This is a genomic window from Lachnospiraceae bacterium KGMB03038 (assembly GCA_007361935.1).
Taxonomy (GTDB): Bacteria; Bacillota; Clostridia; order Lachnospirales; family Lachnospiraceae; genus Massilistercora.
In genome coordinates, this window is sequence record CP041667.1 from 115,343 (window position 1) to 230,685 (window position 115,343).

Annotated in this window: 106 protein-coding genes, 1 tRNA gene, 3 rRNA genes and 1 other RNA gene (2 of these 111 running past the window's edge); 94 read left to right on the plus strand and 17 right to left on the minus strand. The window is 47.3% G+C overall.

Annotation, left to right across the window (positions count from 1 at the left end; translation table 11 throughout):
• The 4 genes from FND36_00595 to trmB form a co-directional block, all read right to left on the minus strand.
• Positions 1-65, minus strand: the 5' end (the start) of a protein-coding gene (locus tag FND36_00595; protein QDW72657.1) for a DUF1002 domain-containing protein. It extends 1,168 nt beyond the left edge of the window; 65 of the gene's 1,233 nt are visible here — the first part of the coding sequence; the start codon lies at positions 63-65; its stop codon lies off the left edge, out of view.
• 129 nt (positions 66-194) lie between these two features.
• Positions 195-518, minus strand: a complete 324-nt coding sequence (locus FND36_00600) for a thioredoxin (GenBank protein QDW72658.1) — start codon at positions 516-518, stop codon at positions 195-197.
• A 40-nt stretch (positions 519-558) separates the two neighbouring features.
• Complete coding sequence (locus FND36_00605) at positions 559-756, minus strand: hypothetical protein (protein QDW72659.1); 198 nt, start codon at positions 754-756, stop codon at positions 559-561.
• A gap of 28 nt (positions 757-784) precedes the next feature.
• Positions 785-1,474, minus strand: a complete 690-nt coding sequence (gene trmB, locus FND36_00610) for a tRNA (guanosine(46)-N7)-methyltransferase TrmB (GenBank protein ID QDW72660.1) — start codon at positions 1,472-1,474, stop codon at positions 785-787.
• Between the two features lie 248 nt (positions 1,475-1,722).
• On the opposite strand from trmB, the gene FND36_00615 reads away from it, so the two are divergent.
• The 11 genes from FND36_00615 (at position 1,723) to FND36_00665 (ending at position 14,318) form a co-directional block, all read left to right on the plus strand.
• Positions 1,723-2,034 carry a hypothetical protein gene (locus tag FND36_00615; protein QDW72661.1) on the plus strand — a complete coding sequence of 104 codons (312 nt, stop codon included), beginning with the start codon at positions 1,723-1,725 and terminating at the stop codon, positions 2,032-2,034.
• A gap of 3 nt (positions 2,035-2,037) precedes the next feature.
• A complete protein-coding gene (locus FND36_00620; protein QDW72662.1) occupies positions 2,038-3,084 on the plus strand; it encodes a V-type ATPase subunit in 1,047 nt (348 codons plus the stop codon).
• On the plus strand, positions 3,081-5,015 hold the full coding sequence (locus FND36_00625) for an ATPase (protein ID QDW72663.1): 1,935 nt from the start codon (positions 3,081-3,083) through the stop codon (positions 5,013-5,015). The genes FND36_00620 and FND36_00625 overlap by 4 nt, the downstream gene beginning before the upstream one ends.
• A 39-nt stretch (positions 5,016-5,054) precedes the next feature.
• The gene (locus tag FND36_00630) at positions 5,055-5,489 is read left to right on the plus strand and encodes an ATPase (protein ID QDW72664.1); all 435 of its coding nucleotides are present in this window, start codon (positions 5,055-5,057) and stop codon (positions 5,487-5,489) included.
• Position 5,490: 1 nt separating this feature from the next.
• A complete protein-coding gene (locus FND36_00635; GenBank protein ID QDW72665.1) occupies positions 5,491-5,799 on the plus strand; it encodes an ATP synthase subunit F in 309 nt (102 codons plus the stop codon).
• 18 nt (positions 5,800-5,817) lie between these two features.
• The gene (locus tag FND36_00640) at positions 5,818-6,405 is read left to right on the plus strand and encodes a hypothetical protein (protein ID QDW72666.1); all 588 of its coding nucleotides are present in this window, start codon (positions 5,818-5,820) and stop codon (positions 6,403-6,405) included.
• Positions 6,398-8,170, plus strand: coding sequence for a V-type ATP synthase subunit A (locus FND36_00645; protein ID QDW72667.1), 1,773 nt, complete (start codon positions 6,398-6,400; stop codon positions 8,168-8,170). Before FND36_00640 ends, FND36_00645 begins: the two co-directional genes overlap by 8 nt.
• Positions 8,171-8,184: 14 nt before the next feature.
• Positions 8,185-9,579, plus strand: a complete 1,395-nt coding sequence (locus tag FND36_00650) for a V-type ATP synthase subunit B (GenBank protein ID QDW72668.1) — start codon at positions 8,185-8,187, stop codon at positions 9,577-9,579.
• A gap of 243 nt (positions 9,580-9,822) precedes the next feature.
• A complete protein-coding gene (locus FND36_00655) occupies positions 9,823-10,449 on the plus strand; it encodes a V-type ATP synthase subunit D (GenBank protein QDW72669.1) in 627 nt (208 codons plus the stop codon).
• Between the two features lie 282 nt (positions 10,450-10,731).
• Positions 10,732-11,886, plus strand: coding sequence for an SAM-dependent methyltransferase (locus FND36_00660; protein QDW72670.1), 1,155 nt, complete (start codon positions 10,732-10,734; stop codon positions 11,884-11,886).
• The gene (locus tag FND36_00665) at positions 11,883-14,318 is read left to right on the plus strand and encodes a hypothetical protein (GenBank protein ID QDW72671.1); all 2,436 of its coding nucleotides are present in this window, start codon (positions 11,883-11,885) and stop codon (positions 14,316-14,318) included. Before FND36_00660 ends, FND36_00665 begins: the two co-directional genes overlap by 4 nt.
• Before the next feature lie 41 nt (positions 14,319-14,359).
• On the opposite strand, the gene FND36_00670 is transcribed toward FND36_00665, so the two are convergent.
• Together FND36_00670 and FND36_00675 are read right to left on the minus strand one after the other, a co-directional pair.
• Positions 14,360-14,851 carry a QueT transporter family protein gene (locus FND36_00670; GenBank protein ID QDW72672.1) on the minus strand — a complete coding sequence of 164 codons (492 nt, stop codon included), beginning with the start codon at positions 14,849-14,851 and terminating at the stop codon, positions 14,360-14,362.
• 219 nt (positions 14,852-15,070) lie between these two features.
• Positions 15,071-15,835: a helix-turn-helix transcriptional regulator gene (locus FND36_00675; GenBank protein QDW72673.1), complete on the minus strand. Its 765-nt coding sequence runs from the start codon at positions 15,833-15,835 to the stop codon at positions 15,071-15,073.
• A gap of 106 nt (positions 15,836-15,941) precedes the next feature.
• Here FND36_00675 and FND36_00680 point away from each other — a divergent pair, with 106 nt between their 5' ends.
• From FND36_00680 to FND36_00695, 4 genes are all read left to right on the plus strand, one after another.
• Positions 15,942-16,145 carry a hypothetical protein gene (locus FND36_00680; GenBank protein ID QDW75500.1) on the plus strand — a complete coding sequence of 68 codons (204 nt, stop codon included), beginning with the start codon at positions 15,942-15,944 and terminating at the stop codon, positions 16,143-16,145.
• The gene (locus FND36_00685) at positions 16,145-16,525 is read left to right on the plus strand and encodes a hypothetical protein (protein QDW72674.1); all 381 of its coding nucleotides are present in this window, start codon (positions 16,145-16,147) and stop codon (positions 16,523-16,525) included. Before FND36_00680 ends, FND36_00685 begins: the two co-directional genes overlap by 1 nt.
• Positions 16,512-16,856: a hypothetical protein gene (locus tag FND36_00690; GenBank protein ID QDW72675.1), complete on the plus strand. Its 345-nt coding sequence runs from the start codon at positions 16,512-16,514 to the stop codon at positions 16,854-16,856. Before FND36_00685 ends, FND36_00690 begins: the two co-directional genes overlap by 14 nt.
• Before the next feature lie 251 nt (positions 16,857-17,107).
• Positions 17,108-18,001 carry a sigma-70 family RNA polymerase sigma factor gene (locus FND36_00695; GenBank protein QDW72676.1) on the plus strand — a complete coding sequence of 298 codons (894 nt, stop codon included), beginning with the start codon at positions 17,108-17,110 and terminating at the stop codon, positions 17,999-18,001.
• A 445-nt stretch (positions 18,002-18,446) separates the two neighbouring features.
• On the opposite strand, the gene FND36_00700 is transcribed toward FND36_00695, so the two are convergent.
• Positions 18,447-18,647, minus strand: a complete 201-nt coding sequence (locus tag FND36_00700) for a hypothetical protein (protein ID QDW72677.1) — start codon at positions 18,645-18,647, stop codon at positions 18,447-18,449.
• 359 nt (positions 18,648-19,006) lie between these two features.
• Between FND36_00700 and FND36_00705 the strand changes: the two genes are divergently transcribed.
• From FND36_00705 to FND36_00750, 10 genes are all read left to right on the plus strand, one after another.
• Complete coding sequence (locus FND36_00705; protein QDW72678.1) at positions 19,007-19,282, plus strand: hypothetical protein; 276 nt, start codon at positions 19,007-19,009, stop codon at positions 19,280-19,282.
• Positions 19,283-19,629: 347 nt separating this feature from the next.
• Complete coding sequence (locus FND36_00710; protein QDW72679.1) at positions 19,630-19,830, plus strand: hypothetical protein; 201 nt, start codon at positions 19,630-19,632, stop codon at positions 19,828-19,830.
• A gap of 233 nt (positions 19,831-20,063) precedes the next feature.
• Positions 20,064-20,300, plus strand: a complete 237-nt coding sequence (locus tag FND36_00715; GenBank protein QDW72680.1) for a hypothetical protein — start codon at positions 20,064-20,066, stop codon at positions 20,298-20,300.
• 12 nt (positions 20,301-20,312) lie between these two features.
• Complete coding sequence (locus FND36_00720) at positions 20,313-21,431, plus strand: site-specific integrase (protein QDW72681.1); 1,119 nt, start codon at positions 20,313-20,315, stop codon at positions 21,429-21,431.
• Positions 21,432-21,807: 376 nt separating this feature from the next.
• A complete protein-coding gene (locus tag FND36_00725; GenBank protein QDW72682.1) occupies positions 21,808-23,136 on the plus strand; it encodes a threonine/serine exporter family protein in 1,329 nt (442 codons plus the stop codon).
• Between the two features lie 93 nt (positions 23,137-23,229).
• Positions 23,230-24,621, plus strand: coding sequence for an asparagine--tRNA ligase (gene asnS / locus FND36_00730; GenBank protein QDW72683.1), 1,392 nt, complete (start codon positions 23,230-23,232; stop codon positions 24,619-24,621).
• 82 nt (positions 24,622-24,703) lie between these two features.
• On the plus strand, positions 24,704-25,393 hold the full coding sequence (gene vanR / locus FND36_00735; GenBank protein ID QDW72684.1) for a VanR-ABDEGLN family DNA-binding response regulator: 690 nt from the start codon (positions 24,704-24,706) through the stop codon (positions 25,391-25,393).
• Positions 25,383-26,654 carry a HAMP domain-containing histidine kinase gene (locus tag FND36_00740; protein ID QDW72685.1) on the plus strand — a complete coding sequence of 424 codons (1,272 nt, stop codon included), beginning with the start codon at positions 25,383-25,385 and terminating at the stop codon, positions 26,652-26,654. The genes vanR and FND36_00740 overlap by 11 nt, the downstream gene beginning before the upstream one ends.
• Entirely contained in the window at positions 26,563-27,594 is a 1,032-nt protein-coding gene (locus FND36_00745) for a DNA repair exonuclease (protein ID QDW75501.1), read from the plus strand. Before FND36_00740 ends, FND36_00745 begins: the two co-directional genes overlap by 92 nt.
• Entirely contained in the window at positions 27,591-29,141 is a 1,551-nt protein-coding gene (locus FND36_00750; GenBank protein QDW72686.1) for an AAA family ATPase, read from the plus strand. The genes FND36_00745 and FND36_00750 overlap by 4 nt, the downstream gene beginning before the upstream one ends.
• 24 nt (positions 29,142-29,165) lie before the next feature.
• On the opposite strand, the gene FND36_00755 is transcribed toward FND36_00750, so the two are convergent.
• From FND36_00755 to FND36_00770, 4 genes are all read right to left on the minus strand, one after another.
• Positions 29,166-30,359: a ribose-phosphate pyrophosphokinase gene (locus tag FND36_00755; GenBank protein ID QDW72687.1), complete on the minus strand. Its 1,194-nt coding sequence runs from the start codon at positions 30,357-30,359 to the stop codon at positions 29,166-29,168.
• Positions 30,346-31,359: an AAA family ATPase gene (locus tag FND36_00760; GenBank protein ID QDW72688.1), complete on the minus strand. Its 1,014-nt coding sequence runs from the start codon at positions 31,357-31,359 to the stop codon at positions 30,346-30,348. Before FND36_00760 ends, FND36_00755 begins: the two co-directional genes overlap by 14 nt.
• A gap of 21 nt (positions 31,360-31,380) precedes the next feature.
• Positions 31,381-32,313 (minus strand): DnaD domain protein, encoded by a 933-nt coding sequence (locus FND36_00765; GenBank protein QDW72689.1) that lies wholly within the window; start codon positions 32,311-32,313, stop codon positions 31,381-31,383.
• 151 nt (positions 32,314-32,464) lie between these two features.
• Positions 32,465-33,844, minus strand: coding sequence for a UDP-N-acetylmuramate--L-alanine ligase (locus tag FND36_00770; GenBank protein ID QDW72690.1), 1,380 nt, complete (start codon positions 33,842-33,844; stop codon positions 32,465-32,467).
• A gap of 209 nt (positions 33,845-34,053) precedes the next feature.
• On the opposite strand from FND36_00770, the gene FND36_00775 reads away from it, so the two are divergent.
• Genes FND36_00775 through spoVG form a run of 3 tightly spaced genes read left to right on the plus strand, consistent with a single transcriptional unit; the run spans position 34,054 to position 36,761 of the window.
• Positions 34,054-35,328, plus strand: coding sequence for a glucose-1-phosphate adenylyltransferase (locus tag FND36_00775; protein QDW72691.1), 1,275 nt, complete (start codon positions 34,054-34,056; stop codon positions 35,326-35,328).
• Complete coding sequence (gene glgD / locus FND36_00780; protein ID QDW72692.1) at positions 35,325-36,443, plus strand: glucose-1-phosphate adenylyltransferase subunit GlgD; 1,119 nt, start codon at positions 35,325-35,327, stop codon at positions 36,441-36,443. Before FND36_00775 ends, glgD begins: the two co-directional genes overlap by 4 nt.
• 33 nt (positions 36,444-36,476) lie before the next feature.
• Positions 36,477-36,761, plus strand: coding sequence for a septation regulator SpoVG (spoVG, locus tag FND36_00785; protein ID QDW72693.1), 285 nt, complete (start codon positions 36,477-36,479; stop codon positions 36,759-36,761).
• On the opposite strand, the gene FND36_00790 is transcribed toward spoVG, so the two are convergent.
• Positions 36,758-37,465, minus strand: coding sequence for an RNA pseudouridine synthase (locus tag FND36_00790; GenBank protein ID QDW72694.1), 708 nt, complete (start codon positions 37,463-37,465; stop codon positions 36,758-36,760). The two genes, spoVG and FND36_00790, sit on opposite strands and share 4 nt — an antisense overlap.
• Before the next feature lie 467 nt (positions 37,466-37,932).
• Here FND36_00790 and FND36_00795 point away from each other — a divergent pair, with 467 nt between their 5' ends.
• The 15 genes from FND36_00795 (at position 37,933) to FND36_00865 (ending at position 53,830) form a co-directional block, all read left to right on the plus strand.
• Positions 37,933-39,375: a proline--tRNA ligase gene (locus tag FND36_00795; protein QDW72695.1), complete on the plus strand. Its 1,443-nt coding sequence runs from the start codon at positions 37,933-37,935 to the stop codon at positions 39,373-39,375.
• Positions 39,376-39,468: 93 nt separating this feature from the next.
• Positions 39,469-40,242, plus strand: coding sequence for a transposase (locus tag FND36_00800; protein ID QDW72696.1), 774 nt, complete (start codon positions 39,469-39,471; stop codon positions 40,240-40,242).
• Between the two features lie 106 nt (positions 40,243-40,348).
• Entirely contained in the window at positions 40,349-41,674 is a 1,326-nt protein-coding gene (locus FND36_00805) for a CCA tRNA nucleotidyltransferase (GenBank protein ID QDW72697.1), read from the plus strand.
• 130 nt (positions 41,675-41,804) lie between these two features.
• A complete protein-coding gene (locus tag FND36_00810; protein QDW72698.1) occupies positions 41,805-42,806 on the plus strand; it encodes a CotS family spore coat protein in 1,002 nt (333 codons plus the stop codon).
• 45 nt (positions 42,807-42,851) lie between these two features.
• The gene (locus tag FND36_00815; GenBank protein QDW72699.1) at positions 42,852-44,585 is read left to right on the plus strand and encodes a phospho-sugar mutase; all 1,734 of its coding nucleotides are present in this window, start codon (positions 42,852-42,854) and stop codon (positions 44,583-44,585) included.
• Positions 44,586-44,767: 182 nt separating this feature from the next.
• On the plus strand, positions 44,768-45,043 hold the full coding sequence (locus FND36_00820; GenBank protein ID QDW72700.1) for an HU family DNA-binding protein: 276 nt from the start codon (positions 44,768-44,770) through the stop codon (positions 45,041-45,043).
• 59 nt (positions 45,044-45,102) lie between these two features.
• Positions 45,103-45,342 (plus strand): RNA-binding S4 domain-containing protein, encoded by a 240-nt coding sequence (locus tag FND36_00825; GenBank protein QDW72701.1) that lies wholly within the window; start codon positions 45,103-45,105, stop codon positions 45,340-45,342.
• 63 nt (positions 45,343-45,405) lie between these two features.
• Positions 45,406-45,690, plus strand: coding sequence for a sporulation protein YabP (gene yabP, locus FND36_00830; GenBank protein ID QDW72702.1), 285 nt, complete (start codon positions 45,406-45,408; stop codon positions 45,688-45,690).
• A 4-nt stretch (positions 45,691-45,694) separates the two neighbouring features.
• Complete coding sequence (locus FND36_00835; protein ID QDW72703.1) at positions 45,695-46,048, plus strand: hypothetical protein; 354 nt, start codon at positions 45,695-45,697, stop codon at positions 46,046-46,048.
• 63 nt (positions 46,049-46,111) lie between these two features.
• Positions 46,112-46,435, plus strand: a complete 324-nt coding sequence (locus FND36_00840; protein QDW72704.1) for a septum formation initiator family protein — start codon at positions 46,112-46,114, stop codon at positions 46,433-46,435.
• 89 nt (positions 46,436-46,524) lie between these two features.
• Positions 46,525-47,934 carry a SpoIIE family protein phosphatase gene (locus FND36_00845; GenBank protein ID QDW72705.1) on the plus strand — a complete coding sequence of 470 codons (1,410 nt, stop codon included), beginning with the start codon at positions 46,525-46,527 and terminating at the stop codon, positions 47,932-47,934.
• A gap of 65 nt (positions 47,935-47,999) precedes the next feature.
• Positions 48,000-49,370: a tRNA lysidine(34) synthetase TilS gene (gene tilS, locus FND36_00850; protein QDW72706.1), complete on the plus strand. Its 1,371-nt coding sequence runs from the start codon at positions 48,000-48,002 to the stop codon at positions 49,368-49,370.
• Positions 49,342-49,869, plus strand: a complete 528-nt coding sequence (hpt, locus tag FND36_00855; GenBank protein ID QDW72707.1) for a hypoxanthine phosphoribosyltransferase — start codon at positions 49,342-49,344, stop codon at positions 49,867-49,869. The genes tilS and hpt overlap by 29 nt, the downstream gene beginning before the upstream one ends.
• 14 nt (positions 49,870-49,883) lie before the next feature.
• Entirely contained in the window at positions 49,884-51,731 is a 1,848-nt protein-coding gene (hflB, locus tag FND36_00860; GenBank protein ID QDW72708.1) for an ATP-dependent zinc metalloprotease FtsH, read from the plus strand.
• A gap of 53 nt (positions 51,732-51,784) precedes the next feature.
• Positions 51,785-53,830 carry a glycoside hydrolase family 13 protein gene (locus FND36_00865; GenBank protein ID QDW72709.1) on the plus strand — a complete coding sequence of 682 codons (2,046 nt, stop codon included), beginning with the start codon at positions 51,785-51,787 and terminating at the stop codon, positions 53,828-53,830.
• Between the two features lie 43 nt (positions 53,831-53,873).
• Here FND36_00865 and map read toward each other — a convergent pair whose 3' ends face one another.
• Complete coding sequence (gene map, locus FND36_00870) at positions 53,874-54,683, minus strand: type I methionyl aminopeptidase (protein QDW72710.1); 810 nt, start codon at positions 54,681-54,683, stop codon at positions 53,874-53,876.
• A gap of 196 nt (positions 54,684-54,879) precedes the next feature.
• On the opposite strand from map, the gene FND36_00875 reads away from it, so the two are divergent.
• The 18 genes from FND36_00875 to FND36_00960 all read left to right on the plus strand — a co-directional run bounded on the left by FND36_00875 (position 54,880) and on the right by FND36_00960 (position 73,602).
• Complete coding sequence (locus FND36_00875) at positions 54,880-55,956, plus strand: 6-phosphofructokinase (protein ID QDW72711.1); 1,077 nt, start codon at positions 54,880-54,882, stop codon at positions 55,954-55,956.
• Positions 55,957-55,979: 23 nt separating this feature from the next.
• Positions 55,980-57,572 carry a DNA polymerase III subunit gamma/tau gene (gene dnaX / locus FND36_00880; protein QDW72712.1) on the plus strand — a complete coding sequence of 531 codons (1,593 nt, stop codon included), beginning with the start codon at positions 55,980-55,982 and terminating at the stop codon, positions 57,570-57,572.
• A gap of 38 nt (positions 57,573-57,610) precedes the next feature.
• Positions 57,611-57,964: a YbaB/EbfC family nucleoid-associated protein gene (locus FND36_00885; GenBank protein ID QDW72713.1), complete on the plus strand. Its 354-nt coding sequence runs from the start codon at positions 57,611-57,613 to the stop codon at positions 57,962-57,964.
• Between the two features lie 15 nt (positions 57,965-57,979).
• A complete protein-coding gene (gene recR / locus FND36_00890) occupies positions 57,980-58,576 on the plus strand; it encodes a recombination protein RecR (GenBank protein QDW72714.1) in 597 nt (198 codons plus the stop codon).
• Positions 58,577-58,648: 72 nt separating this feature from the next.
• Positions 58,649-59,746 (plus strand): LacI family transcriptional regulator, encoded by a 1,098-nt coding sequence (locus FND36_00895; GenBank protein QDW72715.1) that lies wholly within the window; start codon positions 58,649-58,651, stop codon positions 59,744-59,746.
• A gap of 279 nt (positions 59,747-60,025) precedes the next feature.
• Positions 60,026-60,679, plus strand: coding sequence for a fructose-6-phosphate aldolase (gene fsa, locus FND36_00900; GenBank protein QDW72716.1), 654 nt, complete (start codon positions 60,026-60,028; stop codon positions 60,677-60,679).
• A gap of 19 nt (positions 60,680-60,698) precedes the next feature.
• Complete coding sequence (locus FND36_00905; protein QDW72717.1) at positions 60,699-61,535, plus strand: transketolase; 837 nt, start codon at positions 60,699-60,701, stop codon at positions 61,533-61,535.
• Complete coding sequence (locus tag FND36_00910; protein ID QDW72718.1) at positions 61,523-62,464, plus strand: transketolase family protein; 942 nt, start codon at positions 61,523-61,525, stop codon at positions 62,462-62,464. Before FND36_00905 ends, FND36_00910 begins: the two co-directional genes overlap by 13 nt.
• A 141-nt stretch (positions 62,465-62,605) precedes the next feature.
• Positions 62,606-63,484, plus strand: a complete 879-nt coding sequence (locus tag FND36_00915; protein ID QDW72719.1) for a tyrosine-type recombinase/integrase — start codon at positions 62,606-62,608, stop codon at positions 63,482-63,484.
• A 345-nt stretch (positions 63,485-63,829) separates the two neighbouring features.
• Positions 63,830-66,283, plus strand: coding sequence for a Cna B-type domain-containing protein (locus tag FND36_00920; GenBank protein QDW72720.1), 2,454 nt, complete (start codon positions 63,830-63,832; stop codon positions 66,281-66,283).
• Positions 66,284-66,285: 2 nt separating this feature from the next.
• A complete protein-coding gene (gene lepB / locus FND36_00925) occupies positions 66,286-66,801 on the plus strand; it encodes a signal peptidase I (GenBank protein ID QDW72721.1) in 516 nt (171 codons plus the stop codon).
• A 117-nt stretch (positions 66,802-66,918) separates the two neighbouring features.
• Positions 66,919-67,977 carry a hypothetical protein gene (locus tag FND36_00930; GenBank protein QDW72722.1) on the plus strand — a complete coding sequence of 353 codons (1,059 nt, stop codon included), beginning with the start codon at positions 66,919-66,921 and terminating at the stop codon, positions 67,975-67,977.
• 6 nt (positions 67,978-67,983) lie between these two features.
• Positions 67,984-68,928 (plus strand): class B sortase, encoded by a 945-nt coding sequence (gene srtB / locus FND36_00935; protein QDW72723.1) that lies wholly within the window; start codon positions 67,984-67,986, stop codon positions 68,926-68,928.
• Positions 68,916-69,569 carry a hypothetical protein gene (locus FND36_00940; GenBank protein ID QDW72724.1) on the plus strand — a complete coding sequence of 218 codons (654 nt, stop codon included), beginning with the start codon at positions 68,916-68,918 and terminating at the stop codon, positions 69,567-69,569. The genes srtB and FND36_00940 overlap by 13 nt, the downstream gene beginning before the upstream one ends.
• Positions 69,559-70,122, plus strand: a complete 564-nt coding sequence (locus tag FND36_00945) for a hypothetical protein (GenBank protein ID QDW72725.1) — start codon at positions 69,559-69,561, stop codon at positions 70,120-70,122. Before FND36_00940 ends, FND36_00945 begins: the two co-directional genes overlap by 11 nt.
• A 212-nt stretch (positions 70,123-70,334) precedes the next feature.
• The gene (locus FND36_00950; GenBank protein QDW72726.1) at positions 70,335-71,381 is read left to right on the plus strand and encodes a LysM peptidoglycan-binding domain-containing protein; all 1,047 of its coding nucleotides are present in this window, start codon (positions 70,335-70,337) and stop codon (positions 71,379-71,381) included.
• Between the two features lie 52 nt (positions 71,382-71,433).
• Positions 71,434-72,678: a hypothetical protein gene (locus FND36_00955; protein ID QDW72727.1), complete on the plus strand. Its 1,245-nt coding sequence runs from the start codon at positions 71,434-71,436 to the stop codon at positions 72,676-72,678.
• A gap of 9 nt (positions 72,679-72,687) precedes the next feature.
• Entirely contained in the window at positions 72,688-73,602 is a 915-nt protein-coding gene (locus FND36_00960) for a CvpA family protein (GenBank protein QDW72728.1), read from the plus strand.
• Between the two features lie 289 nt (positions 73,603-73,891).
• Here FND36_00960 and FND36_00965 read toward each other — a convergent pair whose 3' ends face one another.
• Positions 73,892-75,181 (minus strand): IS30 family transposase, encoded by a 1,290-nt coding sequence (locus FND36_00965; protein QDW72729.1) that lies wholly within the window; start codon positions 75,179-75,181, stop codon positions 73,892-73,894.
• Between the two features lie 609 nt (positions 75,182-75,790).
• Between FND36_00965 and FND36_00970 the strand changes: the two genes are divergently transcribed.
• From FND36_00970 to FND36_01020, 11 genes are all read left to right on the plus strand, one after another.
• Positions 75,791-77,332, plus strand: a 16S ribosomal RNA gene (locus FND36_00970).
• Between the two features lie 83 nt (positions 77,333-77,415).
• Positions 77,416-77,533 (plus strand): 5S ribosomal RNA (gene rrf, locus FND36_00975).
• 483 nt (positions 77,534-78,016) lie between these two features.
• A 23S ribosomal RNA gene (locus tag FND36_00980) occupies positions 78,017-80,915 on the plus strand.
• Together the 16S, 23S and 5S rRNA genes with 1 tRNA gene alongside form the textbook arrangement of a ribosomal RNA operon.
• A gap of 161 nt (positions 80,916-81,076) precedes the next feature.
• A tRNA-Asn gene (locus FND36_00985) sits at positions 81,077-81,149 on the plus strand.
• A 134-nt stretch (positions 81,150-81,283) separates the two neighbouring features.
• Positions 81,284-82,180, plus strand: a complete 897-nt coding sequence (locus FND36_00990) for a LysR family transcriptional regulator (GenBank protein QDW72730.1) — start codon at positions 81,284-81,286, stop codon at positions 82,178-82,180.
• 110 nt (positions 82,181-82,290) lie between these two features.
• Entirely contained in the window at positions 82,291-83,124 is an 834-nt protein-coding gene (locus FND36_00995; GenBank protein QDW72731.1) for an SDR family oxidoreductase, read from the plus strand.
• A 147-nt stretch (positions 83,125-83,271) separates the two neighbouring features.
• On the plus strand, positions 83,272-84,000 hold the full coding sequence (locus tag FND36_01000; protein QDW72732.1) for a M15 family metallopeptidase: 729 nt from the start codon (positions 83,272-83,274) through the stop codon (positions 83,998-84,000).
• 38 nt (positions 84,001-84,038) lie between these two features.
• Complete coding sequence (locus tag FND36_01005) at positions 84,039-84,701, plus strand: response regulator transcription factor (GenBank protein ID QDW72733.1); 663 nt, start codon at positions 84,039-84,041, stop codon at positions 84,699-84,701.
• A 1-nt stretch (position 84,702) separates the two neighbouring features.
• Entirely contained in the window at positions 84,703-85,689 is a 987-nt protein-coding gene (locus FND36_01010; protein QDW72734.1) for a HAMP domain-containing histidine kinase, read from the plus strand.
• 61 nt (positions 85,690-85,750) lie between these two features.
• A complete protein-coding gene (locus FND36_01015) occupies positions 85,751-86,473 on the plus strand; it encodes an ABC transporter ATP-binding protein (GenBank protein ID QDW72735.1) in 723 nt (240 codons plus the stop codon).
• Between the two features lie 116 nt (positions 86,474-86,589).
• Positions 86,590-89,271: an ABC transporter permease gene (locus tag FND36_01020; GenBank protein QDW75502.1), complete on the plus strand. Its 2,682-nt coding sequence runs from the start codon at positions 86,590-86,592 to the stop codon at positions 89,269-89,271.
• A gap of 56 nt (positions 89,272-89,327) precedes the next feature.
• Here FND36_01020 and FND36_01025 read toward each other — a convergent pair whose 3' ends face one another.
• On the minus strand, positions 89,328-90,458 hold the full coding sequence (locus FND36_01025) for an oxidoreductase (protein QDW72736.1): 1,131 nt from the start codon (positions 90,456-90,458) through the stop codon (positions 89,328-89,330).
• A 300-nt stretch (positions 90,459-90,758) separates the two neighbouring features.
• On the opposite strand from FND36_01025, the gene FND36_01030 reads away from it, so the two are divergent.
• From FND36_01030 to FND36_01065, 8 genes are all read left to right on the plus strand, one after another.
• On the plus strand, positions 90,759-91,811 hold the full coding sequence (locus FND36_01030; GenBank protein QDW72737.1) for an inorganic phosphate transporter: 1,053 nt from the start codon (positions 90,759-90,761) through the stop codon (positions 91,809-91,811).
• 35 nt (positions 91,812-91,846) lie between these two features.
• Complete coding sequence (locus FND36_01035) at positions 91,847-92,470, plus strand: DUF47 family protein (GenBank protein ID QDW72738.1); 624 nt, start codon at positions 91,847-91,849, stop codon at positions 92,468-92,470.
• 75 nt (positions 92,471-92,545) lie between these two features.
• Positions 92,546-93,028: a zinc ribbon domain-containing protein gene (locus tag FND36_01040; protein QDW72739.1), complete on the plus strand. Its 483-nt coding sequence runs from the start codon at positions 92,546-92,548 to the stop codon at positions 93,026-93,028.
• Between the two features lie 463 nt (positions 93,029-93,491).
• Positions 93,492-96,215 carry a hypothetical protein gene (locus FND36_01045; protein ID QDW72740.1) on the plus strand — a complete coding sequence of 908 codons (2,724 nt, stop codon included), beginning with the start codon at positions 93,492-93,494 and terminating at the stop codon, positions 96,213-96,215.
• A 180-nt stretch (positions 96,216-96,395) separates the two neighbouring features.
• On the plus strand, positions 96,396-96,908 hold the full coding sequence (locus tag FND36_01050; protein QDW72741.1) for a hypothetical protein: 513 nt from the start codon (positions 96,396-96,398) through the stop codon (positions 96,906-96,908).
• Positions 96,909-97,210: 302 nt separating this feature from the next.
• Entirely contained in the window at positions 97,211-98,287 is a 1,077-nt protein-coding gene (locus FND36_01055; GenBank protein QDW72742.1) for an opine dehydrogenase, read from the plus strand.
• A gap of 25 nt (positions 98,288-98,312) precedes the next feature.
• Positions 98,313-99,725 carry a hypothetical protein gene (locus FND36_01060; protein ID QDW72743.1) on the plus strand — a complete coding sequence of 471 codons (1,413 nt, stop codon included), beginning with the start codon at positions 98,313-98,315 and terminating at the stop codon, positions 99,723-99,725.
• Positions 99,726-99,853: 128 nt separating this feature from the next.
• On the plus strand, positions 99,854-100,582 hold the full coding sequence (locus FND36_01065; protein QDW72744.1) for a GntR family transcriptional regulator: 729 nt from the start codon (positions 99,854-99,856) through the stop codon (positions 100,580-100,582).
• A gap of 2 nt (positions 100,583-100,584) precedes the next feature.
• Here the strand turns inward: FND36_01065 and FND36_01070 are convergent, their stop codons facing one another.
• On the minus strand, positions 100,585-101,508 hold the full coding sequence (locus FND36_01070) for a creatininase family protein (protein ID QDW72745.1): 924 nt from the start codon (positions 101,506-101,508) through the stop codon (positions 100,585-100,587).
• A gap of 117 nt (positions 101,509-101,625) precedes the next feature.
• On the opposite strand from FND36_01070, the gene FND36_01075 reads away from it, so the two are divergent.
• From FND36_01075 to FND36_01090, 4 genes are all read left to right on the plus strand, one after another.
• Positions 101,626-102,630 carry a hypothetical protein gene (locus FND36_01075; protein QDW75503.1) on the plus strand — a complete coding sequence of 335 codons (1,005 nt, stop codon included), beginning with the start codon at positions 101,626-101,628 and terminating at the stop codon, positions 102,628-102,630.
• A gap of 20 nt (positions 102,631-102,650) precedes the next feature.
• Positions 102,651-104,078: a deoxyguanosinetriphosphate triphosphohydrolase gene (locus FND36_01080; protein QDW75504.1), complete on the plus strand. Its 1,428-nt coding sequence runs from the start codon at positions 102,651-102,653 to the stop codon at positions 104,076-104,078.
• Positions 104,079-104,144: 66 nt separating this feature from the next.
• The gene (locus FND36_01085; GenBank protein QDW72746.1) at positions 104,145-105,041 is read left to right on the plus strand and encodes a hypothetical protein; all 897 of its coding nucleotides are present in this window, start codon (positions 104,145-104,147) and stop codon (positions 105,039-105,041) included.
• Between the two features lie 27 nt (positions 105,042-105,068).
• Positions 105,069-105,539 carry a nucleoside deaminase gene (locus tag FND36_01090; GenBank protein ID QDW72747.1) on the plus strand — a complete coding sequence of 157 codons (471 nt, stop codon included), beginning with the start codon at positions 105,069-105,071 and terminating at the stop codon, positions 105,537-105,539.
• A gap of 34 nt (positions 105,540-105,573) precedes the next feature.
• On the opposite strand, the gene ffs is transcribed toward FND36_01090, so the two are convergent.
• An RNA gene (ffs, locus tag FND36_01095) (signal recognition particle sRNA large type) lies at positions 105,574-105,835 on the minus strand.
• Between the two features lie 108 nt (positions 105,836-105,943).
• Here ffs and FND36_01100 point away from each other — a divergent pair.
• From FND36_01100 to FND36_01145, 10 genes are all read left to right on the plus strand, one after another.
• Positions 105,944-107,752 carry a DUF4080 domain-containing protein gene (locus FND36_01100; GenBank protein QDW72748.1) on the plus strand — a complete coding sequence of 603 codons (1,809 nt, stop codon included), beginning with the start codon at positions 105,944-105,946 and terminating at the stop codon, positions 107,750-107,752.
• Positions 107,691-108,329 carry an endonuclease III gene (gene nth, locus FND36_01105; protein QDW75505.1) on the plus strand — a complete coding sequence of 213 codons (639 nt, stop codon included), beginning with the start codon at positions 107,691-107,693 and terminating at the stop codon, positions 108,327-108,329. The genes FND36_01100 and nth overlap by 62 nt, the downstream gene beginning before the upstream one ends.
• Positions 108,330-108,518: 189 nt before the next feature.
• The gene (locus FND36_01110) at positions 108,519-109,985 is read left to right on the plus strand and encodes a hypothetical protein (protein ID QDW75506.1); all 1,467 of its coding nucleotides are present in this window, start codon (positions 108,519-108,521) and stop codon (positions 109,983-109,985) included.
• Between the two features lie 18 nt (positions 109,986-110,003).
• Complete coding sequence (locus tag FND36_01115) at positions 110,004-110,864, plus strand: hypothetical protein (protein QDW72749.1); 861 nt, start codon at positions 110,004-110,006, stop codon at positions 110,862-110,864.
• 118 nt (positions 110,865-110,982) lie between these two features.
• The gene (locus FND36_01120) at positions 110,983-111,474 is read left to right on the plus strand and encodes a tRNA (cytidine(34)-2'-O)-methyltransferase (GenBank protein ID QDW72750.1); all 492 of its coding nucleotides are present in this window, start codon (positions 110,983-110,985) and stop codon (positions 111,472-111,474) included.
• A 142-nt stretch (positions 111,475-111,616) separates the two neighbouring features.
• Positions 111,617-111,925 carry a hypothetical protein gene (locus FND36_01125; GenBank protein ID QDW72751.1) on the plus strand — a complete coding sequence of 103 codons (309 nt, stop codon included), beginning with the start codon at positions 111,617-111,619 and terminating at the stop codon, positions 111,923-111,925.
• Positions 111,926-111,962: 37 nt separating this feature from the next.
• Entirely contained in the window at positions 111,963-113,978 is a 2,016-nt protein-coding gene (locus FND36_01130; GenBank protein ID QDW72752.1) for a V-type ATP synthase subunit I, read from the plus strand.
• Positions 113,975-114,460: a V-type ATP synthase subunit K gene (locus FND36_01135; GenBank protein ID QDW72753.1), complete on the plus strand. Its 486-nt coding sequence runs from the start codon at positions 113,975-113,977 to the stop codon at positions 114,458-114,460. The genes FND36_01130 and FND36_01135 overlap by 4 nt, the downstream gene beginning before the upstream one ends.
• A gap of 61 nt (positions 114,461-114,521) precedes the next feature.
• Positions 114,522-115,115 carry a hypothetical protein gene (locus FND36_01140; protein ID QDW72754.1) on the plus strand — a complete coding sequence of 198 codons (594 nt, stop codon included), beginning with the start codon at positions 114,522-114,524 and terminating at the stop codon, positions 115,113-115,115.
• 31 nt (positions 115,116-115,146) lie between these two features.
• Positions 115,147-115,343, plus strand: the 5' end (the start) of a protein-coding gene (locus FND36_01145) for a V-type ATPase subunit (GenBank protein QDW72755.1). It continues 772 nt past the right edge of the window; 197 of the gene's 969 nt are visible here — the first part of the coding sequence; the start codon lies at positions 115,147-115,149; the stop codon falls past the right edge of the window.

The window sequence follows — 115,343 nt, forward strand, 5'->3', positions numbered from 1 at the left end:
GGGATGCTGACACAGGTAAGAGCCATTATCAATATAAATGGTACTACTTTTCTAAATTTTTTCATAAGACTGGTGGAACACCATTCCTCCTTTATTGTTTATTCCTTATTTTGGACTGAAAGGTACGAACCTTCCGGCCCAAAGGTACGTACCTACTATATCATAAGTAATAATTTTTGCAAAGGAAAAACGACTTAACAATTTGTGAAGATTTCTTGTAGCCGCTGTTCAAAGACGGATTCACTGAGTATCCCTTTCATGGTCTTGATGACTTTTCCGTTTTTAAACAGCACAAAAGTGGGGACGATATCCGCCCCATACTTGGCGGCGAGAAGGGGGGACTCATCAATTTCCACCTCATAGAATTTGATGCGGCCCTGGTTTCGGGCCGCCACATCCTCAGCCACCGGTTTCATCATCGCGCACTTTCCGCACCAGAGGGCATAGAACATGACAACGGATGGATAGGGGGTGCGCGCTATTTCCATTTCAAAGTTTTGCGTTGTTAAATGCAGCATTTTTATTCAACCTCTCCTGTCTCAGAGAAGGGAATTCCTGTCAATGCCGGCAGTCCCGCTGGTGATGGGATTCCGTGTGATGATGGGAGCCTGCCTGGTGATGGCAGTCTGGATTTAGTATCATATAGACTTCTCTCATAGAATTCCTGACACAGGAAAACTTACGGGCAAACTTCCTTTTTCGATATGCGATTCCACACAATTTATATTTCCAGGATTTTCCGCATTTTCTGCTCATAGCAGCCTCCGGGACAAATGATTCACTATTAATATATGCAGCGGGCGGGATCAGATTGTCTCCGAGCGGTCAATTTGCAGATAGGATGATCCATGGAAGAGAATTTTTCTTCGTATTCTGTCATAATATTCCCTTTGGACAGGACAGGATCTTGATGAAGGTCGAAGGTACAGTCCGCCAGATTCCAGACGGAGGAAGTCTGGATCTGTTCCAGTGAGAATTCAAAAAGCTCCCGGTTATCCGTTTTGAACCCGATCTGTCCGCCGCTGGCGAGGATTCTATCATATCTTTTCAGGTATTCTGCTGAAGTCAGGCGGCGTCTGGCATGGCGCGCCTTGGGCCAGGGATCGGAAAAGTTCAGATAGATCCGTTCCACTTCGCCTGGGCCGAAGACTTCTGTAATGTCAGCCGCATCCATACAGATAAAGCGAAGATTAGAAGGCGCGCCGCTTTTAGAGGCGCGCAGCGCCGCCAGTTTTTCTACCGGCCGGAGAAGGACGCTGGAGTATCGTTCAATACCAATATAATTAACAGAAGGATTCCTTGCGGCCAAAGTGAGGAGAAACTGGCCCTTCCCCATCCCAATCTCGATATGGAGAGGATTGGGCTCCTGGAAGATATCCTGCCGGAAACGGCCCTGGAAACGGGCAGGATCCTTGATCACATCTTCTGAATTTTCTAACACGCTTTCTGCGCGGGGGATATTTCGAAGTCTCATAAAAACGGCTCCTTTCATACGGGGATTTTGTGCCTCTTAGTTTAGCGGCTGGAAAGGAAAAAGTCAAATCAAACGCCGAAAAGACAAGGATTTGGAAACCATGTCTTTTTTGGTTATTTTTTATGTAAAGTTTTTGCTAATAATTCTGTTTTTGGGGAAATTTACTCTGGAAATTTAAAAAAATAAGTGTATTATGTATTATAACATGAGAAAATGTGCTTTTACCAGAGCGGAAACGGAGGCGTCATATGGAGTCTGTTATTGAAAAACTGGCTGAGATCGAGAAGACTGCGGAAGCGATCGTGGAGAAGGCCCAAGAGCAGAAATCCGAGATCGAGAAAGAGATACAGGCCAAGAGGGATGAATTCGATCGAAAACTGGAAGAGGATACCCAGAAGAAATTAAGTGAAATCCGTGCCGAAGGAGAGCGGAAGGTGAATACTCTGCTGGAAGAGGAACGGGAAAAGAATTCTTATATGATAGAGAATCTGAAGAAGGAATTTCAGGAAAGCCATAAGGCTTACGCTCAGGCAATCCTGAAACAGGTATTAGAGGTGTAAAAGATGTGTAGCCTTATGACATACAGCGGAATTGTGACAAAGATCAGGGCGATGCAGGCGAAGCTTTTAACAGATCAAGATTTCGAGACGATCGCGGGACTTAGGAGTGTCCCGGAAGTTATCGAATACCTGAAGGAAAAACCGGCATATGCGGATTATCTGAATCAGATGGATATTTCTCTGTATCACCGGGGAAATGTTGAGAAGATCCTTATGCAGTCCCTGTATAATGATTATACAAAAATGTTCCGATTTGCGGGAATGGAGCAGAAAAAGTTCTTAAAGCTGTATTGGAAGCGGTATGAGGTGATGCTGATCAATTACTGCCTGAGGATTGTTTTTAACCATTATGAGAAACCCTTTGATCTGGATTACAGTAAAGCGATATTTGATCGATATTCTCAGATTTCCATAGAACGGCTTATCACATCCAGAAATATTGAAGAATTGGTAGATAACTTGAAGGATACGGAGTATTACGCTCCGCTGAAGAAGATTCGGGATTCGGAAAAGAGTACGCTTTTCGACTATGATCTGGCGCTGGATCTTTATTATTTTTCTACTCTCTGGAAGAAAGAAAAACGGCTGCTGAAGGGGAAGGAAAAGGAACTTTTTACCAGAGATTTTGGGACTAGGATCGATCTTTTGAATGTGCAGTGGATCTATCGAGCGAAAAAATATTACCATATGGTACCGCCGGATATTTACTCTTTAACAATTCCGATCCAGTACCGTTTGAAGCACGAAGAGTTTAAGGCGCTGGTGGAGGCTCCTACGGTGGAAGAGTTTGTCAAGCTGATGGAAGAGACTTACTATTCCAGGCATTACCAGTTGGAAGACGAGAAAAAGATGGAGCAGATATACCGGGATATCGAGCGTCGGCTGTATCTGATGGATCGGCGGAGAAATCCGTACTCTGTGGCAACGATTAATACTTACCTATTTCTAAAGGAAGAAGAGATCTATAAATTGACAACGGCTCTAGAATGTATCCGTTATGGCCTGTCATCAAGAGAGACGTTGGCATATATAGGAGGTGTGATTCAATGATTGTAAAGATGAAGTTCATAAACATCAGCGGTCCCAGAACAGATATCGACCGGATGTGCGACGTTTATCTTTCCAAGTATGAGATGCAGCTTGAGAACGCGGTCACAGAACTGCGGACAACCCAGAACCTCCTTCCCTTTGTGGAGGTGAATCCGTATAAGGAGCCGTTGGCAAAGGCGGAAGAATTTGCGGCGCTTCTGTCATCGGGAGACTATCATACGGATCATACTCTTACAACGGAGGAAATTCTGGCGCTGATCAGGAATGTGAATCACGATTACCTGGATATACAAGAACGGAAAGAACTTTTAAAGAAGAAAAAAGAAGAACTGACAGGAAAGCTGAATGTGCTGGAGCCTTTTCGTTCGTTGGAACTGGACGTCCACAAGGTGCTGCATTACCAATATATGCATGTCCGGTTTGGAAGGATTGACGTTGATCATTACCAAAAATTGGAGAAATATTTGTTTGATGATCTGAACGCCATATTTTTAGAGGGTACGCGTAATGAGAACTACGTATATGGCTGCTATTTCGCGGCAAACTCGGATACCAGCCGGATAGACGCGGTTTTCAACTCTATGCATTTTGAACGGATCACAGTCTCAGATGAATATGTGGGGACCCCGGAGGTGGCCTGTCAAAGCCTTCAGGAGGATATTGAAGCAGCACAGACGGCCATTGATCAGGCGGAAGAGGATGTCCGTTCTCTGATGGCAAGTCATGGCGCGGAGCTGATCGGCGCAAGAAAGAGACTGGAAGAGCTGTCTAATAACTTTGATGTGCGGAAGATGGCGGCTAGAATTGAGGATGACAATAAAGAAGACTATTACATTCTCTGCGGATGGATGGGAGAAGAGGATGTAGAGGCTTTTCTTAAGGAGGCGGAGAACGACAGCCGTGTGTTGATCGTAGTAGAAGAAGAGAGGGAGAAATTCTTCGGAGATCCGCCTACTAAACTGAAGAACCCTAAGTTCTTCAAGCCGTTCGAGATGTTTATCAAGATGTATGGCCTTCCGGCTCATGATGAGATGGATCCGACCATGTTTGTGGCATTGACGTATACCTTCATCTTCGGAGCAATGTTCGGCGACGTGGGGCAGGGGTTGTGCCTGTTTGTATTAGGAGGGATCGTTTATCTGAAGAAGAAGATCAATCTGGCGGGAATCATCTCCATTGCCGGTGTCTTCTCCGCGTTCTTCGGATTTATGTTTGGAAGTGTCTTTGGATTCGAGGACATACTGCCCGCGCGGTGGCTGCGGCCGGCGGAAGCGATGACGGATCTTCCTTTCATTGGACAGCTTAACACCGTGTTTGTGATTGCTATTGCTTTTGGTATGGCGCTGAATCTGCTGGTGATGATCTTCCATATCATCAATGCGGTCCGCGCCCGCGATACGGAAAATATCTGGTTTTCCAACAATGGAATTGCGGGACTGGTGTTCTATGGATTCCTGGTGCTGACAATTGTTTTATTTATGACAGGGCACAAGACACCGGGAAATATTATGATGGTTATTTTCCTGGGGATTCCTATTTTAATCTTTTTGTTTAAAGAACCGCTGACGAATCTGGTGGAGAAAAACCACAAGAAGATTGAAGAAGGAAAAGTTATGTTCCTGGTACAGGGATTTTTTGAGCTGTTTGAGACTATGCTGAGCTATTTTTCAAATACCTTATCCTATGTGAGGATCGGAGCTTTTGCGGTCAGCCACGCGGCGATCATGGAAGTTGTACTGATGCTTTCCGGCGCTCAGGAGGGAAATCCTAACTGGATCGTTGTTGTGATCGGCAATATCATTGTATGCGGTCTGGAAGGCATGATCGTAGGGATCCAGGTACTCCGTTTGGAATATTATGAGATGTTCAGTCGATTTTATAAAGGAACTGGACGAGAGTTTAAGCCATTTAACAATCACAGTAATAAATAGAAAATATCCAGTCATTTATTTTAAGGAGGAAGTAAAGTCATGACAGTAACAGTGAAAGTTTTGTTGATCGCAACCTTGATTCTCAGTATTGTAATGCCGTTTGGGTATTACCTGATCGGTGAAAAGAACAAAAAGCGCTATAAGCGCGCGATCGGAACGAACATATTTTTCTATTTTGGCGCATTTATTGTGGCAGGGATCATGCTGTTTTCCGGCAGTCCTGTACAGGCGGCGGATGCCGCTGCGGGAGCTGCTTCCAGCGCAACGGGATTTGGCTATCTTGCGGCCGCACTGTCAACCGGTTTATCATGTGTGGGCGGCGGTATCGCCGTAGCAAGCGCGGCAAGCGCAGCTCTTGGAGCCATCAGCGAGGACTCCAGCGCGCTTGGTAAATCTTTGATCTTCGTAGGTCTTGCGGAAGGTGTTTGTCTGTATGGACTGATCATCTCCTTCATGATCTTAGGACAGTTGTAGAATGAAAATGTATTTGATCAGTGATAATGTCGATACTCTGACGGGAATGAGGCTTGCCGGCGTGGACGGCGTAGTTGTCCATGAGAGAAATGAGCTGAGGGAAGCCATTGAAAACGCTATGAGCGACAAGACAGTAGGAATTATTCTGCTGACTGAAAAGTTTGGCCGGGAATTTCCTGACCTGATCGATGAGATCCGGCTGGAGAATACGATGCCGCTTCTGATCGAGATTCCTGACAGACACGGAACCGGACGTAAAGAAGACTTTATCACTTCCTATGTAAACGAAGCCATCGGCTTAAAACTGTAATAAAGAAGGTGAACAGGCGTGACATTAGAAGAGAAGACCGCGCATTTGCAGGAAGCTGCCATGAAAGAGGCAAGAGCCCAGGGAAATGCGATCATCGAACAGCATAGAAGTGCTTTGGAAGGTGTGTTTGAACAGCATAAAGAAGAAGCGATCCGGCAGTCTGAGACCAGGCTTAAGGCCGAGACGACCCATGAGAAACAGCAGCTCAATATGGCCGTCTCCAAAGCGCAGCTGCAGTTAAAGAGAGAATTGAGCAAAGTTCAAAATGAATTGAAGAAGGAATTATTTGAAGAAGTGCGCCAGATGGTGGCTGATTATATGAAGACGGAAGAGTATAAACGTCTTCTTGTGGAATATATTGAGAAAGCGGCCGCGTTTGCTGGAAGCGAGGAAATGACGATCTATATCAATCCGACAGATGCGGATAAGAAAGATTATCTGGAAGAGCATACCGGATTCACTCTTACGGTGAGCAAAGAAGATTTCATCGGCGGAGTAAGATGCGTCATCCATGGAAGAAACATTCTGGTGGATCATGCCTTTAAAGGCGCTATCGAACGTGAATACCAGAAATTCTTGTTCAAGGGAGGTACGGGCGTTGAATAGTAAGAAAACGGGAACAATTTATGGCATCAATGGTCCGGTCATCTACTTGAAGGGAAAGACAGGATTTAAGATGTCAGAGATGGTCCATGTGGGCGAACAAAAGCTGGTGGGCGAGGTTATTTCCCTGGATAAGGACCGGACTACGATCCAGGTCTATGAGGAAACGTCCGGGTTGAGGCCGGGTGAATCAGTAGAAGCCACAGGAGCGGCGATTTCTGTAACCTTGGCGCCTGGGATTTTAAATAATATTTTCGATGGAATTGAGAGGCCCCTGGAGCGGATCGCGGACAGCGGAGGAGCATTTATCACCCGCGGTGTCAGCGTGGATTCTCTGGACCGGAAGAAATTATGGGATACCCGCATTACGGTAAAGCCAGGCGATGCGGTGCGGGGAGGAACGATCATTGCGGAAGTTCCTGAGACCTCGGCTATTGTCCACAAATGTATGGTGCCTCCTAATGTGGAAGGAACGGTGGTGGAAACTGCCGCGGATGGGCAGTATACCATTGATGATACGATTGTAACGCTTGAATTGAGAGACGGATCGAAGAAGGAACTGTCTATGACCCAGCAATGGCCGATCCGCGTGCCAAGACCGGTCAATCACAGATATTCTGCCAGCGTTCCGCTGGTGACAGGCCAGCGGATCTTGGATACGATGTTCCCGATCGCAAAAGGGGGAACAGCGGCAATCCCAGGAGGATTCGGAACGGGGAAAACCATGACCCAGCATCAGATCGCCAAATGGTCGGATGCGGACATCATTGTCTATATCGGATGCGGCGAGCGCGGAAATGAAATGACGCAGGTATTGGAAGAGTTCGGAGAACTGGTGGATCCACGAAACGGGAATCCGCTGATGGACCGGACGGTGCTGATCGCCAATACCTCTAATATGCCGGTGGCGGCCCGTGAGGCTTCCATCTATACAGGGCTTACTCTGGCGGAGTATTATCGGGACATGGGCTATGATGTAGCGATTATGGCAGATTCTACTTCCCGATGGGCGGAAGCTCTGAGAGAGCTGTCTGGGCGTCTGGAAGAGATGCCTGCGGAAGAAGGTTTCCCGGCTTATCTGGCTTCCCGGCTCTCTGCGTTCTATGAGCGCGCGGGAATGATGCAGACCTTAAACGGTGAGACAGGCTCCGTGTCGATCATCGGCGCGGTGTCTCCTCAGGGCGGAGACTTTTCTGAGCCGGTTACACAGAATACGAAGCGGTTTGTGCGCTGTTTCTGGGGATTGGATAAATCATTGGCGTATTCCAGACATTTTCCGGCGATTCATTGGCTCTCCAGTTACAGTGAGTATTTGACAGATTTAAGCGGATGGTACGCAGACCATGTTTCACCCAAATTTGTAGACTATCGGAACCGTTTGATGGCTCTTTTGAATCAGGAGAGCAGTCTGATGGAGATTGTTAAACTGATTGGCGGAGATGTGCTTCCGGACGACCAGAAGCTGGTGCTGGAGATCGCCAAGGTGATCCGTCTTGGATTTCTGCAGCAGAATGCGTTCCATAAAGATGATACCTGTGTGTCTTTGGAGAAACAGTTTAAGATGATGGATGTGATTCTGTATCTCTATAAGCAGAGCAGAAAACTTGTGGCTATGGGAATGCCTATGTCCGTATTGAAGGCAGAGGGCATATTTGAGAAAGTGATCGCCATCAAATACGATGTGCCGAATGATAACCTTCAGATGCTGGATCTTTACAAAAAAGATATCGATGATTTCTATAATAGAGTAATTGAGAAGAACGGATAAAGGAGGGACAAAATATGGCAATCGAATATCTTGGACTAAGTAATATCAATGGCCCTCTGGTTATTCTGGAAGGAGTGCAGGACGCCTTCTATGATGAGATCGTGGAGTTCAGCGTAGAAGGTGATACCCGGAAGATGGGGCGTATCGTGGAATTGGATGAGGATAAAGCGATCATCCAGGTATTCGAGGGAACGGAGAATATGTCCCTGAATAATACCCATACGAAGCTGACAGGACGTCCCATGGAGATTGCGGTATCTCCAGACATGCTGGGCCGTACCTTTAACGGTATCGGCGAGCCGATCGATGATCTGGGACCGATCCTGTCGGAAGATCTGCGAGATGTGAATGGCTTGCCGCTGAATCCGGTCCGCAGGGAGTATCCGAGAAACTATATCCGTACCGGTATTTCCGCTATTGACGGACTGACTACACTGATCCGCGGGCAGAAACTGCCGATCTTCTCCGGGAATGGTCTTCCTCACGATCAGCTTGCGGCCCAGATTGTAAAGCAGGCTTCTCTGGGAGAGGATTCAGAAGAAGAGTTCGCTATCGTATTCGGCGCTATGGGCGTCAAGCATGATGTGGCGGAGTTCTTTAGAAAAACCTTCGAGGAAAGCGGTGTTTCCGATCATGTGGCAATGTTCCTGAATTTGGCTAATGATCCGGTGGTTGAGCGTCTGATCACGCCGAAAGTGGCGCTGACGGTAGCAGAATATCTGGCATTTGAATGCAATATGCATATCCTGGTTATCCTGACGGATATGACATCCTTTGCTGAGGCGCTGCGTGAGGTATCTTCTTCAAAGGGAGAGATTCCTTCCAGGAAGGGATATCCGGGATACTTGTACAGTGAACTTGCGACTATTTATGAGCGTGCGGGAATCGTAGAAGGCGCAAGCGGGTCTGTGACCCAGCTGCCGATCTTGACTATGCCCAATGATGATATTACCCATCCAATCCCGGACTTGACGGGATATATTACAGAAGGACAGATCGTTCTTGACCGAAACCTGCATGGGCAGAGTGTGTATCCGCCGATCAGTGTTCTGCCGTCCCTTTCCCGTCTGATGAAAGACGGCATTGGAGCGGGGTATACAAGAGAAGATCATCAGAGTTTGGCGAACCAGCTTTTTTCCGCCTATGCAAAGGTGGGCGAGGCCAGGAACCTGGCGTCTGTTATAGGTGAGGACGAATTATCGCCGTTGGACAAACAATATCTGAAATTTGGCGAGGCGTTTGAACAGCGGTATATTGGCCAGGGGCCGACAGAAAACCGGACCATCCAGGACACCCTGGACTTAGGCTGGGAACTGCTGGGCTTGCTGCCGAAAGAAGAATTAGACAGAATAGATACAAAACTGATCGATCGATACTATCCACGTGGAGCTGCACGTGAAGCAGACTAGATATGGCGACAGGCACGGGAAATGCTTGCATTTATCCGTGGATGGAGTCATATCTGGGGGCGACGTGAACGAGAGTCCGTAAGGGCGCGAGTTGCACAGTCGCAAGTCTGCGAACGGGAAATGGCGGTAGAGCGACGTGAACGAGAGCCCGTAAGGGCGCGAGTTGCACAGTCGCAAGTCTGCGAGCGGGAAATGGCGGTGGGGCCGCCAGGGTTATTGGTTTGACGGAAAGGGAGTTGTTTTATGGATCCGAGAGAGTTCCCTACAAAAGGAAATCTGATGCTTGCGAAAAATTCGCTGGCGCTTGCCCATCAGGGATATGACCTGATGGATAAGAAACGGAATATTCTTCTAAAAGAACTGATGAGCCTGATCGATGAGGCGAAAGAGATTCAGGAAAAGATAGATACCACATTTACGAAAGCGTACGCCTGCCTGCAGCGGGCAAATATTGAACATGGTATCAGCAAGGTGCAGGAGCTGGCTTATACGGTGCCCATTGAAGAATCTATCCGGATTCAGACGCGGAGTATCATGGGGACGGAGATTCCTCATGTAAAGTATGATGCAAAACAGAATGACCTGACTTACTCCTTCAGTACGACCCACGAGTCAATCGATATTGCAAGAGAAGCGTTCCGGGAAGTGAAAGATCTGACGATCAAGCTGTCCATGGTGGAGAACGCGGCGTACCGTCTGGCTACAAACATCAAGAAAACACAGAAGCGGGCGAACGCGTTGAAGAATATTACCATACCGATGTACAGCAATCTGGTCTATACGATAAATAACGCGCTGGAAGAGAAGGAAAGAGAAGAGTTTACCCGTCTGAAAGTGATCAAAAGAATGCAGACGGGAGGAAAACATTAAAAAGGGACAGGGCATTTTTAATTGGGGCCGGGGGATTTTTAAAAATCCCCCGGCCCTTTTTGACTTTTCGGCGAATCCGATATTGTAGAATGATATGACAGAAAATAGGTATCCGCACAGCAAGCCGTTTCTGCCGCCTGGAGATTCCGGCTGATATAAGAGAATAAAGTTATCCGATGAAAGAAGATGCCTTTTTATATCCAGGGCATCTTCTTTTTGTCTTTTTGAAAAAGAAACAGCCTACTTGCACTTATTTCCAAAAAACATTACAATAATGATACTATGGATGAATTAAGATATATTTTAGAGGATAATTTAAATAGTGAATTTCTTTTTGCGGTGCTGAGCAACCCAAGAGAGCTGGAAGCTCCATCCAAGGTGAGAGTCCGTCCGATTTTAAGAAAAGACCGTCTGGTATATCAGTTCGAGGCGTTTCGCGGCGCCCAGGTGTTTCACCAGAATCTGGAAAAGGAAGAGGCGGGCGAAAAGATCATGGAATATATGCGGACTTTCCGGCAAATGCAGTTGGAGACTCAGGGATGTACGGTGTCTGTTCTGGTGAGCAAGAAGGGAAAGACAACGATCAAGACAAAGCTCCGGGCGGCCAGAAAGGCGCCGGCCAATCTGGAGCATAACCGGAAGAAACAATATATTCTGGAGGAAGGGACCTATGTTCCTTTCTTACAGGATCTCGGCGTTATGACGGCGGAGGGGAAGATCGTCCGCGCTAAATTCGACAAATTCCGGCAGATCAACCGTTTCCTGGAGTTTATCCAAGACATTCTGCCTCAGCTGCCCAAAGGACGGGAAATCCGGATCCTGGATTTTGGCTGTGGGAAATCATATCTTACTTTTGCGATGTATTATTATCTTCATGAAATGAAGAAATATGATGTCCGTATCATTGGATTGGATCTAAAGAAAGATGTGATCGAGAAATGCAATCAGCTGGGACGGAAATACGGATATGAAAAACTTCGGTTCTTGGAAGGGAATATTGCGGATTATACAGGGGCGGAAGAAGTGGATATGGTGGTCACCCTTCATGCCTGTGATACGGCGACAGATTTTGCCCTGGCAAAAGCCGTGGGATGGAACGCGAAAGTAATTCTGTCCGTGCCCTGCTGTCAGCATGAACTAAATGGCCAGATGGAGAATGAGACTCTGGCGCCCATTTTGAAATACGGTCTGATCAAGGAGCGGATGGCAGCTCTTTTGACAGACGGGCTGCGTGCCCAGTATCTGGAGCGGGAAGGTTATGACGTGCAGGTGCTGGAATTTATTGATATGGAACATACACCGAAGAATATTCTGCTGCGGGCGGTCAGGACCGGGAAACCGGAAGAAAACGAGGGGAAGATCAAAGCCTGTGAAGAATTTTTTCATGTGTCGCCAACACTGGGGCGGCTGTTAGATAATAAAGGGGATTTGCAATGAAGATAAAAAGACGTTGGAAAATACGGCTGATCAACGCAGGGATCCTGACGGGAGTCTTTCTTGCGGCGGTCATCTTTTTCAGCTATCTGACAAACAATGGGAACGACAGTATGACTGCGGATATGGGGGCGGCTACTTATCCGCAGGTCTCTTTTTCCTGTGATGGATATTCGCTGAATAGTGTGCCGGGGTATGCAAAAGAAATGGATATCCCTTCTATCCGGGACGCTATTACACCTGTAAAAAGTCAGGGGCTGGAAGTAGAGATCCAGCCGTATGAAAATACGATCAGCAGCGTGGAATATAAAGTTTACACGCTGGATGGGAAAGAAGTCCTTCTGGAAGAGACGATCCAGAAACCGGGAGAAACAGAAGTTTTAGATCTGTCTCAGAAAGATATTCTTTCGGAAGAACGGGTTCTTCAGCTGATCCTGCACGTTTCTGGAGATAAAGAGGTTTATTATTATACCAGGATCGCTGCAGAGGAAGGTACAAACGTGTCCCAATGTCTCAACTATGTCCAAACGTTCCATGAAGCGGCGCTGAACCAAGGAGAAGGCGCGCAGATCAGTACGGCGATTGAACCAAGTGAAGAGGGAGACAATACTACATTTGCCCATGTGACGATTCATTCGGATTACAATCATGTGACCTGGGGAGACCTGGCTCCGCAGGTAGAAGGCGGCGAGCGCTGGAGCATCAAAGAGCTGAGAGGGACTTATACTTGTGTACAGCTGGAGTATATGGTGCGCTGTAAGGGCGAAGAAAATGAGGATGATCTGTACAAGGTTACTGAATATTTCCGGGTCCGCTATGACAGCCAGCGGGATCATACTTATCTGCTGGATTATGACAGGCAGATGGAACAGATCTTTGATCCGACCCGGCAAGTATTGAGCGCGACGGGAATCCTGCTTGGAATTGCAGACTATGATGTGCCGTATGTGATCAATGAAGACGGAACCATTGTTTCTTTTATACAAGCAGGCGAGGTGTGGACTTATAATAAGAATACCGATGAGATTTCTCAGGTGTTCAGCTTCTTATCGGCAGAAAATACGGATGAAAGAAATGATACGGCTCAACATGAGATTCGCCTGATAGAAGGAGATAAAAAAGGGAATCTGACATTTGCGGTGTACGGATATATGAACCGGGGCCAGCATGAAGGCGAAGTGGGAGTCGCTATTTACCATTATGATATTGAAACAAGCTCTGTGGAAGAAAAAGTATTTCTTTCTACTAACAAGTCCTGGGGAAACGCCATCGAAGAACTGGGGAAACTGGTCTATTACAATGTAGACGAAGATATGCTGTATGTGCTGGCAGATCATACACTTTACGAAATAGACGTGAAGAAAGATGAGCGGAACGTGCTTGCCAAGGAACTGGCGGATGACCAGTATGTGGTGTCGGAAGACGGCCATATTGTCGCCTATCAAAAGGACGGCCAAATTGTGGTCAAAAATCTGGCTACCGGAAATGAAAGGACTGTTGAGGGCGGAGAAAATGAAACGATCCAGCCACTTGGATTTATCAAGAACGATTTTGTGTATGGGGTATCCAGAGAGGAGGATTCGGGAGAAACGGTATCCGGGACGGTCGTGAATCCTATGTATAAAGTAGAGATACAGAATAGTAAGAGCAAGGTCATCAAAACCTATGAACAGGAGAATGTTTATATTTTAGGAGCTCGGTTTGATGGAAATATGATCACCCTGGAGCGGGCGGCAAAAAGCGGCAATACCTACACAGCCGCATCAGAAGATTATATTACCAATAATACCCAGAAAGAAGAAAGCAACATTACTTTGGAGTCCTATTCTACAGATTTAAAAGGAACTCAGATGCGGCTGACCTACAGTGACGGAATCAGTGACAAGAATCCTAAGCTTTTAAAACCAAAGCAGGTGCAATCGGATGAGGCGATGACGATTGAATTTGATGATATTGACAACAGTGGGAAATGCTATGTCTACGGATACGGAAGACTTCAGGGAGTGTTTGAACAAGCGGGGGATGCGGTGAATAAAGCACGAGAATGTGAAGGAGTCGTTATATCCTCCAGCCAGGAATATATCTGGGAGAGTGGGAACCGGGATCTTACCTATACGATAGAAGGCAAAGACGGAGAGATAGAGACCATCCGAAGTCAACTGGCGGCGGGGACGGCGCCGATGGAGATCATAGATAAGCTCAGAGATGGAAACGGGCTGGATCTGACAGGATGCAGCTGTGAAGATTTGCTTTATATCATTAACCAGGACCGTCCGGTGATTGCGATGCAAAACGCAAAAGACGGAATCATATTGATCGGATATGAAGATTCTACGGTGATTTATGTTGACGGGAAAAGTGGAGAAAGACACAGCGCTTCCTGTGAAGAAATCGATAAAATGACGGCTGGAAGCGGACATACGTATGTAGGATGATAATTGGGGCCGGGGGATTTTTAAAAATCCCCCGGCCCTAATTAAAAATGCCCTGTCCCAAATTGAACGCTGTAACGTTTCAGCGCATAATATAAAACCAGTCCAAGGACTCCGCATGAAAGAATTTCGCCAATCCCTACGGTCAGCATCATGAAGGGGATCGGCAATGCTACGCCATATCCATAGCGAAGGACAAAAGGCACAATTACTGTATTGGCCAGTATTGGCGGTAGGGGAGCCATAAAGGGACTTTTTTCCCGCAACAAATAAGTAAAGACTGCGCCGATCAAGGTGGCCAGGCTTCCGCATAAAATGTCCGGAAGGATTGCGCCGCCCAGGATGTTTCCGATGAGGCAGCCGATAAATAAGCCGGGAACGGCAGCTGGGGTAAACAAGGGGAGAATGGTCAGGGCTTCTGCAAGGCGTACCTGTATCTCTCCAAAAGAAAAGGGCGCAAAAACATAAGTCAGCACCACATAGATAGCCGCGATCATGGCGGCCTGAGTCATGAAAGTAATTTTTTGATTTCTCATTTTGATTCTCCTTTAGTTTTGTTTTACGAGTGGAAGGTCTCGAACACTCGATTCATTTAACGCCGGGAATCGGCGGCAAGCCCTATAGACCTTGGTTTTAGAAGGGCTTTGCAACGGGAAATAGTATAGCACGGCGGCGGCAGGAAATCAAGAAAAGTACCAAAAAAGTCCCAAATTGGAAAATGAAAGCACTTTGCTATATGGAGAGTTGGGAATATGCTATTCTATATTAAAGTTTGAGTTGCATAATTCTTCCTTGAGTTTCATGCAATTGTTTTGAATACTAACTAGGAAAGAAGTATTAAGGTATTCAGCATCTACGTAGCCATGTTTTCCTTGAATGATTGCTTTATAATTTTTTCCATAATGTGAATTTAGTTCTTGGGCTTTTGCAATTTCGTCTTTACTGGGCTCATATTGAAAAAATAAATATGCATATAGATTTCCTAAAATATTTTTGAAACTTTCCGAGCTTAGCAAAAGATTAAGTGTCAGTAAATCAGTGCTTTGAGCTTGTTTTTTGCGTATTTCTGATTCGAAATTTTCTACAGCATATTCACCACCATTCATTTTTTGAAAATACTTTTGTATTTCTTCTACATCCTTAAAATCTTTATCACAAATCCAGCCGAGATTGCCAGGCATTTCTAACCATAAGGATTGTATTCCTTCTATGCTTTTTTCTGTAAGTCCTGTTATTTGAGAAATATAGTGCGTATTGTGGGTGGTTTCATCTATATATCCTAGAAGATAATCGGGACTACAATTTAGCATATTACAGATGTTAATCAGCGTAATAAGCTCTGGAATATTTCGCCCCTGCTCCCAATTTCTAACAGTTTTCAAATGTACATCTAACCTTTCGGCAAATTCGTCTTGTGACTTGATGCCAATTTTTTTTCGACGATTTTTTAATCTGTTTCCAAATTTTTTAAGTTGTTCTTTGGATAGAGTATAAAAAGTATGCAATTTAATTTCCTCCATAAAGGCAAAATATTGAAAAAATGAAAATAATTGTACATCTATACTATATACTTTTTGAGATGTATAATCAAGGTGTAACAAGTTAAAAGATGTGAAAGGAGAAATGATGAAAAAAAGAAATATCACCAATCCTGATAGCGAAAAGCGCCTTGTATGTATTTCTGATTTTGCCGCTTATATAGGTGTGGGGAGAAATACAGCGTTGAAACTTGGAGAGGAAATAGGCTGTAAGGTAAAAATAGGCAAAAGAGTATTATTTGACTTGAAGAAAGCAGACCAGTACTTTAATTCTCTTACGGGGGTGAAATAATGCAAACAGAAAACAGAAATAACCGAGTACACACAGGGGATCGGTCCGGCAAGATTGAATTTCCAATAATGAACTTGTTGCCAGTAGGAAAAGAAAATGCGATTAGTACGCAGGAACTTGTCCGGCTGGCTGGCTGTAGATCAGCTAGAGAGTTGCAAGAAAGAATAGCCTTGGAACGAAATGCTGGGGCTGTGATATATTCCGGTTCTGGCCGAGGGTATTGGAGGCCAAAGGATCGTCAGGAAATACAGGAATTTGTCAAGACCATGAATGCGAGGGCCTTAAATACGTTGAGGGCAGCAAAGAGCGCCAAAGCTGTGTTGAAGATCCCGGCGGGGCAGCAGGATTTTAATGCGGGAGTACAAGATGGGGAGAGTTAAGAAAACACCCTTTCCCGATTGGCAGACAAAAAAATCAAATGGCATAGAGGAACGATATGTACGCCTTGGCAATTCACAGTTAACGGATGAAAACGTAAATTTACTTTCTCATATAGCATTTCGAATGTATGTTTATATGTTATTAGAAAGCAGAGGTAGACAAGAATTTGAAATGCCTCGCCGGAAATATAAGAAATTTATGAGTGCAGGTGGAGCAAGTAAGGCAATTAGAGAGTTAGTGGAGCGGGGATTTATTGATGTTGTTCAACAGAATAAAAACCTCAGAAAAGCAAATGTGTATAGATTTTCCTGCCGGTGGAAAGGTACATAATTTTTATTTGGCTGTCTATGTAGCGAACAGTAAAAGGCCAATCTTGTCTATATAGCGACAGTGTAACAGTAAAAAAAGGGCCTACACTGTCGCTGTGTAGACAAGTTTCAGCGTTTTTTGATGAAATACACTGTCGCTGTGTAGACAGATATACTATATATAGCCATATATAGATTAAAAAAAGAGCCTGCCGCAAGCGGTCAAGCCCTCCACCTATTTTGATAGTCCAATTATAAGGGAGTGGGCCGCTTATGTCAATGAACCTTGAAAACAGAACAAACGAACAGCTTGTTGTGCTGATCCAGTCCGGGGAGAGTGAAGCGGATAATATGCTGCAGCTATGGCAGCAGAATCGGGGATTTATCGCAACGATAGCCCGGAAGTATACCAGCCTGGCTGAGATGGAAGATCTGGAGCAGGAGGGATATCTGGGATTGTGTGAAGCCGTGAGGCATTATGAGCCGGACAAAGGGGTTAAGTTCATCAATTACGCAGCCTTTTGGATCAAGCAGGCCATGAGGCGGTATATCGATAACTGCGGGGCTGTGGTTCGTCTACCTACCAATATTCATGAATGGATCAAAAAGTATAACTGGGTATTGCATGAATACCAGAAGGCCCAGCATGAATGGCCTTCAGATTGTGCCTTGTGTTGGCTTTTAGGTGTTGAGCGAGAGAAACTCCGGGCAATCCAGAAGGCGGCGAATATGAGGCAGATAGACAGCCTTAGCAGGCCGTTGGAGATGGAGAGCGAGGATTTAACTTTAGGGGATACTGTATCATCCGGGGAAGATCTGGAAGAAGACGCTTGCAGGCGATTGGATCGGGAAGATCTGAGGCGTACTGTCTGGGTTGCAGTAGATCAGCTACCCGGTGATCAGCCAGCCGTGATACGGATGATCTACCAGGAAGGCATGACCAGAATACAGGCAGGGGAAATCTTGGGGGATGGTAACGGGAAGGTTGGGATTGAGGAACACAGGGCATTGCGGACGCTACGTCTATCCCGCAGGAGTGGAAAATACCAGGCATATTATGAAGAATACTTGGCCGCCGCTCCGGTTCATCATGTGGGAGTAAGACGGTTTAAAGAAACTTGGACGAGCGAAGTGGAGCGAGAAGCATTGGGAGGTATGAATAATTAGAATGTTGATCCCCCCTATTAAATTCGAGCGAAGATATTTAGAATCTACTGGCTGGGGGTGACGTTTTCCAACCCTGAAGAGAAAAACAAGAAAGGGGGAAAATAATTGCCTACCTGCTGCCGATATGATACGATAGGAACAGGAACAACCGTGTTACAGGGTGGCTGACCTCTATTCTACATAGAATGGGGGTGGTGCTGATGGACAAGAAACCTTTTGATTTTAAAGACCTTATGGCCTTTGGAATGTTCATCCTGGCATTGCTGACATTCGTCTTTACGTTTATCAGATAATGTTTTAAGCATAGAAAAACCACCCCGGAAACTTTGGCGAGTGAAGAGGTGGTAATTTCTATGTTGCTGTTTACTTCATGAGGCCAACCACTTTGTGGCGGTTGTTCCTTTTGTGTCTTTAATATAGCATATCTGGCCGGATCATGCAAGGATTACTCTGGATTTGCGGAGTTTTCCCGCTTCATCCGTTCATCAATGGCCTTCTTGATATATCCGTTTACGGACTCTTTAGAACGATCGGCAGCAGCCTTGATTTCCTCATACTTTTCTTTCTGGACGTCCAGAGGGATACGCTTTAGTTTTGTCTTGGCATACTGCATATCATATTTTGCTTTGTCTTCTTTTGTCGGCATTTCTTCACCTACTTTCGTACACGATTTAGTGGGGGCCTCAAATATAAAGATACCTTTTCCACCTTACACTAGAAGTATAGCATATAATCAAGACTATGTACATAGTAAAAACAAATGAAAAACTACGTACATATTTGTACATTGTGTCAATGGACAATAAACTATGTACATAGTATAATGTAATCAAGATAAAGGTAAAGCCAACAGCGAAGGGTGAAAACGAAGTGGCGAGAGCGTACCGGAGACACCAACGTAATACCGGGCAAGGGTAAGGGGATAATGAGATGGTCAAGAAACCTTAGATAGCTTTAAGACCTGCCGGAGCTGTTGGAAGCCTGAAGGAGAAAGGAGATCAGAACATGACAGAAAGAATGGTTGTAAACCGAGTAAAGAAGCTGAAGGCATTAGAAGCCCAGCAGAAAGAGGTTGGCCAGCAGATTGAGGCGTTGAAAGCGGAGATCAAAGCGGATATGGAAAGGCAAGGCCTGGAAGAGCAGAAGGCTGGTGATTTTATCGTGAGATTCACCACGATGGTAACTGGCAGATTTGACAGCAAGGCGTTCCGGGCAGACCATGAAGCAATGTATAAGCGGTATGTGAAGCCGGTAGAGAGCCGGAGATTTTCAATAGCATGATGTACAGCCTCCAATTGATGGTGTTGCGCTTTATATTTTCTTCTGATGAAACCACAGATAGACGCAAGCAATAAGCGATACGCTAACGGGTGCAAAGCGAAGCGTAACCAAGAAGCTACCAAACCCGAAGCAAAGAGCAACCAAGAAACGACCAAACATGAACCTAATGAAAATGTAAATGAAAATGTAAAGGAAAAGAAAAAAATATATACGTGTGCATTTGAGACGCTATGGGCCGCATACCCAAGAAAAAGCCTTTGCCAGTGTATATTGGGCGAGTATAGCCGGAGCTACACTATAAACGCAGATACATAGTAGTACGAATCCGGTAGAAAGGATAGAAGTATATGAATGAAAAAAATAAGATTATTGAGAAATTCATCACGGAGATGTTGAAAGCTACAGTTGATGATTATATTGAGATAAAATATGTGTTGTTAAGTGGAAACGCCGATAAACCGGCTGTAATGAAATTCTTGAAGACAGCATTTGATCTGGTTGAATCTCATAGACCCTTGCTGATTGAAGTTAGCGAAAATAATGCTTAAGATTGAAGAAAAGATACTAGAAAACGACAGTCTTAAAAGGAGTGTGGAGAAAGGGGATTCCCTAAAAAGAGTAGGAAATAAAAATGCCCCGCAGTGCGGCAACACCACGGGGCGAAAACAGAAATAACCCAATACACACAAGATACCGGGCTATTTTGATTATAACCTTCATATAGTCCGGTTGCAAGCAGAATATTGACTGCTGCCATTGTAGCAGAGAAAGCGAGGACGATATGACAAGGATAGAACATATTTATGAACAGGCATTTCAAAGTTTGCCAGAAGGACAAGCGGCGGATGAAGGTTTGTCGGACGAGATAAAAGAGTATCTTCAGAATGTGATTTTACCAGTGCAAAACCGGGCCGAGCTGGAGGACTTAGTATATGCTGGCAGCAGTTATGGCCAGAAGAGCGGTTTCGTCAGCGGCTTTCGCTATGCGGTGGCCTTGTTGGCGGAGAGCCTTGTCTGAGGGGGGGATCGCATGGCAACAGATAAGAGAGGGAGAAAGCTCCCTAAAGGAATCAGGCAGCGATATGATGATTTTGAAGGGCGTTTTATGTATCAGGGGAAAAGGTATCTGGTACATGGGAAAACTGTTACAGAAACCCAGAAAGCCATGACAGATTTGAAATATAAGCTGGAGCACGGGCTGTTTGTGATGAAAGAGAAGATCACGCTAAACGAATGGTATCAGACCTGGCTAGAAGAGTATAAGAAAAACAGGGTAAAGATAGGGACTTATACCAGCTACGAGAAATACTATAAGAGTGTGATCAAGGAACGGCTGGGCAGCAGGGAGATCACAGAGATCCGGGGCGAGCATATCCAGAAGTTATATAACGATCTGGTGAAAGACGGATATGCTCTCTCCAGTATCAAGATTGTATCTGCGGTACTGAATGGCTGCTTTAAGCAGGCTGAAAGAAATGGTTTGATAGAAAGAAATCCGGTGCGGCTGGCAGAATTGCCACGGCAGACGGAGAAGCCAACCCGCCAGGCTATGACAAGGGAGCAACAGGCATTGTTTATGGAATATGCCCAAGAGAGTTATTTATACCATTTCTTTGAGGTTATGCTGCGCACTGGAATGAGAAAGGGGGAAATGCAGGGGCTTAAGTATTCTGATATAGACCGCAAACAGAATGTGATCCATGTCCGCCGCACATTGAAGTATATCGAGGGCAGGGGATATGTAGAGGACACGCCCAAAACCCGCACATCTACCAGAGATATTCCATTGACTGCTGCCGTGCTGGAGCATATAGAAGCGCAGCGGAATTATTGGGGATTTAAGGTTGTGAAGATGGATCAATATCTGTTTTGCAATGAGAACGGCGGCCCGATTAGCCGGGAACGGGTGCAGGCAGAAATTGAACGCACGATCAAACGGATCAGGGCAGCAGGCCATGATTTTCCTAGAATCACTTCTCATGTCTTCCGTCACACCTTTGCCACAAGAGCGATAGAGGCAGGTATGCAGCCGCAGGTGCTAAAAACTATCCTGGGGCATAGTTCCTTGGCTATGACGATGGATCTGTATAGTCATGTACTGCCAGATACAAAGGCAGAGGAAATGGAGAAGATTGCAAGTGTATTTTAGGGGCCTGCTGCCCCCTTTTTTATCTCTGGACAGTACCAAAAAAGTACCAAATTAGTACCAAATTGCACACACAAGGATAAACCGCAATAAAATAAAAAGTCCCGGAAACGCCGCATTTCCGGGAGATAATGACAAAAGATAAATCTATATAAATAGGTAGGTTTAGAAGTTTTGTTTTACGAGTGGAAGGTCTCGAACACTCGATTCATTTAACGCCGGGAATCGGCGGCAAGCCCGATAGACCTTGGTTTTAGACGGGCTTTGCAACGGGAAATAGTATAGCATTATCCCCATGCTTTCGTCAAGCGTGAAGCTTGACTTTTCCCTATTTTCAACTATACTGTTACTAGAAAATAAGGAACAGAGAGGATATATAATGGTACAGGAGAAGATTATCCCTAATCATATGGACATTTACTGGCATGATTATGCTGACAAAACGGAAACTGTTCCAATCACGGAGGCAAGTATGATTGAGAAGTCCACACTGGTTGGCCGTGTGGGCCTCATGTTATTAGCCTGCGGGACAGGCGCGTGGAGGGTCAGAAGTTCCATGAATACGGTGGCGAAATGTCTTGGATTGACCTGCCACGCCAATATTGGATTGATGTCTATCGATTATAGCTGTTTTGATGGAAACCGCTCTTTTTCGCACTCTTTGAGCTTGAATAACACAGGAGTCAACACCTTAAAACTAGACCGCCTGGAACGATTTGTGAAGAAATTTCCTCAAGAGGGAATCCAGATGACGGCGGAGCAGCTGCATTCCCGTTTGGATGAGATCAATCAATCGGGGAATTTATATACGCCCGTTTTGCTGGGGCTGGCCTCGGCCTTGGCCTGCGGCGCATTTACCTTTTTGCTGGGCGGCGGGATCATCGAAATGATCTGTGCGTTTATCGGCGCCGGGATCGGGAATTACCTAAGATGCAGATTGCTGCAGCGCCACTATACATTATTCTTGTGCATTGTATCGTCTGTGGCGCTGGCATGCCTGGCTTATACGGCGGCGCTTCGGGCGGCAGAGTCTTTGTTCGCGGTACCTGTACAGCATGAGGCCGGATATATCTGCGCAATGTTGTTCATTATCCCAGGCTTTCCTTTTATTACCAGCGGAATTGACCTGGCAAAGCTGGATATGCGTTCTGGCTTGGAAAGACTTGCCTATGCGGTTATGATCATTGTGGTGGCCACTGTTACAGCGTGGATCTTGGCAGTGATCTTGAAACTGGAACCAGAAGATTTTGTGGCATTGTCTCTGGGACCAGCGCTGTTGTTTGGATTGCGGCTGATCGCAAGCTTTTGTGGGGTATTCGGATTTTCTATTATGTTTAACAGCCCGGTGCCTCTTGCGGCGACAGCGGCGCTGATCGGCGCAGTGGCGAATACATTGCGTCTGGAGCTTGCGGAGCTTGATGCGTTTCCGCCTGCCGCGGCGGCGTTTATCGGTTCTTTAACAGCAGGACTTCTGGCGTCTCTCCTGACCAAGCGGCTGGGATATCCCAGGATCGCGATCACAGTGCCATCCATTGTGATCATGGTGCCGGGGATGTACCTTTACCGGGGCGTCTATAATCTGGGGGAAATGTCCCTGACTCCATCGGCCTCCTGGCTGGCCTCTGCCCTTTTGATCATTCTTGCCCTTCCGCTGGGATTGATTTTTGCCAGGATCATTACGGACCGGTCATTCCGGCACTGTACATAAAGGGATATCAGCGGAGAGTGACCTTTAAAAATTGGAAACAATATGGTATAATGGGCGAAAAGTATGTGCCAAGAAAAGGAGCGGAAAATAAAGATGAAACTTACACAGATCAGAGATTTATATAAGAACAGAGAGAAATATCTGGACCAGAAAATAACGGTGGGCGGCTGGGTCCGGAGTATCCGGGATTCCAAGACATTTGGGTTTATTGTTGTCAACGATGGGACATTTTTTGAGCCGCTGCAGGTAGTTTACCATGATAAAATGGAGAATTTCGCGGAAATTTCTAAGCTGAATGTAGGAGCGGCGATCATCGTGACCGGAACACTGGTGGCCACGCCCCAGGCAAAACAGCCTTTTGAGATCCAGGCGGATACGGTAGAGGTAGAAGGAGCTTCCGCGCCGGAATATCCGCTTCAGAAGAAGCGGCACAGCTTTGAGTATTTGAGGACCATCGCTCATCTGCGCCCCAGGACAAACACATTTCAGGCGGTTTTCAGAATCCGCTCTCTTGCGGCTTATGCGATCCATAAGTTTTTCCAGGAGAGAGATTTTGTTTATGTGCACACTCCGATCATTACGGGAAGCGACTGTGAAGGGGCAGGTGAAATGTTCCGGGTGACGACCCTGGATATGGAGAATGTACCTAAGGACGATCAGGGAAAAGTAGATTATGCCCAGGATTTCTTTGGAAAAGAGACAAGCCTTACAGTCAGCGGCCAGCTTAATGCAGAGACCTATGCTCAGGCTTTCAGAAATGTATATACATTTGGCCCAACTTTCCGGGCTGAGAATTCCAATACGACCCGCCATGCGGCAGAATTCTGGATGATCGAGCCGGAGATCGCGTTTGCTGACCTGGAGGATGATATGGATCTGGCGGAAGCTATGTTGAAGTACGTGATCAACTATGTGCTGGAAGAGGCGCCGGAAGAGATGAACTTCTTCAACTCCTTTGTGGACAAGGGGCTTCTGGAGCGGCTCAACAACGTGGTTTCCTCTGAATTTGCCAGAATAACCTATACCGATGCCATAGAACTTTTGGAGAAGAACAATGACAACTTTGAATACAAAGTATCCTGGGGTATTGACCTGCAGACAGAGCACGAAAGGTATCTGACCGAGCAGATCTTCAAGCGGCCGGTATTTGTGACGGATTATCCAAAAGACATCAAGGCTTTCTATATGAAGCAAAACGAGGATGGGAAAACGGTGGCGGCTGTTGACTGTCTGGTTCCGGGAATCGGAGAGATCATCGGCGGAAGCCAGAGGGAAGACGATTATGGGAAATTAAAGGCAAGGATTGAAGAATTGGGAATGGCAGAGGAAGACTATCAGTTCTATATGGATCTGAGAAAATATGGGTCCACCCGCCACGCAGGATTCGGACTTGGCTTTGAGCGTTGTATCATGTATCTGACAGGAATGACAAATATTCGCGATGTGCTTCCGTTCCCAAGAACGGTAAACAACTGCGAACTGTAAAAGTGTTCAAAAAGGGACAGGGCATTTTCAATTTGGGACGGGGGATTTTTAAAAATCCCCCGTCCCCAATAGGAGGTTTCATATGAACATTTTAGTTGTAGATGATGAAAAGGAGATTGCGGACGTTATTGAATTGTATCTTCAGAATGACCAGTATAATGTATACAAGTTTTATACCGGCCAAGAGGCCTTGGATTTTCTGAAGAGTACGAAGGTGGATCTGGCAATTCTGGATATTATGCTTCCGGATGTAGACGGCTTTCAGATTCTGAAAATGATCCGGGAGAAATATACCTTCCCGGTGATCATGCTGACGGCGAAGACGGAGTATATGGATAAGATCACAGGACTTACCTTGGGGGCGGACGACTATATTCCTAAGCCCTTTAATCCCCTGGAGCTGGTTGCTCGAGTAAAAGCCCAGATCCGCAGATATACCCAGTATAATGACGGGGGTAAAGACACGGGAGACGTAATTGATTTTGGGGGCCTGCTCCTGGACCGGACCTCCCATGAATGTGTCTATAATGAGGTCCCGCTGACGCTGACCCCCATTGAATTTGACATCTTGTGGCTGTTATGCGAGAACCGGGGAAAGGTGATCAGTTCAGAAGAACTGTTCGAGAAGGTCTGGCATGAGAAATACTACAAAAACAGTAACAATACAGTAATGGTGCATATCCGGCATCTGCGGGAGAAAATGAATGCGCCTACCGGAAAATCCGACTTTATCAAAACGGTGTGGGGAGTGGGATATAAGGTTGAAGAGTAATTATCGGAAACTAAAATTCAGTATTCTTCTGCAGACGGTCCTGGTCACGGCTGTCACCGTCCTGGTGGGCGGCGTGATCCTCAACTATGTGATCGATGGAGTATATAATGAGAGCTTTGGCCGGATTTTTGTGAAAGTGCTGACATCTATGAACGTGGAGGAGCAGACCGCTATCGATTTATATTGGCGGCTGATCGGCGACAATAAAGAGTTCTTTATGATCGTTGGATTTTTGCTCTTGTTTTCGCTGTTCTTTTACGCGGCCCTCTCCAAAATGACTCGGTATCTGGATCAGGTAGGAGAAGGGATTGAAAATATCGTATCTGACTCCACAGAACCGATCCATCTGATCACGGAGTTAAAGCCCATCGAACTGCGGCTAAATGAGATCAAAGCGACTCTTAAACGGCAGGAATTGGAGTCGGAGGAAGGGGAAAAGAAGAAAAATGACCTGGTCCTGTTTCTGGCTCATGATTTGAAGACCCCTTTGACCTCTATTGTGGCCTATCTGAGCATGATCGATAACTATCCGGAAATGGATCCGGCGGAACGGGAGAAGTATGTCCATATTGCTTTGGAGAAGTCGGTCCGGTTAGGAGAACTGATCAATGAGTTCTTCGATATCACCCGTTATAATCTCCAAAATATTGAGTTGGAACCAGTGGAGATCAATCTTACTATGATGCTGGAGCAGCTTGCAGACGAGCTCTATGGCGTGCTGCAGGAAAAGCAGCTTCGCTGTGAAGTGGAAGTGGAAGAGAATCTGGAAGTATATGGAGACCCGGACAAGCTTGCGCGGGTGTTTGACAATATCCTGCGAAATGCGGTGGCCTACTGCTATGAAAATACGGTCATCCAGATCCAGGCGGTGAAAAAAGGGGACACGATCGAAATTACATTTACCAATGAAGGAGATAAGATTCCAGGGGCGATGCTCCAGACCATTTTTGAGAAGTTTTACCGGGTAGACGGCTCCAGATCCAGTGGGACCGGCGGAGCAGGGCTTGGACTCGCTATCGCCAAAGAGATCGTGGAACTCCATGGCGGAAGCGTTCAGGCCAGAAGTGATGACGTAAAGACCAGATTTATCGTTACACTGCCATCAAAAAATACACAGGAGCAGGAAGAAGGAAAAGAAGATGAAATTCATTCACATCGCAGACGTGCATTTGGGGGCAGAACCGGACGCAGGAAGCGCGTACACCCAAAGCAGGGGAAGAGAGATATGGAACAGCCTGGAGAAGATCGGGGAGCTGTGTAGAGAAGAAAAGGCGGAGCTGCTTTTGATCGCGGGAGACCTGTTTCATAGACAGCCTCTTCTGCGGGAATTAAAGGAGGTAAATTCCTGCTTGGGAAGTCTTCCCTCCACTCAGGTTGTGCTTATTATAGGAAATCATGATTATCTGAAGACGAGTTCTTACTACCGGACATTTCGCTGGGCGGAAAATATCCATCCACTTTTAAGCGAAGAAATCCAATGTATTGAATTTCCTGGATTTTCTACGGCCGTATACGGCTGCAGCTATCATTCGAGGGAGATCTCCGGCAAACCTTATGCTGGTTTTTATGCGCCAGGCCGGCAGCCTTATGAGATTTTGCTGCTCCATGGCGGAGATGAGAAGCATATGCCGATAGATCAGAAGGAACTTCTTAAACTGGGGTATACCTATACTGCGCTTGGCCATATCCATAAACCCCAGGAACTGGCCGCTGGGAAGATCGCTTACAGCGGAGCGCTGGAGCCGATAGATAAAAATGATACAGGACCTCATGGGTATATTAGAGGAGAGGTCACAGACAAAGGATGTCAGATCCAGTTTGTACCGGCGGCCGGGAGAGAATACCGGGATTTGAAAGTGGGAGTTACCCGGGATATGACAGGGCACCAGGTAAAAGAGGCGCTTCGGCGGCAGATCGAACAGCAGGGAATGCAGCATATGTATAAAGTCTGCCTGGAAGGATTCCGGGATCCGGACATCTTGTTTGATCTGGAGGCTTTTGATATCTATGGGAATGTGGTGGAATTGTCAGATGAGACCAGACCGGCCTATCATTTTGAGAAACTAAAGCTGCAGAATCAGGAAAATATCCTTGGCGCGTTTATTGGAGAATTGGAAAACGCCGGGGAAGCGACCATAGAATACAGAGCTTTGTGTGAGGGAGTACGGGCTCTGATGGAGACAAGAAGAGACGAAGTATGAAGATTTGCAGATTGAGAATAAAAAATTTTGGAAAGCTGAAAAATCGGGATTTTGACCTGTCTGAGGGAATTCAGCTTTTCTATGGGGAAAATGAATCGGGAAAATCAACGATCCACACGTTTATTAAAGGGATGCTGTTTGGGATAGAACGAGGAAGAGGAAGAGCTTCCCTCAACGATACGTTCAGTATTTATGAACCTTGGGACGACCCATCCCATTACCGCGGATCTCTGCAGTTTGAGAGTGGAGGAAAACATTTCTGGGTTCATCGGAATTTTGATAAATATTCTAAGAAAGCGGAGCTGATCTGTGAAGAGGACGGGGAAGAGTTTTCCATCGAAAAAGGAGATCTGGATATGCTGCTTTCCGGAATGGACAGAGCTGGTTATGAGAATACCATATCGATCGGCCAGTTAAAGGCAGAACCGTCTCAGCCACTGGCAGTAAGGCTTAAAAATTTCGCAACAAATTATTATGCTGCCGGAGCCAGCGATCTGGACCTTCCGGCCGCGCTTGAACGGCTGGAGGAACGCCGCCGCCAGATTGACCGGGCAAAAAAAGAATTTGTCCAGAAACGGCAGAAAAAGAGGGAGCAGATTGAGCAGGAGGCATCCTATATATGGAGGGAGATCCATAAGCTTCAGGAGGAAGAGGACGTGCTGGAAGCAGAGATCGTGTCCCGCCGGGAGCATTCTGCCAGAGAAGAGCAGGAGAAAAAAGGGGTCATGGATGAGATCCGCCCGTCTAAGTGGAGGATTCATCCGGTAGAAATCCTGTTATTTATTTTGATCGTCGTTTTTTCTTTCATCCTGATTCAGCGCCCCTGGAATTATCTGGTAGCAATTGTGCTGTTTCTGTGCTGCGGCATTTATGTGTGGAACCGTCTGAAGGTAGGAAAAGGACAAGAGAAAACGGAACCGGAGAAACTTCTGGAAGAGATTACGCCGAAAGAGGAGAAGGAACCGCTGGAACGGCTGGTATGGGAAAGAGATCATCTGAGGGCGGAGCGGAAAGAAAAGCAGATCCAGTATGATAATCTCCAGGAACAGCTGGAAGAACTGGAAGAAGTAGGAAGAGAAGCGAAAGAGCTGGACCAGCAGAGAGAGGGGGTTCTTCTGGCAGTAGAGAAACTGGATGAAGTATCTCAGAAACAGCAAGGGAAGCTGGAAGGAGCGTTAAACGCAAAGGTTTCCGAGATCATGAAAGAGATTACCGGAGGAAAATATACCCGCTTTTTGGTGGAGGAACCTCTGAAATTAAGTCTGATCTTAGAGGACGGCAGGAAAGTCGGAATCGAGAAACTAAGCCGGGGGACCATAGAACAGATTTATTTTGCTCTGCGGATGGCCGCGGGAGAGCTGCTGTATGAAGAAGAGTATCCGGTGCTCTTAGACGATACTTTTGCGTACTATGATGACGAACGGCTTAAGAATACGCTTGCCTGGCTGGAGAAAAATAGAAAACAGGTAATCATTTTCACCTGCCAAAACCGAGAGGAGGAAGCGCTTCTGGCGTTGGACATCTCATATAAAAAGGAGGTCGTTTAGACCTCCTTTTTGTTTGCGCTTTTTCTAAGCATCTTCATCCATAATGCCCTTTTTGTAATTATCTACAGCGGTCAGGATCCGTTCGTTGGGATCCAGGATACTGCTGATTGATCCATCGTGATTAAGGGTATCGATCAGCAGAGCCATATATTTACTCATATCGCAATTTACATAGTATGGCCGGGCCAGAAGCTCCGGTGTCTGATAAATGAGATTAGTAGTAAGGATCGCATCGATGATTCCGTCTTCATAAGCTTTGTCGAATTTTTCCAGTCCGTTCGTAAAAAGACCAAAAGTGGCCGCAGCGAAGATCCGCCGCGCTTTCCGCTGTTTCAGCTGTCTGGCGACGTCCAGGATGCTGTCCCCGGAGGAGATCATGTCGTCCAGGATGATCACGTCTTTGCCTTCCACAGAAGAACCCAGGAATTCGTGGGCGACAATAGGGTTCCGGCCGTTTACCATCCGAGTGTAGTCCCGGCGTTTGTAGAACATACCCATATCCAGATTTAATACGTTGGCCAGATAGACAGCACGTTCAGTGGCGCCTTCATCCGGACTTATAGCCATCATGTGTCTGCTGTCGATCTGAAGGTCGTCAAAGGTGCGGAGAAGTCCTTTTACAAATTGATAAGTCGGACGGATCGTCTCAAATCCGCTTAGCGGGATGGCATTTTGGACCCGTGGATCGTGGGCATCGAAAGTGATGATATTATCGGCTCCCATTCTTACCAGCTCCTGCAGAGCGATAGCGCAGTCCAAAGACTCCCGCCGGCTCCTTTTGTGCTGGCGGCTTTCGTATAGGAACGGCATGATCACGTTAAGCCTGCGGGCTTTTCCGCCCACAGCCGCGATCACTCTCTTTAAGTTCTGAAAATGATCGTCAGGCGACATGTGATTGGTGTTTCCGGTAAGAGAATAGGTCAGGCTGTAATTGCACACGTCCACCATAACATAGATATCTTTCCCCCGAACGGATTCGCCTAAGATTCCTTTGGCTTCTCCGGAGCCAAAGCGGGGAACCTTGGCATTGATCAGGTAGGTGTCCCGCTCATAGCCGCTGAATGCCACGTCGTTTTTATGGGCATGTCCGTCCTCCCTGCGCCATTTTACAATATAATCGTCCACCCGTTCCCCCATCTGCCGGCAGCCATCCAAGGCAACAATGCCAAGGGCTCCTACCGGTATATTTTCCAGGTTGCGTTCATTACGGCGTAACATCTTTTGTACCTCCCAGGTTTAATAATTTTTTCTGAATACGAATATCGTCTCCTGTCAGTCGAAGCATAGTGTATGCGCTGCTGAGGCGGGAGAAGATCCGCTCAGAATAAATGGATTTGATATCTTCCAGCGCTAAATTGGTGGAAATAATGGTTGATTTCCTGCGCAGGATTCTTTCATTGATGCAGGCAAAAAGCTGCGATGTGGTAAATGCGTTGGCAAGTTCCGTACCCAAATCGTCGATGATCAGAAGATCACACTCATAGATATGGGTAAATATATCGGAATCGCCCTCCCGCTTTGAACCAAATGTATTCTTCGCGAAATAGTCGAATAGCTGAACAGCAGAAAAATAGATAACGGGAACAGCCTGATCGATCAGCTCTTTCGCGATGCAGTGAGACAGAAAGGTTTTCCCTACTCCGGTGTCTCCATATAGCAGAAGGCTGCGGAATTCGCTGGAAAAGGTATCCACAAACTCGTGACATACTTTTAGGGCAGTCTGTATGGCCTCCAGGGAGGAACGTCCGGTAAGCGGATCGATATGATTGCTGGAATAATATTCTAACTGGAATGTAGAAAAATTTTCCGTCTGGAGGATTCCCTGAAGATTGGACTGCTCATATAAAAGGTCTATGATCGCCTTTTTAAAACAATGGCATTTCTCCGTACCAATATAGCCAGTATCCTGACAGTCCGGGCATGTGTAATGGGGTTCCAGATAATCGTCTGGAAGTCCGGCAGAAGCAAGAAGTTCTCGCTTTCTGGCAAAAAGTCTGGACAGATCTTCTCTGGCGGAGTCCAGCGCGTGTTCGTCTCCCTCCAACAGATTTCTGGCCCGCGTAATGCTGACAGAAGAAATCTCCGCCTCTATTTCCTGAAGGGCGGGAAGACGGCGGTATGCTTCCTGGCGGCGCTGGCGCAGATGACGCGCATTATCCAGCTGCCGCTGTTCATAGGTACGCATGAGTAGATCGTATTGAGAATTGGAAAGCGCCATAATAATCTCCTTAAAATAGAGCTATTGCTGAACCAGCTTTCGTTCCAGGTCATTCATATCATAGGAACGGCTGTCGAAATTGTTGAATTTGTTGGAAGAAGCCTTGGAAGCGGGTCGTTTTTTCCGCTCTTTCTCCTTATAATAGGCCTCGTCCAAAGACTCTATATCTTTTAAGCTGTGGACATTTTTGGACAGCCAGCTTTTCAGAATAGAATCTGTATACTCAAAATTAGGCTGATGAATCTTGTTCATAGTACGTGCGCAGGCCTCCAGGATGATGTCCAGGGAGAAGCCGTATTCATCATTCCATTTCCGGATGTAGGCGATTTCGGAGGAAGCGGGCGCGCGTCCTTTGATGCCATAGGCGTTTAAGATAGAATAACAGTTCTTATTATAAAGGATGGCGCAGGACTTTGCTGCTTCCACCGTCTGGATCTTCTGTTCATGCCAGGATAAAGCAACTTTTTGGATGTAATGAATGCTTTTGTGGCCATTTTCCACACAGTACTCGATCAGATACTCGATCAGGTCGGCGGACATGTCCAAAGTTTCATAAAAATAGGTGATCGCTTCGATGTCTGTAGCGGAAAGCGTTTTGCCAAGATACTGTTCCGCAACAAACAAAAGCTCCTTGAATTCCTTGCGGCTCCGGTAGTTCTGGATATTTGGGACATCCGAAGGCGCCGGAGCGGTGTCAGGCGCGGACTCATAGTCTAAAAGGCCCTGTTTCTTCCAATAATTTAACGCCCGGATCACATCTTTTTCCGTGATTTCCAGAAGATCCGCGATCCTGGAAATGGTCAAAGTCCCGGAAGGCTCGTTTAGGTGACGGAGCAGAAGGAGGTACACCTTTACATACTCGCCGTTGGCTTTCGCCATATAACAGTCGATAAATTCATTTTCCAGCACGGTTGTATTTGTCTGCGCATGATTTGTAAGTGTTAATTTTTTCATAGTGTGCCAATCCTTCCATATCCTGTGATCCTGTGTAAGGATCTAAGAGTCTCGTAGGGTTATTATAACATTGGAAGGACCAGCAAAAAAGAAATTTTTGAGCAAAAAACGGGCTTTTTTGTGGATAAAATTCTGTGGAAAATGTGGAAAACTAGGGTTTAAGAAGATTTTCCCCAATGTTTACAACGTTTCCGGCTCCCATAGTTATCAACAGGTCCCCGTTTTCGCAATGTGACCGACAGAAATCCTCGATTTCTTCAAAGGTAGAGAAATAATAAGCATCTGTTCCCTGTTCTCTAAGGGCAAGGGCAAGATCCTCAGAAGAAACCCCCAGTGTATCGGTCTCTCTTGCGGCATAAATGTCTGCCAGGACTACATGGTCTGCCCCAGTAAGTGCGTCTGCAAATTCCGGGAACAAAGCTTTCGTCCGGGTATAAGTGTGAGGCTGGAAGACGCACCAGAGTTCTCGATGGGGATAGTGACGCGCGGCTTCCAGGGTGGCCTTGATCTCGGTAGGATGGTGGGCATAGTCGTCAATGACGGTTACGCCTTGAAATTCTCCTTTATGCTCAAAACGCCGGTCTGTTCCCTGGAAATCTTTTAAGCCTTTTTTGGCGGTCTCCAGAGGAATGTTTAAAAGGTCCGCCACCGCCAGCGCCGCCAAAGCATTCTGTACATTATGTTCTCCGTTGACGGACAGGCTTACGCGGTCTACGAAGATTCCCTCTTTTACGAAATCGAAAGAAGCGCTGCCTTTTTTATCATAAGCGATATTGACAGCTCCATAGTCAAAAGAACTATCCATACCAAAGGTACAAATACGGCATGGCAGATCTTTAGTAAAGGAATCCAGATCCGGGATCGACCCGTTGATCACAAGAGCTCCGTCCGCAGGAAGAAGCTGGGCGAACTTCTGGAAGGATGAGCGGATATCATTAAGATCTTTGAAAAAGTCCAGATGATCCGCGTCAATATTTAAAATGATACTGATCTTCGGAAGAAAATGGAGAAAGCTGTTGGTATACTCGCAGGCTTCTGTTACAAACAGATCGGAATTTCCGACCCGGATATTGCCTCCAATGGCATGAAGGATTCCTCCCACAGAAATGGTAGGATCCAGATCGCCGGCCAGCAGGATATGGGAAAGCATAGACGTTGTAGTAGTCTTTCCGTGTGTCCCGGACACGGCGATGGGAGTCTTATAATTCGCCATAAGCTGTCCTAAGAGTTCTGCTCGGCTCAGCATAGGCAGGCCCTTCTGAAGGGCGGCCTGGTATTCTTCGTTATCCTCATGGATCGCGGCAGTATAAACGACCACATCGATGCCCTCTATTATATTAGAGGCTTTCTGACCATAGAAAATGCGCGCGCCATTTTTTTCAAGCTGGCGGGTGAGCGGAGTTTCCTTATTGTCAGACCCTGATATGGTGAAATGTTCTTTTAGGAGGATCTGCGCCAGCCCGCTCATGCTGATTCCTCCGATTCCTATAAAATGTACATGTATGGGGTTGTTAAACTGAATCTGATACATAGATTACCTTCCTCTTTGATTTTTAGTCATAAATTTTAAAATCCTATCATATTATTATAAACATATATGATGAAAAAACCAAGTCGAATTTTTTGGTATAATTATATAAAAAGTTTACAAAAAGTGAATAATATTTGTGAAATTTATTCACGAAAGATAATTTCTATGTTATAATGTGGACAATGAACTACGTAAGAAGGGGTGATGACATGATCAAGAAAGAAATGATAGCGATGCTGCTGGCAGGGGGACAAGGCAGCAGACTTGGAGTTCTTACGTCGAAAGTAGCAAAGCCGGCCGTTGCATTCGGAGGCAAATATCGAATTATCGATTTCCCGCTCAGCAACTGCATCAATTCCGGAATTGATACAGTGGGAGTATTGACACAGTATCAGCCCCTGCGGCTGAACAGCCATATTGGAATCGGAATCCCCTGGGATCTGGATCGGAATATAGGGGGAGTAACGATCCTGCCCCCTTACGAGAAGAGCAGCAACAGCGAGTGGTATACAGGAACCGCCAACGCGATCTATCAGAATCTGGATTATATGGAATCCTTTCATCCGGACTACGTACTGATCCTGTCAGGGGATCATATTTACAAGATGGATTACGAAGTGATGCTGGATTATCACAAAGAAAATAAAGCGGATGTCACTATTGCGGCGATGCCGGTTCCCATTGAGGAGGCCAGCCGTTTTGGGATCGTGATCACAGATGAAGACGGAAAGATCACAGAATTCCAGGAAAAACCGCCAGAACCGAAGAGTAATCTGGCATCCATGGGTATCTATATATTCAGCTGGCCTGTGCTCAAAGAGGCGCTGGTAGCGCTGAAGCATGAGCCGGGGTGTGATTTTGGCAAGCACATTATTCCTTACTGTCATGAGAAAGGAGAGCGGCTGTTTGCTTATGAATATAACGGATATTGGAAAGATGTAGGAACCCTGGGGTCTTATTGGGAGGCGAACATGGAGCTGATCGATATCATCCCTGAGTTTAACTTATATGAGGAGTTTTGGAAGATTTATACCAACAGCGATATCATCCCGCCCCAGTATATTTCCGGACAATCTGTGATCAACCGGAGTATTATCGGCGATGGAGCGGAGATATACGGGGAAGTGCATAACTGTGTGATCGGCCCCGGCGTAACGATCGGAGAGGGGGCGGTTGTCAGAGATTCGATCATTATGAAAGATGTTGTGATCAAAGAAGGCTGTGTGATCGATAAGGCGATCATCGCTGAGAGCGTGGAAATAGGAAAACAGGTGACATTGGGAATCGGCGGCGAGGCGCCGAATCGTCTGAAACCGGATATCTACGCCTTTGGTCTTGTTACGATTGGGGAAAATTCTGTCATTCCAGACGGGGTGCAGATTGGAAAGAACACCGCGATCAGCGGGGTTACCGTAAAGGAAGATTATCCGAACGGACTCCTGGAAAGCGGAGAAACATTGATAAAGGCAGGTGAGCGCTCATGAGAGCAGTAGGACTTATTTTAGCGGGCGGTAACAGTAATAAAATGAGAGAGCTGACTCAGAAGCGCGCGGTGGCGGCAATGCCGGTAGCCGGAAGCTACAGGGCGATTGATTTTGCGCTGAGTAATATGTCTAACTCCCATATCCAGAAAGTGGCGGTGTTGACTCAATATAATGCTCGTTCCCTAAATGAGCACCTGAATTCTTCTAAATGGTGGGATTTCGGGAGAAAACAAGGCGGTTTGTTTGTATTTACGCCAACCATTACCGCAGATAACGGCTACTGGTATAGAGGAACCGCGGACGCGATCCACCAGAATCTGGATTTTCTAAAAAGATGCCATGAACCTTATGTGATCATTGCGTCAGGAGACGCGGTATATAAGATGGATTATAATAAGGTTTTAGAATACCATATCGCCAAAAAGGCAGATATTACGGTGGTTTGTAAAGAACTTCCGCCAGGCGAGGATGCCAGCCGCTTTGGCACGGTGAAGATGAATGAGTCTATGCGGATCGAGGAATTTGAGGAGAAACCCATGGTTGCCAACTCCAATACGATTTCTACGGGGATTTATGTGATCCGCAGGAGACAGCTGATTGATTTGATCGAGCACTGTGCGGAAGAAGAAAGACATGATTTTGTAACCGATATCTTGATCAGATATAAAAATCTGAAAAAGATCTGCGGTTATAAAATAAAAGATTACTGGAGCAACATATCGACTGTGGATGCTTATTACAGGACGAATATGGACTTCTTGAAACCAGAAGTAAGAAATTACTTTTTCAAACAGCACCCGGATGTGTATTCGAAGGTGAGTGACCTGCCGCCAGCCAAATACAATCCCGGAGCAGTCGTTAAAAACAGTCTTATCGCAAGCGGCTGTATCATTAACGGCATGGTGGAGAATTCCATTCTGTTTAAGAAAGTATTTGTCGGTAACAATTGTGTCATCAAGAATTCAATCATTCTTAACGATGTCTACCTCGGAGATAACACTTACATTGAAAACTGCATTGTAGAGAGTCGTGATACAATCAGGGCAAACACACGTCATATTGGGGAAAATGGTGTGAAAGTAGTTGTTGAAAAGAACGAGAGGTATGCACTCTAGTGCAGTGCCGAGGAAGAAAGGGGCAAAAAGAAGATGAAGATCACAGATGTACGCATGAGAAAGGTGGCAAAAGAAGGGAAATTAAAAGCAATCGTGTCCATTACGCTGGACGATGAATTTGCCGTACACGACATCAAGATCATCGAAGGAGACAGAGGGCTGTTCATCGCAATGCCAAGCAAGAAAGTATTGGACGGAGAATATAGGGACATTGCACATCCGATCAACTCAGAGGTAAGAGAACGGGTCCAGAGCGAGATCCTTCAGAAATACCACGAGACATTGGAAAATGAAGAAGTGGAAGAGGGAGCTTTTTAAAAAGCTCCCTCTTCTTCTGGGGGAAGCTGGAAGGCCAGCTTCTTTTTTGTGACTGGATGAAAGAATTCTAACCGGTAGGCGCAGAGCATGAGCGGCTGGCGTGGATCGGCATCTGGATTATATTTAGTATCTCCGATAATAGGACAGCCCATGGCAGCCAGCTGGACCCGGATCTGGTGGTGGCGTCCGGTGTCGAGATGGATGTCTAGTTCAATTGGGGCCGGGGGATTTTTAAAAATCCCCCGGCCCCAATTGAAAAAGCCCTGTCCCTTTTTGACAACTTGATAATGCAGACGGGCCAATTTTGCTCCGGGAGTTTCTTTGGTGCAGATGCGGGAAAAATTCTTTTTGGGATCTTTCACCAGATAGTTTTCCAGGATATCCTTCTGATGAGGCGGCGTATGATCAACAAGGGCGCGGTAATGTTTCCCAAAACCCTGGCTGGTGAGCTGCTGATTTAAAACTTTAGCGGCGGAAGGAGTTTTGGCAAAAACAAGGAGGCCTGCCACAGGCTGGTCCAGTCTGTGGATGACCGCAAGATAAGGAACTCCTTTGGAAGATGGACAGGCGGCCAAATGGTTTTTTAAAAGGCTGACCATGTCGGGAGTCCCGAGTTTTTGGGTTTGTGTGGGTATGCCGGCGGGTTTTTTGCATACAATAATTTGTGAATCTTCATATAATATTTTGAGAGTTTCGTTTTTCATAAAAGTCAGATCCTTTTTCTTACTATTCTTCAGTATTTTATTAAAGCATACAAAAGGGCGGGATGCAATTAGAATAGGCGGGAAAATGGAAGATTGTCGGGCGTTTGCCCTTGACAAATAAAAAGGCTTGGCTTAAAATTACGTTTAACTCAAGAAATTTTGGGCGATGAAGAGGAATAGTACATGTAAGCGGACCAAAGAGAGGAGATCAAAGGGTGAAAGATTTCCGTCCTGAACTGCATGGAAACCCGCCTTGGAGCCTCTGTGTGAAAGCACAGCGCCGCGCCGGCGTTATTGGCAAATTGAGGGAACTGCAGACGGTCTGCAGTTAACGAGGGTGGTACCGCCGAGCTTTTCGGTCCCTTTTGGGGAGCGAAGAACCCGGCGTTTTCTTTTGCGCAGGAAAGCTCCCGTCAGAATATCATGCGGGGCAAGGGGCCCTGGGGAAAAGAAAAGGAGAAAAGAATATGGCAAAGGAAAAGAAACTGGTAAAAAATATTACATCACGGGAAGAAAATTTTGCCCAGTGGTACACAGATGTTGTGCGGGAGGCAGAACTTTGTGATTATTCGAGCGTAAAAGGATGCCTGAATTATCTTCCCAACGGATATGCGATCTGGGAACTGATCCAGGCGGATCTGGACCGGCGTTTTAAAGAAACAGGGGTAGAAAATGTCTGCCTTCCAATGTTGATCCCGGAAAGCCTTCTGGAAAAAGAGGCAGACCATGTAGAAGGGTTTGCGCCGGAAGTTGCGTGGGTGACTCATGGAGGAATGGAGAGACTGCAGGAAAGATTCTGTATCCGTCCTACTTCTGAGACCCTGTTCTGCGATCTGTGGGCGAAGTCTGTACGTTCTTACAGGGATCTTCCGAAAGTATGGAATCAGTGGAATTCTGTCCTCCGTTGGGAGAAGACGACAAGACCGTTCCTGCGTTCCAGGGAATTCCTGTGGCAGGAAGGACATACCCTGCACGCCACTTACGAAGAGGCTGAGGAGCGGACGATCCAGATGTTCCATGTATATGAAGACTGCTATAGAGAGACGTTGGCCATTCCATTTGTATCCGGCCGGAAAGCAGAACATGAGAAATTCGCCGGAGCCCAGGATACCTATACCATCGAGGCGCTGATGCATGACGGAAAAGCGCTGCAGTCCGCTACCAGCCATTTCTTTGGAAGTGGATTCCCGGATGCGTTTGGTATTAAATATGTAGATAAGAACAATCAGCTTCAGAGCGCATATGAAACATCCTGGGGATGGTCAACCAGAAGTATCGGAGCTATCATCATGGTGCATGGTGATGACGACGGACTGGTGCTGCCGCCTCACGTAGCGCCGGTTGAGTGCCGGATCATTCCGATCGCTCAGCATAAGGAAGGAGTTCTGGACAGAGCGTATGCGCTGTTGGATGAACTTAAAAAAGCAGGTTATCGGGTGAAGATTGATGATTCTGATAAGAGTACCGGATGGAAATTCGCGGAGCAGGAGATGGTAGGAATTCCGACCCGTATCGAGATTGGTCCTAAGGATCTGGAGAAAAACCAGGTGGTAGTAGTTCGCCGGGATAATAGGGAGAAAACGGTCGTATCCCTGGATGAGATCGCTGTAAAACTCCGTGAGATCCTGGAGCAGGAGCAGAAGGATATGTATGATAGGGCTAATGAATTCCTGCAGAACCATATCGACACAGCTACGACCATGGATGAAATGGAAGCAAAATTCAAAGCGAACCGCGGCTTCGTGAAAGCCTGCTGGTGTGGAGACCCAGAATGTGAAGGAGAAGTAAAATATGTGACCGGCGGAGCGGCTACCAGATGTCTGATCGAAGATGAAGAAATGATCTCAGACAAATGTATCTGGTGTGGAAAGCCTGCGAAACATATGGCATATTGGGGAAAATCTTATTAATAGTTGGGGCCGGGGGATTTTTAAAAATCCCCCGGCCCAGATTGAAAAAGCCCTGTCCCTTTTTGGCTATGACCATATGAAAGGAGGGCGCTAATGCCGAGAAAACCCAGGCGGGAGAGTGGGACAGGAATTTATCATGTTGTATCTAGAGGGCTGGATAAAGAATCTATTTTCCGGACAAAAGAAGAAAAGGACCGAATGTGGAAGATCATTTGGGAAAATGTAAAAAAGTACCGTATTAAAATATATGCTTATTGCATTATGTCAAATCATTTGCACTTGCTTGTCAAAGTAGATCTGAAAAATTTATCGTTGTTCATGGCTAAAATCTTAGCCGCATATGCCCAATATTACAATTATAAACATAACAGGATCGGATATGTGTTTCAGGAGAGGTTCCGAAGTCAGTGTATTGAAAGTGAAGCATATTTCTGGAATTGTATCCGGTATATTCATTTGAATCCAGTAAAGGCAAAAATGTGTAAAAATCCTGCGAATTATCCATACAGCAGCCTGACCGAGTACATGGATGTGAAAGAGAAAAAACTTTTGGACTCTGAAAGTTATGAATTACTCAGAAGTCGATTTTACAGCCGGAGAGAATTTGAAAAATTTCACCGGTCCAGTTGCGGAGATTTTTTTATTGATATCCAGGAGGAAGAATTCCAGGAGAGGAAGGCGATTGCAGAAGAAATTCTGGGAAGAATGGAAACAGAGCTAGAGTTGTCTGCTGGAGAAATACTAGATTATGTAAAGGCAAGAAACCTATTTGAAAAAGAAATGAAAAAGACATTTGGTATTTCAAAAAAGAAGGTACAGCAAATCCGGAATATAATAAAAATGGAACTTACGCAGAAGAAAAACTAGATCAAAAAGGGACAGGGTATTTTTCATTGGGGCCGGGGGATTTTTAAAAATCCCCCGGCCCCAACTAAAAATGTGATATGATATAAAGGAATATGGAGGTAACTGCATGGACACATTAAAAATAGATTTGCCGGAAAAGGTGAATAAAATTATCCGGGTTTTACACAGCGAAGGCTTTGAAGCATATGCGGTTGGCGGCTGCGTCAGAGATTCGATCCTTGGACGGGTGCCTGAGGATTGGGATATCACGACTTCTGCTATGCCTGAAGAGATCAAGGAGATTTTTCACCGTACGATCGATACGGGAATTGAGCATGGCACGGTTACGGTACGCATGGAGGGGGAAAGCTTTGAAGTAACGACGTACCGTATTGACGGAGAGTATGAGGACGGTCGCCATCCAAAAGAGGTAACGTTTACACGAAGTCTGAAAGAGGATCTGAGGCGTCGGGACTTTACCATTAATGCTATGGCATATAATCAGAAAGACGGGCTGGTGGACATTTTTGGAGGGCTTTCCGATTTGGAGAAGAAAGTGATCGGATGTGTGGGGAACGCAGAAGAACGTTTCTCCGAAGATGCGCTTCGAATCCTGCGAGGGGTACGTTTTGCGGCACAGCTGGATTTTGCGATTGACGAGGAAACAAAGGAAGGGATGCGCATACTGGCGCCTACGCTGAAAAAGATCAGCGCGGAACGGATTCAGACAGAGTTGGTAAAGATGCTTGTTTCAAACAGGCCTGAACTATTGGGAGAAGCTTATAGGCTTGGAATTACTGCGCAATTTCTTCCGGAATTTGACCGGCTGATGGTAACAGAACAGGAAACCCCACATCATATGTACAATGTGGGGGAACATACCCTTCACGCGATGAAAAACATCCGGCCGGATAAGGTGCTGAGGCTGACGATGCTTTTGCATGATATGGGGAAACCGGCGTTGAAGACAATGGATGAGACTGGAAGAGCGCATTTTAAAAAACATGCTGCGGAAAGTGAGGTTCTTGCCCGTGGGATTTTAAAACGGCTGAAATTTGATAATGATACCCTGCGTAAAGTATGCCGACTGATTCGCTTCCATGATTATCGAATGGAAGCGACTGAGTATAATGTACGCCAGGCAATATATCTGATCGGCGAGGACCTGTTTCCGTCATATATGGAAGTGCGCCGGGCCGATGTGCTGGCGCAAAGTATGTATAAGAGGGAGCGAAAGATACAGAATCTGGATGAGATTGAGGAGTTGTATAGAAAGATACGACAGGAAGGACAGTGCGTTTCTATGCGAATGTTAGCCGTATCAGGAAAGGATCTGTTAGAAGCGGGGGTGGAACCGGGAAAGCAGATTGGCGAAAAATTGGAAGAACTTTTGAAAATTGTGCTAGAACATCCAGAATTAAATACCAAAGAGGAACTATTGAGACGGATATAAGTCAAAAAGGGACAGGGCATTTTTGATTGGGGCCGGGGGATTTTTAAAAATCCCCCGGCCCCAATCATATTTTCTCTTCCCACTTCATAAGTTTAGAGAGAATAATAACGATAATGTGCAGGGGATTGGTATGCAGGAATATGAGCGGTATGTGCTGGAACAATATAATATTGACGTCAGCAGCACCCGTAAGATCAGGGGTGCTGTTTTATGCGACACGGATCAAGGCCCGCTTCTCCTGCGGGAGACGGCCACTGCGCCGGGGCGTATTTCTGCCCTTTATAGATTGTATGACCACTTATGGCAGCAGGGATATCATAATATCGATCAGATCATCCTTAATAAAGAAGGAGAGTGCCTGACCGTTCTGGAAGACGGAAGCAAATACCTGTTGAAGAGATGGTTCCAAGGACGAGAATGTGACATCCGAAAACCGGCGGAACTTCTGGAAGCGGCGGGGAATCTGGCGAAAATCCATATTCTGCTCCAGGAGGGAGGATCAGAAGGAATAACAACGGCAGAACCGCTGGATCAGGAATATGAAAGACACGACCGGGAATTAAAAAAAGTCCGGCGGTTCGTGCGGAATCTAACGCCGAAAGGGGAGTTTGAAGTCGCCTTCCTGAAATGTTTCGACCAAATGTACCAATGGACCGAGGCCGCGGGCAGCCTGCTGAGCAATTTTTCTTACCGGAATTTCTTTGAGGAGAGCATAGAGAAAGCCAGTATTGTTCACGGGGAATATAATTATCATAACATTTTGATGATCAAAGATAGCTATGGAAAAACCACAGTAGCTACCGTTAATTTTGAAAAATATAAACTAAATATCCAGACAGAAGACCTATATTATTTCCTGAGAAAGGTCATGGAAAAGCAAGGATGGAAGGAACGTCTTGGAGATGGGATGCTGAATGCCTATTCCGCGATCCGTCCTCTGGATGAGAGAGCGGTGGAGTATCTTAAGATCCGTCTGGCGTACCCGGAGAAATTCTGGAAGATCGCCAATTCTTATTATCACTCAAACAAGGCGTGGATTTCCGCGAAAAGCATCGAGAAGCTGAATACGGCAATCGCCCAGACCAAGGAAAAAGAGAGATTCCTGAACCACATATTTTCTTTTCATTTATAGATTCCTGTTGTATAATGAGGACAAGAAAAACAGGAGGTACCCAAAATGGAATATCGTGAAAAATATGAGGAATGGATCAGCAATCCCTATTTTGATGAAGCCACGAAAGAAGAACTTAAATCGATCGCAAATGACGATGGAGAGATCAAAGAACGGTTCTATAAAGACTTGGAATTTGGGACGGCAGGATTGCGAGGTGTGATCGGAGCGGGGACGAACCGCTTAAATATTTACACCGTTAGAAAGGCAACGCAGGGCCTGGCGAATTATATCTGCAAGAATAACGGACAGGACAAAGGGGTGGCGATCGCCTATGACTCTCGCCGTATGTCTCCTGAATTCGCGGATGAGGCGGCGCTGTGCCTGGCGGCGAATGGAATCAAGGCCTACGTATTTGAATCTCTTCGTCCAACACCGGAGTTATCCTATGCGGTCCGGTCTCTGGGATGTATCGCCGGAATCAACATTACCGCAAGCCACAATCCGCCGGAATATAATGGCTACAAGGTGTATTGGGAAGATGGAGCGCAGATCACGCCCCCTCATGACAAAGGAATCATGGATGAAGTAAGAGCGGTGATTGATTATAATACCGTAAAAACGATGGAACTTGACAAGGCAAAAGGAGCGGGCCTGTATCAGACCATCGGAGCCGAAGTGGACGACGGCTATATTGCTGAATTGAAGAAACAGGTGATTCATCAAGATGCCATCGACCAGGTGGGCGGTGAGCTGAAGATTGTTTACAGTCCGCTGCATGGGACGGGAAACATACCGGCCCGCAGGATTCTGAAAGAATTAGGGTTTAAAAATGTATATGTAGTAAAAGAGCAGGAACTTCCGGACGGAGATTTCCCAACGGTATCTTATCCCAACCCCGAAGCCAAAGAAGCCTTTGAGCTGGGCCTGAAACTGGCCAAAGAAGTGGACGCGGATCTGGTACTGGCTACAGACCCGGATGCGGACCGGCTGGGAGTGTATGTAAAAGACAGCGGATCCGGCGAGTATAAAGAGCTGACTGGAAATATGTCCGGCTGCCTCCTGGCTGATTACGAGATCGGACAGAGGAAAGAATTGTACGGCCTTCCGGATGACGGCTATCTGATCAAAACGATCGTTACGTCCAATATGGCGGATGCCATTGCGGAAGCTTATGGCGTAGGACTGATCGAAGTATTGACCGGATTCAAATATATCGGTCAGCAGATCCTTGGTTTTGAGACGACAGGAAAAGGCAGTTATCTCTTTGGATTTGAGGAAAGTTATGGCTGTCTGATCGGGACTCACGCGAGAGATAAGGACGCGATTGTGGCCACCATGGCGCTGTGCGAAGCGGCGGCTTACTATAAGACTAAAGGAAAAACCCTGTGGGATGCTATGGTGGACATGTATGAGAAATACGGCTACTATAAAGACGCTATCCAGTCGATCACACTAAAGGGAATTGAAGGAGTTCAGAAGATCCAGGAAATCCTGGAGACGCTGCGCAAGAACCCGCCGATGGAAGTGGGGGGCTACCGGGTGATCCGGGCAAGAGATTACCAGGCGGATACAGTGAAGGATATCGCCACTGGAGAAGTGACGCCGACAGGCCTGCCTGCCTCCAACGTATTATATTATGACCTGACTGACGATGCCTGGCTTTGTGTAAGACCGTCAGGAACAGAACCGAAGGTAAAATTTTACTATGGCGTCAAGGGGACTTCTCTGGAAGATGCGGACGAAAAATCAGACAAACTTGGGAGGGAAGTTCTGGCTATGATCAACGCCATGCTGTAAATGGTAAAAAACGCCGAAAACCCTTGGAAATACGGCAAAAACGAGAAATAACCTTGACAAATATAGGGAAAACAGGTATAACAGTAACTAAAGGCGGCGAGACATGAGAATGTGTAGCCGCTGTAAAATCTGTAGAATTAAAATAAGGGATTCTATGATGAAACAAGAGGAGGAAATTATCCATGAACAAAACAGAATTAGTTGCGGCGATCGCAGACAAAGCAGAATTGTCAAAGAAAGATTCAGAGAAAGCATTAAAAGCTTTTGTTGATGTAGTAACAGAAGAATTGAAAAAAGAGCATAAGATCCAGTTAGTTGGCTTTGGTACTTTTGAAGTAAGCAAGAGAGCGGCAAGAGAAGGAAGAAATCCTCAGACAGGTAAGACAATGAAGATCGAAGCCTGCAAAGCGCCGAAGTTCAAAGCTGGAAAAGCATTAAAGGATGCTGTAAATAAATAATTGAGAGAGATCTGTGAAGCAGAGAGTCAGCATGGCTCTCTGCTTTTTTAGGAGGATATATGAGACTGGACAAATTTTTGAAAGTTTCCCGTTTGATCAAGAGAAGAACTGTGGCAAACGAGGCCTGTGACGCGGGACGGGTACTGGTCAACGGGAACGTTGCGAAAGCCTCAGTAAAGGTCAAGCCGGGAGACATCATCGAGATACACTTTGGAACGAAAACGGTTAAAGCGGAGGTGCTGGATATCCAGGAGACAACCAAAAAGGAAGAAGCAAAAGAGCTGTTTCGCTACCTGTAATAACTTAGGTGTAATAAAAGGAAACAACCTTTCATATGATTATTAAGAAAGGTTGTGAGGCGCATGGAAGAAAGAACGGTACAGAAGAGTCATAAATTAGTAGTTAATAACCGGAAGACCAGCTTGGTGACAGGAGTGCTGGATGTGCTGTCTTTTGACTTGAATGAGGTGCTGCTGGAAACCCAGCAGGGAATGTTAATGGTCAAGGGAACAGATCTCCATGTCAATCGGCTGAGTCTGGAGAAAGGGGAAGTGGATCTGTCGGGAAATATCGACAGCATTGCATACTCTGATGCGCAGCCGGGAGGAAAATCCGGGGAAAATATATTTTCCAAACTGTTTAGGTGAGAAAATGCCTGAGATCAGAGCGGAAATCCTGGTGTTTCTTCTGGCGGTGATCGCCGGATGCGTGGCCCGGCTGTCCTATCACTGTATCGTATGTTTCAGAGAGATCGTGCGGCACAGCCTTCTTGTGATGGGGATTGAAGATATCTTATACTGGATGGGGGCGGCGATTTATTTCTTTGTGCAGATTTACCATACAAGTTCTGGTAGTATACGATGGTATTTTATACTAGGTTGTGTGTGCGGCGCCATTTTTGCCTCATTTTTGATTAAAAAAATCGAAAAAATCGGAAAAAAAATCTACACTCAAAAGAAAAAGAAATTATCTGAAAATCTTGCGGGGAAAAGAAAAAAAGGATAATATAATTTATATTAGGGGTAAGTATTATCTCGGAAATATTCCGAAGAGGGTGAGTTAATAATTATGAGTGGTATGAAGCAAAGACGCCAAAAAAGGCGGTCCAGAAGGCGTGCTCAGCATTATCGGCGCAGTATGCTCACGGTATGCGGGGTGATTCTGCTGTTGGCTGTGGTTCTTTCCGTAAACGCGTTCCAGCTCCGGGCAAAGGCGAAAGAGTATCAGGCGCAGGAGACGGAACTTGCGGAACAGATTGAAGAGGAAAAGGCAAGGTCAGCCAAGATTGATGATCTGGAAGAGTACGTAGGAACAGATGAATATGTAGAAGAGATCGCAAGAGACAAATTGGGCCTTGTTCATGAGAATGAGATCATATTTAAGGCGAAATAAACGCGATGCACAGAAGATAAGCTTTAGGATGAAAGTCCTAAAGCTTTTTTGCTTTATTGTGGCAGGAAATCATGAAGGGGAGATTATAAATGGCGGAAATCAGCGAAAAAGAGAAGGCGGTTTTTCTAAATCCTTATGTGATACAGATGGACAAGTTTGCGGATTCTCTGATCCATCTGTCCCGCACATTCTTGTCTCTGGAAAGTTATAAGGGGACGTTCTCTAAAGAAGAGTTTGAGGAAATGTTTGCGAAGATCACAGGAAAAGTGTGCGAAGAATGTGAGAAAAAAGAACAGTGTCTGCGGGAAAACAGAGTTTATACCTATCAAATGATGTATGAGATCCTATGCGGCGTAGAAGAATATGGGGCAGAATTAAATGTGGAACTAAAACGAAAACTGCAGAAGCGCTGCATAAGGGCGCCGAGATTCCTCAGAGAGACTCTGGAAGTGTTTGAAAACGCCAAACAGGTGCTGATGTGGAACAATAAGATCGTCCAGAACCGGGAAGGATACGCGGGACAGCTGAACAGCTTTGCGAAATTGATCCAATATACTACGAGAGAATTGGATGCGGGCATTTTTGAGGATGAACATTTAGAGAAGAAATTGAAGACCCATCTAAAGAAAGCGGGTGTGAAACTGCTTTCCTCGGTCTTTTTTGTGACGGAACAGGGAAGATATGAGATCCATTTGACCGCGAAAACAGCGAAAGGCCAATGTGTCGCTACCAAGGATCTGGCACGCGAGGTGGGGATCTGCATTGGAAGGACGATGGTGCCCCAGCAGGGGGAACGGCCGATCCTGGGGGAGGAGTACTGTACCATTGCCTGCGTGGAAGGCGCGCGGTTTCATACGCTTCAAGGAGTAGCTAAGATAGGGAAAAATTGTGATACAATATCCGGAGACACATTCTTGATGACGGATCTGCCGGGGGGCAAGAAAGGCGCAGCCTTATCCGATGGTATGGGGTCAGGAGAAGCTGCCTGCAAAGAGAGCACTATGGTGGTGGAAATGCTGGAAGAACTTCTGGAAGCCGGTTTCCCGGTAAAAACCGCGATTCAGATCATGAATACAGCGCTGGTCATCGGAAGGGATGACGTCCGGTTTTCCACGATAGACGTGAGTCTGTTCGACCTTTACAGCGGTACCTGTGAGTTTGTGAAAGCCGGGGCCTCGGCCACTTTTATCAAAAAAAAGGAAGGGGTGGAGCGGATTTCTTCTGCCACACTTCCTATCGGAGTGATCCAGGAAATCGATATTGACGTGGAGAAAAGAGAGCTGGAGTCCGGAGATTTTGTGATCATGGTAACGGACGGCGTGATGGATGCGCTGCCAACCGGAGAACAGGAAACTCTAATGGAAACCTTTATCCTGGAAGCGGCTATCAACAATCCAAAAGAGCTGGCCCACCATCTGCTGGGACGCGTCTTAGAGTGGACGGGAGAACTGCCTTTGGATGATATGACGATTCTGGTGATCGGAATCTGGAAGAGATAAGAAACTTGCTTTTTCTTTTAAAATTTTATATAGTTTAAGAAAACATAAGGATCAAAGGAAGTTGTATGTACCAGAAAGTGAAAGCATATGTAAAGACGTATCATATGCTGGAAAAAAAAGATCGTGTGATCGCAGGCATATCAGGAGGAGCAGACTCCATATGCCTTCTTTTCATACTTTTGGAACTGCAAAAGGAGATTGGCTTTTCCCTGGCGGCGGTACATGTTCACCATGGCTTGAGAGGGGAAGCGGCGGATGCGGATGAGGAATATGTAAGGACCGTGTGCCGAAAACAGGGAGTAAAACTGGAGGTTTTCCGCAGAGATGTGAAAAGTGCGGCAAGGCAGTACGGCCTTTCCGAGGAGGAGGCAGGCCGGGAGGTAAGAAGAGAGGCCTTTTTAGAATTCTGCTCCAAGTGGGGAGGGACAAAGATCGCCCTTGCCCATCATAGAGACGACAATGCGGAGACTCTTTTATTTCATCTGTGCAGAGGAAGTTCTCTGGAGGGACTGGCGGGGATCGCGCCGGTGAAAGACCTGTGGATCCGTCCTCTTCTGTGCGTGAATCGCCGGGAGATTGAATCATATCTGGAAAAACGGGGAATATCTTATTGTACGGACGAAACGAATCTGGGAATTGACTATGCCCGGAACAGGCTCCGCAATCAAGCGATCCCATATCTGGAAGAACATATAAATCAAAAAGCAGCCTCCCATATGGCGGACGCGGCAGAACAGCTCCGGATGGCCGCCGAATATATTCGGGAAGAAACGATGAAATGTTTTGGCGATTGTGTGATAACAAAAGAGGGCGAAAGGGTACTGCTGAAAAAACGCCTCCAAAAATATCCCCGGATCCTGCGGATGGGAGTGATCCATGAGACGATCTGTCAGGCGGCAGGCGCAAGGAGAGATATCGGTTCTGTCCATGTCAGGATGATAGAAGAGCTGCTGGAGCATCAGGTGGGGCGCGAAGCTGACCTGCCCTATGAAGTCCGGGCGGAGCGCTGTTATGAAGGCGTTGGGTTCCGGCGCAAAACGAAGGAAAAATCCCCGGAGATCCAAGGGGAATTCCGTTTCCGGGTTTTTGACAGAGAGGGAAAAAGGAAAGCAATTCCGCAAAAAACCTACACGAAATGGTTCGATTATGATATAATAAAAAATACTGTAAAAATGAGACATCGAGAGGCTGGAGACTATCTGACGATCAATAAGGAGGGCGGCCGGCAGAAGCTGAAGCAGTATTTTATAAACGAGAAGGTTCCCAAGGGAGAAAGGGACCAAATCTGGCTTGCGGCGGATGGAAGTCATATCATGTGGGTGGTTGGATATCGGCAGAATCAGGCATATCAGATCACAGACAAGACCAAAAAGGTATTGGAAATTGAATTTTGCGGAGGAAAAAGCAATGGCAGAGACAGTAAATGTGTTGATTGATGAAGAAACAGTAGAAAAAAGGATCAAAGAGCTTGGAGAAAAGATCAGTGAAGATTACGCGGGAAAACAGGTACACCTGATCTGCGTTTTGAAGGGCGGAGTGTTCTTTATGTGCGAGCTGGCTAAGCGGATTTCTGTGCCGGTTTCTATGGATTTTATGAGTGTGGGAAGTTATGGCGACGGAACCTCCTCCAGCGGAGTGGTAAAGATCGCCAAGGATTTAGATGAGACGCTGGAAGGAAAAGATGTATTGGTGGTAGAGGATATCATTGATTCTGGAAGAACCCTTTACTACCTGTTGGATGTCCTGCAGAAACGGCGCCCAAAGAGCATGAAGCTGTGTACACTTCTGGATAAGCCGGACAGAAGGGTGACAGATGTAAAGGTGGATTATGTAGGATTTGAGATCCCAGATAAATTCGTAGTGGGATATGGACTTGATTATGCGCAGAAATATAGAAATCTGCCTTATATCGGAGTCGTAGAAGGCGTGGAATAGAAAGGGGACAGACATTGAAGGACGGAAAGAACAGAGGATTAAGCGGGGTTACCCTGCTGATATTTATCCTGTTTTTATTTGGAGTGTTGTGGTTCACAAACCAATTTGACCAGAGAGACCGGGAGATCACCTGGAAAGAATTTGAGGAACTGACAGCCAGCGAAGACGTGGAGTCTTATACGATCAGACAGAATAAAAACGTGCCCACCGGCCGTCTGGAGATCCAGCTGAAAGATTCAGGCGGTGAGGAAGGGGAAATGAAGTACCTGTATGTATCAGATGTCAATGAGATTCAGGACTATCTGAAGGGAAAAAATATTGACTACGACATGTCGGACGTTCCAAGAGACAGTTGGTTTACGATGACGATCATGCCGATGCTGCTGATGCTGGCCGGTATTCTGATCATTTTCTTTTTTATGAACCGTCAGGGCGGCGGGGCGAATTCAAAAGCTATGAATTTTGGAAAAAGCCGGGCAAAGATGAGTACAGACAGCGATAAAAAAGTAACCTTTGCTCAGGTGGCCGGACTGCAGGAAGAAAAAGAAGAGCTGGAGGAGATCGTAGACTTCCTGAAGTCTCCTAAGAAATACATCCAGGTAGGTGCCAGGATCCCGAAAGGAGTCCTGCTGGTAGGGCCTCCGGGAACAGGCAAGACTCTGCTGGCCAAGGCGGTGGCAGGAGAAGCGGGAGTCCCGTTTTTCAGCATTTCTGGTTCAGACTTTGTAGAAATGTTTGTGGGAGTAGGCGCTTCCAGGGTAAGAGACTTGTTTGAGGACGCAAAGAAACATGCGCCGTGTATTGTTTTTATCGATGAGATCGATGCTGTGGCAAGGCGGAGAGGAACAGGTATGGGCGGCGGCCATGACGAGCGGGAGCAGACATTGAATCAGCTTCTGGTGGAAATGGATGGATTTGGCGTCAATGAAGGCATTATCGTGATGGCCGCGACAAACCGGGTAGATATCCTGGATCCGGCGATCCTGCGGCCGGGTCGTTTTGACCGGAAAGTCATGGTAGGCAGACCGGACGTGCAGGGGAGAGAGGAAATCCTTAAGGTCCATGCGAAAGGAAAGCCTTTAAGCGAGGAAGTGGATCTGAAGCAGATCGCGCAGACGACGGCAGGGTTTACCGGCGCCGATCTGGAGAATCTGCTGAATGAGGCGGCAATCCTTGCGGCAAAGGATAACCGGGTTTATTTACTGCAGGACGATATTAAAAAAGCGTTTGTGAAAGTGGGGATAGGATCTGAGAAGAAGAGCCGCGTGATTTCCGAAAAAGAAAAGAAGATTACCGCTTTTCACGAGGCGGGACACGCGATCCTGTACCACGTGCTCCCGGATGTGGGACCGGTGTATAGTGTATCTATTATCCCTACCGGCGTGGCGGGCGGTTATACCATGCCTTTGCCGGAGAGAGATGAGATGTACAACACCAAAGGGAAGATGCTCCAGGATATCACGGTAGCTTTGGGCGGCCGTGTAGCGGAGGAAGAGGTATTTGATGATATTACCACAGGCGCTTCCCAGGATATCAAGCAGGCTACAAGCCTGGCCAAATCTATGGTGACGAAATTTGGAATGTCTGAGGCTGTCGGGCTGATCAATTATGACAATGACAGCGATGAAGTCTTTATCGGCCGTGACCTTGCTCATACCTCCAGAGGATATGGGGAGAGCGTGGCGACGACTATTGATCGGGAAGTGAAACGGATCATCGACGAATGTTATGACAGGGCAAAACAGATCATCCACGAGTATGATGATGTGCTCCACACATGTGCGGAACTTCTGCTTCAAAAGGAGAAGATCTCCAGGGATGAATTTGAAAGCCTGTTTGAGGGCAGGGCGCAGAAGGCGTAAAACCAGACGGAAAGAGACAGACTGTCAACTGCCAATAGAGAGGATTGATTTGCATGAAGAAACAGGCGTTATTTTGTGACGGGACCGGCAGCTATGTGATCCCGCCGGAACCGAAGTGTAACCAGATGGTTACACTTCGCTTTCGTACGGCGAAGGATGACGTGCAGCGGGTATGCCTGGTCACAGATGCGGGCAGCTATGAGATGGAAAAAAAGGAGTCAAAAGGAGAATTTGACTACTATGCTATAGAGTGGAGATTGGGAGAAGAGAATTTTTCCTATTGTTTTGAGATCCAGGACCAGGAATCTGTTTGTTATTACAACCAGTGCGGTACTGCGAAAGAAATTGTGGAATTTTATAATTTTGTCATTGCTCCGGGATTTTCCACACCGGACTGGGCGAAGGGCGCGGTCATGTATCAGATTTATACAGACCGCTTTTGCAATGGGGACCCTTCCAATGATGCGGAGACGAATGAGTATTATTATATTGGCGGATATAGCAGCCGGGTGACAAACTGGGATAAATATCCGGCGGCAATGGGCGTACGGGAATTCTACGGGGGAGATATCCGGGGAGTCATGGAGAAGCTGGATTATCTCCAGGATCTGGGCGTGGAAGTGCTGTATTTTAATCCGCTTTTTGTCTCTCCTTCCAACCATAAGTATGATATCCAGGACTATGATTATATTGATCCCCACTATGGCGTGATCGTGGAGGACGGCGGAGAAGTGCTGGCGGATGGAGAGACAGACAATGCCAAAGCGACGAAATATCAGAAGCGGACTACCGATATCCGGAATCTGGAAGCCAGCAACCAGCTCTTTATCGAATTTGTGGAAGAGATTCACCGAAGAGGAATGAAGATCATTTTGGACGGAGTGTTTAACCACTGTGGTTCCTTTAATAAATGGATGGATCGGGAGAGGATCTACGAGAATCAGGAGGGATATGAGGCGGGGGCTTATATTTCGCCGCGCAGCCCTTATAGGAGTTATTTCCGGTTTTTCAGAGAAGAGGAGGGGAGCTGGCCTTATAACAATCACTATGATGGGTGGTGGGGCCATGACACTCTGCCTAAATTAAATTATGAAGACTCGGTCAAGCTGGAAAATTATATTTTGTATATTGGGAGAAAATGGGTATCCCCGCCTTTTAATGTGGATGGGTGGCGGCTGGACGTAGCGGCTGATCTGGGAAGAAGCAATGAGTACAACCATGAATTCTGGAAAAAATTCCGGACGGCAGTGAAAGACGCAAATCCAAATGCGATCATTTTGGCGGAACATTATGGGGATCCGGGAAGCTGGCTTCAGGGAGACGAATGGGATACGGTCATGAACTATGACGCGTTTATGGAGCCCTTTACCTGGTTTTTGACCGGGATGGAGAAGCACAGCGATGAGATGCGGGTGGAGCTGCAGGGAAATGCGGATAATCTAGTGGGGGCGATCACACATCATATGTCAAATATGCTGACGCCGTCCCTTCAGACGGCGATGAACGAGCTGTCCAACCATGATCATTCCCGTTTCCTGACAAGAACCAACCATATGGTGGGGCGTGTGGAGACACTGGGGCCGGAAGCCGCGGGAGAATATGTGAATCTGGCGGTAATGCGGGAAGCCGTTGTCATCCAGATGACCTGGGTAGGAGCGCCGACGGTTTACTATGGCGATGAGGCAGGAGTCTGCGGATTCACAGATCCGGACAATCGCAGAACATACCCATGGGGGAAAGAAAATAAAGAGCTGCTGGAATTCCACAAAGAAATGATACGTATCCATAAAGAGTATCCGGTACTGCGGACCGGTTCCTTGAATATCCTGTCCTGGGAGGAAAACATATTCAGCTTTGCTAGATTTGGGAATGGAGAGCCGGTTGTGATCATCATCAATAACCGGAGCGAGCTGGCAGAAGTGACGGTGCCTGTCTGGCAGGCGGAAGTGCCGATGAAAAGCCGGATGAAACGGCTGATGTATTCCTATGCGGACGGGTACACGACAGAATATGAAGAATACCTGGTGCAGGGCGGAGAAGTAGTGGTCAATATGGGCGCACATTCAGCGCTGGTAATGGTGGGGCCGGGGGATTTTTAAAAATCCCCCGGCCCAAATTGAAAATGCCCTGTCCCTTTTTGCATTAGCAGGTCAAAACTTCGACGCCTGTTTCTGTGATCAGGACCATATATTCAATTTGTGCGGAAAGGCCGTCATCAATCGTATAGACCGTCCAGCCATTTTCTTCATCCACATAGAAATCGGGACTTCCCTCATTGATCATCGGTTCGATGGTGAACATCATGCCGGGAACCAGGACCATTTCGCTTCCTTTAGGGGTAACGTAGCTGACGAAAGGATCTTCATGAAATTCGAGCCCAATCCCATGGCCGCCGATTTCTTCTACAACGGAATAGCCATTGCGTTGAGCGTGGGTCCAGATGGCATGGGCGATATCACCCAGATGTCCCCAGGGTTTTGCCTGGGTAAGCCCCAGTTCCACACATTCTTTCGTGGTTTGGACCAGTCTTTCTGCCTGGGGAGAGACAGAACCAAGGGTGAACATCCTGGAAGCGTCGGAGAAGTATCCATCTAAAATGGTGGAAACATCTACATTGATGATATCTCCGTCCTCTAAGAATTCGTGTTCATCGGGAATCCCATGACAGATTACATTGTTGATAGAAGTACACACGCTTTTGGGAAAACCTTCATAGTTCAAAGGCGCGGGAATACCGCCGTGCTGAACGGTAAAATCATAGACGAGCCGGTCGATTTCCGCTGTACTCATACCAATGTGAATATGCTCTGCTACATGGTCGAGAACCGCAGTGTTTAACTTTGCGCTTTTTTTAATGGCTTCAATCTGCTCTGGAGTCTTTAGCAGAGAACGATCGGGAACGATCTCGCCTTTGGCGGCAAGAGACCATAGTTTGATGTCTAATTTGTCCACATGATTACCTGCTTTCTGTAAATAATATTATCGTAGTATATTATAGCATTATTTTTCATTTGGGACGGGGGATTTTTAAAAATCCCCCGTCCCAAATGAAAAATACCCTGTCCCCATTGTCTCGAATTCAAAAATAAGGTATAATTTTACCTGACAACTTTTCAGCAATACGGATCAATCAGAGAGGAGTGATCAGATGTTAAGAATGGGAATGTTGACCAGCGGAGGCGACTGCCAGGCGCTGAACGCGGCGATGCGCGGCGTTGTGAAAGGGCTTTGTTCCAGACGTGATGATGTGGAGATCTATGGCTTTCAGGAAGGTTATAAGGGCTTGATATATTCGAATTTCAAAATGCTTACGTCAAAGGATTTTTCGGGGATTCTTACATTGGGAGGAACGATTCTTGGAACTTCTCGGCAGCCTTTCAAATTGATGAGAGTACCGGATGAAAATGGCTTGGACAAGGTGGAAGCTATGAAGCATACTTACCACAAGCTGAACCTGGACTGTCTGGTGGTCTTAGGCGGAAATGGGACTCATAAGACGGCGAATCTTCTTCGCGAAGAGGGACTGAATGTGATCACTCTTCCAAAGACGATTGACAATGATCTGTGGGGAACGGATATGACTTTTGGATTCCAGAGCGCGGTGGATATTGCGACGGATACCATCGACCGAATCCATACTACGGCTACTTCTCACAGCCGTGTGTTTATCATCGAGGTTATGGGCCACAAAGTAGGATGGGTTACGCTCCACGCGGGAATTGCCGGAGGCGCGGATATCATTCTGCTTCCAGAGATTCCATATGACATCGATGTGATCGCGGATGCGATCAACCGCAGAAAAGCGGCAGGCAAGCGGTTTACTATTATCGCGGTGGCGGAAGGAGCTATTTCTAAAAAGGATGCGAAGCTTTCCAAGAAAGAGTTGAAAGCAAAGAAGGAAAAAGAGAAATATCCGTCTGTCGCGTATGAATTGGCAGAAAGAGTGCAAAAGAAAACGGATCAGGAAGTTCGGATCACCGTGCCGGGACATACCCAGAGGGGCGGTTCTCCGTGTCCTTATGACCGGGTGCTGGCTACAAGACTTGGAGCGGCCGCGGCGGAAGCGATCTTAGAAGGCGATTTTGGCTGCATGGTTGGAGTATCAAATAATAAGATCATCCGTGTTCCCCTTTCGGAGGTGGCAGGAAAATTAAAATATGTAGATCCTGATTCCGAAATCATAAAGGAAGCAAAGCTGACAGGAATCAGCTTTGGGGATGAATAGAGCATAGAACGGGAGTGTAGAAAATGTCATACATGGCCTTGTACCGGAAATTTAGGCCGGATGAATTTGCAGACGTAAAAGGGCAGGATGCCATTGTTAAGACTTTAAAGAATCAAATCAAGTCAGACCGTATCGGACATGCGTATCTCTTCTGCGGAACCCGCGGAACAGGGAAAACAACGGTGGCCAAGATATTCGCGAAAGCGGTGAATTGTGAACATCCTGTGGATGGGAGTCCCTGCGGAGAGTGCGAGACATGCCGAAGTATTGCCGCGGGAACATCCATGAATGTGATCGAGATTGACGCGGCTTCCAATAATGGCGTGGATAATATCCGGGAGATCCGGGAAGAAGTGGCTTACCGGCCGACCGAAGGCAGGTATAAAGTTTATATCATTGACGAAGTGCATATGCTTTCCATAGGGGCGTTTAACGCGCTTCTTAAGACGCTGGAGGAGCCGCCGGAATATGTAATCTTTATCCTGGCCACCACAGAGTCTAACAAAATCCCGGTCACCATCTTAAGCCGGTGCCAGCGGTATGATTTTAAACGGATTTCCATTGATACTATTGCCGATAGGCTGAGAGAATTGATCGACAAAGAGCAGTGGGATGTCGAAGATAAGGCGGTCCGCTATCTGGCTCGGATGGCGGACGGCTCTATGCGAGACGCCCTGAGTCTTCTGGATCAGTGCGCGGCATTTTATATCGGAGAAACCCTTACTTATGACCATGTACTGGAAGTGCTGGGGGCAGTAGATACGGAAGTGTTCAGCCGGCTGCTGCGGCAGCTGCTGGATATGGATGTGCAAAAGGTTGTGGAGACAGTGGATGAATTGGTGATGCAAGGGCGGGATATTTCTCAGCTTTCCGCGGATTTCACCTGGTATCTCAGAAATCTTTTGCTGGTAAGCAGTTCCGATGAAATGGAAGATGTGCTGGATATGTCAACAGAAAACCTAGCCCGCTTAAAAGAAGAGGCGGATATGGTAGATATGGATACCCTGCTCCATTATATCCGGGTTTTTTCCGATCTGACGGGCCAGTTAAGGTATGCGGCTCAGAAACGGGTGCTGCTGGAGGTAGCGCTGATCAAACTGTGCAGACCAGCTATGGAAACCCGGCAGGATGCGCTTCTGGACCGGATTCGGGCGGTGGAGAAGCAGTTGGAGGAAGGAGTAATGCTGCGGCCGGCACGTCAAGACCAGGCAGCTGGCGGGTATTTATCGGAAGAGTCGGACGGACTTCCGGCGGGAAAGACACAGGCAGCGAAACCCCAGCTTCCCAAGGCATTAAACGAAGACGTAAAAGCAGTGGCGAAAGACTTCCGCGGTTTCCTAAATGCTGCCTCGCCAATGCTGCGAACATATTTGAAGCAGGCGCGGCTGAGCGCCGGGGAAGGGAATCGGCTTTTGATCGTTCTCCCCGATGAGCTGAGCGCCAGTGTGGTTGGCAGTCAGGAACATAAAGAGGAAATCGAGCACCTGATCGCGGAGAAAACAGGCAAAGAGATTCAGGTGGAAATCCGCTGCCTGGAAGAAGGCAGGCGGTTTGAAGATCATTTTATAGATCTTGAAAGCTTGATCAATATGGAAATCACGGTGGAAGACGAATAAGGATTCCGCCGGTATCAGAAATAGAAGGGAGATTAAACATGGCAAAAAGAGGAGGATTCCCAGGCGGCGGAATGCCGGGAAACATGGCAAATCTAATGAAGCAGGCGCAGAAAATGCAGCGCCAGATGGAAGAGCAGGCAAAGGAAATGGAGACAAAAGAATTTACGGCTGCCGCTGGCGGCGGAGCGGTAGAGGTAACAGTCTCTGGGGCAAGAAAAATCTTGAAAGTAAAGCTGGCGGAAGAAGCGGTAGATCCAGATGATGTGGAAATGCTGGAGGATATGATCGTGGCAGCGGTCAATGAAGCGCTAGAAAAAGTAGAGGCAGAATCCGCCTCAGCGATGTCCAAATTCACCGGCGGCATGGGCGGCGGAATGCCGGGATTGTTTTAGCGGGAGCGGATAAGCATGGAATATTATAGCAGCCAGATTGGGAAATTGATCGAAGAACTTTCGTGTCTTCCCGGAATTGGAACAAAGTCAGCGGCAAGGCTGGCTTTTCACTTGATACACATGCCAAAAGAGGATGTCAAACGTCTGGCGGACACTATGGTAGAAGCAAGGGAGAATGTGAGATACTGCAAAGAGTGCTGCACATTGACAGACCAGGAGATCTGCCCGATCTGCAGTAATCCGGCCAGAGATCATAAGACAATTATGGTAGTGGAAAATACAAGAGATCTTGCGGCCTATGAGAAGACCGGAAGATATGAAGGCGTTTACCATGTGCTTCACGGGGCGATTTCTCCGATGCTGGGCATCGGACCGGAAGATATCCGGCTAAAAGAACTGATCACCCGTTTGGAAGGAGAGGTGGAGGAAGTTATTATCGCCACGAACTCCAGCCTTGAGGGAGAGACAACCGCAATGTATATCAGCAAACTGATCAAGCCTACAGGGATCAAAGTCAGCAGGATCGCAAGCGGCGTGCCGGTAGGCGGGGATTTGGAGTATATTGATGAAGTAACCCTGCTCCGGGCGTTGGAAGGGCGGACAGAACTTTAAAAAGGGACAGGGCATTTTCAATCGGGGCCGGGGGATTTTAAAAAATCCCCCGGCCCCAACGAAAGGAACAGTATGAACAAGAAGAAAGTTACATCTACAGATATTGCCAAAGCGGCCGGCGTCTCTCAATCTACGGTGTCTATGATTCTGAACCGGAAGTATAACGTTTCGTTTTCAAAAGATACCATTGAAAGGGTAGAGGCCGCGGCCAAGGAACTGGGATATGTCCCGCAGAAACGAAAGACCCGAAAGGAGAGTAAGAAGGAAAAGCTGTTGGTGGTTTTTTGTTCTAATCTGACAAACCCTTATTATGTCATGCTTCTGCAGGGGATTGAATCACGGGCGAAGGAGCAGGGATTTGGCCTGTTTGTCTGCAATACCCAGAGAGATTTGAAGATGGAAGAATGGTATTTGAAATTGATGTGGTCTCTGCGCCCTTTGGGGATCATCTATACCTGCAATCCCAGTCACTGCTTCATGGGAATGGTGCGGGAACTGGCCGAGCATATCCCTGTGGCGGTGGTAAACAACCAAAACGAGAAGCTGGATGTAGATGCGGTAGAGTTGGATAATTCCAAGCTGGGGCGGCTGATGGCAAGACATCTGCTGGAATTGGGGCACAGGCGGGTGGCCTATGTGGCGCCTCCGCTTACCACCCGTCAGAAACAGCGCTCCAAGCGGGTGGAGGGCTTCCTGAAAGAATTTGGAGAGGCGGGACTAAAAGACCAAGTGATCATCAAGGCGGCCAAAGAAGAAATGGACCAGAATATCGCGCATATCGACTCTGAATATAAGATTGGCTATGAATTGACGAAAGAACTCCTGGAAGAAGCTAAGGATATTACAGCGATCGTGGGGCTGAACGATATGATTGCTTTTGGAATTCTGGATGCGCTGCAAGAAGCAAAATTAAAAGTGCCGGGCGATATCTCGGTGATGGGATGTGACAATACGCTGTTTGCCCGAATGCATAAAGTATCCTTAACTACGATCGAACATTTTGTAATCTTTAAGGGCAGAGATGCCTGTGATATCATCATGAAGAAAATTGCCTCCCATAACGCGAAATATTCCGATATTGAACCGATCAGCACCTATCACGTAGAATATGAGCCTAAATTGATCGTGCGGGGTACCACTTCCTACCCAAGAAGACGAAAGAAAAAATAAAATTAATGTATTTGAAACAATTATTATTAATAATTTTGCCTTTTTGAAGACTAGAAGAAAGCAAGTAAAGAAAAATAAAGAAAAAAGATTTAATAAAAAGTAAAGTCTAGGAAAATGTTTCGTTAGGGGGATTAATAATTTGAATTTATGAGTTGTGAAAATTATTAATAAAAGCAGGGCGCTATTGACCGTTTCCAGGATTTTGAGATATAATTTTAGTATACGAGAATCAGAAAAATGCTAATAAGAAGTATCAACAAATCAAAGGAGGAACGAAACATGAAATTTTTCATCGACACAGCCAAGGTGGAAGACATCAAAAAGGCGAACGATATGGGTGTCATCTGCGGCGTGACGACGAATCCCTCTCTGATCGCAAAAGAGGGAAGAGTATTTGAGGAAGTGATCGCGGAAATCGCTTCTATCGTGGATGGGCCGATCAGCGGAGAAGTGAAGGCCACTACAACAGATGCGGAAGGGATGATCAAGGAAGGAAGAGAGATCGCCAAGATCCATCCCAATATGGTGGTAAAGATCCCGATGACGGCAGAAGGGCTGAAAGCCTGCCATCAGTTGTCCAAGGAAGGGATCAAGACCAATGTGACCTTGATATTTACGGCGAATCAGGCGCTGCTGGCAGCGAGGGCGGGAGCGGCGTATGTTTCTCCGTTCCTGGGACGTTTGGATGATATTTCTGTCAGAGGAACAGATCTGATCGCAGAGATCGCGGAGATTTTCGCGGTTGCCGGAATCGAAACAGAGATTATTGCGGCAAGTATCCGCCATCCTATGCATGTGACCGACTGTGCGCTGGCAGGAGCAGATATCGCTACAGTTCCATACGCGGTGATTGAGAAGATGGTGAAACATCCGTTGACAGACATCGGGATTGAGAAATTCCAGGCAGATTACAAAGCGGTATTTGGAGAATAAGTATTTCAGGAGGAACACTATGAACAAATTAGAATTGATGAAGATGGCAAATGAAGTCCGCAAGGGCGCTGTCACAGCAGTTTACAGCGCAAAGTCAGGACATCCGGGCGGCTCATTGTCCGCGGCGGATATTTATACATATCTGTATTTTGAAGAAATGAATATTGATCCAAAGGATCCAAAGAAACCAGACCGTGACCGGTTCGTTCTTTCCAAGGGCCACACAGCGCCGGGATATTATGCGACCCTGGCCAATAGGGGATTCTTCCCGGTAGAGGATCTGAAGACCCTTCGGAAGGTTGGCTCCTATCTGCAGGGACATCCGGATATGAAGCACATCCCTGGTGTGGATATGTCCAGCGGATCCTTGGGACAAGGGATCTCCGCGGCAGTAGGAATGGCTATCTCCGCTAAACTTTCTGGTGATGCTTACCGAGTATATACTCTGGTGGGAGACGGTGAGATCCAGGAAGGTCAGGTATGGGAAGCGGCTATGCTGGCAGGACACAGGAAACTGGATAACCTGGTAGTGATCGTGGACAATAACAACCTGCAGATCGATGGACCCATCGACGAAGTGAACTCCCCGTATCCGATCGATAAGAAATTCGAGGCATTTAATTTCCATGTGATCAACATTGACGGACATGATTTTGAGGCCATAGACGCAGCCTTCAAAGAGGCAAGGCAGACCAAAGGCCAGCCGACGGCGATCATCGCGAAAACGGTGAAAGGAAAGGGCGTATCCTTTATGGAGAATCAGGCTTCCTGGCATGGAGCCGCGCCAAATGATGAACAGTATAAGACCGCAATGGAAGATTTGGAGAAAGTAGGTGAAGCATTATGTCAGAAGTAAAGAAGATCGCGACAAGAGAAAGCTACGGTAATGCTTTAGTAGAATTAGGGAAAAAACATGAGGATGTAGTGGTTCTGGATGCGGACCTGGCGGCGGCTACAAAGACAGGCACATTTAAGAAGGCGTTTCCGGAGCGGCATATCGACTGCGGAATCGCGGAGTGCAATATGCTTGGCGTGGCGGCGGGAATCGCGACCACCGGCAAAGTTCCGTTCGCAAGCTCTTTCGCTATGTTTGCGGCAGGGCGTGCCTTTGAGCAGATCCGCAACTCTGTCGGCTATCCCAAATTAAATGTAAAGATCGGAGCGACCCACGCAAGTATCTCTGTAGGAGAAGATGGGGCTACCCATCAGTGTAATGAGGACATCGCTCTCATGCGCACGATTCCGGGAATGGTTGTGATCAATCCTTCCGATGATGTGGAAGCAAAGGCTGCGGTAGAAGCGGCTTACGAGCATGTTGGTCCGGTGTACCTCCGGTTTGGACGGGCGGCGGTTCCGGTGATCAATGATAATCCAGATTATAAATTTGAGATCGGCAAGGCGGTGACCCTGCGGGAAGGAACAGATGTGACCATCATCGCTACGGGCCTTCCGGTATCGGAATCCCTGGCGGCGGCAGAAAAGCTGGCGGCAGACGGCATCAGCGCGGAGGTTATCAATATGCATACCATTAAACCTTTGGATGAAGAAGCGGTGATCGCGGCAGCGGCAAAGTGCGGCAAGATCGTGACGGTAGAAGAGCACTCTATCATCGGCGGTCTGGGAAGCGCGGTCTGCGATGTGGTGGCAGAGAAAGCACCGGCAAAAGTGATGAAGATCGGAATCAACGATGTGTACGGCGAATCTGGCCCGGCAGCAGAGCTGATCAAGAAATATGGCCTGGACGCGGACAGTATTTATGAGAAAGTAAAAGCATTTGTAAAATAAGTCGATATTAGACGAGAGAATAAGTCGGACGGTCTCCTATGGAGGCCGTTCTTTTGTTGAAAAAAGCAATCCTAAAGAGGTATGATTTCCATATCTAACGCGAAAACTAAGGATATTTAGAAAGATATGGAGGGATTGAAAATGGATCAGAAAAAATCAACCTTGACCGTCAGACTCGATGAAACATTTCTGGAAAGGTTTCAGGAGTACTTAAGAGAAAAGGAAAGCGCGGAAGCGACCATCAGAAAATATCTGTCGGATGTACGAAAATTCTATCACTATCTAGGCCGGGACAGGGTCGTAGATAAATACCGGATTCGACAGTACAGACAATACCTGACTGAACATTATAAGGGGACCAGCGCAAATTCTATGCTGGCGGCGCTGAATCAGTTCTTTGCGGCGCTTGGTCTGGAAGAGTTGAAGGTGCGGCGTTTAAAAATTCAGCGCCAGCTCTATCAAAATGAAGAAAAATTTCTTTCGCGGCAGGAGTATTTCAAGCTGCTGGGAGCGGCTCGGAGGCGGGGGAAAGAAGAACTGGCTCTGATCATGGAAACAATCTGCTCCACCGGGATCCGGGTGAGTGAATTAAGATTTTTTACCATATCTAATATCAGAACAGGAAAGATTATCGTCTGGAATAAAGGCAAAGAAAGGATTGTAATACTGCCTGGGAAAATGCAGAAACGGCTGCTGCGCTTTGCGCGGGAGAAAGGTTATAGATCCGGACCTGTATTCCGTGGACGGACGGGAAGGCCGGTGGATCGTACCGCAATCTGGCGGGCGATGAAGGGGCTTGCCGTGGAAACGGGAATTGATCCGGCCAGAATTTTCCCTCATAATTTACGCCATCTGTTTGCCAGGACCTTCTATCAGATTACAAGAAATCTGGTTCAATTGGCAGATGTCTTGGGGCACAGCAGTATTGAAGTAACCAGGATCTATACCATCGGCAGTCTGGAAGAGTGGAGAAAATCTATCAGCAGACTGGATTTGATCGGACAAAAAAATACAACATAATGTTAGTTATGTTGCTGAAAATTACATAAATATGAAAAATATTACTCTTTATCTATCATGCATCATTATTTCGAAAAAGTCAAGCATTAATCCCAAGATACTTATATAGACTTCATCAGTTATACAACCAGATCCAAGGAATGTTGGGTCTCTTTTCATGGCTTTTTTTACATGCCAACTACATCTGACAGAGGAGAAAGAAGGGCTGCCAGATGTCATCGAGTCGTTTCCGGGCTGAAATCAGCCTTTTCTTCGGTCTTCACGGATAAAGCCGTCTTTTATAGCAAAAGCTTCCCGCAGTACGCAACAAAACTAACATTATGATGTAAAAGGGAGGAGTAAACGATGGGCGGAAAAAGAAGAAAGCCCTCAATCTTTTCGAGGGGAGCAGCCTTAGCCCTGGCTCTTATGCTGGTGCTGACCGCGGGCGTCAGTACGGTGTTTGCGGCAGGAGAAAATAATCAGGTCTCCTCGGGCGTATCAGAGGAACAGGGCAGCCAGGATGAAAACGGAAATGCTTCTGGAGAGGCGGATGCATCTGATCAAACAGAGAAGACAGGAGAGGAGGAACAGTCGGGCGGAAGCGGCCAGAGTGACCAACAGGGCGAAGCGGCGGATTCCGATGGCCAGATGGGGGAGACGGGCCAGAATGGAAACGAGGAGAAAGACGACCAGCAGAGCCAGACTGGAGAAACAGGGCAGGAAGACCGCGGCGAAACCGACCAGAGCCAGCAGGAGACAAACGCTTCCTCAGCCTCAAAGAGAGTCTCTCTGTCAAGCGGCAATGAAGCGCGCACGCCGCAGCACCAGAAATATATTAAATATAACGGAAACGACAGCTATACCCTGACCTTGAATGTAACAGGCCAGGCGGAGACGATCACAGGGGAGAAACCCAAAGTAGATGTATTGCTGATCGTGGACCGGTCGGGCAGTATGGATGAAGATTACGAGAGAAGAACCAGCAGGCTGGAGAAACTTCAGGAAGTTGTTACAGAAGAAGGCGGACTGACCGATGCCATATTAAATAACGAAGGTATTGATGCGCGGATGGCGGTGGTCGCCTATAGTGGATCGGAAGATTGGCGCCTTCCTCTTGTGGGATGGACAGGAGCTGCTTATGACGATGCATCTACTCTGCGGGGATGGACTTCATCCAAAAACCAGATTGACAATACAGTAAATGGAATCAGCGCAAATGGCGGCACAAATTGTGAGGCAGGACTTTACCAAGGGGCGAATGTCTTGGAAAGCGCAAGAGAAGAAGCGCAGAAATTTGTGATTTTTCTGTCAGATGGAGATCCGACGTTTTATTACACACCTGATAGTAACTATCCTAATGATTATGGATATACACAGGGGAATGGAGGCAATTATGACGCTACAGCCGCGCGGCATGCGGTGGATCAGGTAAAAGCGATCCAAGGCTTGGGAGGGTTCTATACCATCGGGATTTCAAAAGACAGCAATCAAAGTTTTATGAAGAGTTTGGTGAATGCCTCCGATGCGGAGAAGAAGCAGTTCTATTCTGCCGCGGAAGCTGACGATCTGGCAAAAGCTTTTGAAGAGATCACAGCCGATATCATCAATTACACCTGCCGTGATATTACCATCACAGATACTTTGTCAGATTATGTAAAACTTCCGGGAGATTCCTTGGAGCAGGCGGCCTATACCGCAACAGCGGTAAATGAAAATGGACAAACGCAGGATATCTCTGACGTGGATATCCGGGTTTCCTACGACAAAGACACACGGACTGTGACGGCGGAGTTTCCGGAAGATTATGTGCTGGAGCAGGGATGGACGTATTCCGTCAGCTTTCATGTAGAGCCTGCCCAGGCAGCCTATGATGTTTATGCGGAGAGTGGATATCCGCATACGGGAAGTGAGAATAGTGATGCTCCTGGAAATACTACCAGCTCTGGACAAGCGGGATTCTATTCCAATACGGCGGCAACACTGACCTATACTTACGGCTCCCAGGGAGCAGATTCCCAGACGGTACCTTATGATGAAAGCCCAGTAGTCCAGGTGTCCACAATGAGCGTTTCTGTAGAAAAGAAGTGGGAGAACGTAGATACTGGAGCGGCGCTTCCTTCCGTTACCGTCCAGCTTCTGCGGGATGGAAAAGAAGTAGACGGGAAAATACTGACATTAAGCGGCGCAAACGACTGGCAGGCGGAATTTGAGGACTTGGCGAAAAATCATGAGTATTCTGTGAGAGAAGCAAATGTGCCGGATGGGTATGAATCCACTGTTTCCGGGGATCAGGAAAATGGTTTTACAATCACCAATACCAAGCTTCCGTCACTTACGGTCAGTAAAGAAGTGACAGGAGAGATGGGAGATAAGACCGCGGCATTTACTATCGATATTACCATGACATCCGGCGGAACAGGACTTACTGGAAGTTATTCCTACACAGGAGGAATTCTAGATGGAGCGGAAGGAGTGACGGTCCCGGAGGACGGAACGATCCGATTTGAAAATGGCGAAGCCAGTATTACCTTGAAACATGGACAGACGATCACGATCCAAAATCTGCCGCTTAACGCATCCTATACGGTGCGGGAAGATGAGACATCTTCCGCGGGATACACCGTGAAATATGACGGAGAGGAGAAAGACAGCGCGGCGGGCACATTGACACAAGACATGTCCGCGGCAGTAGAAAATCACAAAGGAAAGATTCCGGTGACGGGACTTGAAGATTCCGGTGTGAAAGCGGCGGCCGGCGCAGGAGTTCTGCTCTTGGCAGGTATGAGTACGCTGTTCCTTAGAAGAAGGCGGCGATAGTCATGGAACAGGAGAAGGGGAAACGAAGAGGAGCGGGGTTTGAAGGACTGCTCCTCTTGATCAAGCTATTGCTGATCGCTTTGATCCTGTCCGCGCTGTTTGGCCTGATCCTTGGAATCGCCCGGTGTGAAGGAGAGGATATGTCTCCGGCTGTCAAGGACGGAGACTTGGTGATCTTCTATCGGCTGCAGAGGGAGTACCATACGGGAGACGTAGTGGTCTTTCAATGGGAAGGAAAGACAAGGCTCCTGCGTATCGTGGCTATGGAAGGAGATACGGTAGATATTACAGAAGAAGGACTGTCTGTCAATGGCTATCTGCAGCAAGAGTCAGAGATTTACGAAGAAACGCTTCCTTATAAAGAAGGAATTTCTTTTCCGGTAACGCTTAAAGCGGGGGAAGTGTTTGTTCTGGGGGATGGACGGGAGAACGCAAAGGACAGCCGCCTCTATGGCCCCATTGACGAGGGAGAGATCAAGGGCGGGGTCATCACAGTCCTGAGGCACAGAGGAATCTGAGAAATATTGACAGAGCGAGGAAGAGATTTCCGTTCGAAGAAGATATAAACGCGGATTACAATCCTGCGGTTTATATAGATCATCCTAAAAGAAATCATAGAAGGAGGAAATGAGGATATGATCGGGAAGAAAAGATTAAAAGCCTTATTGTTGGCAGGGGTAATGACCATGAGCATGTGCCTTGGCGCCACTGCATTTGCAAAAGAGACAACGGCTGGGGAGGGAACAGAAGAGAATCCGGCGGAGGTTTCGGTGACAAAGACACTGAAAGTGCCGGAGGGGACGGCGATTCCGAATCTTACGTTTGAATTTAATATCAGCCAGACGGCGGGAGACAGCACAAGACCAAGCATAGCTGATATCTCTTACACATCTGCGGATGCGCTGGGAGAATTGCAGGGCGATGGTACATACCATATCACAAAAACATCGGCCATTAATTTTGGCACATTTACCCATGCCGGCCTGTATGAGTATACAGTAACAGAGACGACTGGAAGCGCGGCAGGCGTGACTTATGATACGTCCTCTTATGATCTGAATGTATATGTAGTAAACGGCGAAAATGGAGTATATGTGGAGACGGTCACAGCGGAGAAAGACGGCGCAAAAGTTCCTGCGGTCGAGTTTGTCAACAGTTATGTGAATGAGAAGGGGGCAGACCTTACCATCAGCAAAGCGGTAACCGGAGATCTTGCGGATAAGACGAAAGACTTCAGCTTTACTATTACCTTTACCGCAGATCCGGTATCTGGAACAGATACATTCGAGGGAACGATTGGCGGCGAGACTATAAGCTGCAAGGCGGGTCAGCCGACAACCTTCCGGCTTCATGATGGCGAGAGCCTTGTGTTTGGTGATATTCCGGCAGGAACCCGGTATGTAGTGACTGAGACGGGAGAAGCAGATGGGTATACCCCAAGTGTAGTGGTAACAGAAAATGGCGTACAGGGAGCGCAGAAAACAGCGGCAGAAGATGCGTCCTTGTCTACTGCGGACCAGGGAAAGACAAACCTGGCAGGCGAAGGAGCGAACAGCGCGGACTTTACCAATGCCTATCAGGATATTTCTATCACGGGAATCTTTTTGAACGCGGCTCCGTTCCTGGCCCTGCTTGCGGCGGCGGTTCTGGCGTTCGCGGCGCTTGCGGCAGTAAAAAGAGCTGGCAGAAGATAAAGGCTTTTGGCGAGAAGTAATCATAGCGTTCCCTCAATAGCAGTGAAGGCAGTCCGGGCGGCAGATGCCGCCGTAAGCTGCCTGGTGCTGTCCCTTTTTCTGTCCTTTACCGCGTATGGGGGTTATGTTTTCTGGGATTCCAGGAATGTATATGAAGCAGCCTCGGAAGAAATCTACGAGACGTATAAGCCTGCGGCAGATGGTACAGGATCTTTTGAAGAGCTAAGAGCCATTAACCCGGAAGTATTTGGGTGGCTGACGGTCTATGGGACCCACATCGATTATCCGATAGCCCAAGGGGAAAATAATTCCAAGTATGCCAATACAGACGCGAAAGGGGACTATTCTCTGTCAGGGAGTATTTTCTTAGACTACCGGAACCGGACGGACTTTTCGGATCATGTCAGTATTCTATACGGCCATCATATGGCAGAAGACACAATGTTTGGAGAGCTGGATTCATTTGTGGAAAAGGAGTACTTTGAAAGCCACAGATATGGAAATCTGCATGCGGAAGGACAGGACTACGGCCTGGAATTTTTTGCGGCGCTGCAGGCGGACGCCTATGATAGCAGCCTCTATCAGACAGATCCGGGAACAAGGGAGTTAAAGCGGAAATATCTGGACCGTCTTCGGGAAAGAGCGGTCCAGTATAGACAGATCCAGATTTCTGCAGATGATAGGATCGTGCTTTTGTCTACTTGTTCTTCGGACAGTACGAATGGACGGATTGTTTTGGCCGCGAAACTTTGTGAAGAGATGTTCTCAGATACGTTTCAGGAGACGGGCGCGAATAAAGACGTAAAGAAGAGCGGAAGTGAAAAAGAAGGAGTTTTAAACCTTCTGTTTCTGCTGCTCCTGCTGTTGTGCCTGTGCCTAGCGGCAGTGGTCTGCAAAAATAAGAAGAAACAAAAGCATTTACGGAGGGGAAAGAGAAAATGGGAAAAATAATTAGAAAAGGAAAGAGTATGTTTCTGCTCCTGGCCTGTCTGTTGGTGTTTCCCGCGGGCCATGCCCAGGCGGCTTGGGAAGTATCGGTATCGGTTCCGGTCAAGCAGGTATTTGAGACGACGGGAGAAGTCCCGGATCACCTGGACCAGACCTTCTGCTACCAGGTGGCGGCCCAGGATAAGAATTCTCCGCTTCCGGATGAGGCGCAGGATGGGGTGTACTTTTTGGAATTAACAGGAAATGAGACAAAAGAGGCGGGATCTTTCGTGTTTACACACGGAGGAGTTTATAGATATGAAATCTGTTTGGCAGATGGGCAGAAAGGGGAAGGGTTTACCTGTGACAGCAGTGTATATCAGCTTCTATTCTATGTGAAGAACGGGCCCGATGGCAGTCTGATTCCACAGATCGTGGTAAAAGATGAATCTGGAAATAAGCTGGATGAAATCAGTTTCCAACATGCCTATCTGGGAAGAGAGACGGGAAACAATGCGGATGCCGGAACCCAAAATCAAGCCGGAAATGTAAAGACAGGCGACCAGGCAGAAGTCTTGCTATGGTGTACGCTGGGGCTGGTTTCTATGGCTCTTATCTTGACCGCGGGATGGAGCAGGCGCAGGAACAAGGAAGATGGGAAATAGATACAAAGAGCTGGAAGGCGTCCGTTTCGGGAGACTGACAGCTCTTTATCCGTTAAAGCGGCGGGATCAGAGAGGGTGTGTTTATTGGCGCTGCAGGTGTGACTGCGGGGAGGAAGCAGAAGTGTCGGAGAATAATCTGGTCCAGGGCATCAGCAGAAGCTGCGGCTGTCTAAAGCGGGAGTGTCAGCAGAGGATTGCGCAGAAGCTCCATTGTGTAGATGGAACTTGTTTGGAAATCCTGGAAAAACGTAAGCATCGAAAAGACAATCTCAGCGGATTTCGCGGCGTATTTAAGACCAAATCCGGCAAATATCGGGTAGACATCGGCTTTAAAGGCAGAAAATACTATGTCGGAACATATATCCTCTTCGAAGAGGCGGTGCGGGCTAGGAAGAAAGCAGAGGAAGCCGTTCATGAAGGTTTTCTGCGTGCATACGGAGAATGGAAGGAAAAGGCAGACCATGACCCGGTGTGGGGGAAAGAACATCCGCTTGTTTTTGAAGTGGAAAGAGAAGACGGCAGATTAATAGTAAGAAGGGGCGAGACCGAGTGAAAGGTCTCGTCTTTTTACGTGGACCGACGGTTCTGGCCAAACTTTTCTGGAAGTCTTGGGGCAACCCGTCGAAGCAGAAAAAAACCTGCCGGAAATTTCGGCGGACAAGTCCCACCGATTGCTAAAATACGCAGAATCTATATGCTATCATATGCAAAATAGCTGCAGTCCTTAAGGACGCGGCTGAAATTATGTAAATGAGGTGAGAGTATATGGAAAGACAATTTCCGAAAAATGTCAGGCAGATAGGGAATGTTTGCGATGAGCCTAAGATATATGTGGAAGACTATGTGGACACCTATCTGAACCAACTGCGGACAAAAGCGATGGACATGCCGGTTGGGGCGGTCTTTACAGGAGAAATACAAAAGCTGGAAGAACAGGATGTCGTATACATATCTGGGGCAATACGGATAAAAGAAATCAAGATTAAAGGTACAGATATCCTGATCGAGAAAGATGTCTGGGAACAGGCAGAGGCGGATCGGAAGGAATTCTTTCCAGAATTAGATATCGTGGGATGGTGCCTGGTAGAGACCGGACATCCTATGGGACTGAACCGGGGAGTGAATAAGATACATGGAAAAACATTTGGCAGGGAAAATACCGTTTTTGTATGGAAGGATGCCATGGAGGAGGACGAGCTGTTTTACGCTTATAAGTATGGAGAATTAATGCAGATGGGCGGGCATTATATTTATTATGAAAAAAATCCTGCCATGCAGAATTATATGATCAGTACGAGAAAAAAGATTGGCGTTACACCCAGTGAAGTGGTTGAGGATCGAGCTGCAAAGAATTTTCGTAGTGCCGTAAAGGAACAGATGGAATATAGGGAAAGCCGGCAGAATTCACGGTTTGTCTATGTAATGAGCGTACTTCTGGTGGTGATCGTACTTGCGATTGGTATCTCAGCCATTAATAATTTTGACAAAATGGAAGCAGTACAGCAATCGATAGAAACCCTGTCTCAGTCGGTAGATGGGGAGGCGGAGAAAAGCGAAACGGCAGAAGAGCCGGAAAGCGCCGATGGAAGCGGTCTGGAGAGGGAAGAAGCGGCAGAAGAAGTCGTTTCGCAGGAGGAGGCGGAGGCAGGACTCAGCGAAGAAGATTTCTATACCGTTGAGAAAGGCGACACTCTTGACAGTATCAGCGTAAAGATTTATGGTGATGCCAGCCATGTAGAAGCAATCTGCAAGATGAACGGCCTTTCAGACGGGAATCTCATCTATATCGGCCAAAAACTTCTATTACCATAGTGGGAAATGTGATATACTGTACACAAATGACGAAAATTAAAAGGGGATTTAAATGGCAAACAAAAGAAACAGAAATCTGCATATCGTCAGGGAATCTGAAGGGGAGAAACTGCCGCGGCAGTCTGGAGGGGAGACGGCTTTTGGACAAGCCATGGAAGAACTGGAAGAACAGACAAAACAGAATAAGAAGAAAAAACGCAGGAAGATTTTTATAATAGCAGGATCCGTTTTGGCGGCGGCAGCCGCTGTTTTCCTGGTAATCCATCTTCAGACATATAGTTCGGTGAGAGTGGAGGAAACCTATAAAATAGATGGGGCGGCGGACAGCAGTTATAAAGAGTTCGCCCAAGGCGTCATCAAATACAGCCGCGATGGGATTTCCTATTTGAATACCAAAGGCCAGGAGCAGTGGAATCAGCCCTGCCAGCTTAGTACGCCATTTGTGGATATAAATGGAACAACAGCGGCAGTTGCGGACAAAGGAGGCAATGATATCCTTGTGTTCCAGGAAGACGGACTGAAAGGGGAGATTCAGACCACGCTTCCCATTGAGAAGATCTCTGTGTCCAAGCAGGGGATTGTAAGCGCTATTTTAAGAAATGAAGCCTCTCCGCAGGTAATCTGTTATGACACTGCGGGAAATATCCTGGTAGAGCATCAGGCCTCATTTACAGGAACCGGATACCCGGTAGATGTGTCATTGTCGGACGATGGAGAAGTGATGATGGTCGTTTATCTCAGCGTGGAAGGGGGGAGTTATACTTCATCCGTCGCGTATTACAATTTTGGAGAGTCGGGAGAAGCCAGCAAAGATCATCAGGCGGGCTATAAAGAGTATGAAAATACAGTGCTGGCATCAGGCTTTTTTTTGACGGATTCGGTCTCGGCGGTGGTAGGTGACAACTGCTTCACTTTGTTTGAGGGGAAAGAAAAACCCAAAGAGGTGACGACGGTTTCTTTGGATAAGGAGATCAAAAGTGTTTTTCACAGTGAAAAATATATTGGATTGATACTGAAAAACGAGGGAAAAGGAGGGTATGAACTGTGCCTTTACAATACCTCCGGAAGAAAGGTCATGTCGGAAGACTTTTCCGGCGACTACGGAAATGTGAAGATCTCCGGGGATCAGGTTATTATGTATGAAGGGCGGCAATGCTGTATTTTCCTGCGCAGCGGAGTGAAGAAGTTTGAGGGGGAGACGGAAAATGATATCTTGGAAATTTTCCCCATTGCTGGCGTAAACAAATACATTATGATGAATACAAACGGTATGGAAGACGTACGGCTTGTAAAGTAAGGAGTAGCTATGAATTGGGTTGTATTGACGGTAGGACTGATTTTCTTGCTCTGCATCCTGGTGGGTGTGTATAAAGGGGCTGTAAGGATCGCGGTTTCTTTGGTGACTACGCTGCTGACGCTGGTGATCGTCTTTTTTGCGTCGCCTTTTGTTGCGGGATTGATCGAAGATAAAACTCCTTTGGACGAGGTGATTGAGGATCAAGTGCTATCCACAATGGCTGGAGCGGTAACTTCCCAGGCGGAAGAGACGGAGGGAGAAGGGATTTCAGAAGATACGGTAAGGCGGGCGCTGGATGCCGCGGGGATCAGCGAAGAGACTTTGGAAGAATATGGTATTTCGGTAGATGACATTGTAAACGGAGATATCAGCGGGGATGAACTGGCAGAATATGGGATTTCCAGCGGTCTCCTGGAAGGTCTGACGGGAGAGAGCGCAGAGACCACAGAAGATATGATCGAAAGCGCGGATATTCCAAGAGATGTTCAAATCGCGGCAATAGAAGCGGCAGACTTGCCGGAGATTTTTAAAAACCTTCTGACAGAAAATAATAACGATGAGATATATGAAGATTTGGGAGTCCAGACATTTGCCCAGTATGTGGGAAGTTTTCTGGCGAAATTGATCATAAATATCATTGCGTTCCTGGGTACGTTTGTTTTGGTGTCGCTGGTACTGCGGGCAATTGTGTTCGCGCTGGATATTGTCGCGAATCTTCCGGTGCTCGGTTTGATCAACCGGCTGGCAGGCGGCGCGATAGGAATCGCGGGAGCGTTGATCATCGTGTGGATACTGTTTATCTTTTTAACGCTTTTGTATACCACGTCAATAGGAAAAGAAGCCAGCCAAATGATCCAAGGGAACGGATTTACAAGAATGTTATATGAGTATAATCCGCTTATGAATCTGGCAATAAATTTGTAGCTGAAGTGAAAAGTTTATTTCCACTTTGAAAAACGTCAAAATAAAAGTGGCAATTACTCTTACAAAAATGAGTGATTGCTGCTTTTTCTGTTTTATTAAGTAGAAATAAGTGTTACACTAAATGAAGTAAACAACAGGCTGCTTGAAAAAGACAGGATCTTTGGACATGACAAAAAAGCGGACTTTAGTCGGTGTTTTTAAAGGTGTAGGACTAAATTCCACTTGCTGTGGACGGTATTTTCTTTCTTGGACAGCCGCCTGTTGTTTTTTAATAGGCAGTTTTAATTACTTACTTGTTTCTCTGCTTGAGCAAGTATGGTTTTAAAATAATCTGATCTTTATCAATGGGATGGATGCCAAAAGCCAGCAGTTTTTCGTACAGATCCTGATACATAAATTCCGTCAGTTCCAACGGACTTTTACTGCCAAGCAACTCGCAAGGGGAGGAGTTTACGTGGCTGAGAACCAGATTCAGACTGGACTGGCAGGTCAGCCCGAGTTCTTTCAGATCCGTTCCTTTTGGAAGGATGTAACGGAGTTCTATATGCTTGTTTTCCAACGTGCCTTTTTGCCCTGACTGCATAGGATCGCAGTAAAATACCCTTGTCCGTCTTGTGCCATCAGATGAGGTCTCCATAGCTTCAGCAGCAGAAAACTCCGTCCCACGATCAGTTAGTAAAACATGGACATATCTGCGGAACGATTCTGTGCCAAGGATGGATTCCAGTATGTCAATGCCTTCTTTCATGGAAGCGGAGTTTTTCTCGCTGCGGTATAAAGCGAGAAGAATACCGGCTCTTACAAATTTAAATGTCTGAAGGAAAGGGCCGTTTGTCTCATCGTTATAGACCGTATCCATTTGGACAACAAAGACCTCGGGATGATCGGAGAGATAGGATCGATAATCTTTGTAGGTTCTGCCTTCAAGATACTTTCTATCGGTGCGTTTCTTATAAGTTTTTGCCTTTTTCTTCGGCAGTTTGCGTGATACCTGTCTCCGCAGATCCATGACAGTGATCCCCGCGATCTCGTGGAAAACACCGTTTTCGATATAGTTGTAAAGCGTTTTTTCAGAAATACCGAGTTCCGGATGGTTTGTAACGATCTGATAGGGAGACTGGCCCTGCTTCAGGAGCGGAGCGATAACAGCAGCCATCTGTTTGGCCTCCTGCACTGTAAGATTGACACCTTCCCGGGAGTCGATCAGAGTAGTACGGTAATCCATATGGGCATCTTCCGGAGAGTACTGGTATTTATCAAAACGGCAGCGTGGCCAGTTGGAACAGCCGTTGCAGGCACCAGGGGAGCGGTCGCGCCTTGAGCAGCGGAAAGGACTGTACTCCGGACAGTCAGGAGTACACTGACGGCCATAGACACATTTTTTATAATGAGTGCACTCCAGGGGCATCTTACACTTATGGGTAAGAGTCCTGTGAAGTTTGATCTCTTTGCCAACCGTAGACTTATCCTTGCCGATGGTCTGGGCGATGGCCGTTTTCGTGGAGCCGTTCGTAATGCCGGCGAGAATGATACGACGTTCCTCTAAAGTTAAATGAGAAAAAGAGTTTTGAGTTTTCATAATAGACACCAACCTTTCCGGCGACTGCCTAGCATGAAAAGTGTAAGACTAAATGCTGCATATGGGGAAGTGGAAATGAGTGAAAGACTAAAATCTACTTTTGCCTATTCAAAGTGGAAATAAACTTTTCACTTCAGCCAATAAATTTGTAAAAATAAAAGGGAAGGAAATCCTTGACAATAGATTTGAATGATGGTATTATAAAAATCCGCTGCGGCAACGTAGTGGATTTTTAAACAGTCGAAATAAAAAATAAAAAAGATTGTAGAAAAGTTGTTGACAAGCGATAAAAAGTATGATATCTTATAGAAGTTGTCGCTCGAGACAGCAAAACGGACCTTGATAACTGAACAATAGACACCAACCCTGAAAGATTCTTAAGAGAAGATTCAGAGAACAGCTCCGGCCTGTGAGAGCAGGAGGGAGCGACCCAAGAACAGTAAAAGGGATAAGGAAGCTAGTAAGTTTTCTTGGACCTGGAACGAACTTGAACTTAAAGTCCTATCATAGATGATTCCCGGAACTAAGGTTTGTGAACTACCAAACCTAAGGACCGGGAACTACCAACCGACTAAGGCGCCAAAAGACAGCGCCTAAGTCTATAGGCATTTTATACGAGAGTTTGATCCTGGCTCAGGATGAACGCTGGCGGCGTGCCTAACACATGCAAGTCGAGCGAAGCGCTTATCTTGGATTTCTTCGGAATGACGAGATCTGCGACTGAGCGGCGGACGGGTGAGTAACGCGTGGGTAACCTGCCCTGTACAGGGGGATAACAGTTAGAAATGACTGCTAATACCGCATAAGCCCACAGCTTCGCATGAAGCGGTGGGAAAAACTCCGGTGGTACAGGATGGGCCCGCGTCTGATTAGCTAGTTGGTGAGGTAAGAGCTCACCAAGGCGACGATCAGTAGCCGACCTGAGAGGGTGACCGGCCACATTGGGACTGAGACACGGCCCAAACTCCTACGGGAGGCAGCAGTGGGGAATATTGCACAATGGGGGAAACCCTGATGCAGCGACGCCGCGTGAGCGATGAAGTATTTCGGTATGTAAAGCTCTATCAGCAGGGAAGAAAGTGACGGTACCTGACTAAGAAGCCCCGGCTAACTACGTGCCAGCAGCCGCGGTAATACGTAGGGGGCAAGCGTTATCCGGATTTACTGGGTGTAAAGGGAGCGTAGACGGGAGAGCAAGTCTGAAGTGAAAGCCCAGGGCTCAACCCTGGGACTGCTTTGGAAACTGTTGACCTAGAGTGCTGGAGAGGTAAGTGGAATTCCTAGTGTAGCGGTGAAATGCGTAGATATTAGGAGGAACACCAGTGGCGAAGGCGGCTTACTGGACAGTGACTGACGTTGAGGCTCGAAAGCGTGGGGAGCAAACAGGATTAGATACCCTGGTAGTCCACGCCGTAAACGATGAATACTAGGTGTCGGGTGGCAAAGCCATTCGGTGCCGCAGCCAACGCAATAAGTATTCCACCTGGGGAGTACGTTCGCAAGAATGAAACTCAAAGGAATTGACGGGGACCCGCACAAGCGGTGGAGCATGTGGTTTAATTCGAAGCAACGCGAAGAACCTTACCTGATCTTGACATCCGAGTGGCCGCTCTTTAATCGGAGCTTTCCTTCGGGACACTCGTGACAGGTGGTGCATGGTTGTCGTCAGCTCGTGTCGTGAGATGTTGGGTTAAGTCCCGCAACGAGCGCAACCCTTATCCTTAGTAGCCAGCGGTTCGGCCGGGCACTCTAGGGAGACTGCCAGGGACAACCTGGAGGAAGGTGGGGATGACGTCAAATCATCATGCCCCTTATGACCAGGGCTACACACGTGCTACAATGGCGTAAACAAAGGGAAGCGAGCCTGCGAAGGTGAGCAAAACCCAAAAATAACGTCTCAGTTCGGATTGCAGTCTGCAACTCGACTGCATGAAGCTGGAATCGCTAGTAATCGCGGATCAGAATGCCGCGGTGAATACGTTCCCGGGTCTTGTACACACCGCCCGTCACACCATGGGAGTCAGTAACGCCCGAAGCCGGTGACCCAACCTTGCTAGGAGGGAGCCGTCGAAGGTGGGACTGATAACTGGGGTGAAGTCGTAACAAGGTAGCCGTATCGGAAGGTGCGGCTGGATCACCTCCTTTCTAAGGGAAGAAAGTAGGGGCTGGTGTCTGTTATTCAGTTATCAAAGTCAGAAGGGTCCATAGATCCCGTCAAAAGGAGAGATGGAACTCCTGGTGGCGATGCGCTTAGGGGAAACACCCGTACCCATCCCGAACACGATGGTTAAGCCTTAAGCGGCCGATGGTACTGCACTGGAGACGGTGTGGGAGAGCAGGTGGCTGCCAGGTCAAAAAAGAAAAAAGGCGGGAGCCTTTAGGATAGATACAGGCAAGGAAGGACAACAATCCTTCAGCGCCAACCCGATCAGCAGGGCAGTGCTGTTTTGATAGCTGGTTTTACCAGTGATCAGAGGTTTGAACAAAGGGTTCAGGACTCTGATGACTGATAAAACATCAGTCAGAGAGTGATGGAAGGAAAGAACCTTCAAGTACCGATGTGAGCGCACCTCGAAAATCAGAGATTTTCTCGGTCGCGGCATTTCATGCCAATACATCGGGAAATAGGAAAGCTTATGGAAACAAGTTTCCAACGCTGTCTATTTCCGATGTGCTCCCATCAAAACACATCACGGACGTACCTTGAAAACCGCATACAAGAAAGAATCTCAAAGAAGAAAACGAGACATCCGAGGTAGAGTTTCTGGAGAAGAAACGAGACCAGTCCCGCAAGGGACGAACCTGAAGCCAGCGTTAGTAACGCTATACTGACGTTTTGGTCATGATAGAAAGAGCATATGGTGGATGCCTTGGCACTAAGAGCCGATGAAAGACGTGATAAGCTGCGAAAAGCTTCGGGGAGGAGCAAATATCCAACGATCCGGAGATCTCTGAATGGGGGAACCCACTGGAGCAGACCTCCAGTATCCTTACGCCAATCCATAACGTAAGGAAGGGAACCCGGTGAACTGAAACATCTAAGTAGCCGGAGGAAGAGAAAATAAGAATGATTCCGGGAGTAGCGGCGAGCGGAACCGGAAGAGCCCAAACCAGGGCGCGTGCGCCCTGGGGTTTAGGACCGCGGAAGTGATTCAATGAGCTTAGCAGAATGGTTTTGGGAAAGCCAGCCAGAGAGGGTGAAAGCCCCGTAAGTGAAAAGCGAGTTGACATGGCGGGATCCAGAGTAGGTCGAGACACGTGGAACCTTGACTGAACACGCGGGGACCACCCCGTAAGGCTAAATACTCCTTAGTGACCGATAGCGCATAGTACTGTGAAGGAACGGTGAAAAGGACCCCGGGAGGGGAGTGAAAGAGAACCTGAAACCATATGTTTACAAGCTGTGGAACCACTTTAAAGGTGGGACCGCGTACTTTTTGTAGAACGGTCCGGCGAGTTGCGCTTTCTGGCGAGGTTAAGGGCATAAAGCCTGGAGCCGAAGGGAAACCAAGTCTGAACAGGGCGGATAAGTCAGAGGGAGCAGACCCGAAACCGGGTGATCTATCCATGTCCAGGATGAAGTTGCCGTAAAAGGCAATGGAGGTCCGAACCCACATCCGTTGAAAAGGGTGGGGATGAGGTGTGGATAGGGGAGAAATTCCAATCGAACCCGGAGATAGCTGGTTCTCCTCGAAATAGCTTTAGGGCTAGCCTCATGGGAGTCTTTTGGAGGTAGAGCACTGAATTTCCTAGGGGGCGTCAAAGCTTACCGAAGAATATCAAACTCCGAATGCCAGTAAGATGATCCATGGGAGTCAGACTGTACGAGATAAGTTGGACAGTCGAGAGGGAAAGAGCCCAGACCCGCGGCTAAGGCCCCAAAATGTGTGTTAAGTGGAAAAGGATGTGGGATTTCGAAGACAACTAGGATGTTGGCTCAGAAGCAGCCATACATTCAAAGAGTGCGTAATAGCTCACTAGTCGAGAGGTCCTGCGCCGAAAATGTCCGGGGCTGAAACACACTGCCGAAGCCTGGGGATCAGCCGAGAGCTGATCGGTAGAGGAGCATTGTTAAAGGGAAGAAGCAGTACCGGAAGGAGCTGTGGACTTTTAAGAAGAGAGAATGCCGGAATGAGTAGCGAGAGGAAGGTGGGAATCCTTCCGGCCGAATATCCAAGGTTTCCAGAGTAAAGCTGATCTGCTCTGGGTAAGTCGGGACCTAAGGCGAGGCCGAGAGGCGTAGCCGATGGACAACAGGTTGAGATTCCTGTACCACAATGAGACAGAACTGTGGGGACACGTGTGGAGAGCATGAGCCGGGGATGGAGAACCCGGCGCAAGCGGGGTAGGAGTCTGATAGGCAAATCCGTCAGGCGATCCGAAGACGTGACGCGGACCGAACAAGAGTAGGGAAGCATGTGAGCCATGCGTCAAGAAAAGCCGCTATTGTTTTCATTGTGCCCGTACCGTAAACCGACACAGGTAGATGAGGAGAGAATCCTAAGGCCGACGGGAGAAGCATTGTTAAGGAACTCGGCAAAATGACTCCGTAACTTCGGGAGAAGGAGTGCCTGGGAGACCAGGCCGCAGAGAATTGGCCCAAGCAACTGTTTAGCAAAAACACAGGTCTGTGCGAAACCGAAAGGTGAAGTATACGGGCTGACGCCTGCCCGGTGCTGGAAGGTTAAGGGGAGAGGTTAGCGCAAGCGAAGCTTTGAACTTAAGCCCCAGTAAACGGCGGCCGTAACTATAACGGTCCTAAGGTAGCGAAATTCCTTGTCGGGTAAGTTCCGACCCGCACGAAAGGCGTAATGATTTGGGCGCTGTCTCAACAATGCACCCGGTGAAATTGAAATACCAGTGAAGATGCTGGTTACCCGCGCCAGGACGGAAAGACCCCATGGAGCTTTACTCCAGCTTGATACTGGGATTCGGTATTGCATGTACAGGATAGGTGGGAGACGCTGGAAGCCATGACGCCAGTTGTGGTGGAGTCGCTGTTGGGATACCACCCTTGCAGTATTGGATTTCTAACCAGCGGCCGTGACCCGGCCGGGGGACAATGTCAGGCGGGGAGTTTGACTGGGGCGGTCGCCTCCGAAAGGGTATCGGAGGCGCTCAAAGGTTCCCTCAGAATGGTTGGAAACCATTCGAAGAGTGTAAAGGCAGAAGGGAGCTTGACTGTGACACCGACGGGTGGAGCAGGTACGAAAGTAGGACTTAGTGATCCGGTGGTATTAAGTGGGAATGCCATCGCTCAACGGATAAAAGCTACCCTGGGGATAACAGGCTTATCACTCCCAAGAGTTCACATCGACGGAGTGGTTTGGCACCTCGATGTCGGCTCATCGCATCCTGGGGCTGAAGTAGGTCCCAAGGGTTGGGCTGTTCGCCCATTAAAGCGGTACGCGAGCTGGGTTCAGAACGTCGTGAGACAGTTCGGTCCCTATCCGGCGTGGGCGCAGGAGATTTGAGAGGAGCTGTCCTTAGTACGAGAGGACCGGGATGGACTGGCCGCTGGTGAACCTGTTGGGCTGCCAAGCGCATAGCAGGATAGCCAAGCCGGGAGGGGATAAACGCTGAAGGCATCTAAGCGTGAAGCCCCCCTCAAGATGAGATCTCCCTAACATAAGTTAGTAAGACCCCTTGAAGACGACGAGGTAGATAGGGCGGAGGTGGAAGTGCAGTAATGTATGGAGCTGACCGCTACTAATCGGTCGAGGGCATGACCAAGAGCAAAGAGAGCGGGCTGGATGTTGCAGCCAATGAAAGAGCTTTCAAGCGGAGGCGGAAGGTACGGATGATTTCTTGTATGCAGTTTTCAGGGTATGTGAGACACGACCTGTGAGAGCAGGGAGTGTTTTCGTTTATCCGGGGAAAAATAAAATAGGATGATCCTCCTTAGCTCAGTCGGTAGAGCACTCGGCTGTTAACCGAGTTGTCGTTGGTTCGAGTCCAACAGGGGGAGCTGGAAGACCTCATGTCAGTTTTACGACATGAGGTTTTTTTGTGGAGTTAAGGCGGATAATTGACGGATTCCTTTTCCCTCTGCTAGACTGTAACAGTAGGATATATACAGTTAATGAGAGGGAGGAAAGTCCTTTGCTGTTAAGACAGATGAAATATTTTGCGGCGGTTGTAGATCAGAATAGCTTTACAGAGGCGGCGGAACAATGTTACATTTCCCAATCGGCGATTTCCCAGCAGATCAAAGCGTTAGAGAAAGAACTTGGGGTTGAGCTTTTATACAGGGAGAACCGCAGTTTTTCTTTGACGGCTGCGGGGGAATATTTTTATCGCCAAAGTAAGGGGATACTAGAGGAAATTGAAGCGATGCAACGGGAAACAGTTCGGATCGGACAAGAAGATGAGAGTCGTCTTAGAATCGGATACTTGAGAAGTTACAGCGGCTTAGAGCTTCATCAGGCGGTAGCGGAGTTTTCTCAAATCTATCCGGAAGTTCCAATTACGATTGTAAATGGTACACATGAAGAGTTATACGATCTTCTGCGGTTTGGCAAAATAGATCTAGTGCTGACAGACCAGCGAAGGGCATTTTCCGATGAATATATTAACTATCAGTTGCTGCAATGCGGCTGCAATGCGGAAGTATCCTTAAGAAATCCGATCAGTGGGAAGGAACATATAGAGTTAGAGGAATTAAAACATACCCCTTGTATCCTGATTTCTTCTAAGGAACAGCAGAAAGAAGAGGAGGATTATTATAAGAATACCCTGGGAATTGGGAGCAGCTTTCTATTTGCGGAGAGTTTGGAAGAAGGACGATTGATGGTGGCGGGAAACAGAGGATTTCTTCCGGTTGAAGAAGCGGGAAGTCTTCCGCCTGAAGGCCCTGCGGTCCGCAGAGTTCCGATCACCAGGAATGGAAGGCGGATGCAGAGAAATTACTGCGTATTTTGGAAAAAAGATCAAACAAATTACTATATGGAAGAATTTGCGGAGATACTGCGTAAACTGCTTCTGGATAAAGAGGTTTAATAGAGGATGGAAGTCGGATAAGTAATACTTATAAGAAGGATTCATAACTGGAATTGCTCATTTCTCCTGAAGGCGTAAAATAGAACTCGGATAAAGGAGGAAGCTTCAAGATGAAGAAAGATGTAATGATTTTGACAGGAGCAGGCCAGATTGGTATGGCGATCGCGCGCCGGATGGGATATGGAATGAAGATCATTATCGGAGATAAGAAACCGGAGAACGGAGCGGCAATCGCCAGGATCATGAATGAAGCGGGATTTGACACAGAGGCTTTGGAGATGGATCTTTCTTCCAGGGAATCTATCAAAAAGCTGATCGCCAAGGCGCAGGAGTATGGCGACATCACCATGCTGGTGAACGCGGCAGGCGTATCTCCAAGCCAGGCGCCAGTCGAGGCGATTTTGAAAGTGGATCTGTATGGCACAGCCGTGCTTTTAGAGGGAGTGGGGCAGGTGATCAAAGAAGGCGGCGTTGGAGTGACTATCTCCAGCCAATCCGGACACCGGATGCCGGCGCTTACACCGGAGGAAGATGAACAGCTTGCATGTACGCCCACAGAAGAACTTCTGAATCTGACGATCCTTCAACCAGAGAATATCAGAGATACGCTGCATGCTTATCAGATAGCAAAGCGCTGTAATGAGAAACGAGTCATGGCCGAGTCTGTGAAATGGGGAGAGAAAGGCGCGCGGATCAACTCTATCTCTCCGGGGATTATCGTGACCCCTCTGGCGATTGATGAATTCAATGGTCCCCGTGGGGATTTCTACAAGAATATGTTCGCCCAATGCCCGGCGGGCCGCCCTGGAACCGCGGATGAAGTGGCTAATGTGGCGGAGCTTCTTATGAGTGATAAAGGGGCGTTTATCACCGGAGCGGATTTCCTGATCGATGGAGGCGCTACAGCCTCATACTTTTATGGCCCTTTGAAGCCGGAAGAATAGAAACAGAAGATAGAAACGGAGGAAACAGCCGATTGGTTGATGGCAGACCAATCGGCTGTTTTTATTTTTTATCACTAACTTTTTGAGAATCAGGATGGTTATACATAATAGGAAACCAATTTCTACATTCGTATGGAGGTGATGAAGATGAGCAGATACCGAAGAAGCAGAAAAAGAAAAGCCTTTTTAAAGCAAATCCTGACGGTCCTGCTGCTGGTGATCTTTGGGACGGCATTTATACGGGTGGGGTATTCGCTGATCGTTCAAGGGGAGACCCCGATGCTGAATATTTTAAGCGCCAGGACGAAAGAAGCAGATACCTCTCTGGGCTGGAATCTGATCCTTGTGAATAGAGACAACCGGGTTCCCGACGGATATAAGGTAGAACTTACAGAGTTATCCAATGGTGAGAAGGTGGATTCGAGAATATATCCATCACTGCAGAAGATGTTCGATGACGCAAGGGCCTCCGGGCTGGAGCTGTTCGTAAGAGAAGGATACAGGACCAGGCAGGAGCAAAAAACAATCATGGAAGAAAGAATACAGAAGTACCAGGAAGAAGGATATTCGCGAAGAGAAGCCCAAAAGCTTGCAAAAGAATATGTGGCGGCTCCGGGGACCAGTGAGCATGAATTGGGGATCAGTGTTGATATCAATGCGGATAACTCCAAGTGTTCCTCAGACGCCGTCTATGCGTGGCTTGCGAAAAACGCTCATAAGTACGGATTTATCAAAAGGTACCCTTCTGATAAAACAGAGATCACCGGAACTAAGAATGAACCCTGGCATTACCGGTATGTGGGGAAGAAAGCGGCGGCGGAAATGCTGGAAAAAGGGCTGTGTTTAGAAGAATACATAGAACAGTTTTATAATTAAATTTGACGAATCTTCCGTTTGCGTCTATGATGGATGCCATGATGATTGGAATTATTGAAGACGACAAATTACTGAATCAGGCATTGGAAATCTTTTTGCGCAAGGAAGGATATGACACGATCTGTCTGCATAGCAGGAAGGAAGCGCTGGCCCGGCTGACCGGAAAAGAGGATCTTTTTCTGATCGACATTGGTCTGCCGGATGGGGACGGTATTCTTCTGTATCAGGAGCTGCGGGAAAAAGGAGAAGTTCCGGCTGTTTTTCTGACTGCAAGGGACGAAGAGACAGACATGCTGAAAGCATTTGAAGGGGGCGCCGAGGATTATGTGGTCAAGCCTTTTTCCATGAAGGTGTTATTGAAACGGATACAGGTGGCGCTTAGGAGAAAGGAAGGACGAAGGCTTCTGACCTGCCGGGATCTGACGTTGGATCTGGACCGGAAGCAGGCGCTGATAAACGGCCAGGAGATTTCCCTGACAGGGAGAGAATATCAGCTTCTGGAATATTTTATGAGAAATCAGGGCCAGGTGCTGACTAAGGAAAATATTTTAGATCAAGTCTGGGGCCTAGACGGAGCGTTCGTGGTAGATAACACGGTCAGTGTGACGGTTAACCGTCTGCGTAAGAAGATCGAGCTGGATGGAGAGGGCCCGGTATATCTGAAAAATGTATTTGGTTTGGGCTACCGGATGGGGGAGTAGTATGGGAGAAGTAATTTTAACTCTGGCTGTTTTAGCGGGAATCCTGGCTGGCGCCGGAATGATGCGGAGGTATCAGAGCAAATGTCGGATGGAGGAACTGCAGAGAATTTCCCGCCTGGCAGATGAGATTTTGGAGGGTCGGAAGCTTTCGGCGGCGTTGTCAGGGGAAGATACATTTCCGGCCAAGATCGAGCATCAGATGGTACGGCTGCAGGAAGTGCTGGAAGGAAAGAGCAGGGAAGCTGAGAAGAGCCGAAGAGAGATCCAGAAGCTGATTTCGGAGACGGCCCACCAGATGCGCACGCCCCTTGCCAATATGGAGACATACGCGGAGCTGTTAAGAGGGGCGCTGGAGGAAGAAAGAGAGGCTTCCCCACAGAGTTCAGCCATGTCAGAAGTAGATGATGTTTTCCGTTATCTGTCTGCTTTGGAGGAAAGCAGAGATAAACTGCGGTTCCTTGTGGAGAACTTTATCAAAATGTCCCGCCTGGAACAAGGGCTGATCCAGATCCGAAAGGAAGAGACGGACATTTTAAAGACGGTGCAGAATACTTTGGGACAGATCCAGAGCCAGGCGGAAGAGAAACAGATTGATCTTGCCATTGATCTTCCGCGGGAAGCCCGGTGTCCCCATGATGGAAACTGGCTGGGGGAAGCGGTCTATAATCTTCTGGACAACGGGGTAAAATATAGCCCTGTCCAAGGGAAGCTCAAGGTGTGCGTCCTGAAGAATGAGATGTTTCTGAAAATACGGGTAGAAGACAAGGGAATTGGAATCGAGCCGGGAGAAGAGGCGGAGATCTTCCGGCGCTTTTATCGGGGAAAGCGGGTGAAAAACCAGGAGGGATTTGGTATCGGCCTTTACCTTGCCAGAGAAATCGTGAACAGACACGGAGGATTTCTGACGGCAAAACGGATGGAACCGGGGCTTAGGATGGAGATCAGTCTGCCGGTATCCGATTTCCAGAGGAAAGATACGGCTTGTTAGAAGTTTGTTAGATTTATCCCGTATACTTAAGAAAAACAGCAGAAGACGGGAGTGTATGTTGATGGAGATGGTAAAGGCCGTGGGCCTGAAAAAATATTATCAGATGGACACATATGAAGTCCGCGCCCTGGATGGAGTGTCGTTTGCCGTGCAGGAAGGAGAATTCCTAGCTGTTGTGGGTACTTCGGGAAGCGGGAAGACCACACTTTTAAATATGCTGGGAGGATTGGACGTGCCTACGGCGGGAGGCGTGTGGATACGCGGAAACAGCTTAAAGGACATGGGGCGGGAAGAGCGGACCGTCTTTCGCCGGAGAAACATTGGTTTTGTATTTCAGCAGTATAATTTGATCCCAGCCATTACCGTCTATGAGAATATGGTCCTGCCATTGAGACTGGATGGGATGGAAATTGACCAGGATTTCCTGGAAGAGATTGTCGCTGTGCTGGGAATCCGAGAGCTTTTTGAGCGTCTGCCGGAGACTTTGTCCGGGGGACAGCAGCAAAGAGCGGCGATCGGGCGGGCTCTTTTGACAAAGCCGGCTGTCCTGCTGGCAGATGAGCCGACCGGGAACTTAGATTCCGTCACCAGCATGGAAGTGATGGGACTATTGAAATCCTGTGCCGCCAGATTTCACCAGACGGTTCTGGTAGTGACACACCAAGAAGAAATAGCCCAGATGGCGGACCGCCTCCTTCGGATCGAAGACGGGAGGATCGTGTATACAGGACAAAATGGATGTGCTGGGCAGAAGGGGGGACATACATGCAAAGAAGAGGCGTGACCCCCAACGACAACGGTTCCGTCATCCAGATGCTTTCGAAGAAAATGGGAGCTTACAATCGGAGCAGAAATCGCCTTCTGCTGGGAGCGGTGGTTTTAAGCATCGTGTCACTGACGGTGGTTTTCGGTCTGGCATATGGCAGGGCACAGGCGGAGTATCAAAGGAGTATCAGAGAGGCGGGAACGACCGCTTCAGCCTGTATTCAGAATGGGGACCAGTCTCAGTATGAGAAGGCAAGGGCTCTTAGTTATATCAGGCAGGCGGGACGACGTGTGACGGCGGGAACCGCGGAGAAAACAGCCGAAGACGCAAAGGCAGTTTCAGTCTGTACCGTCCAATGGCTGGACCCCGGCGCGTGGGAGAAGATCGTCAGCCCGGCGTATACCGACATTTACGGAGAATATCCAGAGAAACCCCAGGAGATCCTGCTGTCCAAGCGGGCGCTCCAGAAGCTTGGCATCAAAGATCCTCAGATGGGGATGGAGATTACAGTGGATGTTTCCATTGGCCTCTTTCAAAAGGGAAAAGAGACCTTTACACTATGCGGCTGGTTTACGGATCATGTCAAAGAGACACAGCGCTCCGCGCCCGGATATATCTCTTTCGCAAAGCTGGAAGGATGGGGCTATCATGTCCATGAAGACGCGGATATCCTGCTGTGTCCCTTAGAACGCCTGAACTGGAGGGAAGTAGAAGAACGGTTATACGAAGATATCCCAATTAGAGACGGGCAGCAGCAGCTTACCGTTTCTGAATCGGCCGCTTATGAGGCGGTAAGGGAAATGGCAGGGGGATTCGAGATGGCGGCGGGTGCCGCTTTGATCATTTTATGCGGGATTTTCTTTTTGATCCACAATGTGATGCAGATCTCCCTGATCAGCGACGTCAGGCAGATGGGGCTTTTGAATCTCATTGGGACTACGGAAAAACAGATCCGCCGGATCTATTATAGGCAGATCCTGCGGATACTGGTTCCGGGAGTGCTCCTGGGAGCGGGGATCTCCCTTGTGCTCCTGTTGTTCCTGCTTCCGCATGGTCTGGGAGAACAGTATTTAAGCAGCTATGGAGGGGCGGTGCATCTGCGGGTTTTCCGTCCTTGGATCCTGGCGGCCGCAATCCTGCTGTCCGCCGCGCTTCTGCTTGGTTCGGCGGCAGAAGTGATCTGGCACGTGGCCAGCCGGTCCTGTGTGGAAAATACACGGTACACGGCGCTGAACACAAAGAAGGCCAGGCGGAAGAAAAAAGACAAAAAGCGAAATCACTATGCAAAAAAACGCGGTGAGAGGGCAGAGATCTTTTTGATGGCCTGGCAGAATGTGACACGGTATAAGAGCCGTTTTATCCGAACAGTCCTATCTCTGTTCCTTGGGATGGAAGCGCTTCTTGGGGCGGTTGTGATCTCGTCGGGAAGTGATCCAGCCAATGCGATCAAAGAGCGGCCGGATTTCCTGATCGCCGGACAATTCAGCCAGTGGGCGCAGGAAGAGGGATATGGAAGGGAGTATCAGTCCCGGGATGGGGGAGAAGATCCATTGGAGAGCGAAGGAAGCGGGATGGCGCTTCTCTATGACAATGAGTATGACGAATTTTCCCCTATTTCCCCGGAAGTAAGGAAGAGACTTTTGAGCCTGGATGGAGTGGATCAGGAGACTTCTTCTCTTGTAGAGGGCGCTTATCTGTACTCCGTGATCTCCAGAAAGGGATGGCGTCCCCTGGCCAATGATAGGAATGAGGAAGCATCGGAAAATGAAATGATCGAAGGCCCAGATCCAGATGTGGTCCAGATCTTAAGTGAGGAAGAAATCGAAGAACTGAAAACCTATGCAAAGAAGCATCAGATCCCGGCAGACATGAAGAGCCTGGAGGAAGGAACGGGGGTATTGATCCTTCACGATCATAGGTTGTCCAGGCAGCAGGAAGCCGCGGCCAGAGAGAGCATTGGAGAGCCGATGTATTTTGCCACGCTTCCGGCGAAGGCGGATCTCATAAAATGGAATCAGATGGGTGAGAAAGAGCGGGAAGAGTGGGCCAAAGGAGATGGATTTGCCAGGAAACGTTCAGAACCATTTGCCATAAGCGGATATCTGGACAGCCTGGCGGAAGGATTTCCAGATATCGCCCGGACCTGGCACGGAGCAGAAGGCACGATCTACTATCTGATCAGTCAGCAGGGATTCGCCCGGATTCCCACAGATAAGAAGACCCTTACCATGGAACTGGAGCTTAAAAAAGAAGACGGCGCAGGCGGGAAGCCGCAAGAAGATCAAACAAGACAAGAGACACAGACAAAAACCCAGATCGGTCAGATCATTGAGGTGGAGAACCAGAGACGCGCCCAGATCAGAGATACCGGATTGGAAAAGGGAACTGGTGAAGCGGGAATCTTCTGTATCAGTAAGTCTGATCTGTTGGAAGAGGCTGCGGCTTATATCCGGGGCAGCCGGTTGATCTTCGGGAGTATCAGCGCCGTGCTTTTGTGCGCGGGCCTGGTAAATTTCTTTCATGTTATGGCGGCGGGAATCTTATCGCGGAAAAAGGAACTGGAAATCCTGGAAAGTATTGGGATGACGAAGAGACAAAAGCGTCTGATGTTTCTGGCGGAAGGGGGCTGGTACTGTGTTGTGACGGCGGCGCTGCACCTAAGCATTGGAAGCTGGATTCTTGCGTTGATCCGACATTATATGGAGCAGAGACTTTCGTATTTTGTATTTCACTATCCGATGGGATGGACCGCGCTGCTGCTGACAGGTCTGACGGCTATCTGCTTATCTGCCGCGGCGGTGTTTTCGAAAAAATGACAGATTAGGCGCGGCATCGTCGCTTTTGGGCGATGCCACGCCCCAAATTTAAAATATTAAGAGTTTAATTTGGCATTAAAATCAGCCATTACTTCTGAAATTTTGATCTGCTGCGGACAGACAGCCTCGCAGCTTCGACAGCCGACACAGGCAGAAGGCTGTTTGTCTTCTGGCATGGCTTCCAATGTAAACCGAGCCATAGCTCCGCCGCCGGAAAGGGTATGTTCATTGTATATCCGGATGAGTCCGGGGATATCCAGCTCTTGAGGGCAATGGCTGGTGCAGTAATGGCAGGCGGTACAGGGAACGCCGTTGGCCATGTGATAAGCGATGTCAAAAAGGGTTTTCTGCTCCTGCTCATTCAATGGCTCTTCCGTCTGGAAGGTTTGGATGTTGTCCTGGAGCTGTTGGAAATCAGACATTCCAGACAGGATCATAGTTACGCTTGGGAGAGTCTGAAGGAAACGGAACGCCCATCCGGGTACGCTTTCCGCTGGCCGCAGGGACTGCAGTTTCTTTGTATCCTCTTCCGAGAGGGAGGCAAGACGCCCGCCCCGGAGCGGTTCCATGACCCAGACGGGAATCTGGTAAGACTCCAGCAGTTCAACTTTTTCTCTGGCGCTTTGGAAATCCCAGTCCAGATAGTTGATCTGAAGCTGGCAGAATTCCATGTGATCGCCGTAAGCTTCCAGGAAACGCTTGATCACATCCAGATTTCCATGAGCGGAAAATCCAAGATGGCGGATGCGGCCATTTTCTTTCTGTTTCATCAGATAGGAGAAGACTCCATATTTTTCATCATCCAAATAAGCATCGATATTCATCTCCCAAACATTGTGGAAGAGATAAAAATCAAAATAGTCTACCTGGCATTTTTCTAATTGCTTCTCGAAGATTTCCTCAACCTTAGTCATGTTGGAAAGATCGTATCCAGGGAATTTGCTGGCAAGATAGAAGCTATCGCGGGGATAAGATTTCAGGATTCGGCCCATGACAGTCTCCGAGTTCCCATTATGGTATCCCCAGGCAGTATCATAATAATTGATGCCCTGATCCATAGCATAAGAAACCATGCGGGCAGCGGATTCTTCATCAATGCGAGAGTCGTCCCCGTTGATACAGGGAAGACGCATAGTCCCAAGTCCAAGAGCCGAGAGGCTTAAGTCTTTAAATTTTTTGTAGATCATCTTTTTTCCTCCTTCCATACTAATCAGTATATCACTGAGAATAAAAACAGGCTACTTTTTTCGGTCATGCGGGACGTCTTGTTAATCTGCCGCTAAGATATATAAGATCCGGGAAAGACATATTGACACCGTGTATTTTGCAATGTTATATTCAAGTTAAATCTTTGTAAAGTGACAGGAGGAAGGCGAAGTATTCATACGAGCAGGTGTTTTGATGTAAGACTCAGGCGAAATTCGTTTTCCTGCTGTCATTTTGCTGTAATAAAAAGATTTTAAACAAAGAGATAAAGAGGGAAAAATATGGATGTATCATTTTCGAGTTTCTGCCAAGAGGTTTTCTCTAATCCGGTCATGGCAGTGACTGTCGTACTGACACTGGGAGTGATCTTCGTCAACGGATGGACGGATGCCCCAAATGCGATCGCCACATGTGTCTCGACCCGATGTCTAAAAGTGCGGACGGCGATCTGGATGAGCGCGGCATTTAATTTCCTTGGCGTGCTGGTAATGACCAAGATCAATAGTTCTGTGGCTTCTACGATCAGTAATATGGTGGATTTTGGAGGAGAGACCACGGATGCGCTGATGGCATTGTGCGCGGCGCTGTTTTCGATTGTTGTTTATAGTGTGGCGGCCTCGATGTTTGGGATTCCCACCAGTGAAAGCCACAGCCTGATCGCCGGCCTTTCCGGCGCCGCGATCGCGGTCCAGGGGGGCGTTGGAGGCATTAATTTTGAGGAATGGGTGAAGGTGCTTTATGGACTGGTCTTGAGCCTGGCGCTTGGGTTCTTTACCGGCTGGGTGATCTGTAAAGGGATTGCGGCTGTCTGCGCCGCGGCGGATAGAAGGAAGGCCAATCGTTTCTTCAAAGCGGGACAGATTTTCAGCGCGGCCTTTATGAGCTTTATGCATGGCGCTCAGGATGGCCAGAAGTTTATCGGTGTATTGTTCCTTGGTGTAGCGTTCTGTAATGGACAGAATAGTGTGGAAGGGATGCTCATTCCAGTGTGGCTGATGATATTATGTTCTACTGTGATGGGTGTTGGGACCAGCGTAGGCGGAGAAAAGATTATCAAATCTGTAGGGATGGATATGGTAAAACTAGAGAAATTCCAAGGATTTTCGGCAGATCTAGCCGGATCGATCTGTCTGCTTTTGGCGAGTGTATTCGGAATCCCGGTGTCCACAACCCACACAAAAACGAGCGCGATCATGGGAGTGGGAGCGGTAAAACGGCTTTCGGCCATTAATTTTGGTGTGGTAAAGGATATGATGCTGACCTGGATATTTACCTTTCCAGGCTGTGGTCTGATCAGTTTCTTTATGGTAAAAATCTTTATATTTGTATTTTAGAAGATAAATAACGAGAAGTTCTAGGAGGAAAGAAAATGGCAAAGAAACAAGATGCGTATTATTTTGATAATTTTGTGGCATGTGCGGAAGAATCCTGCCACGCGGCGCATTTGCTCAGAGATGTTCTGGGAAATTTCAAACAGGAAGAACTTTCCGCAAAGCTGGACGCCATGCATGAAATCGAGAATAGGGCTGACGGAAAGAAGCATGAGGTGATGGACAGGCTGGCAAAAGAATTTATCCCACCGATCGAGCGTGAAGATATCATCGAATTATGCCAGCATCTGGACGACCTTACAGATAAGATCGAAGATGTCCTGCTTCGGGTCTATATGAATAATGTGACGGAGATTGAGGAAGACGCGGTAGAAATGACGGATATCATTATCCGCTGCTGTGAAGCTGTAAAGGAACTTTTGAAGGAATTTGCGGACTTTAAACACTCAAAGAAGTTAAAAGAGCAGATCATACGGATCAACGATTTGGAAGAAGAGGCGGACCGCCTTTATATGTCCAGTATGAGAAAACTTCATACAGAAACAACAGAGCCGCTCCATATCATAGCCTGGAGGGAAATCTACAGTTATCTGGAACACTGCGCGGACGCTTGTGAACACGCGGCGGATGTGGTAGAAAGCGTCGTGATGAAAAATTCTTAAAAATTTAAGAAACTATAAAACCAAAAGTCTTTCACATTCGTCTATAGGGTATCAAGAGCAAAGGAGAATTGAGAAATGGAAAGATATTGTAAAAAATGTGGGAACCTTCTTATAGACGGAGCGAAATTCTGCGGAGCCTGCGGGACTCCCATTGAAGAGGCGGCTCTAAACCAGGAGGATCAGAAGAAGGAAGAAACAAAAGCAAAAATGGTACAGGGAGCAAAGATCATTGGATCGGCATCAGCAAGCGCGCTGAAAGGAGCGATAAAATGGTCGGCTGGAGCGGCAGTGGCAATGGCCAATATTTCTACTGGCGGCTCTATGTATCACCGGGAATCAGCCATGAGAGATGCGGGAAAGAGCAGGAGTGATTTTAAGAATGCCGCCAGGAAGTTAAAAGCTTTGAAAAATCTGAAGGCAGATACACAAATCCCTCAGGATGTAAAAGAAACGAACGCGGAATTCTACGAAAAGAACTATGATCCGGCGTTGGATGACATGGACTCCCTGGAGCACTGGTCTGGATTTAGGAACGAGGACGGTTCTTATTCTGATTGATGTAATGGGCAAAAAAGGGCTTGTTTCTCTTAGGAGAAGCAGGCTCCTTTAATTTGCGAAATATTTTGGAGAAAAATAAAACAGAAAATAGTGCCATAAAAAAAGAAAAGAGAAAAAACAATATATTTATATAAAAATATATTGACAATAATAAGATAAGGTGTTATATTAAATATACAAAATAACAGTGATTCATTACAAGACAGACGCGAGCTGTAAGTAATGAACAGTTATTTTCATCAACATATATGTTGAAGAGGATTTCCCGGAAGAAGAAATGCAGCGTGCATCGGGGAAGAAAATCTAAGAAAGGAAGGTACGGACCACCGAAGACGTAACATTTATTTACCAAATTTATTAAGAAAGAGGTAAAAAAAGAATGATTGAAGGATCAAAGTAAAGGCGGGTATCAAAGAAAAGTTTGATATCCGTCTTTACTTATGTCAAAATAGAGATATGGAGTATGCGGTTATGGAAGGAGAGGGAAAAGATGAACATATATGAGGGTGTGCTGAAGTTTGGAGGGACATGGAGAACTTATCAGCAGAGGGTGCTTGACCATACGCAGGAATACTTAAATGACGGAAAGGTTCATATTGTGGCGGCGCCTGGTTCCGGGAAGACGACTCTCGGAATTGAATTGTTCCGAAGGCTGGGAGAACCATGTCTGATCTTATCCCCCAGTATCACAATCCGCCAGCAGTGGATCGCGCGGATCAAGGAGGGCTTTTTGCTGGAAGGAAACAGAGTAGAAGACTGGTGCTCTAATAATATCCAGAAACCTAAAGCCGTGACAGCGATTACTTATCAGGCTCTCCATAGCTGTATGAAACATTATATGGGGGTATTGAAAGATGAGGGAGAGGAAGGAAACGAAGGTGAACAGTCAGAGGAAGAACTTGTAGATTATAGGGAGTTCGATATATATCAGGCGATCCGGGAAGCCAAGATCGGGACGATCTGTTTGGATGAAGCCCATCATCTAAGGAGTGAGTGGTGGAAAGCGCTGGAAGAGTTTTTGAAAAAGGTGCCCCAGATGAAGATTATTTCTCTGACGGCTACCCCTCCCTATGACAGTACCCCGGCTCAGTGGAAGCGGTATATAGATATGTGCGGCCCCATCGATGAAGAAATCTTTACACCGGAGCTGGTAAAAGAAGGAAGTTTGTGTCCGCATCAGGACTATGTTTACTTTAACTGGCCTACAAAAGAAGAAACTCTCGCGGCAGAAACCTATCTGCGAAAGACCAGCCAAGTGATGGAAGAGATAAAGGAGGATCGGGATTTTGTTCAGATGATCGCAGCTCACAGGGGCATTTTAAGCCCTATGGAATATAGCGAGAAATTCTTGGATGATCCCCAATATTTTTCTTCGATTTTGATCTTTTTACAGGAGATGGGTGTGCCTTTCTCGCCCTATCTGAAAGAACTCCTTGGAACGAAGGGGAAACTTCCCAAACTGGATAATACATGGATGGAAGTGCTGCTGCAAGGATTTTTATATGAGGATACAGAGGCCTATCCCTGCGACAAAGTGTACCGGGAGCAAATAATTGAAAAACTGAAGGAAGCAGGCTGCATCAGGAGGAAAAAGGTCTGCCTGGCCCAAAATGAAGAAATCACCAAGCTTTTGGTAAAAAGCGCGGGGAAATTGAAAAGCATCGGGGAAATCGCCCGTTCAGAGCAAGAAGGTCTTGGAGAAAATTTGCGGCTTCTGATCTTGTGTGATTTTATCAAGAAAGAAATGCTCTCTTATATCGGAAATGAGGAAAAGGAGATCAAAGAGATCGGCGCGGTCCCGATTTTCGAGTATCTGCGCAGACAGAGGATACCGGGTCTGCGGCTTGGAGTATTAAGTGGAAGCGTTGTGATCGTACCGTCTGATACAGAAGAAGAACTAAAAGAGCTTCTGATCCAGTATGGCTGCGAGGGAACATTATCAGCGCTTGGAGATACTGGTTACAGCAAAGCTTCCATTAGGGGGAATGGACATCATATGGTAGCCGTGATCACGGAGCTATTTACAAGAGGAAGAATGAATGCCCTGGTAGGAACAAAATCTCTGCTTGGAGAGGGGTGGGATTCTCCCTGCATCAATTCTTTGATCCTTGCTACTTATGTGGGGTCTTTTATGCTGAGCAATCAGATGCGGGGAAGGGCAATCCGTGTATTCAAAGGAGAACCGGATAAAACCAGCAACATTTGGCATCTCGCGTGCATTCTTCCTCAGAAAAAGGGGAAGGCAAAAGGAAGTGACCTGTCGGGAGATTATGAGACTTTGGTACGGAGATTTGATGCTTTTCTTGGAATATCTTATCAGGAAGCAGTGATCGAGAGCGGGATCGGGCGGCTCGGACTAGGTGATAAACTGGATTCCAAGGGAGCGATTGAAAAGGTCAATGGGCGGATGCTGAAGCGAGCCCGCGACCGGGATGGCCTTCGCGCGGCTTGGGAACAGTCGCTGAAAGTGATTCATGGTGATATGGCGGTAGAAGAAGTACAGGAGATAGAGAAAGATAAAGCGGAGATTGGTTATCTTTTTGCGAACGCGGTCGCCTGTGAGATCGTTTCTGTGATCGGAACGGTGCTGTTTTTCTGCTGTCGGGTATTTCTTGAGGCAGGGACAAGTGTGCGTTCCGTTCCCGCGGTGCTGGCTGGAGTTGGATTCTTGCTGTGCGCCATTGGAGCGCTGCGGTATGGATACCGGATCGTCAGCCTTATGACGCCTCAGAAGCGGGTAAAGAAAACGGCTGAGGGAATTCTTGCGGCGCTGATCCAGATCGGGAAGATTGAAGATCCGGAACACTGCCGGGTAGCGGTGGAAGAAAGCGATGTGCTGGTGGGAGCCTATTTAAAGGGAGGAAGCACCAGGGATAAGACACTTTTTGCTGCTTGTCTCAGCGAGCTGTGGGGAGTGATCGACAATCCAAGATATCTCTTGATGCGCAAGCGCGGAAAAGAGCGGGCGCAGGAGTCTTACGCAGTGCCGGAGATATTCGGAAAGCACCGGGAGGAGGCGGATATCTTTGCATCCTGTATGCGAAAGGTATTGGGATCTTATGTGGCGGTATACACTAGAACGCCAGAGGGAAGAAAACTTCTTCTAAAGGCCAGGACCCGTTCCTTTGTAAATAAGAACGACCAGCTCTTAACGGGTAAGAAACAGGTGAAGGGAAAGTATGAATAATATGCTGTGGTAAACCCTTGTATTTCTTTTGCTATCGTGTTATCTTTTTATTATTCTAAATGGCGGCAGTTTCTGCCGCCTATCTATTTTACGGGACTATTTTCCAATGCTCCGCACAAAGGAAGAAATCCGTGAATTGAAGAAGCGGATGGAACGTTTATCTGCGAGATAGGAGGTCTTATGAGGAGTCGAAAGAAGGGAATCATAGGTATCAGTATTTTTCTGTGTTCATTTCTGGTTTGTGGTCAAGCGGTTTATGCCAACTCTTCCTGGGTATGGCTGACGGAGCAGAGGCCATATGAATTGCTTCCTGTGGCGGCGGCGCTTACGATCATCATAGAAGTGGTTGTCATTAAAATTTTTTTGAAGATCGAGAATACAAAAAGACTGATCGGACTGGTGGTGATTGGGAATCTGGCCTCTTTTGCCCTGCCATATCTTATGGAATATTTAGAAATGCGGGCATGGGGATATACAGATTGGGCGGAGATTTTTGATAGAGGACCCTTTTACATAGTGGGAGCTATTTATCTTTCACTGACGCTGATTGTTGAGATCCCAATTGTCAGTGTTGGAATGAAGAAAGAAATAGCGGGCAGGAGAAGAGCAATCTTAGTTATTGGGATGGCCAATGTGATCACTACAGCTATGGTCGGGATAGCAGAAAGACTTCTTTGTTATGGACAATGGTAGAATACATATTTTGTGATATCAAGGGAAAGCATGTACAAAAAAGACAGCACTCAAGAACGAGGGTTGTCTTTTTTTGGTGTGTGAAAAATTGAGCGGATTAGGACGGAATTGTGCATACTATTCATGAAAAATAAGAAAAAAGTTTGTGTTAAATTAATATCAATATAAATAATCAGAAATTACTTGACATATAAATGGTATTAAGAATATAATTATAAAAACAAAATTGTTCAACAATATTGTGCTTCAATTAAAAAGGTTGAACAAAAAGAGAACAGATAAAAAGAAAAGGAGGAAAGCGTATGAATATCACAGTATTTGGAAGCGGAAACGGCGGATGTACGCTGGCGGCGGACTGGGCATTGTCGGGACACAATGTCCGGTTATTTGACTTTGAGAAATTCCCAGATAATATTAACGCGATCAATGAAGCTGGAGGAATATCTATCTCAGGAAAAGTGGAAGGTTTCGCAAAGCTGGACTATTGTGGATTCGACATCGATCAGGCACTGGAAGACTGCGATATGCTGTTTGTTGTAGGTCCTGCTTACAGTACACAGCCTTTTGGGGAGGCGTGCAAAGGAAAATTGAAAGAGGGACAGCGGGTGATCATTGTGCCGGGGTCCTGTGGGGGAGCACTGATCTTCAAGAGGGCACTGGGGCTGGACTACAACGATGAAAGTGTAATCGTGGGAGAGACACATACACTGCCGTATGCCTGCCGGGTTATGTCTCCGGGAGTCATCCATGTTTACCATAAGTTGACAGGGTGGGTCTATATTGCGGCCCTTCCATCTAAATATACACAGGAACTATATGCAACCTTCAACCAGGTAAATCCTTGTGTTCCGGCTAAGAATGTTTTGCAGACAACGCTGACGAATGGGAATCCGGCAATTCATCCAGCGGGTACGCTAATGATGGCAGCTTGGATTGAGGCGACAAAGGGAGACTTTTATTTCTACGAGGATGGCATTCAGCCAGGAGTCGGCCGCCTGATCAAAGGCGTAGATGAGGAACGGATGGAGATTGCGAAAGCAATGGGATTTGATCTGTATCCGGGGCCGGTATTGACAAAGAAACAGGGATATCTGATCGATGATGATTATGAAAACTGCTATAGAAGCGCACCGGGGTTTAAGGGAGTGCGGGCGCCTCAGAAGCTGGATACCAGATATTTTCATGAAGACGTAGGATTTGGCCTGGTACTTTTTGAAGAATTGGGAGAAAAATTTGGGGTAGAGACGCCGGTGATCAGCTCTATTATCACTCTTGCGTCTACGATCATGCAAAGAGACTACCGGGGAGAGAGAATGAGAACGCTGGATAAGTTGGGGCTGGATAATCTGTCCTGTGAAGAGTTGATTCACCGGTTATAAGAGAAAGTGGGAAGGGGGAATTTTAATGAAAGAAAAGAAACAATCCAGGAAATTAACGTTTCCAGAGGCAATTGGGCTTTTGATTGTTTTCGTGCTGATCTTGATCTGGGGATCAATCATCAGCAAGATCCCGACAGGAATATCCATCTGTCTTTGTTCTTTAGCGGCAGGTCTATATGCCATCATCGTGTTGCATAAGACCTGGGATGAACTGCAGGAAGGAATACTGAAAGTGATCGGTATCGGTATGTCTGCGACATTAATCCTGTTGATGGTAGGTTTGATTTCTGGTTCCTGGTTGTCTTCAGGAACGACACCGATCTTGATATACTGGGGTCTGAAGCTTCTGAATCCATCCGTATATCTTGCGGTTACCTTCTTGATCACGGCTATCGGCGGCATGGCTACCGGATCGGCCTGGGCGATTATGGCAACCTTTGGAGTGGCACTGATGGGAGTCGCCAACGGACTGGGTATACCAACTCCGATTGCTGGAGCTGTGATCTGCTGCGGATCATATCTGGGGGACAAATGGAGTCCCCTATCTGATGTGACCAATTTGGCTTCCGCAGTAACAGACGAGAATTCCTTCCGCCTATTTGGCTGTATGATTCCAACATCTGGAGTCAGCGCAGGGATTGCGTTGATCATCTATGTAATCATGGGATTTATGATGGGCAATTCTGGGACCTTCGATGCATCTTTGACAGGTGATATTATAACAACATTGGAAGGAACCTATAATTTTAATCCAATTTTGATTCTTCCGATCATTGTGGTGGTAGTTCTGGCGGCAATGAAGAAACCAATTCTCCCGGCACTGGTGATTGGGGCGGCCATTGGCACAATTTTCGCTATATTTATCCAGGGAATGAGTGTGACAGATGCGCTGTCTGCTTTGTATAACGGATACTCTGTCTCCACGGGAAATGAAGCTATTGATGATTTGCTTTCCGGTGGAGGGCTTTCTTACATGATGTCATTGATTCTGATGTTATTCTGCGCTTTTGTGTTTGCGGGTATTATCGAGTCTATGGGAACTTTGGACGCAATCCTGGAAAAGCTGATCAAAGTGGCGAAAAAAAGAGGTCACCTGGTTCTGGTCAGCATGTTTACCACAATCCTGGGAGTATATTTAACCAGTTCTGTATATGTGTCCACCATTATGAATGGCCGCATGTATCTTCCAGCCTATGAGAAAGAGGGGATTGACAAGATTGCGCTGGCACGGACACTTTCAGAGTGCGCATCCAATTTTGGGGCAATCGTTCCTTGGAGCAACGGCGCTATTATTATGCTGAGTACCTTTGGAGTGGCCTGGTATGAATACGCTCCCTATATGTTCAATCACTGGCTGGCGTTGATTCTGGTAGCGCTGTGTGGATATACTGGGAAATTTCTGCCGCTGAAGAAGGAACCTCAAAAGGCAGAGGAATAAAAAGTAGAATTGCTGATATAGAATGAATCCTAATAGAAATATGTGCCGGATTTATGCTACAATAAATTCGGCACATATTTGATAAAATGGTAGATCAAAAAATGTAAGGTCTTGGAAGAGGGAGTATTATGGCGGTAGAAAGAAAATTATCTGCGGAAAATTTAGCATATGAAAAGATTAAAGATGCATTATGCCAAAGGAAATTTGGCCCAGGGACGAAACTTTTGGAACAGTCTTTGAGCACTGCGCTAAAGATGAGCAGGACGCCGATTCGACAGGCTTTAAAGAGGCTTGCTCAAGAGGGATATGTTGAGATTGTCCCCAATAGGGGAGCGTTTGTGGCACAGCCTGATATTACAGATATTCGGGAATTATACGATGTACGAATCGAATTGGAGATTTTTGCACTTCGTCTTGGGATTGAAGCTTTTACGGAAGAGGACTTTCGTTTCTTGGAAGAATTGATCGAGCAGGAATACCGTGCTTTTGAAACTAGGAACTTTTCTGCGTATATGGAAGCCAATCGATCTTTTCATACGACCATTGTAGATAAAGCGGACAACCATTATCTAAGTGATATTTTTGAGAATATTTACCAGCATATGGATACATTTTTGACACTATATGATAATTTCTATGTGCAGCTTGGACAGGATATCCGTTCGATTCAGGCGCATCGAGAGATGGTAAAAGCGATTCGGGAAAAGAATCAAGAGCATTTCGGAGAAATGGTACAGAAACTTTGTAATGATACTTATGAGGAATATAAAAATCGATATGTGCCTTGTGAAAATATTTATGCGATCCTGAGTCTTGGAGATGAAGCCGAGACTCAGGATGTGCGCTTTACGTTATGAACTTATTTTTTATAATCAAATTCAAAAGTCACGAATTCGTCAATAAAACGAAGGATATAGTCTACTACAGCATCACACACTTCTTTTCCAAGCTCGGCTGTGGCGTCGCGGGCGCTCTTTGAATAGTCCACGCCGGCGGCATGGCCGTGCTCGATCAAATCTCCGGTTTTAGTGACGTCTCTTGTACGCAGATTCAGATAAACAGCCGCGCCTTCAAATTCACCTCTGTGAAGGTCCAGAAGCTGAATATTTCCGATTTTCTGATTATCCGGAATGTGTGCCCGTTCCACTTTTACGATATCTGGATTAATGTGCATCATAACAGCGGTTTCTGTAATATCGCCATGTCCGATCAGGCCCCATTCGGGGTTCAGGTCCCCTGCCACTTCAAACCACTGGATATTCGCCACAGGAATATTTTTTAAACGAAGATATTGTCCTACGTCATAAAGCGCGTTATTATTGCCGCCATGTCCATTTAAGAATAAGAAATGGGTAAAGCCATAGGAAACAAGCTGATCGCAGACCTCCTGTATGTAGGCGGCAAGAGTAGTCTGGGAAACAGCCATGGTTCCTGGGAAGTCGGCATGATAGAGTGCGTGTCCATAAGGAACGACGGGCGCCACAAGTCCTTTGTCTGTTTTTTCACCGACCCTTTTCGCCAGGTATTCAGCGATGATCCAGTCGGTACCGACTGGAAGCGCGGGGCCGTGCTGCTCAGAGCTTCCGACAGGGATGATCGCCAGTTTCCTTGTCTTCATTGCTTCTTGATTTTCTTCCCATGTGTTTTCAAAAATAAAACTGCTCATAAAACAACTCCTCCTTTTTGATTCAGGTTTATCCGCTGCGCGGATACTTCTATTTTCTATGATAAGTAAAAAGAGAGCATGACGCAAGAGGCGATTCCGTCCAGTTGACGCACTCATACCAATTTGTTAGAATATAGGGGAAAAGTTAAGATTTATCAAGAAATATATAAGTTTACAAAGACGAAAGATAAATCCTGTGGGGTGGGTATGATAATCGAATAAGGAGGAAAGATGATGCTGGATTTAACGTTTGGTGAACAGGTCAAGATCGTGTTGAGCCGGAAAAACATGACGATCAAAGAACTTGCGGAAGAAATCGAGAAACGGACCGGAAAGAAAATGTCCCGCCAGAATCTGACTCAGCGGCTTGGAAGGGACAATTTTCAAGAGCAGGATATGCGTATGATCGCCGGAATTCTGGGGTGTCCTTTCCGTTTGGATATTTTAGAAGAAGGGGCAGGCGCGGAACGTCAAGAACGTTATGAAGCTGTGGAGGCGCAGGCGGCGGAGGTGCTCGAGGAAGCCCCGGAAGATATGGTCTCGATAGCAGAAAATCCAGAGGGCCGGGAAGCGGACGAAGAAGACTTTTCGTTGGAGCGAGATATTACGATCGGCGAGCTTGTAGATATCAACCAGGAACTGGATGAGATGATCGAGGAGGAACAAGGGGAGATGCCCCTTCAGGGACCTCCGGTAGAAGAACTTCTGGAAGAGATGGAAGAGATCGAACGGGAAGCAAAAGAGCGAAGCCAAGAGAGGATCAACCGGGAAGAGAGGGCGGAACAGGAACGGCAGGCACGCGGCTGGAAAGCCTATCTGCAGCGCAGAAAGCATAGAGACACTGAGGATTCGGTGACGGAAGCAGAAGCGGTGAAAGCCGTTGCGGCAGGAGAGTTGGTTTCCTATGACATGGAAGCGGCGGAAGAACCGGCATCAGAGGCGGAACCGGAGAATATTCAGATGCCAGAGGAATCTGTATCCGAAAGTAATGAGATAGAAGAAGATCTGGTCATGGAAGAGGAAGAAGATCTGGAGCGGGGAGACGTCAATCCCTATACGGGGAGAGAATATAAGAGCAACAGTGTACGTATGCATCCCAAACGGATCGGATATGTACAGGTCTATGACCGGGGAGAACATAAATGGACGGATATGACAGAGTGGGCGTTCCTTGGATATCAGGAGCGAAAAAAAGCGCTCCTTGGCAAGGATTATGAACCGCCGATCTATCTGGATTAGGAAGAAAAGGTGTGGGGAAGATGAACTGGGAGCAATTATTGTCCACCAAGAGAAACAGGGGAGGCGCTGGGAAACACAGATACGTGAAGAATACGGATCTGCGAAGTGAGTTTGAAAAAGATTATCACAGGATCATAGGGAGCGCTTCCTTCCGGCGGCTTCAGGACAAGACTCAAGTTTTTCCGTTGGACAAAAGCGACTTTATCAGGACGAGGCTGACCCATTCTCTGGAGGTATCTTCATTTGCAAAGTCTCTGGGACAGAATATCGGAGAAAATATATTGGTATATAAAAAGGACGGAGGATTCACACCAAGGATGAAGGAAGATATCTGCAGTATCCTGCAGTGCGCGGGACTGATCCATGATATTGGGAATCCTCCTTTTGGCCATTTCGGAGAAGTGGCGATCCGGGAATGGTTCGAGCGGAACCTGCCGACGCTTTTGTATAAAGGGACGCCAATTGAGCAAGTGCTGACTCCTCAGATGCGGGAAGACTTCTATCATTTTGAGGGAAACGCTCAGGCCCTTCGTTTGGTTTCTAAACTGCATTTCTTGGTGGATGAGCGCGGTATGAATCTGACGTATGCTTTGCTGAATACGATCGTCAAATATCCGGTGTCTTCGACTCAGATCAATAAGAAGTCCGGAGACATCCGGGAGAAGAAGATGGGGTACTATTATGCGGATAGGGAGATCTTTGAGGAGATCCAACAGGAGACGGGCACGAATGGCTGCCGGCATCCGCTGACGTTCATTTTGGAAGCGGCAGATGATATTGCCTATAAGACAGCAGATATTGAAGATGCGTTTATCAAAGGTTTTATCACTTATCATACATTATTAGAAGAATTGCTGGAGCTTCAGGAGAAATACGCGCCTGAGGACGGCGGTTCTTTTTATCCGGCAGAGAAACTGGAAGAGCTGTATCTGAGGGGGAAGGAACGGCATGTAGAGAACCCGGAAGAGTACGCGATCAAGAATTGGATCGTGCGAGTCCAGGGATTTCTGATCAACTGCGCCACTTATGGATTTACATCTAATTATAATATGATCATGAAGGGAGAGTACCGGTATGATCTGTTCCACCGAACATTTGCGGAGAAGCTGATGGATCTTTTGGGGGATTTGGCGTTTCGCAAGGTGTTTACCTCGGATGCGATATACCGGATGGAAGTGGCGGAGTCGGCAATGATTGATTTCCTGATGGACAAGTTTATCCGGGCGGTGATCTATTATGACGAACCAGGGGAGAAGCTGGGAACGATCGAGAGCAGAATGGTTTCTTTCATTTCCAGTAATTATAAGAATGCCTATCACTACCATGCCCAAGGGAAAGAGCCGCGGGAGAAGCTATACCTGAGGCTGCTTCTGGTGACGGACTACATCTGCGGGATGACGGACAGTTATGCCAAACGGCTGTATCAGGAGATTAAAGCGATCGTATAATATAGGTATTTTTTGCGGAAAAAGGGAATAGATTGTGGTAAATGAATCCAGATTGGAAGTGGAGGATTGAAACAATTTATTCGTTACCTGTATGAGTATGAGCAGGGAAAGAGAGTCCGCAATGTAGGATTTGTAAGAGTAGAGCAGACGGAAGAAGAAACGGTGGTCCATATTCACGGGAAGGGACTGCGGATACAGGGAACGCGTCAGCTTACGGTGTACCTTTTCTATGAAGAGGACGATACCTGCATGGGGATCCGGCAGGGGGAGATCGAGAATGTAAATCCGGCTGTAAATTACCGGCTGCGCTACACCAGACAAGATACAGGGGAGCCTGAGAATTATCCGCGGATTGACGGAGTGATCCTGGAGTCGGAGGGGCAGCGCAGATATGCGGCGGTGTGGGACGATATGCCGGCAGACATTAACCAAATGGTGATTTGGGAGAAAAAAACGGAAGTCCCCACAATAGAGCAAAACAAAACAGAGAGAGGAAAAGAGACAGAAAACGCGGCGGATATGCGGGAAGATGAAGGCGCTCAGGAGACAGAGGTTTTGGAAGACGGGATAGGGGAAGAAACTGTAAGCGAGCAATCCCGGGAAGCCCAATTCCGGGGCGTGAGGGCAGAGAGGGCTGGAAAGCCCGATGGGGACCGCGATCGCAAGATCCGCAAGATCCAGCGAAAAGACCTGGCGCAGCTCCCAAGATGTGAATGGAAACTGTCCAATAATAGTTTTCTGCTCCATGGATATTATAATTACAGACACCTTCTTCTGATTGAGGAAGGTGAGGCATGGAAGCTGGGAGTTCCCGGAATCTATCACGAGAAAGAGGCAAACGCTGCCGGAGCTTTTGGATTTGGCGAGTTTATACCGGCGGAAGAATTGGAAGGACTTGCGGTTCCGGAAGAATGGAATGTCCCGGAGACCTTTGGGTACTGGTGCAGGCCGGTACGCCACTAATAGCTGCGGAAGAAAAGAGGAAAAATCATGGCAGATACAGATGAAAAATATATGCGGGAGGCGGTACGGCAGGCAAAGAAAGCTTATGCCATCGGAGAAGTGCCGATTGGCTGTGTGATCGTTTATCAGGATAAGATTATCGGTCGGGGCTATAACCGACGGACAGTAGATAAAAATACGCTGGCCCACGCAGAACTGATCGCTATCAGGAAAGCCAGCAGGAAAATGGGAGACTGGCGGTTGGAAGGGTGTACTATGTATGTGACTTTGGAACCGTGTCAGATGTGTTCCGGAGCGATCGTACAGTCCCGGATGGAGCGGGTGGTGATCGGGTGTATGAATCCGAAAGCCGGCTGTGCGGGATCAATCCTGAACCTTCTGCAGATGGAAGAGTTTAATCACCGGGTTGATATTACAACAGGGGTGCTGGGAGAAGAATGCAGTCAGATGATGAAAGGATTCTTCCGGGAACTGCGGGAGAAAAAAAGAAGGGATTGACTGGCTCAATCCCTCGTTTCATTCCCTTATTTATTCGTGCGCTGCGCTTCGAACGAGACTTCACAGACGTTACCTTGGCAGCAGCTCGGTCCAGGCGCCCTTACGGCACCCGGAAGGTTCTGCTTAGTGCTGCTTCGTTCCCGACCTGACACGGTTCACAGATTTCCGTCGCGTAAGACCCAGACTTCTATACTACTTAACCAAGGGCAGCTCTGCAAAACAAGCCCTCTGCGCAGCATCACCCCTGCTATAGCGGATTGCAGGTACAAGGTACCGCTAACACCCCGGCTGCACGAGACTTAATTTTAACGTGTTTTAGAAAAAATGTCAATGGGGGACAGGGCATTTTCAATTGGGGCCGGGGGATTTTTAAAAATCCCCCGGCCCCAATGAAAGGAGGACCAATGAAAATCTTACTGACAGCAGTCAACGCAAAATACATTCACTCAAATCTGGCGGTGTACAGCCTGAAGGCATATGCCGAGAAGAAGCTTCCCCACAAGTCTCCGACAGAGATCGCGATCCGGGAATATACGATCAACCAAAAAACGGACGAGATCATGGGAAGTATTTTTGAAGAGGCGCCGGATGTTTTATGTTTTTCCTGCTACATCTGGAATCGGCAGGTGGTGGAAATGCTGGTAAGGGATTTGGGCAGGATCAGGCCGGATATGATGATATGGCTTGGAGGCCCGGAGGTCTCTTATGACAGTGAGACGGTATTGGAGCGTCTGCCTCAGGTTAAAGGAGTGATGAAGGGCGAAGGGGAAGAAACCTTTGCTAAGCTCTGTGAATTGTGTGAGAAGGAAGGGCTTGCGGATCAAAAATTAGCCGCTGTCGCGGGAATCACCTTCCGGCAGGAAGACGGAAGGATCGTGGAGAATCCATGGAGAGAGCCGATGGATTTAAGCAGGATTCCTTTTGTCTATCAAGATATGGGAGAGTTCGCCCACAAGATCATCTATTATGAATCCAGCAGAGGCTGTCCCTTTTCCTGCAGCTACTGTCTCTCTTCCATCGACAAGAAACTAAGGTTCCGTGATCTTCGTCTGGTAGAAGAAGAACTGCGGTTTTTTCTCGATGCGAAAGTGCCGCAGGTAAAGTTTGTTGATCGGACATTTAACTGCAGTCATTCTCACGCTTTGGCAATATGGAAGTATATCAGGGAGCATGACAACGGCGTGACGAATTTCCATTTTGAGGTGTCGGCGGATCTGTTCAATGAGGAAGAATTAAAACTGCTTGAAACCATGCGGCCTGGTCTGGTGCAGCTGGAAATCGGGGTACAGTCTACCAATCCAAAGACCCTGGAAGCGATCCGGCGGATTATGGACTTTGACAAGCTCTCCCAATCGGTGAGAAGGATCGGGAAAATGAAAAACATTCATCAACACCTGGATCTGATCGCAGGGCTTCCCTATGAAGATATTGTAAGTTTCGCCAGATCATTCGATGATGTATACCGGCTGAAACCACACCAGCTTCAGCTTGGCTTCCTAAAGGTCTTAAAAGGATCCTGGATGAAGGAAAACGAGAAGGCTTACGGTCTGATCTATAAAAGCGACCCGCCTTATGAAGTTCTGGAGACCCGGTGGATTTCTTATGGGGATATACTCCGTCTGAAAGGGATTGAAGAGATGGTCGAGATCTACTACAACAGCCGCCAGTTTGAACGTACAATAGAGGAATTGGAAAATGTGTGTGAATCTCCTTGGGCCCTGTATGAAAGACTGTGGGATTATTATAGGAAGAAACAGTTCCAAGGCCAGCAGCATAAAAGAAGCGCAAGATATGAGATCCTTCTGGAATTTATCGGCGAAATACTGCCGGAGCAAAAAGAGCGGTTCCGCGAACTTTTAATCTATGATTATTATCTGAGGGAAAACGCGAAGAGCCGGCCGGACTTCGCGGGAGATGAAACGGTGACGGCAAGAGAGGCAAAGCGGTTTTACGCAGAGGAAGAAGAGGCAAGGCGGTATCTGCCGGCCTATAGCAAATATGACAGAAATCAGATGCGTAAGATGACTCATTTGGAATACTTTGCCTGCATGGATCAGGTTGTCCTGTTTGATTACCGGGAGAGAAATCCCATCAACCAGGAGGCCAGAACCTGTATTTTCCCATCGGAAGAGATAAAGGAGAAAAAGAATGGTGAAGAAAAGGACAAAAGAGATTCTGGAGATCCTCGACCGGGAATTTGGGACGGACTATAAATGTTACCTGAACTATGAGGCGCCCTGGCAGCTTCTGGCGGCCACTATGCTCAGCGCGCAGTGTACAGATGCCCGGGTCAATATTGTGACGGCGGATCTGTTTCAGAAGTATCCGTCGGCAGAAGCTCTGGCGGATGCGGATCTAAAAGAGCTGGAAGAAGATATCCGCCCCACTGGATTCTTCCATAACAAAGCGAAGAATTTAAAAGCATGTATGACCCAGATCAGGGACCAGTTTGGCGGAGAAGTACCGGAGACGCTGGAGGATCTGACTTCTCTGCCGGGAGTAGGAAGGAAGACGGCCAATGTGATCCGGGGAAATATCTATCATGATCCCAGTGTGGTAGTAGATACTCACGTGAAGCGCATTTCCGCAAGACTGGGATTGACGAAAAATTCAGATCCGGAGAAGGTGGAGTACGACCTGATGCAAGAACTGCCCAAAGATCATTGGATCCTCTATAATATCCAGATTATTACGTTTGGAAGAAAAATTTGTACGGCGCGAAGTCCCAAATGTGGAGAATGTTTCTTGCAAAAATATTGTAAAGAGTATAGAATGAAGAGAAATGGGTAAAGAAAGGGAAATACATGGATTTTAATAATAGAAAAACAAGGCGCGTTATTGCGACGATCATTATTGTTGTGATCATAGCGATGGTGGCTACTTCAATCATACCGTATCTGATGGCCTAGAGATCATAGGAAGTGAGAGGGGAGCATGTCTGACAACAGGATTCGGAAGAGAAGGAAATATCATAAGAAAATGGCGCAAAAAAGGCGAAAAAGGAGGAGAGTTCTTTTTGGCCTTGTTTTGCTGTGCGCAGCTGTTGTTTTTGGAATCTCTTATTTTATGCTGTATCGAAGTGTATCCAAATACCCCCAGAATCTCATCAGCGACCATATCTATATTGAAAATGTGGATGTTTCCGGCATGACGAAAGATGAGGCGATCCAGGCTATGAACGAGCACCTGGCGGAAGACCGGGCGAAGACGGTAACGCTTCAGGTTGGGGAAGAAAGCGCGCAGGCAACTCTGGAAGAATTTGGGATTTATTACCAGAATATAGAAGATACCGTGGACGAAGCCATGGCTTATGGGAAAGAGGGCGGTGTTTTTGGCAGATATTGGAAACTGAGGAAGCTGAAAAAGGAAAAGCTGGTTCTGGAGGAAGAATTAAAGGTCAATCAGGAGCAGGCGGAAGCGGTTCTTACAGAACGGGCGGTGCCGATCGCGGATCATGCGCAGGATGCCGCGATCAGCCGGACGGGAAATGGATTTTCCATACAGGAAGAACAGGAAGGATCGACAGTTGATATTGAGAAATCCACAAAAGCGCTGGAGACCTATTTAAATGACAAATGGAATCACGATGATTTTACGCTGGAAACGGCGTTAGTTAAGGAAGAACCAGAGATAAAAGCGGCAGATCTGGAGTCTATCCAGGATGAACTTGGCACATTTTCTACGGATGCCGGAGGCGGAGAGCGGTGGAAAAATCTGGAAACGGCATCAGGAAAGCTGAACGGCATGATCGTGATGCCGGGCAAAGAGGTTTCTGTTCATGATGTGACAGCGCCTTATGATGAAGAACATGGATATGTGCCTGCGGGTTCTTATGAGAATGGTCAGGTAGTAGATACCTATGGAGGCGGTATCTGCCAGGTGTCCACTACACTGTATAATGCCCTCCTCTACGCGGAAATAGAGATCGTGGAGCGGGCTCCGCATTCTATGATGGTAAATTATGTGGAACCCTCAAGAGACGCGGCGATCGCGGGGGATACAAAAGATCTGAAATTTAAGAATAATCAGGAGACTCCGATCTATATCGAGGGAGGGATCGATGCTTCCAACCAGCTCCATTTTACCATATATGGAAAAGAAACCAGAGATGAAAACCGGTCGGTGGAATATGTCAGCGAGACGGTAGCGGAGGAAGAATATGAGGTAAAATACGAGGAAGACCCGGAAGCGCCTCTTGGAGAGATGACCAACGAAGGAAGCCCCCATACGGGACGGTCGGCGAGACTTTGGAAAGTAGTGTCTGTAGATGGCGAAGAGGTAGAGCGGGAAGTGATAAACGAAAGTCATTACAATAAATCGGATCAAATCATTAAAGTGGGCACGAAATCAGATAACGCGGGAGCCTCCGCGGCGGTAAGGAGCGCGATCGCAACGCAGGACAGGGATAAGATCAACGCGGCGATCAGCCAGGCGGGGGCCTCTTAGAAGGAAAAGGAGAATAAAATGGCGGATGAAAACAGATTGTCAGAGATTGCAGTCGTATATGGAGGGATGGAAAAGGGCGGCCTTTACGCAGTGACGGCAGCGGCAAATGCCGTTGCCGCCAAATGTGGGAAGCTTCTTGCGGCCCAAGTGAGAATAGAGTATCCGATCAAGATGGAAAAGGCACGGATTTACGGAATGTTAAAACCGATCCGTGCCTTTTGCCGTGAGAGGGGGATCGAACTGGCAGAAGAAGGGATCAGTCCAAGCCCGGTAGTGTCGCGGGTGATGACAGTGGCTGTTGTCAACGGGGAAAAAAGCGGTAAGACAGGGTCGGAATCAAAAAGTGTAAGGCCGGGACAGGAGATCCTTGTCACAAAATGGATCGGTCTTGGGGGAACGGCGCGCCTTTTATGGGAGTGTGGGGAACGGCTTAAAAACCATTTCCCTCTTCGATTCCTTAAACAGACCGAAGAAATGGAATCCTTGATATTTGCGGGAGAAGATGCGATGATCGCGAATCAGGCCGGAGCGGAATTGATGATTCCGGTGGCGGAAGGAGGGATCCTGGCCGCGCTCTGGCAGCTGGCGAAAACGGCGGGGCAGGGGTTTTCCGTGGATATGAAGGCTCTGCCAATCCGTCAGGAAACGGTTGAAATATGTGAATATCTGGAATTAAATCCCTACCAGCTGACAGGGGCGGGCAGTCTGCTGATCGTGGCCAAGGAGGGACAAAATATGGCGGAATATCTTAGAAAGCGAGGGATCCCGGCAGTTTGCGCGGGCTGTCTGACGGAAGGTCAAGGTAAGATCCTGCATAACGGAGAAGAAATCCGATATCTGGATCGGCCGGCGCCAGATGAAATATTGAAAATTTTTTGAAAATTGGAGAACCTGACTAAATGTTTTTATACAACTGTCTAATATGCACATTGACGAACATCAAGTTTTCGATATAAACTAGTTAAAATATTATCAATTGCTTGGAGGAATGAAGAAAATGCTCAATATCGTTCTGCATGAGCCGGAGATCCCCGCCAATACCGGAAATATCGGGAGAACCTGCGTGGCCACTGGGACTCGTCTTCATCTGATCGAGCCCTTGGGCTTTCGATTAAATGAGAAAAATCTTAAGAGAGCAGGGATGGACTACTGGAATGACCTGGATGTGAGGACCTACATTAACTATGAGGAGTTTCTGGAGAAAAATCCAAATGCCAGGATTTATATGGCGACTACCAAGGCTCAGAAAGCTTATACAGAGGTGAGTTACGAACCGGACTGCTATATTATGTTTGGGAAAGAAAGCGCGGGAATACCGGAGGAAATTTTGGTGCGGCATAAGAATGACTGTGTCAGAATCCCCATGGCAGGAGGGATACGTTCCCTGAATCTAGCCAATTCCGCGGCTATCATCCTTTATGAGGCGCTGCGTCAGAATGACTTCCTGGGGATGGAGAGGACAGGACATCTTCATCATCTGAAATGGTAAATTGCAAGAAATCTTGCAGAATTGTATGGAAGAAAAGCTGGATAAAGGCAAAAAAATAATAAATTTATGGACTTTTTTTGAAAAGCATATTATAATTTTAAGAACAAGACCAAAATAAAAGAAAAAGAGAGGTGGTGAACAAATGGTAGAAGAAACCATTAAAACCATCAGGGAGGCAGAACAGGAAGCAGAGGAGTTGGTGAAAAAGGCCGATGAGACCTGCACCGAGATCCTTGAACAGGCGGAAGCTGAGGCTAAGACAATAAAGGAAACGGCTAAAGAGAATGCCGCAAAGCAGGCGGAAGCTGATTTGAACGAGGCAAAGCGCCAAGGGGAAGAAGCTCTGGAGAAGGCGTTGGAAACGGTGGAGACAGAGATTTTAAGCCTCTATGAAACGGCTCGGCAGAAAGAAGCGGAGGCGATTTCTGCTGTAATCGGGGAACTTGTCTAAACAGAATAAGGGAAAAGAATAAAGGAGGGATGGAGTTATGGCAGTACTGCCGATGCAAAGAGTCAGTATCTGCGCGCTGAAAAAAGATCGTAAGGCTATTCTGGAAAAAATACAGTCTATGGGGATCATGGAAATGAACCAGGTTGCTGAAGGTGAAGAGGGCTTTGGAACGATGGATACGGTAAGTGCCAGGCTGAGTTTTGACAAAAAAGCTCAGACGGCAGAGCAGGCGTTAGCTGTCCTGGAGACTTACGCCCCAGAGAAGCAGTCCATATTCGCAAGTCTGGCGGGAAAGGACCTGGTGGAAAAAGAGAAGTTTGACGGGACAGTGGCAGACAGAGAAGAGATCCTTGAAACAGCCAGCCTGCTGCTGACAGATCACAAGAAGATCGCTGAGGATAAAGCCAGCATCCAGAAGCTGGAAAATCAGATCGAAACACTGACCCCCTGGCTGAACCTGGATGTCCCTATGAATTACGCGGGAACCAAGAAGGCGGCTATGCTTTTGGGGACAATGCCGAAAGAGACCACGCTGGAAAGTATCTACGCCAGATTTGCCGACCAGGAATTGGAGGCCGTAGATGTAGAAACGGTCTACAGTGACAGAGACGCCGTTTATCTGGCGGTGTTCTGCATGAGGGAGTCGGAAAGTAAGGTTGAGGAAGTATTGAGGGCCGAAGGATTTGCGCGCCCGACACAGGCAGTAGAAGAGATCCCGCGCAGGCAGAAAGAGATTCTGGAAGCAGAGATTCAAAAACTAAATAAAAGGATCGAAGAGACGGAAGAAGAAATCCGCCAGCAGGAAAAAAGCAGAGAGCCTTTAAAGATGATCAGTGATTACTATCGGATGAGGGCTGAGAAATACGCGGTGCTGGGAACACTTCCTCAGTCTCAGAGAACATTTGTGATGAGCGGTTATGTGCCGGCCCGGTTTGTACCGGCGGTACAGAAGGCGATCGGAGAGAAGTTTGATTGTGTGCTTGATATTGAGGAAGTGAAAGAAGAGGAAGATTCACCGACAGTTCTTAAGAATAATAGTTTTTCAGCCAGCATGGAAGGCGTGGTTGCCTCTTATGGACTTCCCAATAAAAAAGAAGTTGATCCGACAACGATCATGTCATTTTTCTATGTATTCTTTTTTGGAATGATGTTATCTGACGCGGCGTATGGAGCGATCATTGCCATCGTCTGCTTCGTACTATTGAAGAAATTCCCGAGAATGAGCAGCGGTATGCACAAGTCATTAAAAATGTTTATGTATTGTGGGATTTCCACGGTTGTATGGGGAATCCTCTTTGGGGGATACTTTGGCGATGTGATACCGGTCGTGTCGGAGACGTTCTTCGGGACACGCATCAATGTAGACGCTCTTTGGTTTGTTCCATTGGATGACCCTATGAAGCTGCTGATCTATTCAATGCTGTTTGGTCTGATCCACCTTTTTGTAGGGCACGGGATCAAAGGATATATGTGTCTGAAAGATGGAAATATAAAAGACTTTATCTGTGATGTAGTCTTGTGGTATGTATTCCTGATCGGTTTGATCCTGATGCTGATCCCAAGCGATATCTTCGCGTCCGTTGCGCAGACTAAGATCGTGTTCCCGCCGGTTTTGAACACATTGGCAAAGGCGTTGGCGATCATTGGCGCGGTAGGGCTTTTGCTCATGTCTGGCCGGGACAATAAGAATCCGGCGCTCAGGCTTGCGCTTGGAGCGTACGATATCTATAATGTGACGGGCTGGCTGAGTGATGTGCTTTCTTACTCCCGTCTTCTGGCTTTGGGACTTGCGACAGGAGTTATCGCATCGGTCATCAATGAGATGGGTTCTATGTTCGGGAATGGGATCCTGGGAGCGATCGGATTCATCATCGTGTTTATCATTGGCCATACGATGAACATGGGAATCAATATATTGGGCGCGTACGTGCATACAAATCGTTTGCAGTTTGTAGAATTTTTTGGGAAATTTTATGACGGCAGTGGCCGGCCGTTCAATCCGTTTGAATCAAATACAAAATATGTAGATGTTAAGGAGGAAACGAAATCATGAGTATTTTAGGTGAGATGGGAATTGTTTACGCATTACTGGGAGCAGCCGCGGCAGTATTTCTTGCGGGAGCGGGTTCCGCCCTCGGCGTAGGGATCGCTGGTCAGGCGGCCTCTGGAGTTGTTACAGAGGATCCGAGCAAATTCGCGAAAGTTCTGATCATCCAGCTTCTGCCTGGTACACAGGGAATCTATGGACTGCTGGTAGGATTCATCACGCTGTCTAAGATCGGTCTTCTGGGCGGAGGAGCGGCGGATCTGTCTGTGATCACAGGTCTGCAGATCCTGGCGGCATGTTTGCCGGTCGGAATCGTTGGACTGATCTCTGGAAAGTCTCAGGGAGAGACTGCGGCAGCGGCGATCGGGATCGTGGCCAAAAAGCCAGACCAGTTTGGTAAGGCGATGCTGTTCCCGGCTATGGTTGAGACATACGCGATCCTGGCGCTCCTGATCTCCATCTTAGCTGTATCTGCTATCCAGGTTTAAGCATATCAGGGATAAAAGCAGAGGAGCAAATTAAAGAAGAGAAAGAAGGAGTGCAAGGGCAATGACTGGATTAGAGAAAATGAAAAGTCAGATCCTGGACGAGGCGAAGGCGGCGGCCGAGAGCAAAGTCAGTGAAGCCCGTGCGCAGGCGGCCAAGATCGTTTGTGAGGCCAAGGATGAGGCGGAAAAAAGCGGGAAGAGCATTCTCCAGAAGTCGCAGGCTGAGGTCAAGGGGTATCAGGAACGGATCGCTTCTTCCATTGATCTGCAGAGAAGGACAAAGATCCTTGAGGCGAAGCAGAAGTTGATCCGGGAAGTCCTGGAAAAAGCGCTGGAATCTATGGAATCTATGGAGCGAGAGGAATATTTCTCTAAGATGCTGGGAGTGCTGGAGAAGTACGCGCTTCCCCAGGAGGGAAAGTTGTTCTTCTCAGAGAAGGATCTGGCGGATCTGCCGGCAGGATTTGAGGCGGAAGTGGAGCGGATCGCGTCTGAAAAGGGAGGAAAGCTTACAGTATCCAAAGAAGGGCGTAAGATCCAGAATGGTTTTATCCTGGCCTATGGCGGGATTGAAGAAAATTGTACATTATCGGCAATGTTTGATGCAAAAAAGGATGAGTTGTCTGATAAGATTCAACACATTTTATTTTCGTAGAGCGTAACCATGAGCGACAAGGAGGAGTAACATGAGTGAACGGTATACCTACGCGGTTGCGCGCATACGTGCCCTGGAGGTCTCTCTATTCTCCAACGCGGCGATCGACCAGCTGATCGCCTGCCAGGATTATGAACAGGCTTGCCAATTTCTGGCAGAGCGGGGATGGGGAGACACCGACACCGTCACCGATGCGGAGGCGATGCTGACCAGAGAGGAAGAAAAAAT

Coding starts and splice junctions, on each gene's coding strand:
- FND36_00600 (QDW72658.1), bottom strand. CDS start 518: ATGCTGCATTTAACAACGCAAAACTTTGAAATGGAAATAGCGCGCACC.
- FND36_00605 (QDW72659.1), bottom strand. CDS start 756: ATGAGCAGAAAATGCGGAAAATCCTGGAAATATAAATTGTGTGGAATC.
- trmB (QDW72660.1), bottom strand. CDS start 1,474: ATGAGACTTCGAAATATCCCCCGCGCAGAAAGCGTGTTAGAAAATTCA.
- FND36_00615 (QDW72661.1), top strand. CDS start 1,723: ATGGAGTCTGTTATTGAAAAACTGGCTGAGATCGAGAAGACTGCGGAA.
- FND36_00620 (QDW72662.1), top strand. CDS start 2,038: ATGTGTAGCCTTATGACATACAGCGGAATTGTGACAAAGATCAGGGCG.
- FND36_00625 (QDW72663.1), top strand. CDS start 3,081: ATGATTGTAAAGATGAAGTTCATAAACATCAGCGGTCCCAGAACAGAT.
- FND36_00630 (QDW72664.1), top strand. CDS start 5,055: ATGACAGTAACAGTGAAAGTTTTGTTGATCGCAACCTTGATTCTCAGT.
- FND36_00635 (QDW72665.1), top strand. CDS start 5,491: ATGAAAATGTATTTGATCAGTGATAATGTCGATACTCTGACGGGAATG.
- FND36_00650 (QDW72668.1), top strand. CDS start 8,185: ATGGCAATCGAATATCTTGGACTAAGTAATATCAATGGCCCTCTGGTT.
- FND36_00655 (QDW72669.1), top strand. CDS start 9,823: ATGGATCCGAGAGAGTTCCCTACAAAAGGAAATCTGATGCTTGCGAAA.
- FND36_00660 (QDW72670.1), top strand. CDS start 10,732: ATGGATGAATTAAGATATATTTTAGAGGATAATTTAAATAGTGAATTT.
- FND36_00665 (QDW72671.1), top strand. CDS start 11,883: ATGAAGATAAAAAGACGTTGGAAAATACGGCTGATCAACGCAGGGATC.
- FND36_00670 (QDW72672.1), bottom strand. CDS start 14,851: ATGAGAAATCAAAAAATTACTTTCATGACTCAGGCCGCCATGATCGCG.
- FND36_00675 (QDW72673.1), bottom strand. CDS start 15,835: ATGGAGGAAATTAAATTGCATACTTTTTATACTCTATCCAAAGAACAA.
- FND36_00680 (QDW75500.1), top strand. CDS start 15,942: ATGAAAAAAAGAAATATCACCAATCCTGATAGCGAAAAGCGCCTTGTA.
- FND36_00685 (QDW72674.1), top strand. CDS start 16,145: ATGCAAACAGAAAACAGAAATAACCGAGTACACACAGGGGATCGGTCC.
- FND36_00690 (QDW72675.1), top strand. CDS start 16,512: ATGGGGAGAGTTAAGAAAACACCCTTTCCCGATTGGCAGACAAAAAAA.
- FND36_00695 (QDW72676.1), top strand. CDS start 17,108: ATGTCAATGAACCTTGAAAACAGAACAAACGAACAGCTTGTTGTGCTG.
- FND36_00700 (QDW72677.1), bottom strand. CDS start 18,647: ATGCCGACAAAAGAAGACAAAGCAAAATATGATATGCAGTATGCCAAG.
- FND36_00705 (QDW72678.1), top strand. CDS start 19,007: ATGACAGAAAGAATGGTTGTAAACCGAGTAAAGAAGCTGAAGGCATTA.
- FND36_00710 (QDW72679.1), top strand. CDS start 19,630: ATGAATGAAAAAAATAAGATTATTGAGAAATTCATCACGGAGATGTTG.
- FND36_00715 (QDW72680.1), top strand. CDS start 20,064: ATGACAAGGATAGAACATATTTATGAACAGGCATTTCAAAGTTTGCCA.
- FND36_00720 (QDW72681.1), top strand. CDS start 20,313: ATGGCAACAGATAAGAGAGGGAGAAAGCTCCCTAAAGGAATCAGGCAG.
- FND36_00725 (QDW72682.1), top strand. CDS start 21,808: ATGGTACAGGAGAAGATTATCCCTAATCATATGGACATTTACTGGCAT.
- asnS (QDW72683.1), top strand. CDS start 23,230: ATGAAACTTACACAGATCAGAGATTTATATAAGAACAGAGAGAAATAT.
- vanR (QDW72684.1), top strand. CDS start 24,704: ATGAACATTTTAGTTGTAGATGATGAAAAGGAGATTGCGGACGTTATT.
- FND36_00750 (QDW72686.1), top strand. CDS start 27,591: ATGAAGATTTGCAGATTGAGAATAAAAAATTTTGGAAAGCTGAAAAAT.
- FND36_00755 (QDW72687.1), bottom strand. CDS start 30,359: ATGTTACGCCGTAATGAACGCAACCTGGAAAATATACCGGTAGGAGCC.
- FND36_00760 (QDW72688.1), bottom strand. CDS start 31,359: ATGGCGCTTTCCAATTCTCAATACGATCTACTCATGCGTACCTATGAA.
- FND36_00765 (QDW72689.1), bottom strand. CDS start 32,313: ATGAAAAAATTAACACTTACAAATCATGCGCAGACAAATACAACCGTG.
- FND36_00770 (QDW72690.1), bottom strand. CDS start 33,844: ATGTATCAGATTCAGTTTAACAACCCCATACATGTACATTTTATAGGA.
- FND36_00775 (QDW72691.1), top strand. CDS start 34,054: ATGATCAAGAAAGAAATGATAGCGATGCTGCTGGCAGGGGGACAAGGC.
- glgD (QDW72692.1), top strand. CDS start 35,325: ATGAGAGCAGTAGGACTTATTTTAGCGGGCGGTAACAGTAATAAAATG.
- spoVG (QDW72693.1), top strand. CDS start 36,477: ATGAAGATCACAGATGTACGCATGAGAAAGGTGGCAAAAGAAGGGAAA.
- FND36_00790 (QDW72694.1), bottom strand. CDS start 37,465: ATGAAAAACGAAACTCTCAAAATATTATATGAAGATTCACAAATTATT.
- FND36_00795 (QDW72695.1), top strand. CDS start 37,933: ATGGCAAAGGAAAAGAAACTGGTAAAAAATATTACATCACGGGAAGAA.
- FND36_00800 (QDW72696.1), top strand. CDS start 39,469: ATGCCGAGAAAACCCAGGCGGGAGAGTGGGACAGGAATTTATCATGTT.
- FND36_00805 (QDW72697.1), top strand. CDS start 40,349: ATGGACACATTAAAAATAGATTTGCCGGAAAAGGTGAATAAAATTATC.
- FND36_00810 (QDW72698.1), top strand. CDS start 41,805: ATGCAGGAATATGAGCGGTATGTGCTGGAACAATATAATATTGACGTC.
- FND36_00815 (QDW72699.1), top strand. CDS start 42,852: ATGGAATATCGTGAAAAATATGAGGAATGGATCAGCAATCCCTATTTT.
- FND36_00820 (QDW72700.1), top strand. CDS start 44,768: ATGAACAAAACAGAATTAGTTGCGGCGATCGCAGACAAAGCAGAATTG.
- FND36_00825 (QDW72701.1), top strand. CDS start 45,103: ATGAGACTGGACAAATTTTTGAAAGTTTCCCGTTTGATCAAGAGAAGA.
- yabP (QDW72702.1), top strand. CDS start 45,406: ATGGAAGAAAGAACGGTACAGAAGAGTCATAAATTAGTAGTTAATAAC.
- FND36_00835 (QDW72703.1), top strand. CDS start 45,695: ATGCCTGAGATCAGAGCGGAAATCCTGGTGTTTCTTCTGGCGGTGATC.
- FND36_00840 (QDW72704.1), top strand. CDS start 46,112: ATGAGTGGTATGAAGCAAAGACGCCAAAAAAGGCGGTCCAGAAGGCGT.
- FND36_00845 (QDW72705.1), top strand. CDS start 46,525: ATGGCGGAAATCAGCGAAAAAGAGAAGGCGGTTTTTCTAAATCCTTAT.
- tilS (QDW72706.1), top strand. CDS start 48,000: ATGTACCAGAAAGTGAAAGCATATGTAAAGACGTATCATATGCTGGAA.
- hpt (QDW72707.1), top strand. CDS start 49,342: ATGGCAGAGACAGTAAATGTGTTGATTGATGAAGAAACAGTAGAAAAA.
- FND36_00865 (QDW72709.1), top strand. CDS start 51,785: ATGAAGAAACAGGCGTTATTTTGTGACGGGACCGGCAGCTATGTGATC.
- FND36_00875 (QDW72711.1), top strand. CDS start 54,880: ATGTTAAGAATGGGAATGTTGACCAGCGGAGGCGACTGCCAGGCGCTG.
- dnaX (QDW72712.1), top strand. CDS start 55,980: ATGTCATACATGGCCTTGTACCGGAAATTTAGGCCGGATGAATTTGCA.
- FND36_00885 (QDW72713.1), top strand. CDS start 57,611: ATGGCAAAAAGAGGAGGATTCCCAGGCGGCGGAATGCCGGGAAACATG.
- recR (QDW72714.1), top strand. CDS start 57,980: ATGGAATATTATAGCAGCCAGATTGGGAAATTGATCGAAGAACTTTCG.
- FND36_00895 (QDW72715.1), top strand. CDS start 58,649: ATGAACAAGAAGAAAGTTACATCTACAGATATTGCCAAAGCGGCCGGC.
- fsa (QDW72716.1), top strand. CDS start 60,026: ATGAAATTTTTCATCGACACAGCCAAGGTGGAAGACATCAAAAAGGCG.
- FND36_00905 (QDW72717.1), top strand. CDS start 60,699: ATGAACAAATTAGAATTGATGAAGATGGCAAATGAAGTCCGCAAGGGC.
- FND36_00910 (QDW72718.1), top strand. CDS start 61,523: ATGTCAGAAGTAAAGAAGATCGCGACAAGAGAAAGCTACGGTAATGCT.
- FND36_00915 (QDW72719.1), top strand. CDS start 62,606: ATGGATCAGAAAAAATCAACCTTGACCGTCAGACTCGATGAAACATTT.
- FND36_00920 (QDW72720.1), top strand. CDS start 63,830: ATGGGCGGAAAAAGAAGAAAGCCCTCAATCTTTTCGAGGGGAGCAGCC.
- lepB (QDW72721.1), top strand. CDS start 66,286: ATGGAACAGGAGAAGGGGAAACGAAGAGGAGCGGGGTTTGAAGGACTG.
- FND36_00930 (QDW72722.1), top strand. CDS start 66,919: ATGATCGGGAAGAAAAGATTAAAAGCCTTATTGTTGGCAGGGGTAATG.
- FND36_00940 (QDW72724.1), top strand. CDS start 68,916: ATGGGAAAAATAATTAGAAAAGGAAAGAGTATGTTTCTGCTCCTGGCC.
- FND36_00945 (QDW72725.1), top strand. CDS start 69,559: ATGGGAAATAGATACAAAGAGCTGGAAGGCGTCCGTTTCGGGAGACTG.
- FND36_00950 (QDW72726.1), top strand. CDS start 70,335: ATGGAAAGACAATTTCCGAAAAATGTCAGGCAGATAGGGAATGTTTGC.
- FND36_00955 (QDW72727.1), top strand. CDS start 71,434: ATGGCAAACAAAAGAAACAGAAATCTGCATATCGTCAGGGAATCTGAA.
- FND36_00960 (QDW72728.1), top strand. CDS start 72,688: ATGAATTGGGTTGTATTGACGGTAGGACTGATTTTCTTGCTCTGCATC.
- FND36_00965 (QDW72729.1), bottom strand. CDS start 75,181: ATGAAAACTCAAAACTCTTTTTCTCATTTAACTTTAGAGGAACGTCGT.
- FND36_00995 (QDW72731.1), top strand. CDS start 82,291: ATGAAGAAAGATGTAATGATTTTGACAGGAGCAGGCCAGATTGGTATG.
- FND36_01000 (QDW72732.1), top strand. CDS start 83,272: ATGAGCAGATACCGAAGAAGCAGAAAAAGAAAAGCCTTTTTAAAGCAA.
- FND36_01005 (QDW72733.1), top strand. CDS start 84,039: ATGATGATTGGAATTATTGAAGACGACAAATTACTGAATCAGGCATTG.
- FND36_01010 (QDW72734.1), top strand. CDS start 84,703: ATGGGAGAAGTAATTTTAACTCTGGCTGTTTTAGCGGGAATCCTGGCT.
- FND36_01015 (QDW72735.1), top strand. CDS start 85,751: ATGGAGATGGTAAAGGCCGTGGGCCTGAAAAAATATTATCAGATGGAC.
- FND36_01025 (QDW72736.1), bottom strand. CDS start 90,458: ATGATCTACAAAAAATTTAAAGACTTAAGCCTCTCGGCTCTTGGACTT.
- FND36_01030 (QDW72737.1), top strand. CDS start 90,759: ATGGATGTATCATTTTCGAGTTTCTGCCAAGAGGTTTTCTCTAATCCG.
- FND36_01035 (QDW72738.1), top strand. CDS start 91,847: ATGGCAAAGAAACAAGATGCGTATTATTTTGATAATTTTGTGGCATGT.
- FND36_01040 (QDW72739.1), top strand. CDS start 92,546: ATGGAAAGATATTGTAAAAAATGTGGGAACCTTCTTATAGACGGAGCG.
- FND36_01045 (QDW72740.1), top strand. CDS start 93,492: ATGCGGTTATGGAAGGAGAGGGAAAAGATGAACATATATGAGGGTGTG.
- FND36_01050 (QDW72741.1), top strand. CDS start 96,396: ATGAGGAGTCGAAAGAAGGGAATCATAGGTATCAGTATTTTTCTGTGT.
- FND36_01055 (QDW72742.1), top strand. CDS start 97,211: ATGAATATCACAGTATTTGGAAGCGGAAACGGCGGATGTACGCTGGCG.
- FND36_01060 (QDW72743.1), top strand. CDS start 98,313: ATGAAAGAAAAGAAACAATCCAGGAAATTAACGTTTCCAGAGGCAATT.
- FND36_01065 (QDW72744.1), top strand. CDS start 99,854: ATGGCGGTAGAAAGAAAATTATCTGCGGAAAATTTAGCATATGAAAAG.
- FND36_01070 (QDW72745.1), bottom strand. CDS start 101,508: ATGAGTGCGTCAACTGGACGGAATCGCCTCTTGCGTCATGCTCTCTTT.
- FND36_01075 (QDW75503.1), top strand. CDS start 101,626: ATGCTGGATTTAACGTTTGGTGAACAGGTCAAGATCGTGTTGAGCCGG.
- FND36_01080 (QDW75504.1), top strand. CDS start 102,651: ATGAACTGGGAGCAATTATTGTCCACCAAGAGAAACAGGGGAGGCGCT.
- FND36_01090 (QDW72747.1), top strand. CDS start 105,069: ATGGCAGATACAGATGAAAAATATATGCGGGAGGCGGTACGGCAGGCA.
- FND36_01100 (QDW72748.1), top strand. CDS start 105,944: ATGAAAATCTTACTGACAGCAGTCAACGCAAAATACATTCACTCAAAT.
- FND36_01110 (QDW75506.1), top strand. CDS start 108,519: ATGGCGCAAAAAAGGCGAAAAAGGAGGAGAGTTCTTTTTGGCCTTGTT.
- FND36_01115 (QDW72749.1), top strand. CDS start 110,004: ATGGCGGATGAAAACAGATTGTCAGAGATTGCAGTCGTATATGGAGGG.
- FND36_01120 (QDW72750.1), top strand. CDS start 110,983: ATGCTCAATATCGTTCTGCATGAGCCGGAGATCCCCGCCAATACCGGA.
- FND36_01125 (QDW72751.1), top strand. CDS start 111,617: ATGGTAGAAGAAACCATTAAAACCATCAGGGAGGCAGAACAGGAAGCA.
- FND36_01130 (QDW72752.1), top strand. CDS start 111,963: ATGGCAGTACTGCCGATGCAAAGAGTCAGTATCTGCGCGCTGAAAAAA.
- FND36_01135 (QDW72753.1), top strand. CDS start 113,975: ATGAGTATTTTAGGTGAGATGGGAATTGTTTACGCATTACTGGGAGCA.
- FND36_01140 (QDW72754.1), top strand. CDS start 114,522: ATGACTGGATTAGAGAAAATGAAAAGTCAGATCCTGGACGAGGCGAAG.